At 46.6% G+C, this 91,069-nt stretch carries 74 protein-coding genes and 1 other RNA gene (1 of these 75 running past the window's edge); 43 read left to right on the forward strand and 32 right to left on the reverse strand.

Going from position 1 to position 91,069, the window contains the following annotated elements:
- Nucleotides 1-1,014, reverse strand: partial view of a carbohydrate-binding domain-containing protein gene (locus JW881_01005; GenBank protein MBN1696064.1) — the 5' portion only. 939 nt of this gene lie to the left of the window's left edge; the window shows 1,014 of its 1,953 coding nt (coding positions 1-1,014); it begins with the start codon at nucleotides 1,012-1,014; the stop codon falls past the left edge of the window.
- A gap of 465 nt (nucleotides 1,015-1,479) precedes the next feature.
- Here JW881_01005 and JW881_01010 point away from each other — a divergent pair, with 465 nt between their 5' ends.
- Genes JW881_01010 through JW881_01020 form a run of 3 tightly spaced genes read left to right on the forward strand, consistent with a single transcriptional unit; the run spans nucleotide 1,480 to nucleotide 4,486 of the window.
- Nucleotides 1,480-1,920: a nuclear transport factor 2 family protein gene (locus JW881_01010; protein MBN1696065.1), complete on the forward strand. Its 441-nt coding sequence runs from the start codon at nucleotides 1,480-1,482 to the stop codon at nucleotides 1,918-1,920.
- 21 nt (nucleotides 1,921-1,941) lie between these two features.
- Complete coding sequence (locus JW881_01015; GenBank protein MBN1696066.1) at nucleotides 1,942-2,880, forward strand: SDR family NAD(P)-dependent oxidoreductase; 939 nt, start codon at nucleotides 1,942-1,944, stop codon at nucleotides 2,878-2,880.
- Nucleotides 2,873-4,486 (forward strand): NAD(P)/FAD-dependent oxidoreductase, encoded by a 1,614-nt coding sequence (locus JW881_01020; protein MBN1696067.1) that lies wholly within the window; start codon nucleotides 2,873-2,875, stop codon nucleotides 4,484-4,486. The genes JW881_01015 and JW881_01020 overlap by 8 nt, the downstream gene beginning before the upstream one ends.
- Before the next feature lie 7 nt (nucleotides 4,487-4,493).
- Here the strand turns inward: JW881_01020 and JW881_01025 are convergent, their stop codons facing one another.
- Nucleotides 4,494-5,351, reverse strand: coding sequence for a hypothetical protein (locus tag JW881_01025; protein ID MBN1696068.1), 858 nt, complete (start codon nucleotides 5,349-5,351; stop codon nucleotides 4,494-4,496).
- A 133-nt stretch (nucleotides 5,352-5,484) separates the two neighbouring features.
- Here JW881_01025 and JW881_01030 point away from each other — a divergent pair, with 133 nt between their 5' ends.
- Nucleotides 5,485-6,495: a hypothetical protein gene (locus JW881_01030; GenBank protein MBN1696069.1), complete on the forward strand. Its 1,011-nt coding sequence runs from the start codon at nucleotides 5,485-5,487 to the stop codon at nucleotides 6,493-6,495.
- Between the two features lie 140 nt (nucleotides 6,496-6,635).
- Here JW881_01030 and ssrA read toward each other — a convergent pair.
- The 3 genes from ssrA to JW881_01045 form a co-directional block, all read right to left on the reverse strand.
- Nucleotides 6,636-6,985, reverse strand: a transfer-messenger RNA (tmRNA) gene (ssrA, locus tag JW881_01035).
- Between the two features lies 1 nt (nucleotide 6,986).
- Entirely contained in the window at nucleotides 6,987-7,448 is a 462-nt protein-coding gene (smpB, locus tag JW881_01040) for an SsrA-binding protein SmpB (GenBank protein ID MBN1696070.1), read from the reverse strand.
- A 3-nt stretch (nucleotides 7,449-7,451) separates the two neighbouring features.
- The gene (locus JW881_01045; GenBank protein ID MBN1696071.1) at nucleotides 7,452-9,110 is read right to left on the reverse strand and encodes an SUMF1/EgtB/PvdO family nonheme iron enzyme; all 1,659 of its coding nucleotides are present in this window, start codon (nucleotides 9,108-9,110) and stop codon (nucleotides 7,452-7,454) included.
- 123 nt (nucleotides 9,111-9,233) lie between these two features.
- Here JW881_01045 and lepB (JW881_01050) point away from each other — a divergent pair, with 123 nt between their 5' ends.
- From lepB (JW881_01050) to hemW, 3 genes are read left to right on the forward strand one after another with little or no spacing between them, the layout of a single operon-like run.
- Complete coding sequence (gene lepB / locus JW881_01050) at nucleotides 9,234-10,253, forward strand: signal peptidase I (protein MBN1696072.1); 1,020 nt, start codon at nucleotides 9,234-9,236, stop codon at nucleotides 10,251-10,253.
- Entirely contained in the window at nucleotides 10,253-11,005 is a 753-nt protein-coding gene (gene lepB / locus JW881_01055; protein ID MBN1696073.1) for a signal peptidase I, read from the forward strand. The genes lepB (JW881_01050) and lepB (JW881_01055) overlap by 1 nt, the downstream gene beginning before the upstream one ends.
- Nucleotides 10,992-12,206, forward strand: coding sequence for a radical SAM family heme chaperone HemW (gene hemW / locus JW881_01060; protein ID MBN1696074.1), 1,215 nt, complete (start codon nucleotides 10,992-10,994; stop codon nucleotides 12,204-12,206). Before lepB (JW881_01055) ends, hemW begins: the two co-directional genes overlap by 14 nt.
- Here the strand turns inward: hemW and JW881_01065 are convergent.
- The 3 genes from JW881_01065 to JW881_01075 form a co-directional block, all read right to left on the reverse strand.
- Nucleotides 12,198-13,766, reverse strand: a complete 1,569-nt coding sequence (locus JW881_01065; protein MBN1696075.1) for a hypothetical protein — start codon at nucleotides 13,764-13,766, stop codon at nucleotides 12,198-12,200. The two genes, hemW and JW881_01065, sit on opposite strands and share 9 nt — an antisense overlap.
- Nucleotides 13,754-14,500 (reverse strand): ABC transporter ATP-binding protein, encoded by a 747-nt coding sequence (locus JW881_01070; protein MBN1696076.1) that lies wholly within the window; start codon nucleotides 14,498-14,500, stop codon nucleotides 13,754-13,756. The genes JW881_01065 and JW881_01070 overlap by 13 nt, the downstream gene beginning before the upstream one ends.
- Before the next feature lie 146 nt (nucleotides 14,501-14,646).
- A complete protein-coding gene (locus JW881_01075) occupies nucleotides 14,647-15,459 on the reverse strand; it encodes a hypothetical protein (protein ID MBN1696077.1) in 813 nt (270 codons plus the stop codon).
- Between the two features lie 206 nt (nucleotides 15,460-15,665).
- On the opposite strand from JW881_01075, the gene JW881_01080 reads away from it, so the two are divergent.
- The gene (locus JW881_01080) at nucleotides 15,666-16,889 is read left to right on the forward strand and encodes a pyridoxal phosphate-dependent aminotransferase (GenBank protein ID MBN1696078.1); all 1,224 of its coding nucleotides are present in this window, start codon (nucleotides 15,666-15,668) and stop codon (nucleotides 16,887-16,889) included.
- A 30-nt stretch (nucleotides 16,890-16,919) separates the two neighbouring features.
- Here the strand turns inward: JW881_01080 and JW881_01085 are convergent, their stop codons facing one another.
- Complete coding sequence (locus JW881_01085) at nucleotides 16,920-19,424, reverse strand: S8 family serine peptidase (protein MBN1696079.1); 2,505 nt, start codon at nucleotides 19,422-19,424, stop codon at nucleotides 16,920-16,922.
- Between the two features lie 205 nt (nucleotides 19,425-19,629).
- The gene (locus tag JW881_01090) at nucleotides 19,630-19,848 is read right to left on the reverse strand and encodes an AbrB/MazE/SpoVT family DNA-binding domain-containing protein (GenBank protein ID MBN1696080.1); all 219 of its coding nucleotides are present in this window, start codon (nucleotides 19,846-19,848) and stop codon (nucleotides 19,630-19,632) included.
- 197 nt (nucleotides 19,849-20,045) lie between these two features.
- Here JW881_01090 and JW881_01095 point away from each other — a divergent pair, with 197 nt between their 5' ends.
- Both JW881_01095 and JW881_01100 read left to right on the forward strand, forming a co-directional pair.
- Nucleotides 20,046-20,258 carry a hypothetical protein gene (locus tag JW881_01095; protein ID MBN1696081.1) on the forward strand — a complete coding sequence of 71 codons (213 nt, stop codon included), beginning with the start codon at nucleotides 20,046-20,048 and terminating at the stop codon, nucleotides 20,256-20,258.
- Nucleotides 20,259-20,469: 211 nt separating this feature from the next.
- Complete coding sequence (locus JW881_01100; GenBank protein ID MBN1696082.1) at nucleotides 20,470-23,253, forward strand: OmpA family protein; 2,784 nt, start codon at nucleotides 20,470-20,472, stop codon at nucleotides 23,251-23,253.
- Between the two features lie 127 nt (nucleotides 23,254-23,380).
- Here JW881_01100 and mazG read toward each other — a convergent pair whose 3' ends face one another.
- On the reverse strand, nucleotides 23,381-24,184 hold the full coding sequence (mazG, locus tag JW881_01105) for a nucleoside triphosphate pyrophosphohydrolase (GenBank protein ID MBN1696083.1): 804 nt from the start codon (nucleotides 24,182-24,184) through the stop codon (nucleotides 23,381-23,383).
- A 167-nt stretch (nucleotides 24,185-24,351) separates the two neighbouring features.
- Here mazG and rpe point away from each other — a divergent pair, with 167 nt between their 5' ends.
- From rpe to JW881_01125, 4 genes are read left to right on the forward strand one after another with little or no spacing between them, the layout of a single operon-like run.
- Nucleotides 24,352-25,020: a ribulose-phosphate 3-epimerase gene (gene rpe / locus JW881_01110; protein ID MBN1696084.1), complete on the forward strand. Its 669-nt coding sequence runs from the start codon at nucleotides 24,352-24,354 to the stop codon at nucleotides 25,018-25,020.
- A 60-nt stretch (nucleotides 25,021-25,080) separates the two neighbouring features.
- On the forward strand, nucleotides 25,081-26,118 hold the full coding sequence (locus tag JW881_01115) for a tetratricopeptide repeat protein (GenBank protein ID MBN1696085.1): 1,038 nt from the start codon (nucleotides 25,081-25,083) through the stop codon (nucleotides 26,116-26,118).
- Entirely contained in the window at nucleotides 26,115-27,254 is a 1,140-nt protein-coding gene (locus JW881_01120) for a hypothetical protein (GenBank protein ID MBN1696086.1), read from the forward strand. Before JW881_01115 ends, JW881_01120 begins: the two co-directional genes overlap by 4 nt.
- 13 nt (nucleotides 27,255-27,267) lie before the next feature.
- Entirely contained in the window at nucleotides 27,268-28,332 is a 1,065-nt protein-coding gene (locus JW881_01125; GenBank protein MBN1696087.1) for a hypothetical protein, read from the forward strand.
- Nucleotides 28,333-28,353: 21 nt separating this feature from the next.
- Here the strand turns inward: JW881_01125 and JW881_01130 are convergent, their stop codons facing one another.
- Nucleotides 28,354-29,436, reverse strand: a complete 1,083-nt coding sequence (locus JW881_01130) for a ribose-phosphate pyrophosphokinase (GenBank protein ID MBN1696088.1) — start codon at nucleotides 29,434-29,436, stop codon at nucleotides 28,354-28,356.
- A 152-nt stretch (nucleotides 29,437-29,588) separates the two neighbouring features.
- Nucleotides 29,589-30,257, reverse strand: a complete 669-nt coding sequence (locus JW881_01135; protein ID MBN1696089.1) for a hypothetical protein — start codon at nucleotides 30,255-30,257, stop codon at nucleotides 29,589-29,591.
- A gap of 221 nt (nucleotides 30,258-30,478) precedes the next feature.
- On the opposite strand from JW881_01135, the gene recA reads away from it, so the two are divergent.
- The 11 genes from recA to JW881_01190 all read left to right on the forward strand — a co-directional run bounded on the left by recA (nucleotide 30,479) and on the right by JW881_01190 (nucleotide 42,018).
- On the forward strand, nucleotides 30,479-31,618 hold the full coding sequence (gene recA / locus JW881_01140; protein MBN1696090.1) for a recombinase RecA: 1,140 nt from the start codon (nucleotides 30,479-30,481) through the stop codon (nucleotides 31,616-31,618).
- A 34-nt stretch (nucleotides 31,619-31,652) separates the two neighbouring features.
- Complete coding sequence (gene folK, locus JW881_01145; GenBank protein ID MBN1696091.1) at nucleotides 31,653-32,168, forward strand: 2-amino-4-hydroxy-6-hydroxymethyldihydropteridine diphosphokinase; 516 nt, start codon at nucleotides 31,653-31,655, stop codon at nucleotides 32,166-32,168.
- A 77-nt stretch (nucleotides 32,169-32,245) separates the two neighbouring features.
- Complete coding sequence (locus JW881_01150) at nucleotides 32,246-32,980, forward strand: segregation/condensation protein A (protein MBN1696092.1); 735 nt, start codon at nucleotides 32,246-32,248, stop codon at nucleotides 32,978-32,980.
- Nucleotides 32,981-32,982: 2 nt separating this feature from the next.
- Entirely contained in the window at nucleotides 32,983-33,522 is a 540-nt protein-coding gene (scpB, locus tag JW881_01155) for an SMC-Scp complex subunit ScpB (protein ID MBN1696093.1), read from the forward strand.
- Nucleotides 33,485-34,234, forward strand: a complete 750-nt coding sequence (locus JW881_01160; GenBank protein MBN1696094.1) for an rRNA pseudouridine synthase — start codon at nucleotides 33,485-33,487, stop codon at nucleotides 34,232-34,234. The genes scpB and JW881_01160 overlap by 38 nt, the downstream gene beginning before the upstream one ends.
- A gap of 119 nt (nucleotides 34,235-34,353) precedes the next feature.
- Nucleotides 34,354-36,066, forward strand: a complete 1,713-nt coding sequence (locus tag JW881_01165) for a 30S ribosomal protein S1 (protein MBN1696095.1) — start codon at nucleotides 34,354-34,356, stop codon at nucleotides 36,064-36,066.
- A gap of 41 nt (nucleotides 36,067-36,107) precedes the next feature.
- Complete coding sequence (locus JW881_01170) at nucleotides 36,108-37,616, forward strand: sigma 54-interacting transcriptional regulator (GenBank protein MBN1696096.1); 1,509 nt, start codon at nucleotides 36,108-36,110, stop codon at nucleotides 37,614-37,616.
- A gap of 13 nt (nucleotides 37,617-37,629) precedes the next feature.
- The gene (locus tag JW881_01175) at nucleotides 37,630-38,319 is read left to right on the forward strand and encodes a tetratricopeptide repeat protein (GenBank protein ID MBN1696097.1); all 690 of its coding nucleotides are present in this window, start codon (nucleotides 37,630-37,632) and stop codon (nucleotides 38,317-38,319) included.
- Between the two features lie 111 nt (nucleotides 38,320-38,430).
- Nucleotides 38,431-41,037: an adenylate/guanylate cyclase domain-containing protein gene (locus tag JW881_01180; GenBank protein ID MBN1696098.1), complete on the forward strand. Its 2,607-nt coding sequence runs from the start codon at nucleotides 38,431-38,433 to the stop codon at nucleotides 41,035-41,037.
- A complete protein-coding gene (locus tag JW881_01185; protein ID MBN1696099.1) occupies nucleotides 41,034-41,738 on the forward strand; it encodes a hypothetical protein in 705 nt (234 codons plus the stop codon). Before JW881_01180 ends, JW881_01185 begins: the two co-directional genes overlap by 4 nt.
- A gap of 4 nt (nucleotides 41,739-41,742) precedes the next feature.
- The gene (locus tag JW881_01190) at nucleotides 41,743-42,018 is read left to right on the forward strand and encodes a hypothetical protein (protein ID MBN1696100.1); all 276 of its coding nucleotides are present in this window, start codon (nucleotides 41,743-41,745) and stop codon (nucleotides 42,016-42,018) included.
- 391 nt (nucleotides 42,019-42,409) lie between these two features.
- Here JW881_01190 and JW881_01195 read toward each other — a convergent pair whose 3' ends face one another.
- From JW881_01195 to JW881_01210, 4 genes are all read right to left on the reverse strand, one after another.
- The gene (locus tag JW881_01195) at nucleotides 42,410-42,817 is read right to left on the reverse strand and encodes a class II SORL domain-containing protein (protein ID MBN1696101.1); all 408 of its coding nucleotides are present in this window, start codon (nucleotides 42,815-42,817) and stop codon (nucleotides 42,410-42,412) included.
- Between the two features lie 167 nt (nucleotides 42,818-42,984).
- Nucleotides 42,985-45,573, reverse strand: coding sequence for a fibronectin type III domain-containing protein (locus JW881_01200; protein MBN1696102.1), 2,589 nt, complete (start codon nucleotides 45,571-45,573; stop codon nucleotides 42,985-42,987).
- Between the two features lie 154 nt (nucleotides 45,574-45,727).
- Complete coding sequence (locus JW881_01205) at nucleotides 45,728-46,795, reverse strand: hypothetical protein (GenBank protein ID MBN1696103.1); 1,068 nt, start codon at nucleotides 46,793-46,795, stop codon at nucleotides 45,728-45,730.
- Nucleotides 46,796-46,901: 106 nt separating this feature from the next.
- Nucleotides 46,902-48,317, reverse strand: coding sequence for an aspartyl protease family protein (locus JW881_01210; GenBank protein MBN1696104.1), 1,416 nt, complete (start codon nucleotides 48,315-48,317; stop codon nucleotides 46,902-46,904).
- Between the two features lie 218 nt (nucleotides 48,318-48,535).
- Here JW881_01210 and JW881_01215 point away from each other — a divergent pair, with 218 nt between their 5' ends.
- From JW881_01215 to JW881_01245, 7 genes are all read left to right on the forward strand, one after another.
- Nucleotides 48,536-49,384 carry a M15 family metallopeptidase gene (locus JW881_01215; GenBank protein MBN1696105.1) on the forward strand — a complete coding sequence of 283 codons (849 nt, stop codon included), beginning with the start codon at nucleotides 48,536-48,538 and terminating at the stop codon, nucleotides 49,382-49,384.
- Nucleotides 49,371-50,894, forward strand: coding sequence for a proline--tRNA ligase (locus JW881_01220; GenBank protein ID MBN1696106.1), 1,524 nt, complete (start codon nucleotides 49,371-49,373; stop codon nucleotides 50,892-50,894). The genes JW881_01215 and JW881_01220 overlap by 14 nt, the downstream gene beginning before the upstream one ends.
- Nucleotides 50,895-50,988: 94 nt before the next feature.
- On the forward strand, nucleotides 50,989-51,687 hold the full coding sequence (locus tag JW881_01225) for a response regulator (protein ID MBN1696107.1): 699 nt from the start codon (nucleotides 50,989-50,991) through the stop codon (nucleotides 51,685-51,687).
- A complete protein-coding gene (locus tag JW881_01230) occupies nucleotides 51,684-53,612 on the forward strand; it encodes a PAS domain-containing protein (protein ID MBN1696108.1) in 1,929 nt (642 codons plus the stop codon). Before JW881_01225 ends, JW881_01230 begins: the two co-directional genes overlap by 4 nt.
- Nucleotides 53,609-54,016 carry a response regulator gene (locus JW881_01235; GenBank protein ID MBN1696109.1) on the forward strand — a complete coding sequence of 136 codons (408 nt, stop codon included), beginning with the start codon at nucleotides 53,609-53,611 and terminating at the stop codon, nucleotides 54,014-54,016. The genes JW881_01230 and JW881_01235 overlap by 4 nt, the downstream gene beginning before the upstream one ends.
- A gap of 268 nt (nucleotides 54,017-54,284) precedes the next feature.
- Nucleotides 54,285-54,467: a rubredoxin gene (locus JW881_01240; protein MBN1696110.1), complete on the forward strand. Its 183-nt coding sequence runs from the start codon at nucleotides 54,285-54,287 to the stop codon at nucleotides 54,465-54,467.
- A 111-nt stretch (nucleotides 54,468-54,578) separates the two neighbouring features.
- The gene (locus JW881_01245; protein ID MBN1696111.1) at nucleotides 54,579-55,640 is read left to right on the forward strand and encodes a mechanosensitive ion channel family protein; all 1,062 of its coding nucleotides are present in this window, start codon (nucleotides 54,579-54,581) and stop codon (nucleotides 55,638-55,640) included.
- Here JW881_01245 and ptsP read toward each other — a convergent pair whose 3' ends face one another.
- Complete coding sequence (gene ptsP, locus JW881_01250) at nucleotides 55,641-57,833, reverse strand: phosphoenolpyruvate--protein phosphotransferase (GenBank protein MBN1696112.1); 2,193 nt, start codon at nucleotides 57,831-57,833, stop codon at nucleotides 55,641-55,643.
- Nucleotides 57,834-58,049: 216 nt separating this feature from the next.
- On the opposite strand from ptsP, the gene JW881_01255 reads away from it, so the two are divergent.
- The 8 genes from JW881_01255 to JW881_01290 all read left to right on the forward strand — a co-directional run bounded on the left by JW881_01255 (nucleotide 58,050) and on the right by JW881_01290 (nucleotide 65,480).
- Nucleotides 58,050-58,715: a hypothetical protein gene (locus tag JW881_01255; GenBank protein ID MBN1696113.1), complete on the forward strand. Its 666-nt coding sequence runs from the start codon at nucleotides 58,050-58,052 to the stop codon at nucleotides 58,713-58,715.
- Between the two features lie 122 nt (nucleotides 58,716-58,837).
- Entirely contained in the window at nucleotides 58,838-59,173 is a 336-nt protein-coding gene (locus JW881_01260) for a hypothetical protein (protein ID MBN1696114.1), read from the forward strand.
- A gap of 105 nt (nucleotides 59,174-59,278) precedes the next feature.
- Nucleotides 59,279-59,905: a diadenylate cyclase gene (locus JW881_01265; protein MBN1696115.1), complete on the forward strand. Its 627-nt coding sequence runs from the start codon at nucleotides 59,279-59,281 to the stop codon at nucleotides 59,903-59,905.
- A gap of 52 nt (nucleotides 59,906-59,957) precedes the next feature.
- Nucleotides 59,958-61,823: an ATP-dependent zinc metalloprotease FtsH gene (gene ftsH, locus JW881_01270; GenBank protein MBN1696116.1), complete on the forward strand. Its 1,866-nt coding sequence runs from the start codon at nucleotides 59,958-59,960 to the stop codon at nucleotides 61,821-61,823.
- A 131-nt stretch (nucleotides 61,824-61,954) separates the two neighbouring features.
- On the forward strand, nucleotides 61,955-62,383 hold the full coding sequence (locus JW881_01275; protein MBN1696117.1) for a hypothetical protein: 429 nt from the start codon (nucleotides 61,955-61,957) through the stop codon (nucleotides 62,381-62,383).
- A 152-nt stretch (nucleotides 62,384-62,535) separates the two neighbouring features.
- Nucleotides 62,536-63,552, forward strand: a complete 1,017-nt coding sequence (locus tag JW881_01280) for a dihydroorotate dehydrogenase-like protein (GenBank protein MBN1696118.1) — start codon at nucleotides 62,536-62,538, stop codon at nucleotides 63,550-63,552.
- A 6-nt stretch (nucleotides 63,553-63,558) separates the two neighbouring features.
- Nucleotides 63,559-64,404 carry a thiol peroxidase gene (tpx, locus tag JW881_01285; GenBank protein ID MBN1696119.1) on the forward strand — a complete coding sequence of 282 codons (846 nt, stop codon included), beginning with the start codon at nucleotides 63,559-63,561 and terminating at the stop codon, nucleotides 64,402-64,404.
- Between the two features lie 44 nt (nucleotides 64,405-64,448).
- Nucleotides 64,449-65,480 carry a methyltransferase domain-containing protein gene (locus JW881_01290; GenBank protein MBN1696120.1) on the forward strand — a complete coding sequence of 344 codons (1,032 nt, stop codon included), beginning with the start codon at nucleotides 64,449-64,451 and terminating at the stop codon, nucleotides 65,478-65,480.
- A 32-nt stretch (nucleotides 65,481-65,512) separates the two neighbouring features.
- On the opposite strand, the gene JW881_01295 is transcribed toward JW881_01290, so the two are convergent.
- The 3 genes from JW881_01295 to JW881_01305 form a co-directional block, all read right to left on the reverse strand.
- The gene (locus JW881_01295; GenBank protein MBN1696121.1) at nucleotides 65,513-66,553 is read right to left on the reverse strand and encodes a dockerin type I repeat-containing protein; all 1,041 of its coding nucleotides are present in this window, start codon (nucleotides 66,551-66,553) and stop codon (nucleotides 65,513-65,515) included.
- A gap of 117 nt (nucleotides 66,554-66,670) precedes the next feature.
- Nucleotides 66,671-68,197 carry a glycoside hydrolase family 6 protein gene (locus tag JW881_01300; GenBank protein ID MBN1696122.1) on the reverse strand — a complete coding sequence of 509 codons (1,527 nt, stop codon included), beginning with the start codon at nucleotides 68,195-68,197 and terminating at the stop codon, nucleotides 66,671-66,673.
- Nucleotides 68,198-68,401: 204 nt separating this feature from the next.
- Nucleotides 68,402-69,115, reverse strand: coding sequence for a tRNA 2-thiocytidine biosynthesis protein TtcA (locus tag JW881_01305; protein MBN1696123.1), 714 nt, complete (start codon nucleotides 69,113-69,115; stop codon nucleotides 68,402-68,404).
- Between the two features lie 166 nt (nucleotides 69,116-69,281).
- Here JW881_01305 and JW881_01310 point away from each other — a divergent pair, with 166 nt between their 5' ends.
- Nucleotides 69,282-70,349 (forward strand): hypothetical protein, encoded by a 1,068-nt coding sequence (locus tag JW881_01310; protein ID MBN1696124.1) that lies wholly within the window; start codon nucleotides 69,282-69,284, stop codon nucleotides 70,347-70,349.
- Nucleotides 70,350-70,441: 92 nt separating this feature from the next.
- Here JW881_01310 and JW881_01315 read toward each other — a convergent pair whose 3' ends face one another.
- On the reverse strand, nucleotides 70,442-72,655 hold the full coding sequence (locus JW881_01315; GenBank protein ID MBN1696125.1) for a VWA domain-containing protein: 2,214 nt from the start codon (nucleotides 72,653-72,655) through the stop codon (nucleotides 70,442-70,444).
- A gap of 229 nt (nucleotides 72,656-72,884) precedes the next feature.
- Nucleotides 72,885-73,385 carry an STAS domain-containing protein gene (locus tag JW881_01320; protein ID MBN1696126.1) on the reverse strand — a complete coding sequence of 167 codons (501 nt, stop codon included), beginning with the start codon at nucleotides 73,383-73,385 and terminating at the stop codon, nucleotides 72,885-72,887.
- A 206-nt stretch (nucleotides 73,386-73,591) separates the two neighbouring features.
- Here JW881_01320 and JW881_01325 point away from each other — a divergent pair, with 206 nt between their 5' ends.
- A complete protein-coding gene (locus JW881_01325; protein ID MBN1696127.1) occupies nucleotides 73,592-74,050 on the forward strand; it encodes a hypothetical protein in 459 nt (152 codons plus the stop codon).
- 136 nt (nucleotides 74,051-74,186) lie between these two features.
- On the opposite strand, the gene JW881_01330 is transcribed toward JW881_01325, so the two are convergent.
- From JW881_01330 to uvrA, 9 genes are all read right to left on the reverse strand, one after another.
- Complete coding sequence (locus tag JW881_01330; protein ID MBN1696128.1) at nucleotides 74,187-76,223, reverse strand: tetratricopeptide repeat protein; 2,037 nt, start codon at nucleotides 76,221-76,223, stop codon at nucleotides 74,187-74,189.
- A gap of 102 nt (nucleotides 76,224-76,325) precedes the next feature.
- Nucleotides 76,326-77,318, reverse strand: a complete 993-nt coding sequence (locus tag JW881_01335; GenBank protein ID MBN1696129.1) for a hypothetical protein — start codon at nucleotides 77,316-77,318, stop codon at nucleotides 76,326-76,328.
- Nucleotides 77,319-77,426: 108 nt separating this feature from the next.
- Nucleotides 77,427-77,903, reverse strand: a complete 477-nt coding sequence (locus JW881_01340) for a tetratricopeptide repeat protein (protein MBN1696130.1) — start codon at nucleotides 77,901-77,903, stop codon at nucleotides 77,427-77,429.
- Between the two features lie 230 nt (nucleotides 77,904-78,133).
- On the reverse strand, nucleotides 78,134-78,853 hold the full coding sequence (locus JW881_01345) for an HlyC/CorC family transporter (protein MBN1696131.1): 720 nt from the start codon (nucleotides 78,851-78,853) through the stop codon (nucleotides 78,134-78,136).
- A gap of 138 nt (nucleotides 78,854-78,991) precedes the next feature.
- Nucleotides 78,992-79,486: an rRNA maturation RNase YbeY gene (gene ybeY, locus JW881_01350; GenBank protein ID MBN1696132.1), complete on the reverse strand. Its 495-nt coding sequence runs from the start codon at nucleotides 79,484-79,486 to the stop codon at nucleotides 78,992-78,994.
- Nucleotides 79,483-81,726: an HDIG domain-containing protein gene (locus JW881_01355; GenBank protein MBN1696133.1), complete on the reverse strand. Its 2,244-nt coding sequence runs from the start codon at nucleotides 81,724-81,726 to the stop codon at nucleotides 79,483-79,485. The genes ybeY and JW881_01355 overlap by 4 nt, the downstream gene beginning before the upstream one ends.
- Complete coding sequence (locus JW881_01360) at nucleotides 81,701-82,663, reverse strand: PhoH family protein (GenBank protein MBN1696134.1); 963 nt, start codon at nucleotides 82,661-82,663, stop codon at nucleotides 81,701-81,703. The genes JW881_01355 and JW881_01360 overlap by 26 nt, the downstream gene beginning before the upstream one ends.
- Before the next feature lie 44 nt (nucleotides 82,664-82,707).
- Entirely contained in the window at nucleotides 82,708-86,253 is a 3,546-nt protein-coding gene (locus tag JW881_01365) for an LPS-assembly protein LptD (GenBank protein MBN1696135.1), read from the reverse strand.
- Nucleotides 86,254-86,257: 4 nt separating this feature from the next.
- The gene (gene uvrA / locus JW881_01370; GenBank protein ID MBN1696136.1) at nucleotides 86,258-89,086 is read right to left on the reverse strand and encodes an excinuclease ABC subunit UvrA; all 2,829 of its coding nucleotides are present in this window, start codon (nucleotides 89,084-89,086) and stop codon (nucleotides 86,258-86,260) included.
- Nucleotides 89,087-89,428: 342 nt separating this feature from the next.
- Here uvrA and JW881_01375 point away from each other — a divergent pair.
- Nucleotides 89,429-91,069 (forward strand): hypothetical protein (locus JW881_01375; protein MBN1696137.1); only part of this gene is annotated, 1,641 nt, incomplete at its 3' end.

Genomic DNA, 91,069 nt, shown 5'->3' on the forward strand with positions numbered 1-91,069 from the left:
AGTGACTCTGACATTGGACTCTTCATGGGTAATCGTCACGGCGATTTCCGCCTCCATCCCGTCCGCCCCCGAGGACGTCAGGTTCAGGGTGCATTTTTTAATCTCGATCAATCCGTCTTCTTCATCATCGGATTTCAGACAATCGCCTTGCGAGGTAACGGTGATATTCGCGCCGCTTTTTATTTCAAGGGAATTTTTACCCCTGATCCCGTCATCGACGGAGGTGACCGTTATCGTGCAATCCTTGATATTCAGATCGTCTTTACACGCGATACCGTCATTGTAATTTGCGTCGACGGTCAACGACCCGTCACCGGAGATGGTAAGGTCGTCCTTTGAAAAAAGCGCTGCGTTCGGTTCATCGTCGTCGGGGTTGTCGAATACGTAATTCGACGGATCAGTTATGTAATTTTGCGTGTTTTCAACCAGAACGATCTCCGTATCTTCGGCGTTCATGATACTCAAGGGTGAATTGACTGAACTGCTGATATTGATACCGTTCAAATTAAGGGTGACGAGCAATTCATCCTGTGAATCGACGATAATCCGCCCGTCATTGAGCGTTCCGCTTATGGTGTAGGTACCCCCCGATGTAATGGTCACATTCCTGCCGTTCACCACGGTACCGCCGCCATTGACGGTAATCGAGGATCCGTTCAGCTGGATAAGTGTTTCCGCACCGGGTTCCTGCGTGATTCCCGGTGTCGGTTCGGGCGTCTGGACCGAACCCGCGGGAAACTCCGTAATAAGTCCCACGTAATACTGGGCGATCAAAAGGGCATCGACGATGGAAATCGAACCGTTTCCATCCACATCCGCGTAAGCGGACTGGAAGTTCGCGGGATTAAGCCCCACATAATACTGGGCCGTCAATAACGCGTCCACGATATCGATGGAACCGCTCGCATTGACATCGCCAAGGCTTTGTCCCCATAATGCCGCAGGGAAAATAACGGAAGCCAGTAACGCAAAAAAGAACATCACCTTCATTTTTTTTAACCGTTGTATAATCATAAACCCTCCTTTTTTATACCAGGTTACTATTAAACTCCACGTGCAGACCGGTATCTTTAACATATATATACTATGCTTTGGCGGGTACATCGTACCTCACGACGATCCTGTATGAGAGACAATTCACCCGTCCTCTTTAAAATGCACAAATTTTATAATTTAGATCGATATTCCGTAACTCTACAGAAAAACGCCTTAACAGGTCTGTGCTTTTGATTTTTCATAGTAACATGTCAACGTGCATGAATTGTGACAATTGTGTGAACATTATATGGTTATTTTTTGTGGTACTCCCTTTGGTAATCGCAATAGTCATTATACATGGGTTATGAAGGATTTCTCGATGAAAAACGGATAATATGCTCCCGTTTATCCCTGTTGTTATCGGTTTTGGCTGCTTATTTTACCGATTAAAATTTTAATGTAAATAGACACAATTTTATTTAATCAATATACTTATAAATCATGGAAAATACAATTGTCAACCTGGAACAATTCAAAAAGTTGTGGACAAGCATTTATGATGCGGGCGGCAAACCCGACTGGTCCCATATTCTCCCGTATTACGATGAGCATATTTATTTCCGTGATTCGATCCAGGAAATCCGGGGTATCGGAGAATTCAAGAAAATGACGGAACGCCTGACAAAGCGTTCCCGAAAACTTGAGTTTCATATACATAACCAGATGATGGGAAAAAACATCATTTTTATCGAATGGGAAATGAGATTGAGTTTCAAAAAATCACCCACATCTTCCATTTACGGCTCAAGCCGTATAACATTATCCGAAAAAGGGAAAATCGTCGAACAAAGGGACTATTATGATTTATGGGGTGATATTTTCGACAATATCCCCGTGTTCGGAAAACAGTACAGAAAATTTATAAGGAAAATGTTTGGTTAAATGATGGCACCGGTACGCGGAATTTCCAGATATTTCAATCAATACAGACTTTCCAATATCTCAGCAATGATTAAAAACAATAAACGTGATCCCGAAGAATGCAAGACCAGGTTTGATAAGAAACTCGTTGTCATTACCGGATCGACGTCGGGTATTGGATTGTATACCGCAAGAAAATATGCAGCCATGGGCGCCGACCTTCTCTGTATAAACCGGAACCGGGAAAAATCCGAACAGGTGTGTAACGAATTGAAAGAAAATTACGATATTGAATGCTCGTATATAATAGCGGATTTATCTTCGATGACGGAAACCAAAAAAATCGGCACTGAACTCGCCAACATTGTCCGGCCGATTGACGTAATGATACTGAACGCGGGAATTTATATGACCAGACGACGCATTACACGAGAAGGTCTGGAATTAGTCTTTGCCGTGAATTTTATGTCGGCGTTCATTTTGACATATCTGCTTAAGGAAAAATTCATACGTCAAAAAAAAGGACGTATTCTTTATGTCAATTCCGAAGGCCATCGTTTTTGTCCATGGGGATTACGCGTCGACGACCTTGATTTTACAAAAAGGACTTACTCCGGTCTTTCCGCATACGGATCGGCCAAACTCGCACAGTTGTTGTGTTTGTTGATTTTTGCTGAAGAATTTGAAGGTTCCGGAGTCACTGTTAACGCAATGCACCCGGGAGCGGTTAAAACCTCAACAGGTAAAGATAACGGAAAATTTTATACATGGTATAAAAAAAATATATTGGAACGGGGTTTCAGATCCGCACGCATATCGGCAGAAGCACTGTATTATCTTGGAGTATCAGGCAAGGTGTCTGAGATAAACGGCAAGTTTTTCAATCTCACGACTGTTGAGGAGCCTGCTCCACCCGCGCGAGACAGGGAAGCTGCGGATAAGATCTGGAAAACCGTTAAGGAGCTGGCCCATTTTGTCTGAAAAAACGGTTTACGATGTCATTATTTGCGGTGCAGGTATGGCCGGGCTCACTGCTGCTGCATATGCCGGCCGGGCGGGCAAAAAAGTGCTCGTCTTGGAGAAAAATGAATATTGCGGCGGATTGGTCAATTCCTTTAAAAGAGACGGATTCCTTTTTGACGCCGGGCTCCGCGCGCTTGAGGATGCCGGAATAATTTCTCCCATGCTTCATGATCTTGGAATCAATATGGAAATGATGAGAAGCTTTGTATCAATCGGTATCGAAAATAAAATAATCAAGATAGAAACCGGGGATGATATTTTCCGATACAAAAAGCTTCTGGAATGTTTTTATCCCGCAGAAAAAGACAATATTGCGCAGATTATAAACATCATTAAAAATATAATGAAAGATATGGATATACTCTACGGTATCGAAAATCCCTTTTTCAAGAATATTGTATCCGACTTGCACTATACGCTCAAAGTATTATTACCCTGGTTCTTTAAATTTATTTTTACCTATCGTAAAATTAATCTGCTGAACGGACCGGTAGAGAACTTTATCGATACGATTACCGGCAACAGGTCGCTTCGGGACATCATATGCCAGCACTTCTTTAAAAATACACCGGCATTTTTTGCGTTAAGCTATTTTTCGCTGTATCTGGATTATCAATATCCCAGAGGAGGTACCGGCCGGCTGGCTACCTGTCTCGAGAAAAAGGCCAGACAGTTTGGTGTGGAAATAAAAATCAAGACTGCTGTCCGTGAGGTACGGCCCGACGGGAAAAAGGTAAAAGATCACAATGGAAATATATATTTTTATAAAAAACTGATCTGGGCGGCAGACCTGAAATACTTTTATGCCATAGTGAAAACCGAAAACCTGCCGGTTAAGGTCCGTAACGGAGTATTGAAACAGGCTGAAAAAATTAATTCGAAACGCGGAGGAGATTCAGTCTTTACCTTATTTCTTGAAACCGGCGTCGAACCGGAGCAATTGGCCGGTATTTCGCATGGCCATTTTTTCTATACACCGTCGTCGCGGGGGCTCAATGGTATTCTCGATGATCGATTACCGGAGATCCTGAAAGGCTGGCCCACTATATCGCGTTCCGTTTTTTTACAATGGTTAAAGGATTTTTGTTATTATACGACCTACGAAATTTCGGTTCCGGTTTTAAAAGACGAGGATGCTGCTCCCGCAGGTAAATCAGGAATTATTGTCAGCCTGTTATTTAGCTATGACCTCTGTTTTCTGATCAAGACTGACGGTTGGTACGAGGAATTTAAAAAAGAAATGCAGGAAAATATTATTAATGTCCTCAATGATACGGTGTTTCCTTTTCTGCGTGACAATATCATAAAAGCTTTTTCATATACACCTCTCTCCATTCAACGTATAGCAGGGGCAAGTGACGGTGCTCTTACCGGTTGGTCGTTTGAACGGCCGGTCCCTGCGGTGAATAAAATGTTGCAGGCAAAAAAGGCTGTTCTGACGCCCGTACCCGATATATATCAGGCAGGACAATGGACATATAGTCCGGGAGGTGTGCCGATGGCGATTTTGACCGGTAAAATAGCATCGGATGCTGTTTTAAAGGGATTAAAAAAGAATAAATAATGGCGCTTTACTTAAAATCGGGTTCAGCGGGAAATAATTCATTCCGGACCGCCTGCAACTCCTCCCATGTATCGATCTCTTCCCGAATGCGCTTGAGTAAAATAAGACTCATATTTTTATCCGGATGCTGCAGGGCTTTCGTTGATTCCGTCAACTCCTTCATTGTCGCACCGATAATGTGCTGCTCGGAGTTGTCAATGACGGTACCAAACATGGTGTTATTATCAAGAATTTCCATATTGTATTCGAAAATTTCCCTTCTGATAATATACAACCGGGCTTTATACCATCCAAAAAGCGTTATATGTACCGTTACCCCCGGATGACCGTCGGTATCCGGGTCCGTAAAACGTGCCGGATCCTTGATTTCCGGCAAGGATTTTGTACTATCGCCTTCAATACCCAAGAGGGCGGGGGTGGCGTGCCGATATACATGCCATGCGTTGCCGGAATACGACAATTGCACGTTGGCTGTCCGCGCTTCGATTGCTCTTGTCGCTTTATCTGACAATCGTGAGGAGACGGAGCTCTGGTTCAATTTATTTTTCGCATGCAGAAAGGTGTCTTTTTCATACAGTTCCCCGTTTTCGACAAAAAAATCAGTAAAGCCATAGGTAATAACAAAGGATCTCAAGGGTTCTCTTCCCGAATTATCTTCATACGATACAATATCATAATGTGCGTAATGTCCTGCAATGTTATCGATTAAAGCTTTTTTTGATTCGGGAGGTAAATAATCCGACTGGGGGATCGGTGCTGTAATAACCGGAGGATCAGGCCACCGCATGACCCGGTTACAGCCGGACAAGTTCAGCAGTATCGAACCGACAAAACATAAAAAAAACGGGTTTCTGATGCTTTTCATGATCTACAAAATTTAATAAAAAAAACATGTTTTGTAAATTCCTTTTTCTCGTACATTGATTTTGACAAAATATATTGATTCAAAGTAAATTATTTGGAGTTTCCAATCTTTATAAAAATATGAGAGAAACAAAATGAGAATAGTAAATGATGAAAAATTTATTCAATGTGTCGAGGCGCTTATTAATCCGGTAGCGGTCGGAAAACTGCATTTTTTTCAATCATTCAAAAAAATACTGCCTTCTTTTGTTTTTAAACGATTATTGAGACATACGTCAAAAAAATATCCCTATATCGGTTTTGTCATTGAACCATACAGTTTGTTTCTTTTTTTCAGGCTCAAGAATATTGATAAAGCAAAATCATTGCTGCCGGACCGTTTTGTTCTGAAAAAGACAAAACTGTTTGACGATGACGAGCCGGAATATTACTTTGGGATAGGGAATTTAAGTACACGCGCCAGCACGTTCTGGGGTGTGAGGCTTGAATCGTACCTGATTGCAGAAGATAAGAAAACCGGATTGCCGTCATGGATTTTTATCGATATTTTAAGCAATACCCTCATTGCTCTGCCATCGAAAGGGGTCGTCGATCCGAATTGCAAAAACGCCCTTTTTACAACAAACTCCAGGGGAGAACTATTTCTGGACATAAAGGAAGACAGGACCGGCAGGCGGCTTTCTTTGAAAGGCACAATAAATAATGGGAAAATGCGGAAGCTGGATCAAAGCATTTGGGTGATGGGCAATACTTCCATTGGATACGGCAAAAACATCGCCGATTGCGATCATGCTCCCTTTGCCGTCATATTCGATCCGGCCGAAGTCGACCGGGCTATCGATATTCCGATTAATGATGTTCTCATAAATAAAAATACCCTTTTCCCCGGTTTGGCGGAAGATGAACTTTGCAAAGTCATATGTTTTCCTTTTGCCCAGCATTACATCGCCGACAGTCCCGGCAACCACACCATGGTAAAAAACATCGATGAGATGATTAAAAAATACAATACACTGGGTGACTCAACATTAAAAACCTTTTCTACCAGAGCAATAGAAAAACTGTTTTTTATCGGAATAACCGTTTCTGCATTAATATCCGTTAGTTTTCTTGTTTTACTCCTGTTAAAAATCGTTAAATTTTGAAGATATCCCGGTCCCGCAGTATAAAATAACAAGCAGTTTTTTAAACTATCGGTTTATATTGTTTTGGAGGTGGCGGGAGTCGAATTCTATCGGGCTAAAAAAAATTCCCTTGCTTCTTTCCGCAAGGGAACCTGTTGTTGAAATGGAGGTGGCGGGAGTCGAACCCGCGTCCTGAAGTGAAACACAAAAACGTCTACAGGTGTAGCTTCTTGTTATTGTTTTCGTCCGGAACAAAGGGAAGAAGCACCCCGCATTCCGGCTTATTCCGCGTTAATGTCCCCGATAGCGTGCGGACCCGCTATCGGGTAAGTCCCGGTTTGTGACAGGCTTTACCGGGGCTCGGAACAGCGTCCCGGGAGCCCGTGACCGCTTATTAAGCAGCCATTAATTGTGCATCGTTGGCACTTATCAATGGTGCCGGGTTAAGGAGTCCGGCGCTCCACCTGCTGTCTTTGCGTTAAACAGCCCCAGTCGAATCCGTTACACCCCCTCTATATTTTATATTCACGTTCGACGATACGCTTTAAGTCCCGTTTCTTGATATCCTCCCGTTTGTCGTAGGTCTTTTTCCCTTTGCATATCCCTATTTCCACTTTCAGGAGTCCTTTTACAAGATAAAACCGCAAGGGGATGAGCGTCAAGCCCTTTTCCATGATTTTCCGCTTCAGCCGTTTGATTTCCTGTTTATGGGCGAGGAGTTTTCGTATTCTGTCGGGATCGTGATTATGTATGTTACCGAAATCGTACGGTGAAATATGGAGTCCCACAAGCCAGAGTTCGTCGTTTTCCACCTTCGCGTATGAATCGGTATAGGACAATTTTCCCGCCTTGACGGATTTGACTTCCGTTCCCTTGAGTTCGATGCCGCATTCGAGGGAGTCTTCTACTGTGTAGTTGAACCGGGCCTTGCGGTTGACCGCGACATTTTTATATTGCCCCGATTTTTCAGGCATACATTACCGCTCCGATATCACGACACGAAAACCGCAAAATTCGGTACACCATGACGGCGGCTGGGCTCCCCGTGTAAAGGAAAAGATATTTTCTTTGCGCGTGTTCGCCCACGATCCCCCGCGAACGACCTTTTCAACTCCCTGAAGTGTATCGGAAGGTTGGGCACCGACGGTTTCGTCCCTTTCTGTAAAAAAATATCCCGCGGGGAAAAACCAGTCGCCGCACCATTCCCACACATTGCCAAAGAGATCACGCAACCCCAATGAGTCCCTGCGTCCGGCAGAATGCGGCCCGGTCGCCGTAATATTCTCTTCAAAATAATCCCTCGCCGTCCCGGTGAGCTCCGATTTTTTCGCGCACCATTCCCATTCGGTTTCAAGGGGAAGCCGTGCCCTGAGCGATCCCCCGATTTTATCTGAAAGCCAATCGCAGTAAGCCGCCGCCGCATACCAGGACACGTGTGTCACCGGGATATCCTCAAGGCGGCCGGAAGGAGAACCACCCTGCCAGTGTTCGAGATAGTGCTCCGTCGCCTTTTCTTCACGGACAAGGATATCCCTGTTCGACGGGGCCCATTCGGGCCTTTCATCGATAAATCGCTTGAACTGGGCATTGGTGATTTCGGCTTCGGAGATGTAAAAAGGATTCGCGTGTGCCTCATGGGGAATGTCACCCGCATCCGTTTCGAATCCGGATGCCAACCGTTCGGTATTGCCCGCAAGATAATCCCCGCCGGAAAAAGCGATAAACCCGATTCCGCCGGCGGATATTGCAGCGCGCCCGGGCGAGCTTCCCCGAGATTCTTTGAAAGCGTTCAGTCTGCCTGCAAGCGAGGCGACATTCGATGTAAACCATGTCGAACCGGTCAATTGATCGAAAAGCGAGGTATATGCGGAGTCGGGATGAGGTTTGAATTTTCGCTTTGACAGGCAGCGGGAAAGCCAGCACGGGAAATATTCATGCGCTTCTTTACGTTGTATGATTTTACGAATCAATGTAATAAAGGAATACTGATTCATGGGCTTGCCGCCCGTCTCGATCATCGCCGCTCCGGCCAGCGCCTGGTGCAGTTCGGATTCCGAATCGACAAACAGCAAAGCGTTAAAAAGCATCGCTTCAAGGTCGTTTGTTACCTCATTATCACCGGTTTTGACGGCCTCAGCGGCATCGGTAAGAATCGGTGGAAGCTGGTAATCGAGGGTAAACTCCCTGAGCATCCCGAACCCTGCAAAATCTATCGCGGCGGCGGCGGCGAGTCCAGCGCCGTCATCGACGGAAAGGCTGAATGACAAATCGGTTTTAAGCGGGAAAAAAAGCGTACCGAATACGCCGCCGTCGATGTTTTCCTTTACCGTTTGCGTCGAATAGAAGGGTTTGCGTATCTCGATCTCACGCGGGCCGCTCTTTACAAAAACGGTGATCGGTGTCGAACCGATATATTTTCCGTCGACCGACACTATCGCCTTTGAAGGAACGGAAGAAAAGGTGACAAGCGATCCGTGTGATACAAGACCGGGAAGAATGAGGATCACGAAAATCAGAAGAATGAGAATGCCGGCATAGACGACCGGAAGATAGGTCTCCGGCCGGATGCCGAATATCGGTTTGAGTGTCACCGTCACATCGGAAAAATCAGGTAATGGTTCTTTTTCTTTTGCCATGACGTATTATAGAGACGAATATACTGCTTGTCAATGATTCCGCAAACATGTTAGACTCAAAAAGAGGCGTGAATGAGTGAATCCCGTATTTTAATTATTTCCTTGAAAAAACAGGAGTAGCACATGGACAACTTCCTTTCGGTACTCCGGAAGAAAACGGAAGCGTTTCTTACCTGGAGAAAAAGAAGAAAACTCATAAAAAGGGAGAAATTACGGAGAAAGAACGTTGTCGCGGACTGGGTCGAGGCATTTCTCTCCGCCGTGGTGATTGTTTTTTTTATCAATCAGTACATTCTCCAGGCATATCAGATACCGACCGGTTCCATGATCGCGACGTTGATGGAAGGGGACCGGATCTTCGTCGACAAGCTTTCATACGGCCCGGAGCTTCTCCCCGGTCTTTTCAAACTTCCCGGCCTGAAAAAAATCGAACGGGCCGAAATCGCCATATTCGAAAGTCCTGAATACGAATCGAAAGGGACACTCACCGACATTATCACCCGAATCGTTTACATGATGACCTTTTCCCTTGTCGATCTCGACAGGGATGAATACGGCAATCCCGCAAAACACTTTCTTATCAAACGTGTCATGGGGGTTCCGGGCGATTTGCTCCGTATGCGAAAGGGACTTCTCCAGATCCGGCCGGAAGGAGAACAGGAGTGGTACAAAGAGGATGCGCTTAAAGAAAAGATGAAGTTGAACTATAACCTCAACAAGCGATTCTATTCGGAAAGGGATTACTCGCTTTTTGAACTTGCCGCGCCATTGACGGTCTTTCACGAGGAATCGATTCCGTATTCGCAGGAAACGAAAGAAAAAGTCGACGATTTGATTTTTCTTGGCACGAACAACGAAGGAAAGAATGTCTGGGGTCCCAGTAAAAATCTTGATTTCACCTATGTCGATATGGTACGGTTCAGAACAAAGAGTGAAATTCGTCCGTATGATACGGTGAATAAACGTGAATGGAGAAAAAATCATATCGGCCGTTTTATTCCTCCCGGCTCGATCTTTCCCATGGGAGACAATCGGGACGATTCGCGTGATGCCCGTTTTTTTGGTCCGGTCATGAAAAAAAAGGTGCTGGGAAAATCCCTTTTCAGGTTCTGGCCCCTGAACCGGTTTGGCGGTATCAGGTAATGAGACATATTCACGGCGTCGAAGTCTACTGGCGAAGAAAAAAGAAGAATACCGTTGTTTCGGGGATAATCAAGGTCGTTCTTCTTTTTATCGTTTTTTATCTTTTTATCACACACTTTTTCATCTCTTCCTGTATCGTCGAATCCTCTTCAATGCATCCCGCATTACAAAAAGGAGACAGAATTTTCTCGAGCCCGATCCTCTATGGTCCTGCGATCCCCTTCATACCGCAGCGGATCGCGGGCATTCAAAAACCGCATCGTGGTGATGTTGTGGTGATAATCCCCCCTTATTACACAAACGATAATATCTTCCTCCAATGCATTGCGCCGTTCATCCGTTTTTTTACCTTTCAGCGGGCGAGTATCGTCAATACGCCTGGCGGCAGGCGTATAAGCCGTCATACGGTAAAACGGATCATCGGTCTTCCCGGTGATGTGGTGATGATGCGGCAGTTCAAGGCGTATATCAAACCGGCCGGCTCATCCGACTTTACACCAGAAACGTCACTCATCAAAAAGAATTATGCCGTTACTATCGATAAGGATTATTTTGTCGAGGGATGGAACGACTCGCTTCCTTTTTCCGGAGACACGGAACCCATGTTTCTCGGAGAGGACCAATACTTTGTTCTCGGTGACAATAGAACCTCATCCAGCGATTCACGCTCATGGGGTCCCATTTCCTTTTTCGATATTTCTGCAAAAACAATCCTCCGCTACTGGCCTCTGAACAAATTTGGACCTCCGTAACATATCGATCGCCAAATCACCCGCATTGATTTCTCTTTACGTCCATATCCCCTTTTGCAGGAAAAAATGCCGGTACTGTCATTTTTATTCCGTCTCCGATAATGATCCCGTATTGCAGCGAAGGGTGATCGACGGGATAATCGACGAACTAAAGTTTTTTCTCGACCGGCTGTCCGGTGTCCGTTTCAAAACCGTCTATATCGGTGGCGGCACTCCCTCCATGCTCGAACGCCCGGTACTCGAACAGCTTCTCTCATCGATACGCGGTGCGGCTTTAGATTTACCTGAAGAATGGACAATAGAGGCGAATCCGGACAGCATCGATACGGCGTTTCTCCGTCTCTGTCATGAGTATGGCGTTTCCAGAATCAGTGTGGGGGTACAGACCTTCTCCGATCCGCTGCTTCGAATCCTCGGAAGAGTATGTGAAAACAAGGATATCGTAAAAGCGGCGGAACTGCTTCGCACCGGTTGGAACCATTTGGTCAATATCGATCTTCTATGCGGGATCCCGGGCCAGACGAGACGGTTATTGAAAGAAGATATCGAAATGTGTGTGAATCTTTTTTCACCACACCACATCTCGTTCTATTCACTGACGGTCGAGGAGCAGACAATACTGAAGCGGCTTGTTGATGAAAACAAAATCAGACTGCCTGAAATAAAAACACAGGACGGATTATGGTTTTACGGGTACCGCCTTCTCGAAGACAGAGGTTTGAGCAATTATGAAATATCCAATTTTTCCCTCCCCGGACGTGAATGCCGTCATAACATGGGCTACTGGCTGCTCGAACCGTATATCGGTATCGGACCTTCGGCGGTATCCACCCTTTATGACCCGAAAGGCGGAGTGCTGCGTATCAGTCACGCGCACGACATAGCATTGTTCCTCCCGGGTAAAGCGTCGGACTGGGGTATGGCGCACGAAAAGATATCCGCAAACGATCACCTTTTCGAACGCTGCCTGATGGGATTCAGGTTGAAAGACGGATTCCCCGAGGACGGTATCCTTTGCAGATATAAAAAATCCCTTCCCGATCTCGTGCCGGAATTGTGGTATCGATGGAAAGCCCGCCGGTATGTCAAGGAGATAACGGGAAGATACGCTCTCACGAACAGGGGACGGTTCATTCTCGATTCCCTCCTCCTCGAACTCGCCGACGCACTCGACGATACCGCGTCGAACATCTTACACTGAAAGGCTTTCCCTCATCGAATCGGCGTTTTCACCGAACAAAACCGCCATTTTTTTATTGGCTGCGATGATGGTCATTAATAGGACAACGGAGAGTATTGAATAGACGAGACAGCCGGTTTTAAAATCACCGTCCAGGATCGTATTAATCTGAAACGGAACGGCCCAGCACAGAACGGCAAGTAATGCCGCGCCAGCCCCCCCGCTTCCTTCATGGCTGAAATTCGCATAATGCCTCGCCTTTGGCAGCATGATCGATATCATATTCCCCGCAAGACAATAAAAAAGCATGATGCAGACGGTGATCGCCGTATAATAGAGGGTGAGGATAACGTTTCCTGATTTGAAAAGGTGGAGGATTAAAAGAACAAAAAGCGGTACGCCGCATATGATAAAGGCCGCCCTGTTTTTGGCTGAGATCACTTCCCCCGGTGTGACGGGAAAAAGAAGGTAACGGCCGAAAGCCGTCCGGTCGTTACCGAACGAATTTAAAAAGAAAGGGGACGTGATGATCGTAAACAGGGCGACAACGAGGATAAACAATTCATGATTGACGCGGGGCGTTACCGAAAGATAGAGAGCCGTTACCGCGGCAATGAAAAATCCCGTTCTGAAATCGATCGTGTGAACAAATGAAATGAGTTCCTTTCGCAATAATGTCATGCGGGAGCGGATGAGCGTCTTTCTTAGCCCCGAGAATACGGGGATTGCTGTTTTTTTATGAGGTTCTCTTTCAGGGTGAGGGGTGATGCGTGCCGAAAGCAGAAAGGTGAGAGAGAGAACGATAACCGCAAGTGTGAGGGGAATAAGGTATGAGAGAAGGGAGTCAGGAAACGTGACGTTGGTTTCGGGGGAAAGGAGGGCGTGTAAAAACGAAAGAGATGAAACAAACGAGGAATTTCCCTGAGGAGAAAAAAGTGTATACGCCTTTCCGAAAACGAGGACCACGACGTGTTCCCCGCCCCAGAAAAAAGTGAAATTGGCAAAAAGGATGAGACAGAGGACGGCTTTGAAAAGCAGCGGGAATATACCGGCACTCCCCGATTTTTGTGAAATGAGAATGAACAGGAACGAAAGAAAAACGGATACGGAAGCGAAAAAGAAGACCCCGCATATGCCGCATGTCACGGGGAACACGGGGTTTGCGAGAAGCGCCATCGGTATCAACCCGGTGATGGAGACGATGCCCAAAAACAGGTATACCGGCTGAAAAACAATCCCGTAGAAACAGGAGACAAACACTTCCTTTTGTGAAAGAGGAAAGAGAAAGCACTGCGGTGCCAGAAAAGCCTTTTTTCCCATCGATCCCGTTACGACGGGAGGAATGAATACCCAGAAAAGAAGGAGGTGGAAAAAGTTGAAAATGACAAAAGAGAGACCGATATCGGTTTTTCCCTCGAGGAGAACGGTAAAGGCGAACCAGGTATTTGCGCAAAAACGGACGGTGATAACAAACAGCAGCCACGCGACGAAATATTGTTCGGCCTTTCCCGCGGTATCGGTTTTATAGAGACGCGAGAAGACGATACGCTGGAAACGGGAAAGGACACTCAGATCAGCCATGAGACACCGGACAGGTCGGTCGGGGGATTCCCGATAGTGTTGAAAAAAAGCGATTCCAGGTTTTCCGGGCCTTCTTTTAGTGCAACGGCCCGTATATCTGCGGCAATAGCCCCGCGGTCGATGATGATGATCCTGTCGGACAGCGTCTCGACAATGGGAAGCGTATGTGATGAAAAGAAAATGATCGTCCCCTTTTCTGCAAGGGTTTCGAAAAGAAGCCTGATATTATGGCTCGATACAGGGTCGATACCGTTAAAGAGTTCATCGCATATAAGGACGCGCGGCTTGTGAATAAGGGCCATGGCAAGGGCGCATTTTTTTTTCATGCCGCGGGAAGCCTTCCCGGACACTGTTTCCCTGTAACCGGATAAACCGAGATATTCGAAAAGACTCCCGCAGCGTTGTTCCGTTTCCCGTTCTGAAATCGAATGGAGTCTTCCCGCGAGCATGAGGTGTTCGCCGAGGGTCAAGGCATGGAAGAGGAGGGGATTTTCGGGAACGACGCCGCAGTGCCGTTTCCACCACGTCATATCTTCGTGTATCGGCCGCCCGTGACAGGTAATGCGGCCCGATGTCGGACGGAGCATACCCGCCATCATATTGATCGTCGTCGTTTTTCCCGCCCCGTTCGGTCCGAGGAACCCGGTGATCTCACCAGGTTCAAGAATGAATGAGAGACCGTCGACCGCGTTACGGGAGCCGTAGCTTTTTACCAGAGATTCAAGACCAACCATTATGTTTCCATTGTGATAAAAGTATAATCGTAAAACAAGAACAAAGAGGATATCGTTACAAAAAAAAGGCGCCTTTGGAAACCGTTTTGCAGGTGTAAAGTAGCGCCCATCATCTTATCATATAATATGTCACGATTATCGGAAGGTTATTCCAGCAGCATCCCGTAATCACCCCAGGAAATCATCACATGGCCGTCGCCAGAGTTCGAGCCCTCTTCGTCATATTGATTTGTGGTAACGAATGATCCCTGGCCTCCGGTATATGATGAACCGCCGGTTCCAGGCATATTCTCTCCGCCGGCCGTCCCGCCGTACCAGCCGCCGCCTCCGCCGCCCGAATATCCTGACGGACCGGCTGCACTGCAACCTACTCCTAATAGACCGTATCCGCTGTCGGCCGCTCCGCCATTGCCGCCGATACCGCCCGGCATTTCGACCGCTCCGCCGCCCCCGCCTGCCACGATAACACGGTCATTCAGCGACTGCCCCCCGATTCTGATATCGGTCGCTCCGCCCCCGCCGCCGGCATATATACCGGTGTCGCAGCTGAATCCTGCCCCCCCGCCGTTATAGACAACAGGGCCGCCGGTACCATCGTCAAATGCCGGCTGGCCCTGACCCCCAACATAAATATAAACCCTTGCTCCCGGTGAAACGGCGACTTCGGCGAATGCGTATGCCCCGTAACCGCCAGGATATACAGGTGTCGAATACCCCTGCGCGCCCTGGCATTCGACTGAGATCGAGGTGATGCCGGCGGGAACGGTAAATGACTGAATCCCACCGGTATAATAAAAATGAATATCACCCGGTTCCGCGGAAGGACCCGGTGTCGGGGCGGGTTTCGTCGAACTATCGTCGGTGAAATCCTCGAACATCGAAACAACCAGATTACAGTTGACGAGTCCCAGGGTTGCCAAAAGAATAATCACCGTCAGCCATATGTGTCTCTTATTCATCGTTGTTCCTTCCGTTACCCTTTATTATCACCGTTCCATGTATAATATACTAGCCTTTCGGGGCAAAGATCAAGCACATTTACGGGAAGCGGATACCGGCTTATGCGCCTGAATGACGCGGTATAAAGCAAACGTTCAGCCCATGTCAAAAGATGCATTGACTAATTCCTTCAATCGGCATACACTCGGCTTCTCGAGGGAATAAAATGGATATGATCAAAAAATCGCATAAACTGCTCGATGTCTGCTACGACATACGCGGCCCAGTACTCGAAGAGGCAAAGCGGCTCGAGGAAGAAGGATATCACCTGCTCAAACTCCACATCGGCAACCCGGCACCGTTCGGGTTCGATACGCCGGACGAAATCCTCCACGATATCGTCATCAACATGAGCAAGGCTCAGGGCTATATCGATTCGAAAGGGCTTTTTGCAGCGAGAAAAGCGGTCGTGCAGTATTCGCAGGAAAAAAAGATACCCGATGTCGATATCGAAGATGTGTATATCGGCAACGGGGTAAGCGAGTTGATCGTCATGACCATGCAGGGGCTGCTCAATACGGGCGACGAAGTCCTCATTCCGATGCCGGATTATCCCCTCTGGACCGCCGCAGTCAATTTATCCGGGGGAAAGGCCGTCCATTATCTCTGCGACGAACAATCGGAGTGGTATCCCGACTGTAACGATATACGAAATAAAATAACGGATAAAACAAAAGCGATCGTCATCATCAATCCCAACAATCCGACCGGCGCCGTCTATCCGCTCGAACTGCTTACCGAAATCGCCGCTATTGCGGAAGAACATAACCTAATTATCTATGCCGATGAAATATACGACAAGATTCTCTATGACGGTGTCGTCCATACCTCGATCGCTTCCCTGACGGACAAGGTCCTGTGCGTCACATTCAACGGACTTTCCAAATCCTACCGGGCCGCCGGATTCCGCGCCGGCTGGATGGTGATAAGCGGCGACAGGCCTCATGCAAGGGATTATCTCGACGGACTCAATATTCTCGCTTCCATGCGGCTTTGCAGCAATGTCCCCGCGCAGTTCGGGATACAGACCGCACTCGGCGGTTATCAGAGTATCAACGAACTGGTCCTTCCCGGCGGAAGACTCTGCGAGCAGCGCGATATCTGCCACCGCCTTCTTTCCGGTATACCGGGGGTCAGCTGCGTCAGACCGAAAGGCGCGCTTTACCTTTTCCCGCGGCTGGATGTCAAAAAATTCGGCATCACCAACGACTACAAGTTTATTCTGGATCTGCTTCTTGAAAAGAAAATACTCGTTGTCCAGGGAACCGGTTTCAACTGGCCGCATCCAGACCATTTCAGGATCGTCTTTCTTCCGCCCGTAGATCTCCTGAAAAAGGCCATGGAGGAACTGAAGCATTTTCTTGAACATTACATCCAAAACAAGGAATAATCGTTCCGGACGCCAGCTTTCCGTTATTCCTTATTGGCAGAACGCCTCGATAATTCCAACATAATACCGGGCGATAAGCAACGCGTCGACAATATCGATCTTCCCGCTACAATCAGCGTCTCCGGATGAAAGCGGCGCGGTAAATGAGGCGGGTTCGAGCCCCACGTAATACTGGGCGACGATAAGCGCGTCCGTGATATCGATACGGTTACTGCCGTTCACGTCCCCCCTGATACTCTCAAAAACCGTCACATTCCCGCCGATTGCCTCGGGAATACCGACTTCAAGGGTATTTTCGTCGACGATTGAATCGATCGTTACCGAAAGCGGGGTGCTTCCCGCTTCCTCTCCGGCAATAAAATAAAGGGTAAGAAGATGGAGATCACGGCCCGGCCCGCTGCCGGTCGTATCGAATCCGCTTGTTTTGATGATCCCGGGTTCATTCACGTTTACCGCCGCTATAAATCCGTCGGCCCCCTCAGCGACGCCGCTATCCCCCTGTTCCGTATCCACGGAAATGATACCGGGGGTATACGAAATGTCGATCCCGTAAGCGGCAACCTTCTGGGTACCGGAATCAAGACGGACTTCCACGGAGAAATGTTCATTGATGAAGACCGATGTTTCTTCGGGCGCGATCCGGACGTGCCCTGCCCCGGGCAAAGGGGTTTCGGTCGGGAGGGGGGTGGGGGAGGGGGTCGTTTCAGGCCCGGCCGTCGGCGCCGGGTAATTTCCGGCAGGAGGGACTCCCCAGAGTAGATCGCCGCCGTAATAGACGGCGATTCGGTTGAAATCCCGATAGGCCGAATACGAAGGATCGAAGGAATAATCGTTTGTCTGATCGTAACGGCTTCCGTCCGTTTTTTCGATGGTGAGTTCGATGCAGAGCTCCGAATACGGATTGAAAAGGATCTCCCCCTGTGTATGGGTAAAACCGATATCGAAGTAGCCGTCGGAGAAGACGACAGAGAGGAGCGACGTATCGATATCGGCGTTATCGATACGGTAACGTTCCTGCTGTGTCCCTTCCTTCGTGTAAAAATAGCGGACCGTGATGTTCTGCAATACCAGTTGTGACGGTTCCATATTGATGATACGTATGTTCGGCCGCAATGCCGCGGCAGTCTCGCCGACCTCGCCGCAACGGTATGCCGCTTTCATATCGATTACCGGCTCCGGTGAGTTTTGCGGCGCCGGTTCGGGTACCGGCGTATTCACCGGAATCTGGCCGCCGGAAGCAAGCAGTGCCCGTTCGATATTGAGTCTCCCGCCGCTTATTATTTTTCCCGAATACGATGGGACCGGATCGACATTATCGAGGATCGCCTCGATTACCTCGCGATACCCCATATCGGGATCGACAGAAAGCAGCAGGGCGACGGCGCCGGTGACGTGGGGGGTGGCGATCGACGTGCCGTATTTATAGTTGTAGACGCCGCTTCCGAAGGTCGAATAAATCTCCATACCCGGCGCGGCGAGATCCACCGTCTGCAGGCCGTAATTTGAAGAAACATCGAGGGCATCGTTTGATGACATCGAGTTCGCGACCGCCAGAATATTGTCATACTCATAAGCCGAGGGGTAAAAGGGCGTTCTGTCATTATCGTCGCCGATCGCGTCGCTTCCGCCATTACCCGCCGCCGCCACGACGATAATCCCGGCATTCCTGGCGCGGATGATCGCATTCCGGAATGTCTGATAATCCGTGTACGTCCCTAAACTCGCATTGATCACGTCACAGCCGGCTGAAATCGCATAATCAATCGCTTCGACCCCGTCGGATAAATAACCTTCCAGGTTGCTGTCCAGTATTTTGAGGGGCATGATCGTGACATTCCAGTTGATGCCCGCTACCCCTATCACGTTATTACCCCTGGCTGCGATGATCCCCGTAATGTGGGTCCCGTGGTAGCCCGGGTAGTGATCGTCATACGGATCATCGTCATCATTGACGAAATCATAACCGCTTCCGATATTCTGCCAGAGATCGGGATGGGTATAATCGACACCGGAATCGAGTACCGCAACGACAATATTTGAGGAACCGGTCGTATAATCCCACGCCCTGTCTGCCGATACGCGAACCATATTCCACTGCCCGGAGAAATACTCATCGTCAGGGGTATAGCATCCCCTGATAATCGCGTCCGGTTCGGCATAAAGAATCTCCGGATCTTTGTTCAAGGTATCGAGGATCAGGTCGAGTTCATCTTGAGAAAGAAAATTGTCGTATGAAAATACCATCAAATCCGCAAGGGCATCGACGGTACCGGTTTGATTATCATTTTCATCGCCGATTCTTCCCGTGTTTCTCTTCTTTAATCCGGCAATAATATGATCGCGGACAAGCCGTTCCGTTTTTCCGGGAACCGGAATACCCCGCTGCCTGAAAGAAGTATCGACATGTGATAGATAGGATTCCTTTGCGTCTTTTTTGAACTGGACGATGATTCTGTCCGTTTTCTCCGTTGTCGGATGGAGAGACAAACACATAAAAAAACAAATGACACCCATTATAATTCGTTTATTTCTCATCTGTGCCTCGTCATGGTTTAAACATTTTCGTTTTGTTAACGTTGCGTTATTGTACCGTATTTATGAAAGGAAAAAAGAGGAGGTTTGTCCAATGACGTTATCAGTGTTTTCTTTGTATGCCGGCCAGATCAAAATTTCATGAGGAGGATTTCAAACATGTCGGGTATTTTCGACGATATGCGATGGAGAAAAATAGTCTTTTTCTTTATTTCAGCGTGAAATAACGGGATTTCCCTTCCGATACGCCCGAGGTGACGATTATACTCGATTTATGTGAGTTATTGGTCTCTTTTTTTAACGGTGTGAGGAGAATTCCCCCCGCTTCCTGGGTAATAGTAAAGGAATCTCCCGGAAACAATCCGAGATTCTTCTGAATCATGTGAGGTATCGTTATTTTCCCGTCATTATCGATGCTTATTTTCATATTACCTTCCCGCCTGAAAAATAATGTCGAATTGTACATTATTATTGAGAAAAAAGCAATAAAAATATTTATGTATTCTCATTCACATTAAAGCCATATACCGGTAGTCAAAAATACGAGCAATCCGTAAAAGAATTATCCATTTTAGCGCGTTTCATCCGATAATTGAAATAATAAAGACAACAATGAAAGGGAAAATGATGAAAGCGGTCATTTCAGCACGAATCTATAATTTCTTTTTGGTCAATCATACAAACGGATTTGTCGTGACGTCGAAACTGTATGAAATGGATAAATTATTTACCTTCCTCTCACATTGCAAAGGACGGCGGATCGAGGTTGAAATCCTCGATGAATCGATAAATGAACTCGTTCAAAGAAAAAACAAAGAGTTGAAAAACAAACGGTAAAAGGCCCGATATAAATATACATCACCAACCGTCGTTCTAATGGGGTTTCCATGGCAATACAATGAGTTTTTCCTTTGAATCCGGTCATTCACATCCCCACTTTCCGGAAGCTATATAGGCAATTTGGTATTCTTGCATATTATTTCATTAATCGATACTATGTCGTACATATAATCATATCCTGACTATTTTAGAAAGTGAGGTTTTAACTATGAAGTGTATTAATCTGATTTTCATCATGGCGATATTGTGTCTCTCTCTCCCGCTTTCAGCGCAGAATATCGAAGAGGTGTATTCACCGGTATTGTTTTCGTTCGGGACGGGTCCCGTCTCCTTTGAATCCCCCGCTTCGGATATCTATAATCCGGCGGCCGCGGCCACGAAACAGCGGATTACGCTGGACCTGAGTTATTTCCACCTCCCCGGATTCGGAGATGAAGAGGGTTTTGCTTCAGCCGTGAATCTCGGGATAAGCATTCCGTCGAAGTTCGGTGTGTTTTCGACCTCAGGTCATTTTTTCACGTCCCCTTTTCCGAGTCTGAACTGGGGTACACTCGGCAGTCTCAATATCAGTTTTTCCAAGGACCTCTTTCCGTATCTGCTTGGAGGAATCGGCCTCGATGTCATATACGGCTCGCAAAACGACACGACCGACTGGGCCCTTTGCGCGGACATCGGATTTATCCATATTATTAATGAAGTACTGTTCCTCAAAGATGTCATGTGGGGCGTGAGTTTTCAAAACATCGGTAAATGGTACGCGCCGACCTCAGACGATTCATTTTTCCCCCAGCCGTTTACGCCCGCTGCGGCGGTTTACTGCAAACCTTTGAAATTGAAGGATTTCAGCATCGGTCTGATGTCTTCACTATCCGCGCCGGCTTTCCGGAACCTTCGATTCGGCCTTGGTACGGACATCACCCTCTTTGATATGGTCTTCCTTTACGGCAGTTACACCCTTGATTTGAATGAAACCATCGAGGGGACTTCCTCACGGCCGATTCCCTTTTCCTTTGGATTTTCTCTGAAATTTAAGACCGATATAAAAGAAAAGGTCGATTTTCTCGATATTTCGGAGCGCGGCTGGCATCGAAGCGAGATAAAGCCGTCATTTACCCTTCTTCCCCTGAATGACGATATCTGGGCGATCGGCGCGGGATGTTCGTTAACCCTGGGCGTGACGGACACGAATCCCCCGGAAATCAAGCTCGATACCCCGGATGCCGTCTATTTTTCACCGAATTACGACGGCGCGCAGGACTATTGTACAATCCCCCTGGATATTACCGATGAACGGTATGTCAAGGGGTATTCGGTGATAATCACGGATAAGGAAGGCAATGTCCTCAAAACAATAAATCAGAAGGATGAACGTCCGGAAGACCTCAATGTCAAAAACCTCGGAGAACGGATATTGTATTCGAAAACGGCGATCACGATACCCCCGTCGGTCATGTGGAACGGGAACAAGGACGACGGTTCACGGGTCGAAGACGGCGACTATTACGTTCGGATCGAAGCGTGGGACGATAACGGGAACAGGGGAGCGAGCGAGACAAAAAAAATTGTCGTCGACACGACCGCCCCCCGGATCGAAACTGAATGTCCTCATCTCGTGTTCGCGCCGTCGGCTTCGACGGAAGCCGAAAACGGCACCCCGGATACGGCGGCAGCGGGCGACAAACGCGGTGAGACGATCACGATATATCAGTCGTCGAGCAGGGAAGACAGCTGGAAAGCGGAAATAACGGACAGCGTGGGAAAGGTCGTTAAAACGATGGAATGGGAGGGCGCCGTCGAAAATGTCACCTGGGACGGAAGGGACGAAAGCGGTAACATACTCCCCGACGGCAGATATACATATACACTCTCATCTCAGGACGCGGCCGGCAATATGGTCACGACAACGGTTTCAGGTATCGAAATCGATACGCGACAGACCCCCGTTTTCATCAGGGTCGACTCTGAGGGGTTTTCACCCAATAACGACGGTTTCATGGACACGATCTCCTTCAGTATGGGTGTCGAAGAAAAACAGGGGATTAAAAACTGGAAACTCGAGGTGATCCATGAAACTGAAGGGGTAAAACGGACATATACCGGGACACCCCCTTTGAAAGAGACAATAGCATGGGACGGAAAGGAAGCGGACGGAAAAGCCTGTCCGGAAGGTAAATATTATTCATTGTTTTCCGTCGAATATAACAAGGAGAATATCCCTAACAGGAAATCCAATACCTTCCTACTCGACAATTCCCCACCACAGCTTTCTCTTTCACATACTCCCGAGTTCTTTTCCCCCGATAATGACGGGGAGGACGATGAGTTGACCATCATTCCGAATGTCACCGATGCCGGCGCCGTCTCCGAATGGCGGATACGGATCCTTGAGCCGAACAGCAACAAACTTTTCAAGGAGTTCGGCGGAACGGGTGCTCCGGCAAAAGAAATAATCTGGGACGGTATTTCAAATGACGGGGCACTGGTCGAAGCCGCCGAGGATTACACGGTCGAGTTCGAGGCGACCGATATCTTCGGAAACACCGCAGCATCGAAGGGTACTATTCCGATCGATGTTCTTGTCATGAGAGACGGCGACAGGTTGAAAATCCGGATCGCGTCGATCGTTTTTGTTCCGGATACGGCCGACTACAAGAATGTTTCCCCGGAAAAAAGCGATAAAAACCTGTGGGTATTGAAAAGACTGGCTAAAATCTTCAACAAATTCAGATCATATAAAATCACCATCGAAGGCCACGCGGTCAGTGTGTATTGGGAGAATCCCGAGCGTGCCGAACGGGAAGACGTCGAGGATTGTATACCCCTTTCGAAAAAGCGGGCTGACGCGATCAAGGAAGGTCTTGTCGCCTCCGGTGTGGAGAAAAACAGAATCGAAACGATCGGCAAGGGCTGTAAATACCCCGTGGTTCCCCACGGCGATCTCGAAAACCGGTGGAAAAACAGAAGGGTGGAGTTTTATCTCACCAAGAAATAACAAATACGAACGTGAGGATGTGTCGATTCGATGACACATCCTCACGTGAGGAATGTGCCGTGATGGTAGATCCCGTTTTTTATCTCTCAGATATTGAAGATGCTACATGAAGACGGAATATAATTTTCTACCGCTTTTTTATTTCGTTCCAGAGCCTGTCCATCAGCGCAAGCCCCGCTTCCTCGAGGGGAATCCCTTTTTCAATCAGTCTTTTTTCGATCTCCATAAAGCGCGCCGTAAACTTGTTGTTTGTCCTGTTCAGTGCGAGTGAAGGATCGATCTTCATGAGGCGGGCGAGGTTGACGACGGTAAAGAGGATATCGCCGATTTCTTCTTCCGTCTGCCTGATACCTCCCGTTTTTACCGCCCGATGCAGTTCATCGATTTCCTCTTCGAGTTTTCCGAAGACCGGTGCCGTTTCGGTCCAGTCGAACCCGACCTTTGATACTTTCTTCTGTATCGCCGCTGCCTTTTCAAGCGGCGGCAATGCCCGGGGAATCGAATCAAGCAGATGCGGCGTCCTGTTTTTACCTTCGACCGTCGTTTTAATCTCTTCCCATTTGACGATAACCTCATCGGCACTCCCGACCTTTTCATCGCCGAAAACATGGGGGTGGCGCCGAATCAGCTTTTCCGATATGTCTCCAAGCACATCGGTCAGGGTGAACTTCCGGTTTTCCTCCTTTATCCGTATCATCATGAGAATGACCAGAAAAAGATCCCCGAGTTCTTCCTTGAGGTTTTCATCATCGTCACACTCGATCGCATCGATCGATTCGTATGCTTCTTCGATAAGGCTTTTCCGTAATGTCGAAGCAGACTGCTTTCTATCCCACGGACACCCGTCCGGTCCCCGAAGCCGTTTGACAATGCCATACAATCGCATAAAAGCCTCCTGTGCCGTTATACGATTATTGTTTTCATCGACCATACTACCGTCATACCACAGAAACCGTTTCTCTGCAAGGCTGCCTCTCCCTGTCCGTTATAAAACGGTGAAAATACAGACGTTATATGAGAAAACCGCACTGAATACTATCCGGCCGCCGGATGTCATTCGTACTTGATTGACGCGTTGCGTTTCTGGTATATTGAGTTATGGGAAAAGAAAAACCGGTAATTATCGCCCCGTCATTGCTCGCTTCGAGCTTCAGTTGTATCGGAGAAGCGGTTAAAAAAATAGAGGCCGCCGGCGGTGACTGGGTCCACTTCGACGTGATGGACGGTGTGTTCGTACCGGATATTACATTCGGCCATAAAATGGTAAAAGATGCACGGCCCTTGTCTCAATTGCCCTTTGATGTGCACCTCATGGTCACCAATCCCGAAGCGTATATCGGGCGGTTTGCTGAAGCGGGCGCCGACTATATTACTTTTCATTATGAGGCGGTGGTTCATATTCACAGAATTATCATGGAAATACATGGGGTCAAGAAAAAAGCGGGTATTTCGATCGTTCCCTCGACCCCCGCTTCTCACCTCTCCGAAGTGTTACCCTTCATCGATATGGTGCTCGTCATGACGGTAAATCCCGGCTACGGCGGACAGACATTGATTCCGGAAACACTCGGAAAAGTATCCTTTTTAAAAGAATATAGAGAAAAAATGGGGTATAATTATCATATAGAGGTCGACGGCGGTATCGATACCGACAATGCGCGAAGCGTTATCGAAGCAGGCGCCGATGTCATCGTCTCGGGAACGGGTTTTTTTACCGCTCAGGCTCCCCGTGAATATGTCCGTTTTTTTAAGCAAGGGGGTAAGTAAAGTTTTCTTTGATTTTATGTTTTCGCCCGTTCGGTCGAAAATTTTATAGGAGACTATGCATTGAACAAAAGACATGTATCGCTGTTTTTCAGTATCGTCGTTTTTCTGATTCCCCAGACCTATCTTTCAGCCGGCTTCAGCGAGGAGGGAGATCGGCTTCTGAATGAGGGGATCGAGTTGTTCAGTAAAGGGCTTTACGAACAATCACTCGCTGATTTTCGCGCCATCATCGTCGATCCTTCTCTGGATTTTTATCATGGAGACGCCTATTTCTGGATCGGAAAGTGCCATATGATACTGGGAAGACTCGACGATGCCGAAAAAAATCTCGAGCATTTTCTCGCATCATACCCCGCTCATGTTAATTATCCGGAAGCGTACTACCAGAAGGGGAGGTTGCTTTTCCTTCAGAATCAGTACGAAAACTCGATCAGGATTCTCGAGGATTTTATCCGGCAATACCCTTCATCCGTCTTTGTCCCGAATGCATATTTCTGGGTCGGTGAATCTCTTTTCATTATGGGACAGCTGGAAAAATCATCGAAAATTTTCAGACATATCATCGCCAACTATCCCTCGAGCTACAAGTTCGAGTCCGCCAAATACCGGCTGTCGATCATCGAATTCAAGAAGCGCGAAAATGAGTTACTCAAACTCCTCAAATGGAGTCATATGGAAGCCATAAAAACCCTGGACGATTACGAACAGCGGGAAAAAACATATGAACAGGCAATTGCCGCCTATCAGAAAAAACTCGCGCAGGCCGGGATCGATGTGACGCTGGAAAAACAGAAAGATTATACCAAAGCGGAAATACTCGATCTCCAGGAAGAACTGAAAGCAAAAAATGAAGAACTTGAAAAATTGAAAAAAGAGAGTATCGATTGTAAAAATCGTGTCGCATACCTTGAAAAAAAACTGAGCGCCATCGATGAGGAGATGGCCGCAGCAGCGGCAACGGAAGCAGCAAAAGAAACCATGGAGGAAGTGCCGGTCAAATCAAACGAAGAACGGCTGTACGATCTCAAAGAGGAAGCCGTCAAATTAAAGGAACTGCTTCTCCAATTGCTCGAATACATGGAAGGCGGCGGCTCATGAAAATGAAATCTTTTTTTGCGTTGATACTTTTATTGTGCACCACTCTCTGCTTTACACTTGAAATCAACAACGGCAGAATCAGACTCGTGCTTCATAAAAATCTCGGCAGATTTTCGATGTACTATTTATCGAACCCGGAGAAAAAAAAATATACCTCCTTTTTACTCGATCAGGATATACGGACATCGACCCTTTCCGTCGCCGTCGATAATAACGTCTTTCGTCTCGGCGACACCGGGTCTTTCAAGGAGAAAATCGAGGAAACGAGTATCGGCGCGCGTTTTATCTGGAACTCCAAACAGCTTGAAATCATCGAGGATTTTGTTTTTACCAAAACGCCCTCTGCCTCAGAAACAAACGGGGTGATCATCACCCTTACGATAGCCAATATCAGCAACAAGGAACTCACAGTCGGCGCCCGATATGTTTTCGATACATTTCTTGGGGAATCCTCGAATCATCATTTCAGGACTGATAAGCACGATAACATTTCGAATGAGATCATTGTCGAGAAAGACAGAATGATACGCTACTGGGTTTCACCCCTGCCCAAAAGCGATCCGTTTGTCGGATTGCAGGTCTCAACCAATGGAGGGGGTGTCACAATTCCCGATAAAATCATTTTCGCGAACTGGAAGCGTCTCAACGACACCCCGTGGACATACGACGAATCGGCCGGCCGCAATTTCAATCTTCGTCCTTATTCGATCAATGATTCGGCCGTCTGTCATTATTACTACCCGAAGACACTCGAAGCCGGATCGAGAATGAGAATCGTGATAGCGATGCATAATTATGACGAAAGCAGCGCTTCAGTCACTGAAGAACCCGACGAACAGGAGGTCAAGGATATACTCGAAGAGGTAGCGGCAACTCCGACTCCAGCCCCGGCCGGGAAAGGGGAAACCGATGCAACCCCGACGCCTGTGATGCCGGTGGAAACCGCAGATGAATCATCGAAACCGGAAACCGTCAACGATCAGATTATCGCCGATATTCATACACTCGAATACCTGCTCAAAATGATCGATGACAGGATAAAAACAAAAGAAATCACCGATAAAGATCTGTCGACGATGGAAAAAATACTGTTCGAAATCAAAGATCATATCACGGCAATTATGAAATCGTATTAGGGATGTCCGACATATGCCAGCAGGAAGCCTGAAAAAGGCTAAACGATTCTTTGCATCCGGAAAATTCAGCCATGTCATTCGACTCCTTGAACCAGAGATATTCAGGTACCGGGAGAGTTTTATCTTTTACTCCCTGCTGGGCACTTCATGTCTCTATACCGATGAGACCGGCGGCGCGCTTTCATATTTGAGCAGGGCGCATCAACTCAATGACCGGGATATTTCGACATTACTCGGTATCGCCGTTATTCATCTTAAAAAACTCAACAGGGAAGAGGCGATCAAGACATGGCTCCTGGTACTTGAAATCGATCCGAAGAACAAGACCGCACAACGCGGACTCAATATCATACGTAAAATTCCCGAACACGAAGATCTTGTCGAGTTTGTCGATTCGAAAAAAATATATTCACTGTACCCGAAAAGAAAATCCCGCGGATTCGCCAATACCGTGCTGATATCGACCATACTCCTTGTTGTGTCGTTTACCGGCATTATCGTGGTCAGATATGTGAAGCTCCCGGAAAAAAAGACGAGACCTGAAATCGAACAGTTCATTCTTCCCGACTCACGCTCTTCCCTCATCCAGCTGAACGATGATTTCCCGTTTATTTTCACCGATGCGGAGGTTCGTACCGTTTTTAACAGGGCAAAGTCCTTATTTATCGAATACCGTGACAACAGGGCGCTCGTTGAAATCAACCGTCTGCTTAATTCGAACGCGGCACCCGAGGTGAAAGTCACTGCCGGAGCGATGAAAGATCATGTTATCGAGCCGGATTTTTCCACGATCAGGGATTCCTATTCACTTGAAGTGGTGCTTAAGCAGCCGTATCTTTACGACAATTGTTTCGTCCGCTGGAAGGGAAAGGTCGGTGGTCTCGAAATCGGTGACGAGGCGATACGATTCGACTTCTGGGTCGGGGATACGCACACCTTCGAGGGGGTCATCCCCGTTCTTCTCGATTTCGGCGCGCTTCTTGAAAACGGACAGACGATCGAGGTGTTGGGCTCGATCGAGACTATCGACAGGCAAAACTTCATTCTCAAAGGCAGGGCGATCCACCGTCTGGAGTAATCGATACGCGGAACCGTCATGTCACTTATTCAGGTACTCATACACATTAAATGGTCCGAAAAACTCCGAAAGCGTCATTTCCTGATTCAGCCGGCTTATGATATCCGAAGCGACTTTGTGCGACGAGACGACCGTCACGTTTTTCAATGTATCGACAAGTTCCTGCGGGCAGTAGAGGGTATCGGCGAAGACGATATCCTTTAAAATCCCTTTATCGATAAGCTCTTTCATGCGGTCGATCGACGGGGGCGAGAAAACGGGATGAACAACCGCGATATTGACGCACGCGACTTCGCGTTTCCTGAGTTCGAGTGCGAGTTTGTAAATAGAACCGCCGGTGTCGATCATGTCGTCGATTATCCAGACGGTTTTGTTTTTAAGGGCCGTGCTCGATAAAATATCCACGGACAACACGCGGTTCACGCATGAATAGTCGCGCTGCTTGTGCGAAATGACGAGCGGGGTGCAGAATGAATCGGCGAACTCCTTTGCCAGCACCTCGCCGCCTGCATCGACGGAACAGAATACCCACTCCTTTCTTATTTTCTTTTCCAGGTTTTCGACGGTTTTGATATAGGTATCCGCGATATAGCGCTTGAGGAGAAAGAGAATGGGAATGTCGTCGATCGCGCAGACGGCCGGATCGATCATCGTCCTGGACTTGTCCGAATGCAGATTGAAGGTGATGATGTGATCCACGCCGAGGCTGATCAGTATCTTGAAATGCATCCAGAGACCCACCGAGTTTCTTCTCGTGGTCCGGTCGGACCTGCCCGGGCTGCAGTACGGCTCGAAAAGTGTGATACGGCCCGCCTGGGCACGCCGTAATGCGTCCACCGCGTTATATATCTCTATCTTGTTTTCTTCGACGGAAATGCCGGATGAGTTCTTACTCGCGTTCGCAAAGAGAAACACATCATGACCGCGAACGGAACTCGTGATTTCCACTTCCATTTCCCCGTCCGCGAAACGGGAGACAGAGAGATTGCCCTTTAAGTCATAAAGGGGCTTGTTGTAGGCAAAATAGGTTGAAATGCCCTCGACGACCTTATCGGTATAGTCCTGCATCGATCGTGTGGCGAATATCTGAAGTTTCCCTCTCATGATCGTTACCTCCTGAATGCGGCAAACGGATGTAAGTACGGGTGAAAGTATAGCATAAGGAAACGGTGAGTTAAAAGTATCAAGGCAGCTTTTTCGGCTTCCGTCCGTATAGAATTCCGCCTGACTGGCGGTGTTGGTAAATTTTTCTCCGGTTATTTACCCGCAATGACTTTTGATGTTTCATTCGCTTTTTTTGAAACACGCTTAGAGCGCGAGCAGTATCTGAATGAAAGGCAGATGTCCAGAAAATCGTCCGTCCCGACGATCGCGGCAATATCGAGGAATACTTCTATTTCGTAATCGATGAGGGTACCGGGCATTCCGTTTTCAGCCCGGCATATGGATAAAAGCCGCTGTCCTTCGGACATAAGAAGAGCATTCAACGATGCGTCATGGAAATAAGGGATAATCCTGAGGAGATGCGATCTGAGCATGGGGTCATCGAAGATATGAATCCGGTAGAGCATTGATACGAGGACGTCTCTGTTTGCCAGCAGTCTGCTGAGCAGGATTTCTTCGGGTAACCCGGGATCGAACATATTGTGAACGAGAACGCGTATAAGGTATTCGACTTCCTCTTTTCTTTTTCCCGAACAACGGGATATAAGCGATGAAAGAATGTCGGCGATATACGGATCGTCACGTTTTCCGAGTGCTCTCACTATCTCTATCCGCTCATTCAATCCGACCGACCCAAGCACCCTGATGATAAACGGGTTGTTTTCCCTGTCGGTGGACCCGATGATATCTGTATAATCGATACCATGGAGAGGAAACACCGAGTACAGACATATGATCAGGCAATACAAGCTTTTTTTCATGGTGACGGTCTTATTCATTATCGGCATATTTAAATTAATTCAATTCATACCTCTCATTGATTAAAGGGAAAACGCAGAAATGATTCGGCCGGCATCGCATGAAAAACAAGATTTTATCGAAAACCACTATTATTTATGCATTTTTTTCTGTAAAATAAAAAAAAAATTAAAGCAGGAGAACAAAATTCCCATTTATATATTAGTGGAAAGGGGATATTAATATGGCGAAAAGCGAATTCTCAAAAACATTTAAACCGGCCGAAAATATCGAGGAACGGCTCAAGGCACTCGAATCCGCAAAACTTCAGATCGAAAAACAGTTCGGCAAGGGCTCGATTATGAAACTCGGTGAAAGCCCGCAGAAAGCGGAATCGGGAGTGATCCCGTCCGGTTCGATTCTTCTCGATGCCGCGCTTGGTATAGGGGGGTATCCCCGTGGAAGGATCATCGAAATATACGGACCGGAATCATCCGGTAAAACGACATTGGCCCTTCACGCGATCGCTGAAGCACAGAAAAAAAACGGCATCGCCGCATTTGTCGACGCGGAACACGCGCTCGATCCCACGTACGCCCGGAACCTCGGCGTCAATATCGACGAACTCTGGGTATCGCAGCCCGATACGGGCGAACAGGCTCTGGATATCACCGAATCCCTGGTCAGGTCCGGGGCGGTGGACATTATCGTCCTCGATTCGGTCGCGGCCCTGACACCTCGTGCGGAAATCGAAGGGGTGATGGGGGATTCCCACATGGGCCTTCAGGCCCGGCTGATGAGCCAGGCGCTTCGAAAATTGACCGGGATTATATCGAAATCGAACACCTGTCTTATTTTTATCAACCAGATACGGATGAAAATCGGCGTGATGTTCGGCAATCCCGAAACGACCACGGGCGGCAAGGCGCTTAAGTTTTACTCCACCATCAGACTCGAGGTACGAAAGATCGAAAGCATTTCACAGGGCACCGACAATATAATAGGGAACAGGATACGGGTCAAGGTTGTCAAGAACAAGATAGCGCCCCCGTTCAAGAAAGTCGAACTCGAACTCATGTTCGGAAAAGGTATTTCGGGAAGCGCGAGTCTCCTCGATCTGGCGATCGAACACAATCTGATTGTTAAAACCGGTTCCTGGTATTCGTTCGGAACGGAAAAAATTGGTCAGGGGAGGGAAAACGCAAAACTCTTTCTCGAGAAAAATCCCGACATCGCAGTGGAAATAGAAAATAAATTGAAAAAAACACTCTATCCCGATAAACCATCCCGGGAAGAACCGGGACAAAAAGAAATCAAAAAAGATAAAAACACTCAAGCCGCGCCGCAAAAACCTGAAACCGGCATGGAAAAGGAATTGTTTTGATCGCTATGCCGCGGAACAAGGGGAGGGGGCAGGCATGAAGAAAAAAAAGGGGACAGAGGTGTTTCTGTCTCTCGGTTCCAACATCGAAAACAGGCGCGTTCATATCCAGGAAGCCGTCAGCCTCATTCAATACTATGTTTCTGACATCAGGTTTTCGAGTATGTATGAAACACTTCCCCTGTATGTTCATGATCAGCCGAAGTTTCTCAACCTTGTCATTTCGGGAATGACGAAACTCTCATGTCCCGATCTTCTCGAACGTGTCCTCGAAACAGAGGCGGCGTGCGGACGCAGCCGGGACAATCAGCGCGAGAAGGGCCCCAGGGTGATCGATATCGACATACTCCTCTACGGCGACCTCAGTTTTCATTCCGAACGGCTGACGGTTCCTCATCCCGGAATCAAGGAACGGCAATTCGTTCTCATTCCTCTGATCGAACTCGAACCGGATCTCAGGGATCCCGTTACCGGGAAAAAATATACGGAATTCCTTAAAGATATGGACGATCAGGGTGTTTTTTATTATGATGCACTGTCGCACCAGAACTGATATGCCATTTGATACGGATAAGGAGTTGTCTGAACATATACCGTATGGTAATGTAATCACGTACTGAATGTCGAACCATGATGAGTGAACAAACAAACATCGCACACATACCCCAATTCAAACTCGGTGATTTTGAGGGCCCGCTCGATCTATTGCTTTTTCTCATAAAAAAAGCGGAGGTCAATATCTACGATATTCCGATCGCACAAATCACCGAGCAATACCTCCGGTACCTCGATTACGCGACAAAGGTAGATCTGGAGGATATTACCGAGTTTTATATGCTTGCCGCAACACTTCTCTATATCAAATCGAGAATGCTTCTGCCCGTTGAAACGAATATCGATGATGAAATCGAAGACCCCAGGAAAGTGCTGGTTGAAAAACTCATCGAATACCAGAAATTCAAGAAACTCACGGAAATTATCACGGAAAAGGAAACCGAATGGCTGATCGAACGAAAAAAGAACCAGAAAATACTCCCTTTCCCTGAAAACGATTTTTGGGAACAGGCGCAGATATGGGACCTCCTCAAAATTTTTTCGTCGATCATTACTTCTCTTACCACCGAAAGGGTCGTCGATCTTTATGAAGAGGTGACCATCAATGAAAAGATAACCCTTATCGGCGAGTATATAGAGACAAGAGGGGAGTTTCTTTTTACCGAGTTGATCAAAAAAACGAATTCGATCAGCGAGGTAATCTGTTCTTTACTGGCCGTCCTCGAAGTGACAAAAATGAGGCGTATCGTGGTATATCAGAACAAGCTGTTCGGCGATATAAGAATCAAAGCCCGATCAGAGACGAGGTAATCATGGAGTTCAAAGCAGAAGCAAAACTTGTCGAAGCCATTATGTTTTTGGAGAGTGAACCGCTCGATATCAATACGCTGTCCAGGATAACGAAACTTTCACGGGATATTGTCCTCAAATCGCTGCTCATACTCAAAGAAGAATATAATCGCGACCATCACGGACTCGAAGTGATCGAAATCGGCGGCGGTTTCTCGTTTTCACCGAAAAAGGAACTCTGGCCGTCCCTCAAAGACCGCTACGGAAAGCAGAATGAGAATAAACTTTCCCGCGCCGCCCTCGAAACCCTTTCGATCATCGCATATTCACAACCCATAACGCGCGGTGAAATCGAAGGAATCCGTGGTGTCGCGGCGGACGGCATGATCAAACTCCTTTTGAGTAAATCCCTTATCCGGGAGTTGGGTAAAAAGGATGTACCCGGAAGACCGATACAATACGGCACGACAAAAGAATTTCTGAAGCTGTTCAGGCTCAAAAGCATTTCCGATCTACCCAAACTTGATGAAGTGGACAGCGAAAAGTTTGAAACCGATGAATGAAGACAATGTTCGCCTTCACGTCTATATGTCCCGCTGCGGAATCGGGTCACGAAGGACCTGTGAACGTTATATCGATGAAAAAAGGGTCCGTGTGAATGGTGCGGTTGTCACCACACAGGGGATGAAAGTATCTGACCGGGATACGATCCTCTTTGACGGAAAACCTATCGTTCCCGTAAGCAAAAAGGTGTACATCGCTCTCAACAAGCCGGAAGGATATCTCTGTACCGGGAAAGATCCCGAAAACAGATTATGCGCCCATGTACTCTTTGAAAATGCTTTGCCGGAAACGCTCTTCCATGCAGGCAGGCTCGATATGAACTCGAGCGGTATCATTTTTTACACGAACGACGGGGCGTTCGCACATATTGTCAGCCATCCGTCATTCGGGATACAAAAGGAATACGTTGTCATTACCTCGACAAGGATTGAAGAAGAGCAGCTCCTCGAATACAAACGGGGCCTTGAGGTAAGCGGCGTTCACTATAGGTGCGAGCATTATACATTAATCAATAACTACAAAGTCCTTCTCACGCTTGTTCAGGGGAAAAACAGGGAAATACGGCGCGTTTTCAGCCACTACGGTATCCGTATAAAACGGATTCACCGGGTGAGAATCGGCTGTGTCAACCTCGGAAAACTTTCATCGGGCGAGTTCCGGTATCTTAAAAAAAAAGAGATAGAATGGTTTTTCGAGAGGAGAAAAGTATAAAAAACAATACATTTTTACATTTTCGTATATGATCGGTCTTGACCATTCGCTTTGTTTATGAGAGATTATAGAGAGTTTTTACAAACTGTCATTGTTACAATCAGGAGAAAAAGATAGGTATGGATTCTGAAACGAATATAAATCAAGAAAAAAAGAAATCTGAACAAACCGAACTTCAGGAGCAATATCTTCAATCCTTCCAGCCTATCAAAGAAGGTGAACTGGTAAGCGGAAAGATTGTCGAGATCACCACCGACTTTATTTTTGTCGATGTGGGCTATAAATCGGAAGGCAAAATCAAAATCGAGGAATTTGAGGCTCCACCGAGAATCGGTGATATCGTCGATGTCATCATTGTTCGGAAGGAAAGTTCGGACGGTTCGGTCATTGTCTCGAAGAAGAAAGCGGACGAGAAGGTATTCTGGAAAACACTGAAAGTATCGTTTAACGAGCAAAGTCCGGTTGAAGGGAAAATCGTCCGGAGTATAAAGGGCGGTTATGAGGTCGATCTGGGCTATGATGTCCGCGCGTTCATGCCCCTCTCGAAATCGGATGTTCAGCATGTCGTCGATATCGAATCGCTTATCGGCAAGGAATCGCTTTTTAAAATCGAACGTCTTTATTCCGAAGGAAAACTCAATATAGTCGTTTCCCGCCGCGCCTGGCTCGAAGAGGAAATCACCAAAAGAAAAGACAAATTCTTCGATACCGTCCAGATCGGCGATGTTATCAAGGGTAATGTGAAGAGTTTCACCGCTTTTGGAGCGTTTATCGATATCGGAGGTTTCGACGGACTTCTTCACATCAACGATATGAGTTGGGGACATGTCACCAAACCAAAGGACCTTATAAAAAAGGGCCAGGAACTCGAATTGAAGGTGATAAAGGTCGATCCTGAAGAAAAAAGAATCAACCTCAGTCTCAAACACATGAAAGACGATCCGTGGGATAATTTCGAAGACAAATACTCGGTCGGCGATATAGTAAGCGGGAGAGTGACAAAACTCACCAATTTCGGCGCCTTTATCGAAATCGAAGAGGGGATTGAAGGACTTGCCCATATTTCAGAGCTTTCCTGGGTGAAGAAAATCAGACATCCTAAAGAAGTACTGAGAGAAGGCGATAATGTCGATGTCAAAATACTCTCTTTTGACCTCGAAATGGGTAAAGTCTCCCTTGGTTTGAAACAGGTCAATGACAATCCATGGGACGATATCGAAGACCGCTATCCGGTGGGTATGAGAATCAAGCGGAAAGTCAAAAATATTTCCAATTTCGGTGCGTTTTTGGAGATCGAAGAGGGGATCGACGGATTGCTGCACCTCGATGATTTCTCGTGGACAACCAAATACAATCATCCCTCGGAACTTCTTAATCCCGGAGATGAAATCGAGGTCATGGTCATCGATCTCGACAAAAAAAACCAGAAGATAAAGCTGGGACTGAAACAGCTTTCCGAAGATCCGTGGGACTCGCTTACCAAGGCTTTTTCAAGGGGAAGCATTATCGAAGGGACCATTACCACGATCAATGAATACGGTATTTTTCTCAAAGTACAGGGTGATATTGAAGGACTTATTCCTCAACAACATGTTTTCGATCAAAAAACAGAGACCTATGAAGAGGCGGTCGCGAAATTCAATATCGGCGATACCTTGAAAGCGCTTATTATCGATATCAAATCGTCGCGGCAAAAACTTACCCTTTCGCTTCGCGATTATTACAGAATGCTTCAGAAGGAAGAAATCGCCAAATACATTCATGATGAAGAGGACGAGGACAAGGTGTCAATCGCGGATTTCATTAAAAAGTCCGGTAGCGATGAAGAATAGATTCCCGGAGAATTTTCTCTTGCATGAAGAATAAATCCGTCATGGTTAACGTACAGATCGATCAGAAGAAATTCGACACACTCATCCATATTAACAATGAAATCAATTCCCATTACCAGGACATCAAAACCCTTCTCGAAAAAATCATTGATACCGCCGCAGGCCTTTCTGAAGGAGAGGCCGCCTCCCTTATGCTGCTCAATCCCGAAAACAATAAACTTTATTTTGAAGTCGCACTCGGTTCGAAAAGCGAGGAGCTGAAGAAATTTTCTCTCTCTCTCGGTGAAGGGATCGCCGGCTGGGTCGCCCTCCATAACACCTCTCTCATCGTCAATGATGCTGAAAGCGATTACCGGTTCAAGTCCGATATCAGCCGGGCGATCGGATTTCCGACGCACTCGATTCTCGCGGCCCCGATGCGGGTAAAGGGGAAATGTATCGGCGTTATCGAAATCCTCAATAAAAAAGACAACAAAGGATTCGATGAAGAAGATCTTTCGTGGCTCGAAATATTCACGACACAGGCGGCGATCGCCCTCCAGAATGCCCATACCTATCAGCACATCAGGGAGGAAATGTATATCCTCAAGGACCAGATCCTCTCGGACAAGGGGTATCATACGTTTATCGGCAAAAGCAAGGCGATAACGGAAAAACTGAATATCGCATACAGGGCTGCGGAAACGGATTCGTCGATCCTTCTGCTTGGCGAAAGCGGTGTGGGGAAGGAACTTTTTGCCGAACAGATACACTTGCGAAGCAAACGGGCGGACAGGGCGTTTATCCGGATAAATTGCGCCGCTATTCCCGAGAATCTGCTCGAAAGCGAACTCTTCGGACACGTGAAAGGGGCGTTTACCGGCGCCATCGGCACCAGGCGAGGCAAGTTCGAACTCGCCGATAAAGGAACCATTTTCCTCGACGAGATAGGGGACCTTCCGCTCAATCTTCAGATAAAGCTTCTCCGTGTCATCCAGCATAAAAGCTTTGAGAAAATCGGTAGTAATGAAACCATCAAGGTTGACGTGAGAATTATCGCGGCGACCAACAAGGACATCGAACGCGAGGTGCAGGAAAAGCGTTTTCGCGCTGACCTTTTCTACCGGCTGAATGTTCTGCCCATCTATATCCCCCCATTGCGGGAGAGAAAAGAAGATATTCCGCTTCTTGCAGAACATTTTCTTTCCAGATTCAAGGCGGAAGTAAAAAAACCGATAAAGGGATTTTCTCCCGGGGCGATAGAGACGCTCCTTGTTTATTCATGGCCGGGGAATGTCAGGGAACTCGAAAACGCGATCGAACGCTCCGTGGTGATTTCGAGGTCCGAGTATATCACACCTGATACCTTTATTTTTACGGGTTTTTCATCGCATCAAGAGGATGAATATACTTCTCTGACGTTGAAGGAAGCAATCACGATGTTCAAAAAAAAGTTTATCGAGCAGGTACTCAAACTCAATGACTGGAAACAGACAAAAACAGCCAAAATACTTGGAATTCAACGAACATATCTTTCGAAACTTATTAAAGAACTAAATATTATGAGATGAGAGGGTTTAACAAATGAAAGAGAAAATATCTTTCAAAGATCGGATTCTGGACATTATCGATAATTTCTTTCGAAAACGGGGAATGCTGATCTGGATCATACTCGGAATCGTACTGGTTGTCATTATCGGTATTTTTATCTGGGTCGAAATAGAAAAATCGATCAGGGAGACATCGACCATAGAGATAGAAAAAGCCGAAAAACTGTTTTCCGATTGGCGTTATGAAAACGACGAAAATAAAAAGGAAAAGTTTGAAGAGAATTTTATGGAAAGCATTTCAGACATCATAAAAAAATATCCCGACCGGTACGCTGCACAACGTGGACTTTTTATCCGAGCGCAATTCTATTCGCAAAAAGAAGAATGGGACAAAGCGGCGCGCGATTATCTGGACTGCGCCGAATCGTTTCCAAAGGCTTATTATGCAGCCGATTGTTTGTATAACGCCGGTGTCTGTTATGAAAACAGGGGGGAACCGGAAGAGGCCTTGAAAATTTATGCCGATTGCGAAGAAAAGTATCCCGAATCGCATATCGTCGGGCGAGCCCTTTTTTCAATGGGTCGTATTTATGAGGTTTCGGGCAAGTATCGGGAAGCGGAGGACATATATACGAAGCTGGAAAACGATCATTCACTCAGCAACTGGTCAAGCCTGGCCCAAAACAGAAAAATTTATCTGAAAACAATCGATCGGAATGAATAAACCGGATCGGGCCGGTCTAAAAATGTGTGGTAAAATGATGCTTTCGAATTATAATTAGGTATATCGGGCATTTCCTGTCTGGTGATGCGAGAATGAGACGAGGAGGAGAGAATGGGGAAGACGGATATCGCCAAAAAAATACTCCAGACCAAAAATTTTGGATTTATCATCGGGTTTATCATATTTATTCTTCTTCTCATTCTTACCTACAGACTCGTTGTGATCGATTTTTTCGAACGTTCGATTCTGGATTTTCATTTCAACTTCCGAAAAGACATCCTCTCGGGAGATTACGGCGTTAAAAAAACCCGGGAAGGCCTGACTACCATCACCTATAACCCGAATGTTTCCGAAGATATCGTCCTTATCGGGATCGACACCAGAAGTCTCGACGAATTCGGGAAATGGCCTTTTCCGAGATCGGTTGAAGCAAATCTCATCAACACGTTGACACGAATATCGGACCAATCGCAGCGTGAATTGTGCACATTTCTCGATATCAATTTTATTGAACGGGACATGGAATTACCGGTCAATGATATTCTCCTGATAGACAGCATCAGGGAAAACGGTCGGATATTTCTCGAGGCTTTTTTCCATTCGACCGAACTCAAGCAACAGATCGCGGAAAACCATCTCGAACGCCTCAGACAATTTATCGATCAATTCGGTGTCGTCGCCAAAAACAACATCAACGGGGACTGGAAAAATCTCATTCCCTATAGGGGAGTGGAATGTCCCCTCAAACCGTATATAGAGGTCGCCCACGCATACGGGAATGTTTCATACTATCCGGATCCCGACCGTATATTCAGACGCCAGCCGCTCGTCGCGCGCTTCTGCGAAGTCGTCAAGGAAATCAATCTGGATACCTTGACCCCCGACGAACCGATATCACCGGACGCATTCGAATATATCGGGTGGGTCGATCAGGAGGACATCGTCCACTACATACCTTCCCCCCTGACACAGGAAATCGTCGATAATCTCAAGAAACAACTCGAGGACGCCGGGGCACCGAAAAAAGAAGAGGATACCGACGGTGACGGAAAGATCGATTACAGCTATTTCATCATTCGAAAATACAGGGATTTTATTATCCCTTCGATAACCCTCACCCTGGCCCTGAAATATTTCAACAAACGTCTCGATGATATTGAAATCGATCTCGACAATTATATACGGATTCCTTTCCCCCAGCGGTACAATCCGATCACACAGGCGTGGGAACGCCTCGTCGAAACCGAAGCCGTCTACAAATATCCCGAAGTCCTTACCGAAAGCGAACTGGTCGATCTCCTGAGGCGCGCCGATCCCGCTCAGAAGAATATTCTCGGGGAGAGCTATGAAAAGAATTCCCTTTTCGAAAAATATATGCTGAAAAATACGCTTGATCAAACTCAGCTTTTCAATCTTCGAAAAACCCTTACCACACTCGGAAACGAAGAGATGAAACTCGTTCGTGAAGCGACCTACAAAGACGAAATAAAAATCCCGATCGATAAACACGGAAGAATGCTAATTAATTTTATGGGTAAACCCTCGACAAGTGAAGGCGTGCAGACATTCAGGGTAAAACCGTTCCATCGGTATGTGAGGGATCCGGGACCCGATCCCGAAAACTGGAGAAGAACCAATTACTTCGAAAACAAAATTCTTGTCATCGGCATGTTCGCAACCGGACTGGCGGATGAAAAACCCACACCATACGGCCTGATGTTCGGCCCGGAAGTGAACGCGAACTCCCTCAACACGATCATCATGGATAATTTTCTCGTTCAATCGCCCGATTATCTCAATATCATCATTCTTTTCGTCATCATCATGCTCGTGAGCCTAATTACCTCGCGTCTTCCAACCCCGCTCGCCCTTGCATTCGTGTTCCTTCTCCTTCTCGTATTTTTTATTGCGGGCAACACCATCTTCGATCAGTTGAATTATATCATCACGATTTCCGCCTCGTTGTTCGGCGGTGTTTTGACATTCGTGTCGATCGTCGTTTACCGGGTCATTACCGAAGAGCGGGACAAGAAAAAAATAAAAAATACATTCGGTAAATACGTGAGTCCGACGGTCGTTGAAAGCCTTCTCATCGACCCGCCGGAACTCGGGGGTGTGGACAAGGACCTCACCGTCCTGTTTTCGGACATAAGGGGATTTACCTCCATCTCCGAACGGATGACGCCCCAGGGACTGGTCAATCACCTGAACGAATACCTGACCGCCATGACCGATCTGATTCTCGAATATCGAGGGACGCTCGATAAATACATAGGCGATGCGATTATGTGTTTCTGGGGAGCACCGCTCGCCGAACCGGAACACGCGCTCATCGCCTGTATGTGTGCACTGAAACAAATGGAAATTCTGAACTCCCTGAACGCCCACTGGCCCGAAGAAAAAAACATCAATATCGGGATCGGACTCAATTCCGGTACCATGACCGTCGGGAACATGGGTTCTCCGATCAGGATGAACTATACCCTTATGGGCGATAACGTCAATCTCGGTTCCAGACTCGAGGCGATCAACAAGGAATACTCCACGAATATCGTCATCAGCGAATATACATACGGCCGGGTCAAAGACAAGGTCGTGGTGCGCGAACTCGACAATATCCGGGTGAAGGGAAAGAACAAGCCGGTCATTATCTATGAACTCATCGATATGATCGATACCTACGAAATTCCCGCTGTAAAAAAGGTAAAATCGCCATGAAAGCGCCCCCCGTCCTGTTACTGTTTCCCCTGTTATGCAGTATCTCGTGCGGTATCGATGAATACCCGGTGCTCAATCCGCCGGTCGACGGATATTCATCGACAATCGATAAATACTTCGAGTTCAGGTCGACCGAAGACAACGGCGGGGCGGAGGAAGGGGATTACTTCCGCGGTTTTGAAATCTATTACCGGTTTTACAATAACGAAGGCGACGTTGTCTCGTCGCTCGTCAATGCCGAAGACCTTTCCTCATACGGATTCTGGCGGCTGACGTATTATATCGATTCCGATGACTGCGATACAGTAACGGGCTATATTCTCCCCCTTATAAAGATTTCAGATGCAGAAAAGGGCAAGGGATCGCTATTTACAATAGATTTTTTGGGAATCTCAGACGGTGATGTGTTTCTGACAGCGGAGGAGTTTCCCGAAGGAAGCGGCGGTATTGTGATCGATGCATTGCCGCTTCGACGCGGCATCGAGGACAGTGAGAATGATGGATTCTATAAATCCTTTGAATATTTCGATATCGGAGAAGGCGGGGACGCGGATGTGACGCATATCGAGGATGCAGACGTCTATATCGCCTTATATGCGTACAGTTTCGGTAGATACGGCATTACCAAATCTAAAAAACTGTACAGCGAACTCGAGTATCTGGGATATATCGAAATAACACTACCATTGGAAGCAGGATAGGTGTATGTGGTTTATACTAAAAGTCGGGTTGACATACCTCGTTATCGGATTTGCTTCGGCACTTCTCGTTTATTATGTCATGAAAAAACAGGTGCCCGGCAACTTTGTCGGCGCCTTCATTATCGGTCTGATCGGATCGTTTCTGGGGGGACTCATATACCGATTGATTCCCGATATATTCAATTTTCTTTCCGATTTCAATGATGTGAATGTGTATGCCGCCTTCGGTTTTTCTTTTCTCCTGATATGGCTGCTTTCGAAACTGAGCACGAAACTGTAAGCGGCAGATATCAGTATTTCTTTAGGAGTTCGAGCATTTTCCGGTCCAGCAAGTGATCGCGGTACCGCTCATAGTCGACGTCGGTTCTTACGCTGTCCGGAAGTACATTCGTTTCCACGCACCCTTTACTTCCGATAATATATATTCTGTCTACTCGCTTGTTATAGGGATTGATGTTTATCCCCAATAATAATGACCGCCTTTTCCCGTTACGCGCTCCTGCTTCTGATTATACAAATCAATAAACACCTATATTGTTTTCTTACAAATAACCTTAAAATGTATATTTTTTAATACTGTAACGTATATTCATCTGGTCCTTTGCAGTAATGTATAGATATAAAAAAACCGCCCGATTTTAACAGGCGGTTTTTTGCACGAAAACATTTTCTCATGCGACGCTGATTTTCTTCGAACCCTGCCATAATCCGTGAATATTACAATAGCTTGCCGCATAAAGGGTTCCCGGTTTTTCGGTCATAAAGCTGAATACCGCATCGGGTGCACAGTAGACGGTACTCGTATCCGGCCCCTGTACCGATTCGCCGTGGGCTGTAAACTCCGCTTTCCCGATCTGAACAGGAAACTTTTCTCCTTCGGGATGAAAATAAAGCGCTATCCACGCGATATGGTGTTCGGTCTTGTTCGGGTGCGGAATTCCCTTACCCACCGAAACGGATACGGTCGTTTTTTCACCTTTTTTGAGTGCATCCGGTCCTTCTATGGCCGGCACATGTTTTTCCGATTTCCAGTCGGCGGTTTGATACAGATCACCAATGTTTCCGGATGATTGATTCATATATTACCTCCGTATAAAGTTTCGATAAATGCTACGTTATAAAGCGAACTTGTTCATGTACCCGAATCCTTTTAATATTATCCAAATTCCCGAATTCGGTTCATGATACGGCATGTTATCCCCCGTTCGCTATTGTATCGACGTAAAGCGCGGCCGATTGTCTATCATCATTCATCATACTCCACATTGACGCACCGCGAGGAACTTTCGTCACTGTATATACGGGCACTCGATGCGTAGGCGATGATGTAATAGCAATTTGTTCCTTCGGGCGCGCTCGTATGGGTATAAATCGATAAAATGGTTCTTCCCAATTTCCTGCCATTGCAGTAAACGTCATAGTCCGTCGCGCCATCAACATCGTACCAGCTGAGGCGTACCTCATGGAATATCTCGTATATGGTGACGGAAGCCATACTCGGCCTGCTCAGGTCAGCATAGCCTTCATCCTGATCATAACTCAAATCGCTCGTGGAATCCGACGATTCCGAGTATGCCATGACCTTGTAGGTATAGAGGAGTCCCGGGGTACAGTCGTCATCGATAAACGATGTCGTCCCGCTATCATCATATTCCCTGAAAGATGAACTCTCCGATTTCCTGTAGATGATGTAGCTGTCGGCGCCGTCCACCCTGTTCCAGGTTACTCTTATGCTGTAAGTGGTGTCCCCGCGGGATGCGGTGATATGGCCGGGTTCCTCGAGTTTGCGGTATCCGGTATCGTCAGGACTGAAATCGCTTTCCGATCCCGAGCTGCTCGCATACGCCTTGACCTTATAGTAGTACAGGATGCCGGGACTGCATGAAGTGTCGGTATAACGTTCGGCCGTCAACCTGTCGGCGATTTTCGCATATGACCCATTGCGGCTTGCGGAACGGTAGAGGATATATTGATCGGCACCGTACACATCGTCCCACTCGACACCGATATTGAAAAGGCTTGTTCCGTCCGCCGCCTCGACGGACGAAGGACATTCGAGTTTTCTGTGACCGGGATCATAACCGCTGTATTTCCCGTTCCCGGTTCCCGTGTTGTATCCCCTTGCACGGTAATAATACTGCTTCCCCGGCTGGGCCTGGGTGTCCCTGTAGCTTGTCGATGTCGACCTGCCGATTTCGGAATACGAGCCGCCTGTTGATGTGCTTCGTTCGACCTCGTACCTGTCCGCGTTGTCGATGCTTTTCCAGCTAATCTCGACATAATCTTCCGATGTCCCGTCCGATGCCCGGATATCATCCGGTGAAGCGAGAAGCAAAAAAACCCTTTCCGATCTGATAAAATCGCCGTAAGACCGCGATGAATCGGCATAGGCGCGAACACGGTAATAATAGGCTTGTCCGTTTTCAGCCGACTCGTCGTTATAGCGCGTTCCGGTTGTCATGGTGACATCCGAAAAGCTGGAACCGTTCGTGGAACGTTCGATCTCGTACCTGTCCGCCCCATCGACGCCGTCGAAAGTAACGGTAATCCGGTCGTTATCATCATCTGCTTCGACGCTACATCTCGCCGGGGCATCGAGTACCCGATAGCCGGATACAGCGGGACTCAAATCACTGTCGCCCGCGGCCGCATGGGCCATGATCTTGTAGTAATAGAGTTTTCCCGGCACTGCCTTTGCATCAGAATAGACCGTTTCACCGATCGTTCCGCTTATATCCGTATAGCTTCCTGCCGTCGATTCACTCCGGTATACCGAATATCCGTCTGCTTCGGGAATCGAGTCCCATCTGATGACGACAGCAGAGACCGAACCGCCCAACGTATTGATGTCCGAAGGGATTTTCAATCCGGTGACAATGGAAGAGGTTTCCACAAAGGCCGAGTCTCCCGTATCGTTGAAAGCGCAGATCCTGTACGTATAGACGGTAAAGCTTTCGAGGCCTTCATCACGATAGGCAGTCGTATCCGGACCCAAAACGGTAATCACCTCAAAATCGGCGTTTCCCCCACTCCGGCGGAAAATCCTGAATCCTTCTTCGATATCTGATGAATCAGACCATGAAAGAACGATACTGCTGCTTGCAGAAAGGATCGCCGTAAAACTCTCCGGTGGTGAGGGAGGAACCGGTTGAGGCGTCAGGGTTGTTGCCGAGGCAGGTCCGGTATATGCCGAATCCCCCGCAGCGTTTCTGGCCTTGATACGGAAGAAATATGTTGTGCTATGTGAAAGCGAACCAATGACGGTCTGGCGCGTGTCCCTGGAGACCGTTTTTATTTCGGTAAAGATATCCTCTTCGGAGGAACGTGCTTCGATAACAAATCCGGCCTCATTATCGGCTGTATCGGTCCATTCGAGTCGTATCTCATGCGCGGATAATACAGCGGCAACGAGGTCATCCGGGGCTGACGGCGGTTCATGAGGGATCTCCTCCGTCATGACATTTATTTCAGGGGAAAACCCTGACGACCCCGCGTTATTGAAGGCCATGATCCGGTATGTGTAGCGTGTCCCGGGAAGAAGGTCTTCGTGTGTGTATTCCGTTGTATCGGCATCGAGTGTCGCCGCCGTCTTAAAGTCCGAGAAATTTGTTTTGTATTCGATAACAAAGCCGGTTTCATTATCGGCATTATCGATCCAGGAAAGTTCGATGGAATCGGTCGCGGACGATACAACGGAAAGCCCGCTCGGCGAAGCCGGCATCGGATTATCGTCGTCCTCCACATGCGAAGGACATCCTGATAAACAAAGGAGACCGGCGGCAAACCATACGAGACGGATTATTTCTCTATATCGTTTTTCAAGCCTGTTTTTCATAATTTTCTCCCTGCGTTTTTTTCTTTGAGAGTCACGCTGTAACTATAACCAATTTGTTATAGTTACAGCGTGACTCTTTGCACCTCATTTCACCGGCTGCAATCGCGGTTCAAACCGCTTCACAGCGGCCGTCATTCACTTCGTAAAAATTTCGTTACTCGAAAAGGGCTTCGATCGATTTGTCCGCATCCATGATTATCGAATAGATGCCGCCCCCCTCATCCGTTATGTCTCCGGCATCCGTACCTTCCCAGCCGCTGAATGAAGCTTCGCCCAGTTGCTGCGGCTTCAACAACACGGTAAAATCTTCCACGTAATCATTGCCGGTTATCCCAAAATATACGTTATGGCAGTTCGATGTTTCTTCGACATACCCTTCGCCGCTTACACTGATTGTCAGCGAGAACATTACGAGTCCGAACATAGCAGAGATCGATTTATCTTCATTCATGACAATCGAAAACAAATTTTCTCCGAGAGCAACAACGTCATCCTGATTCGTCCCAGACCAGCCGTCGAATGTCGTATGCGAACCGCAGGTGATCGTGATCGTCACTTCCGTATTCTTTTCAAACAACCCCTCTCCGGCACCCTCCGGATCGACGGCAATATCGACATCAGTCGTACCGCTGCATGTCCCCATCTCCGTCCATGATAAGGTCAATTGAACATATTCGCCGAAAACAGCTTCCAGTTGTTTGTTTCCGTCCATGACTATTGAATAAATCCCGCCGCCCTCATCACTCACACTCCCCGCATCATCTCCGTTCCATGAATCGAAGTACCAGCCTGAATCCGGGACGGGCGTAATATCGACAACCGTAGCGGGATTGTATGAGTAGGCAGAGGGATCTTTCTCGACAGAACCCTGACCGGAGGTCGTGATAAAAAGCCCATACTTTATTCCTTCCAGAAACCGGGCGACAATATGCTTATCACCGTCCATGATAATGGAAAACGTGCCGTCTCCGTTATCGACGGCGTCAACCGCATCATCCCCGCCCCATGCATCGAAGTACCAGCCCGTATCAGGGGAAACGGACAACACGACTTCCATTCCTTCCCCGAACGATCCGCTTCCGGGCGATACACTCCCGTTTCCCGCACAGTCGATCGTCAATGAATATTCACCGGTGCCGTTTCCGTTTCCGCCGTCACATCCCGGAAAAAGAAAAGCAAAGACAACGACAAAAGAAAAAAAACAAATATCAGTCCGTTTCATCGGTATAATCCTCCAATTAATCTATATATAATGATCTTTCAGCTAAAATATATCACAAAACACCTTGCATTGTCTATTTTTTTATTATAATAAACCGATTCACTAATCAAGAATCAGTGACTATCATCTTCATTCCGTCAAAATCGATCGTCCATGAATCGTATTGGCGAAGAAATTGATGCGATATGAGTCCGTCCTGGATAAAACCGACGGACAGCCCGCCGGCGTCTTCCCAGTAGGTCTCTTTCCCGAGTGTTCCAAAATCTCCTTTGACATCGTACTGCACAAGCCCGCCCAGTCCGAGTTTATCGACATGGAAATACCCGATCGGCCAAAATCCTTCAGCGCCGCCTTTTATCGATTCATCGGGGATCCGCATTTCAGGCAGCGGGATGCCAGCGTACCGGAGTGTCTGTTCAGGAGCGATAAACGCGGCTTCACTCGCGAGACCCGAATCGACGAAAAAGATGAGGTTATTCTTCCCGTTCAGGCTGCCCTTTGCCATGATTTTGTGCGTGGCCCAGAGATACATCGGAATTTCCGTTATTGTTTTATTACGGTTTTCATCGAACATTGTTCGAACGCTTTTTTCCGATTTCGGACGAAGGATGAGTCTGCCGTTCAGGTAATCGATTGTGGATAAAAACTGGTGAAGCACCCCGGTTCCGATAATACCGCCGATCGAAACATCGCTTTGCTTGTACATTGGTGAAAATTGTGCAACAGGTAATATCCAGACCGGGACCGAGTGTATAACGACATCCCCGATAACCAGAGAATCGATTTTTGAAAGTTCGATCTCGGTTTTTTTTCCGCCGCCGAAGACACCGGTAATCGAAGAGAACGGTTTTACCCCGAGCCGTTCCGAGACGTCGGTGTCGATAATGAGAAGATCGCCCCCCGTATCGATCAGAACGCCTATCGAGGTGCCGCCGATCTCAACCTGAAGGAGGGGCAGCGGATCGGTGAAAACAAACGGAACCGCCGTCTTTTTGTCTTCCCCTTCCCTCATCCATTCAATCCGGTAGGGTTTTTCGTCCCCGAATGCTTTCATGAGTTCACAGTACGGAAGAATGATGTTGCCTTCTCCTTCAAAAAGATGCTTCCCTTCTTCATACCTGTTCGTCTGATAATAGATAAAGAGAAGACTCAACTTTGCCCGTATCCTGTTAGCCGCGTCATCAGAATGGTTCATCAATATTCGATGAAGCAATGCTTCGGCATCGGTATATCGGCCGTATAAATAATAAAGTTCCGACATTAAGAAGAGTATGTCGCTTTCCGTTTCTTCTTCCCGAATCAACTCCGAACACAACGCTTTCGCCTCTTCGAAGTATCCCGCGTGATAAAGCATCCGTGCACGGGTTATCTCCTTTTCCCTTTCGCCGGTAACGCCGGTTTCATCGAGGTCGGCGCTTCGCAGATATTTTTCGATTTCTCCCCTGTCCGGTCTTTCGGCACAGGAGTAAAACAGTACGATGCATGCGAGAAAAATAATGCCGCGAGGGCTTCTTTTACTCATTCTTCCTCCTCAACATATTCCGTAATCCGTCAACACGCTTGTTGTGACGGCGGAACGCTCTGCTTCCGTTTCTTTATCGCCGATTATAACATTACTGTGACTCTTTTTTCAATCATGTTCGAGGCGACAGCATTTTTTTCATACGGACGCTTTCCCTCAATAAAGCCGGCGTTGTCATACCCCGGAAAACAAGATACATTAAACATAAGGAAATTTACATGAGACATAGCTTCATCATTTCTGTATTAATGATGATCATTTCCATTCTGCTTGCCATGGTGTTATTTGTATCCGACCCGGCTTTTGTCTACGCCTCCGGCACAAAGAAGGGAATACCTGCAGGACTGCTCAAACTCAAAAAAACCTATCCCGATCAGATCGAGTCGGTTACCCCGGAAGGCCTTATGTTCTTTGACGGAGAGTTCATGGCTTATGACGATGAGGTGAACGGCAAGGATTTCGAGGCAATGCTCGATTCACCCGATCTCGAAGACCAGATGAGTTTCCCCTACCCCCGGGGGCGGTCGTACACCGTCCCGATACCGGAAAACGTCGATCCCGGCAGGATCAGGTACGAACCCTTTTTCAAAAAGATATACGGCAAGACCAAAGACGAGGTGACGGGCCATCTTGTGACCATTCGATGGATGCCCCGAACATCGAATATTCCACTCAAGGTGACTACGGTCAATGACGTTCATAAACGCCTTTTGGAAATATCGGCCGAATGCGACCGGCTCCCCGAAGACCTCAAGCCGATGGTGAGTAAACCCGGAGGGAGCTTCTGCTACCGTAACATCAGGAAAACGAACAGGTTGAGCATGCACAGCTTCGGGATCGCGATCGACATTACCGTCAGGTATTCTGATTACTGGCTGTGGGATGAACCTGATAGCTCGGGATTATACGCATATAAAAACCGGATACCCCTTGACATTGTCGAAATATTCGAAAAACATGGTTTCATCTGGGGAGGTAAATGGTATCACTACGATACGATGCATTTTGAATACCGTCCGGAATTATTAATCGAAGAAGAAAGAGGATTTGAAAATGAGTCAGAATGAGAAAACGGCAATTTCACCCACACGGAACGACGACTATCCGTCATGGTACCAGCAGGTCGTCAAGGCGGCCGACCTCGCCGAAGCATCGCCGGTTCGCGGCTGCATGGTGATCAAACCCTGGGGATACAGCATTTGGGAGAACATACAGCGCACCCTCGACCGTATGTTCAAGGACACCGGGCACACGAACGCGTATTTCCCTCTCTTTATCCCATTGAGTTTTCTCGAAAAGGAAGCCGAACATGTCGAGGGATTCGCGAAAGAATGCGCTGTCGTCACCCATCACCGGCTCGAAGCGGGAGAGGACGGAAAACTGGTACCCGCGGGGAAACTTGCCGAACCGCTTGTCGTCAGGCCTACATCGGAGACGATTATCGGGGCGATGTTTTCAAAATGGGTGCAGTCTTACAGGGACCTTCCCCTGCTTATCAACCAGTGGGCGAATATCGTGCGGTGGGAAATGAGGACAAGGCTTTTTCTGCGAACAACGGAGTTTCTCTGGCAGGAAGGACACACGGTCCACGCGAGGAAGGAAGAGGCACAGGAAGAGACCATGAAAATGCTCGATGTGTATGAGGATTTTTGCGAAAACTACCTTGCCATGCCCGTTATCAAGGGTGAAAAAACAGCGTCCGAACGTTTCCCCGGTGCCGTTTCGACGTATTGTATCGAAGCGATGATGCAGGACAGAAAGGCCCTCCAGGCCGGAACATCCCATTTTCTTGGTCAGAACTTCGCGCGGGCATCGGAAATCATGTTCCTCAATACATCGGGCGAACAGGAATACGCATACACGACATCGTGGGGTGTTTCGACCCGCCTTGTCGGCGGGGTGGTCATGACCCACGGCGACGACAATGGTCTCGTACTTCCCCCGAAGATCGCGCCCTCTCATATCGTTGTCCTTCCCGTTATACACAAGGAAGAGTCAAAAGCCGACGTCCTCAATTACTGTGAGAAGCTGGTCGGTGAGTTGAAAGAACGTTCCTTTGATTCCGCACCGCTCAAAGTCGAATTCGACACCCGCGACATCCGCGGGGGCGAAAAAACCTGGTCATGGATAAAGAAGGGAATCCCAATCTGGGTCGAAATAGGCCCGCGCGATGTGGCGAACGGCGCCGTGTTCACAGCGCGCCGTGACAGGGAAAAGTGGGGCAAAAAAAGCTACGGGAAAGCGGAGTTTATCCGGGAAGCGCCCCGGATACTGGAAGACATTCAGAATAACCTTCTCTCAAAAGCCGACGACTACAGAACCGCACATACCAAACGAATCGATTCAAAAGAAGCATTCTACGATTTTTTCACTCCCAAAAACACTGAAAAACCGGAAATCCACGGCGGTTTCGCGCTTTGTCACTGGAGCGGAGAGGAGTCGGTCGAAGAACAGGTTAAGAACGACCTCAATGTCACGATACGCTGTATCCCTCTCGAAGCGGGTGAAGAAGACGGCACATGCGTCATCAGCGGAAAACCGAGCAAACGGCGGGTTATTTTCGCGAAAGCGTATTAGGGACCGGGAATATCACTTACACTATTCCTGAAAATTCTTTCCTTTTTCCTTGCCGGGATTGTACAATTATTCGATAACTGGTATTTTTTTTATCATGCCGTATAAAATAATGATTGTCGATGACGATAAAGACTTCCGCACCGTCTTCAGAGAAATCCTCGAGGAAGACTACGATGTTGTCGAAGCAACGAACGGCGAAGAAGCCATTCAAAGAATGAAAGAACCGAATATCATCGACTTGATCGTCCTGGATATAAAAATGCCGGGTCTTCAGGGAACGGAAGTCCTGAAACGAATAAAAGAGATAAACCCCGATGTTTTTATCGTCATGCTCACCGGCTACAGTAAAAAGGACACGATGCTGGAATCGCTTCGAGGCCACGCCGACGATTACCTGGAAAAACCCCTCAATGTCGAAAAAACACTCGATACGATCGACAGACTGCTTTCGGCCAAAAACGAACAGGTCGACGGCATTATCGATAAGCTTAAATTCTTTGTCGAAAAAAATTATCACAAGGAAATCAGTCTGCAGGAAGCCTCCGATATCGTGTACCTGAGTCCGAAATATGTTTCCCGTATTTTCAAGGACAATGTCGGGATCGGGTTCAATGAATACAAACTCAAACTGCGTATGGACAAAGCCATGGAACTTCTCGATAATTCAGACCTCAATATCAATGAAATATCGTATAAAATTGGGTATCAGAATGTCGAATCATTCGTCAGAATTTTTAAAAAACTCAAAAAATGCACACCGACCGAATACCGGTTGAGAGAAAAAAAAGCATGATAACGACCCCTGTCGAACGTTTGTATCTCAATAACATGAACGAACTCGGCGCTTTCTTCGATGCCATTACCGAACCGATCCTCGTTTATGACAGAAAAAGCATCGTTATACAAACAAACAAAGCGGCCGTCGATTCCCTGGGTTTCGATCCAAAAGGTTGGAGCAGTATCGATATTACCGAGAAGGTTTCTTCCACACTGGATGACGGGAGAAAAACGGGAATCGACGATATTATTTCCAAGCGTGCGTTACGGGGCGAAGTTGTCAGGGAAATCATCTATACCTTCACGAACGCGAAAGGAGAAACAAGGACATGCAGCTGTTCCGCCTCCCCGGTAAAAACCGGAGACGTAATAGCGGGTGTCATCTGTATATGGCACGATATAACACGGGACAGGGAAAAAGAGGTATCCTATATTAATGAACGGAAATGGTTCATGAACATTCTCGATTCTATCGAAGACGGCATCTATATTTGTAATGAAAACTTTACGGTCGAATACGCGAATCCTGCCCTCGTCAACAGACTTGGAAGTCCGGGCGGCAAAAAATGTTACGAATATCTTTATGGACGAAAAAAACAATGTCCCTGGTGCAAGAATCCCGACGTGCTCAACGGGAAGACGATACGGTGGGAATGGTACGATCCCGACAGCGGGAAAACCTATGATCTGATCGAAACCCCTATCTATAACGCGGACGGCAGCATATCGAAACTCAAGATATTCCACGATATCACCTACAGTAAAGAACGGGAAAAAGCATTAAAAAAGGACAGGAAGGAACTTCTCAACGACCTGGACAGAATCAGTGTCGAGTTAATCAAGAAAACATCGGATCTTGAAATAAAAAACAATAAACTGCACCAGCAAAGCGAAATCATCGATAAGCTTTTCGCCAACACGCAATTTTTGATCGCACTTTTAGATACCGATTTCAATTTTATACGGGTCAACAAGGCATACGCGGAGTCCGACGGCAGGGACGAGAGTTTTTTTATCGGTAAAAACCATTTCGACCTGTATCCCCACTCGGAAAACGAGGCTATTTTCAGATCCGTTCTTCAAAGCGGTGAATCGTATATCACCTACGCGAAACCTTTTTCCTATCCGCAGAAACCGGAGGAGGGCTTTACCTATTGGGACTGGAGTCTCAATCCCATCATGGATGAAAATAACGAGGTAACCGCGCTGATCCTCATTCTCCTGGATGTGACGGCAAGAAAGAAAACAGAAGCCGAACTCGGGGAGTCAAAACGCCTCTCCGATATCGGGGCACTCGCGACAACGGTCGCCCATGAATTGCGCAGCCCCCTCGGGGTAATCCAGGGCACCGTCTACAATATCAAAAGGAAATATTCAGACGAAAAATTAATGAAACACATGGAACGGATCGAACGAAAAATCGATGAAAGTGAAAAAATCATCAACAACCTTTTGAATTATTCGCGGATCAAACAGCCGCAGTGGAAAAATATCCATTTTTACAATTTTCTCGACGAATGCATCAACGATATTGAAAGCCAGTACATGAATCCGGACATCAAGGTGAATCGTGATTTCGATACATTTAAGGATATAACCGTCGAAATAGACCCGTTTCAGATGCGCGAAGTCTTTCTCAATATCCTGAACAATGCCTTTCAGGCGTTCCCCGACAATTCTGGTATCATCGATATAAAGGGGTACACTGAAAAATCGATCCTGTACATCGACATCCGGGACAACGGACAGGGAATCGCAAAAGAAGTTCTCGATAAAATTTTTGAACCATTTTTTACCAGCAAATCAAGGGGGACGGGGCTGGGCCTTACCATCTGCAGGGAACTTCTCAACCTGCATAGGGGTTCGATCGAGATTGAAAGCGAAAAAGACAGGGGTACTGTCGTCCATCTTTCTCTTCCCGGAGAGAGAGATCTAAAGTGAATAACAGACTCCTTATTATCGAAGACGATCTCGATCTGTGCGAAGTTCTTGCGGAATCATTCGAGGACGAAGGTTATGATGTCAATCACAAACAGAACGGCCTGGAAGGAAAACGGGAATTAATCGAAAATCATTACGATTTTCTGATACTGGATATCAAAATTCCCGGTATGAACGGATTCGAAATTCTCGAGTGGCTCAAATCGTCCGATATTCGGATAAAAATTATCGTGCTTACCGGAATGCCGCTCAATGAAAAGATTTCGAAATACATAAACGACGAGGCTTCCATGAAAGGGAAACTCCTGGAATACGCGGATGCCGTCATCAACAAACCGTTTCGAACGGAAGTGTTGATATCGACACTGAATACGCTGGCGGGAGGGTGCGCCGGTGAAAAATGAAATCCTCATTACACCCTGTATTTACGGTATTTGTGAAACGGCGAGTGTTGAATGCCGATTGGAAAAAGCGTTTTTACTGCAATCATGCCGGCGATAGACGAAATCATGAATTTGATTAATATTAACCGGATTGAGGTAAATGGAAAACCACATGCATTGTAGTAATATAGCATCAGGTGCTTGAATGCATCACAATAATTTTAACAATCTCCCGTTGTTTCCGAAGATAAATGAAAGAGATGGCGGGTATGGGTGGAGCTTTTTTATTATGATTGTTTACCAATGCAGTGTATGCGATTACGTTTATCGGGAAGATGAAATGGAAGAAGGAAATAATAATCATAATTCGTTTGAAGATCTTCCTGAAGACTGGCGATGTCCGCAATGCGGTTCGAGAAAAAATTGTTTCATTGCCGTTCACGTGCATAAAAATTCGGGCAAACAAAAATAGCATCGAAATAACGGAAAAAAAACGAATGTCGCGGTGAAAATGACGATCGATGTATTTATTACCGTTGTGATATATATGGGATACTTTCGTTAAGGAAAAGGAAACAACACAATGAATTTTCTTGAGATACAAATATTGGGGAACACGCTTCTTTCTATCGGTATTACCGTAATCATTCTTTTCTCGCTTGTTTTCTTCGTGATTATTCTTCAGATGATCGTTGTCAGACGCCTGAGAAAATGGGCGAAAGAAAAGAATATGAGCAACACCGAATTCATCATCGGGCAGGTTCATAAAAATATTTTTCCGCTTGTATATTTCTGGTGTTTCTGGATTTCGCTGCAGAACCTTACCCTTCCATCTCCCGTCAACACTTTTTTGGCGACAAGCGGGAAAGTGATCTTTTCTTTTTTTCTTGTCAAGGCGCTGATCTCGACCGTCAAACATATTATCAAGACCTATTGGAAGAAAAAAGAGGAAAACGGCGATACGAATAATACCATCAAGGTGGTCTTCCCCGCCGTGACGATTTTTATCTGGATCGTCGGTGCTTTGTTCCTGATGGACAATATCGGTTTCGATATTTCAGGGCTTATAGCGGGGCTGGGCGTCGGGGGCATCGCCGTCGCGATTGCTTCACAATCGGTACTCGGAGACATTTTCAATTACTTCACGATTATCATCGACCGCCCTTTCGAGATCGGCGATTTTATTATCTTCGACAATCTGCTCGGGGTGGTCGAACATGTCGGTCTCAAATCGACGAGAATCCGGAGTCTATGGGGGGAACAGATCATTCTTTCGAACTCGGATCTCATGAAATCGAGGATCAAGAATTACAAACGAATGCAGGAACGGCGGGTCGAGTTCAAATTCGGTGTTGAATACGGGACGCCCCTTGAAAAACTGAAAAAAATTCCGGTCATGATACGGGAAATAATCGAAAACACTCAAAACACAAGGTTCGACCGCGCGCATTTTTCGAGTTACGCCGATTATTTTCTCGAATTCGTCGTTGTGTATTACATATACAGCGCGGATTACAATCTCTATATGGATATCCAGCAGGATATCAATTTCAAAATCAACGAACGTTTCAGGGAGAATGAGATCTCATTCGCGTTTCCTACAATGCAGGTGTATATGGACAGGCAGAACAAAACAGGTCAATAATCAAATGATGTCGTCTATTTTTTTTCTTAATTTTGGAATGGTTCGCGGCTGTACACTAAAATTACGCAGCCCCGCTTTAAGCAGGCGTTTCGTATAGGCGGTATTTCCCGCCAGTTCACCGCACACATCGCATTCGATACCCGTTTCGCGCGTTTTATCGACAATCCGTTTGATTATATCGATGGCGATATCGTTTCCCTTTCTGAAATAACCAGATACCTTGTTCTCTTCCCTGTCGGCGGCCATTATGTACTGTATCAAATCATTTGTTCCGATACTGACAAAGTCGATACAGTCGAGGATTTTATCGAGGAGAAAGACCGCGGAAGGTACTTCGATCATGGCCCCGAGCTTGAAATCATACCGGAATATTTTCTTTTTATTTTTCATTATCCTGTCTTTTATGTCTCTTACCCTTCCGACATCATCCGGAATCGTCACCATGGGAACAAGAACATTGACGGTAAAATGTTCACTCAGTAAAAAACACGCTTCGATCTGATCTTCAAGTAAATCCGGGTGTTCGAGGAGAAATCGGACTCCCATGATTCCCATTTTTCTATGATCGGTCTTTCCGGAATTTATATACGGCAGCGATTTGTCACCACCGATATCGAGCAGACGGATTGTGATCGGAATCGATTTGACGGGTTCGAACATCGAATATAATCTGTCATACAATTCATCCCGGGTCGGTTTTTGTGAATGCATCAAATAGATATATTCAAGGCGGGTCAATCCGATCGCGGCCGGACGGTATTTCGCGACAAGTTCGATATCTTCTTTCGTTTCGATATTCGCTTTGATTTTTATCAATTCGTTGTCTTTACGCAACAATAAATCCCCTTTGTATTTCTTTTCAATATTCTCGATTTTAACCGATTTGCTTTTTTCAAGAAATTTATTCCTGTCATTCTCATTCGGGTTGACGATAATCTTTCCCGTATCGCCGTTTAGTATGATTTCCGATTTGTCAGACAGATCGCCGTAGCTTGCGTTGATATGAGTCACATACGGAATATTGAACGCCCTTGCGAGAATACCTGCGTGGGAATATTCGCTTCCTTCTATGGAAATGATTCCATTCAATTTGGTTCTGTCGATATGGATAATGTCGGTGGGCAGTATGCGTTCGGCGAATATAATACTGTTTTTCGGCACGTGTTTTAAATGGTGAGTATTGATATGCATGAGTTTTCTAAGCAGTTTATTGCCGACGTCCGCGAAATCTTTCCCCTTCGACTTGAAACTCGGCGTTGAAAATGAATTGAATTTGTTTTCGAGATTTATGAAAATACTTTTTATTACCGCCTCGCTGTTGATTCGTTTTTTCTTCAACTCGTTTTCTATTTTTTCAAGAAGCTCACGGTCCTTCAGGATAAGTTTGTGAGCGGTGATTATATCCGAATGTTTTTTATCGATTTTTTTATCCAGAACATTTTGAAGCCGATCCAGATCGTCATATACATTCTCGACCGCTTCTCTGATACGCTGTAATTCGTTATCAAGATCAGAATCATTGATCGAATATATGTCCACTTCTCTTTTTATGAAATCCTTGTATTTGAAAAGAATACCCCGGGTTGTTCCTTTCACTATCGGCCGTCCCGTAAAGACCATGCGCTTTCTCTTTTTTTCGAAAGGTAAAACCTTTTGCCGTGCCTCCTCGATATGTTTCCCCCGATAGATGAATATTCTGTTTTTCCCCGTTTTCTTCGCCTTGTACAACGCTTTATCCGCCGACTGTAACAACTTTTTATGAGTTTCAACGCCATGATCACCGAAAGTGGAGATCCCCATACTTAATGTGATCCGTTCATTAATCGAATAATCGCTTATTGTCTTTTTCGCAAGTATATCCCTTACTTTGAAAGCGATACTCTTAGCTTCGGTATTGTTTGTTTCAGGCAGCAGAATGACGAACTCATCTCCGCCGTATCGATACAGCGTATCTGTGCTTCTGATATTCGAACCGATCGACTCCCCTACCCCGGTAAGGGCGGTATCGCCTGCGGCGTGACCGTAACACTCATTGAAATATTTGAATTGATCGATATCGACGATGATGAGCGTGAACTTTCTTCCGTATCGTTTAGCCCGCTCGATTTCCCTCTCGATATCGGAATAGAGATTCGACGACGAATATATATCCTTCCTGGAACTTGTAACATTCTGTGCAGTTTTATCGTTCACTCTATTGTTAACCGGCATTATACTTATATAAATCACTTTTTACCTTTTAAAAACACTCTCTCTCTTCTTTTTACTATCCTTTTTCACTAAAATCCGTACGGCCTCGCACAAGGTTTCTCATAATGAGGAATGACATCAACAGAAAAATGATTTTACCGGTGTCAATTCAATAGTATCGTCTGATATGCTATAATTAAAATGAAAGGGGTGGCCAATATGTACACATCATTAAAAGAGTTATCAAATTACAGGATCCTGACTCATGAGGGAGAAATCGGCAAGGTTAGCGATTTCTATTTCGACGAACATATATGGACCGTTCGATACATTGTCGTCAACACGGGAGGTTTGATTCTCAAGAATCTCGTTTTGTTGTCCCCGATTTTCGTCGACGGCATCGATAACGACAAAAAGGATATAAAGGTCGATTTGACGAAAGATCAGGTTGAAAATTCACCGGATATCGATACGGCGAAACCGCTTTCCCGATTGAAGGAAATTGAAATATCGCGGTATTATCAAACAGGATTTTACTGGACGGGTTACAGTACATGGGGAATGGGGGGACTTCCCGCCGGACTCAGAAACATCTCAAAATCTCAGCCGGCTGAAAATATAACGGACGAGGAAACGTATTTACGAAGCATGGATGAAGTATGCGGCTATCACGTGGAGACGAAAACCGGGGGATTGGGACACATCAGTGATATCATCATCAACCGTAATAACTGGGAGATTGATTTTTTCGTTTTGAACACAGGAAATATTTTCCCCGGTGAGGATATAGAGGTCAGTATTCGATGGATCGATTCGATCAGATGGGAAACACGGAAAGTGTATATCAAGCTTCCGAAAGAACTGGTAAAAAGCGCCGGGAAATGAGAAAGGGATATATAGAGATAAAGATAAGCAGAAAACGGAATAAATCCAATGCTTTTCGTTTCAACTATGGAATAAGATATATTATATACATTTCATTTAATTAATCGATAAGGAGGTTTATCATGAGTTTTGTCGAAAGAATGAAACAAACCATCGCCAAGGGATATGAAAACGCATCGAGTTTGTTGACCGATGCGGCGGAGAAAGCGAAAGAGCTCGGTGAAAAAGGTATCCTTGAATACGAGATAAAAAAACTCGAAAAGGAAGTGGAGAATCTGATGCCGGTATTGGGGAGTGAAATCTACGCGATGTACAGTGAAAAAAAGCTGAAAATACTGGACGAGGCGGACGACGTCCAAAAAATACTCACGGATATCCGGACAAAGGAAGACCTGATCAACAAAAAGGAGGAAACACTTTCACGATTGAAAGAAGAACACGAAAAGGGAGACGGGTAACGAATCGAAAAGCGTTCCATTTAAGAAAACAGGATATGAAAAATCATGGTGATGAGGTATGCAGCAAGGTGATGATATTTTTTCTTTTACTCAGACGGTGGAATTGTGGATACGAATAAAATTGTCAATACACGATACCATTCGGATGGAATTATTTCCGATGTACTCGATAAATGCCGTTCCATCAATGGCAATATACCGAAAGATATTCTGAAACGACTTATAATCCTTGCCATAGAAATTTCACGGGAAGGGAGAGAGGGTAGAAAAATCGGGACGTTGTTTGTTATCGGAGACGAAAAAAAAGTCATGAAACGATCGAAAACCCTCATCCTCGATCCGCTGAAAGGTCATTCCGATAAAATCAAAACACTCGATAATATCAATTTCCGCGAGACAGTCAAGGAACTCGCCCAACTTGACGGCGCATTCGTCATTTCGGATAAAGGCATTTTCATATCCGCGACTCGTTATATTTCAACAGATTTCAAAAATATCAGGATTCCGCTTGGTCTCGGAAGCCGTCACCTTGCTGCGGCCTCGATTACACAGGCAACCGCTTCAATAGCCGTGGTCGTGTCCGAAAGTTCGGTGGTAAGAATATTCATAGAAGGAAGACTGATTTCTGAAATACTTCCCGAGTTATGGCTTATACAGCGCGCGAGGAAAATACGAAAAGACAGGGAAATAAAAAAAATGGTCGGGAAAAATATAACCGATGATATACATTAATTCGATGCGTAAAAACTTTGCCCTCTTGAAATGGAAGGAGACAGACGGATAGATGGATAATAAAACTGATAATAAAAACGGTGAAAACAAACAGCCGCATAATAATTCCTTTATGCACAAACTGAAACCCTACCGGTTTATCATTTTTATTACCCTTATTTTTCTCATTCCCTGGATTTTTACCTTTGTGATTCAATTGGGACAAACCGGTCAAATAGATTATTCGGTATTCTTAAGAGAACTCGACAAAGGAAATATAGAATCGATAAACATCAAAGGCGAGGAAATTTCCGGAAAATTTAAAAATCCCGTCGAAGAAGGGACGTCATATTTCAAGACATATGTTCCGTATTATATCAATGAATCGACATTGTCCACGTTGAAAGACAATAACGTCGCCATTACGACACAGCCATCGGGAGGACCGTCATTGTTCGGAATTATTCTCAATTTACTGCCTTTCGCCATCATATTCTGGATTTTTTTCAGGGCTTCAAAAACCATGCGTGAACAGGGACAAAGCATATTTCAGGTCGGAAAAAGCAAGGCGAAACTGTACAAACGGGAAAAAACCAAAACGACCTTCGGCGATATCGCTGGTCTCGAGGGGGTCATCGCGGAATTGCAGGAGGTTGTCGACTTTCTTAAAAATCCTTCAAAATACAGCAAACTCGGGGCGAAATCGCCTAAAGGAGTGCTGCTTGTCGGGCCGCCTGGAACGGGAAAGACACTGATCGCACGGGCCGTCGCATCCGAATCGAATGTTCCGTTTTTCAGTATTTCCGGTTCGGATTTCGTCGAGATGTTCGTCGGGGTCGGCGCTTCGCGCGTCCGCGATCTGTTCAACGAAGCGAAAAAAGCCGCCCCCAGCATCATCTTTATCGACGAACTCGATTCTATCGGCAGACGCCGTGGTACGGGACTGGGCGGCGGCCATGATGAACGGGAACAGACCCTGAACCAGATGTTGTCCGAAATCGACGGATTCGAAAAGGATGAAAAGACGATCATCCTCGCAGCGACAAACAGGCCGGATGTTCTGGATCCGGCGCTTTTAAGACCCGGACGCTTCGACCGCAGAGTCACCGTCGGATTACCGGCGCTGAAAGATCGCGAAGCGATCCTGAAGATACACATTAAAAACAAACCTGCCGGCAGCGATATCAACCTCCGGGCCGTGGCGCAAAGCACCCCCGGATTCAGCGGCGCCGATCTTGAAAATCTCCTCAATGAAGGAGCCCTTATCGCCGCGAGAAAAAACAAACATAAAATCGAACAATCGGATCTGAATGAGGCGAAAGATAAAATCGTCCTGGGTCTCGAACGGAAAAGCATCATCCTCACGGAAGAGGAACGCAGAATGGTCGCCTATCATGAAGCCGGTCACGCGCTGGTTGCTGAACTATTGCCGGAAACGGAGCCTGTTTATAAGGTCTCCATCATTCCCCGGGATTTTTCCATGGGAGTCACACAGCAGATGCAGGAAGGCGACAAATATCTGTTGAAAAAATCATACATCCTCCAGCGAATCAGCGTATTGATGGGCGGACGCGCGGCAGAAGACGTAAAATTACATACGATGACGAGCGGTGCGGAAAACGATTTGAAAGAGGCGCAGAAGCTTGTGAGAAAAATGATCCTCGACTGGGGAATGGGCGAAAAGTTTTCAAACATATCGTTCGGCAGTCAGCGGCAGCAGGTTTTTCTCGGGGAAGAGATAGCGCACAGAAGAGATTTCAGTGAAGAAAGCAACAAACTCATCGACGAAGAAATCATTCAAATTCTATCACAATGTTATGAACGATCCGTCCTCATCATAAAAGAACATGCTTCACAACTCGACAGTATCGTCGACCGGCTTCTTGCGAAAGAAGAGATACAGGGAGAGGAAATAAAAAATATAATCGGTACATCATAAAGGGAGAGCGTACCATACGATATGGTTATCCGGAAAAATATCATGTAAATCATACTTTAGGACAATGAAAGAAACGATCGATTCGTGTAGCGTTGTTCATATATTACATTTCATAAAAAAGGAGAACATATATGGAGAATTTATTCATCTGCAAAACTTGCGGACACATTTCATTCGGCGGCGCGCCGGATGCGTGTCCCGTCTGTAAAACACCGGGATCCGGGTTTACTCAAAAAAATGAAGCAATCGCACCCCCCGACAAGGAAGGACACGAAAAACATCTTCCCGTACTCGCGGTCAGCAATACGTGCGGGCTTCTCGACGGGTGCAAGGACATCAATATCAAAATAGGGGAGACGACCCATCCCATGAAAAAGGAGCACTGGATCAACTGGATCGATGTCTATGTCAACGGGAATTTCGCTTCGAGATATATCATGTATCCCGACAACCTCATGCCCGCTTTGGGTGTTCATTTTAAAGACGATGTTTCGGGTACGGTGACCGTCATCGAGTATTGCAATGTCCACGGTTACTGGAAATCCGAGACGACGCTTTAATCCGGATTCATAAAAAAACCGGTGACGTGATACCGAAAAAGGTAACCCACCGGCTGTGACGGGACCACATGACAATACGGAAGATCCCGTCATGGACAATGACGTGTATGGGAAATGTTTGCAAAGCCATACACGGAAAAGGAGAGAAAAAAATGGCAGATCTATCGATTTCCTATATGGGGATACCATTGAAAAATCCTGTCATAGCGGGCGCTTCCGGTTTGACTGCGCACATGGATACGATTAAAAAAATCGAGGACGCGGGGGCGGGGGCTTTGGTGTGTAAATCGCTGTTCGAGGAAGAAGTCAACCTGGAATCTTTACAACAACAGCGAGATCTTCATAAATACGACGACTGGCACGCTGAGATGATCACGATATTCCCGGATATCAAAAAAAGCGGACCGGAAAACCATCTCTATTGGGTGAGAAAAACCAAAGAGACGGTCGGTATTCCGGTCATTGCCAGTCTGAACGCGGTACAGGAAAAAACGTGGGTAGCATATTCCGGGCTTCTCGAACAAACGGGCGTCGACGGACTCGAAATCAATTTGTATACCTCACCCGTCTATCATCTCGAGGCTTCGGATAACATCGAAGATGAACAAATAGCGATATTGAAAAAAATAAGGGAGGCGGTCAGTGTGCCGGTCAGTGTGAAATTGAGTCCGTATTACACGAATGTCGCCAATTTCATCACCAGGTGTGAAGAAATCGGCATCGATGGATTCGTTCTTTTCAACCGTCATTTTCAGTCTTCCATCGACATCGACAAGGAAGACATTATATTTCCGTTCAACTTCAGCCGTAAGGAGGATGCCCTCCTCTCGCTTCGCTATGCCGGCCTTCTTTACGGCAACGTGACCGGGACGATTTGCAGCAGCAACGGTATTACCGACGCCGATGACGCAATCAGGGTGTTGCTCGCGGGAAGCGGTGCGGTCCAGGTCGTCAGTACCCTTTTTAGAAACGGGATCGGGCATCTGTCGTCGATAATCGACGGGATAGCTTCATGGATGGATAAAAAAGGATACGGATGCATCGATGATTTCAGAGGAAAAATGAGCAGGGAAAGACTCGGGATAAAAGATACGTGGATATACAAACGAACGCAATATATCAGGATGCTCATGCAGAACAGCGAATCCCTGATGAAAAAGGTACTGTGAATATAAATGAAAACCGTACAATTCCGTGATAAATCCGTCAACCTTGTCGGGCGAACGATCAGAAAAAACATGAGGGCACCTGAGTTTATACTCACGACAAACGACCTCGATGAGATACGGCTTCTGGATTTTAACGGGAAAATCAAGATACTGACGTCGTTTCTATCAATCGATGAGGAGGTATGTGGAAAGCAGGTTTTGGAATTCGAAAAGAGGTCCGCGCGGATGCCCTGCGATGTGGCGGTGATCGGGATCAGCCTCGATCTCCCGTTCACGCAAAAGCGTTTCTGCCGGGAGAACGTGATAGAACATATGAAACTTTTTTCCGATTACCGGTATAATTCGTTCGGAATAAATTACGGTCTTCTAATCAAGGAAATACATCTTTTAGCCGGGGCTGTTGTCGTTCTTGATAAAAACAATAATATCCGATACCTGGATATTCTCGATAAAGCGGCAGAAACACCGGATTACGGATTGTGGTTCGGCGAACTTGAAGGGATACTCTCGCAGCCCTCAATTCCCTTTTTAAAATCGATGCCTTATTCATGCATTCCGAAGGGTATCGATATTTCTCTTCTCGACGAGAGTAGTATCGAACGATACATGAAAGAGATCGACGGATGGACGCTCGAGCATCGACGGATAATGAAAACCTTCGAATTTCGTGATTTTACGGAGGCAAAATATTTTTTCGATCTTGTTGCCGTTATCGCGGAAGAACAGGGCCACTATCCCGAAATGAAACTCACCTATGACAGACTCGTCGTTTCGTTTTCAACCCGTGCCGTAAACGGTCTTTCCGTCAATGATTTTGTGATGGCCTCAATGATTGACGGACTCATGTTATAGCGGCTATAGTAGTGCATCGGAACATGAATAAGGAGGCGCCCAATATGATCGATTCACTCCTGCACATTCCCCAAACATCTCCCGACAAAATCTTTTTTCTACGTGAAAGTTCTTTCGCCCCCGATCTCTTTATCGCGGCCGTCAGTTATCTCGATTTTTTCAACCGGCTCAAGGATCATCCAGGTACCCTTGAAGATATCTGCGATCTGTTTGATATAAGCGAAAGACCAGCCGATGTCATGCTGACTCTCTTCAAGGCCTACGGCTTCATAAAGGAAGAAAACGGTATTTTCTCTCTTACCCGGACCTCACTCGATTACCTGACAAATACATCGGCATTTGATTTGAGTTCTTTTGTCGGATCATTGAAAGACAGGCCGATATGTATCGACATGCTCGAGGTCCTCAAAACCGGTCAACCCGCTTCGTGGGCCGCGAAAAAAGACGGCAAGAAATGGGAAGAGGCGATGGGCGACAGAGAATTCGCGAAAAGCTTTTCATCCGCCATGAACAGCCGCGGTGCGTACCTTGCCGGGGGACTCTCTTCGGCAATCGATTTCCACGATCACCGATGTATACTCGATATCGGTGGCGGTTCGGGCATCTATTCGATCATTCTCTGTTCCATAAACAGCCGGTTGAAAGCGACAATATACGAACAGCCGCCCGTTCATCTTGCCGCACGGCAATGTATTGCTTCAGCCGGACTCGATTCACGGATCGACGTGGCTTCAGGCGATATGTTCGGGGATTCACTGCCGGAAGGTTACGATATACACCTCATATCGCATGTCCTTCACGATTGGGATATTCCCGATGTACGGAAAATTCTTGGTAATTCCTATCGCAGTCTCGCATCAGGCGGTATCCTCATCATCCATGATGCGCATATTTCTCCGGAAAAAAACGGCCCGCTTTCTGTCGCAGAATATTCCGTGCTACTCATGTTTTTATCAAGAGGAAAATGTTATTCGGTCTCCGAAATGTCATCATTCCTTGAAACCGCCGGCTTTGCCTCCATCGAACATAAACCTGCGGCATTGAACCGGAGTGTCATTGTCGCCGTAAAACCGTAAAGGATACCGGAACCGGCGGCAACGCCCATTTTCTACCCGTGGAGCGGGGGAAAATACGGACAGTCGCAGATACCAACGTAATATTGCGCCATCATGAGCGCGTCGATGATATTGACGTTTCCGTCCTGATTCGAATCCCCCGCTTCGACCGGTGCGGTATATTGAGCGGGTTCGAGACCGACATAATATTGCGCCACGAGAAGGGCGTCGATGATCGTGATGCGACCGTCATCATTCACGTCACCTAAAAAGAATTCCTCATCTCCTTCGATGACGATGACTGCTTCCATGCCCATCCCCATCCCGATCGGGGATACCGTCTCGTCCACCATATCGCCGACGACGACACTTACCGAGGCGCCCGTCACTTCCCGGGACCCGGCTTTGAAATGAACGGTACAGACGTGCAGATCATTTGAGGGACCCGTGCCGTGTGTGTCGAATCCAGCTATATGGAGGGTCCCCATCGCGTTATCTGCTTCGGCGGCCGCGACAAAGCCTTCGACGCCCGCATCGACCCCGTTCGTTCCGTTCGATGTATCCACGGTCATGATCACACCGCCTTGCGGAACGGGCCATGAAATATCGACGTCATAGGCGGCAAGCCGCTGGCTTCCCGTATCGGCATGAAGCTCCCAGGTAAAGGCGCCGGACGGCGCGACCGTCTTTTTTGTCGGATCGAGCCACATATATCCGGTACCCGATGAGGCGGGCGGTGTGGGCTCGATATTCGCATACACGGCAACCGCATCCACTTCCGGGTTGGCGTCATCGACGGTCACGGTCACGGATTCCCCGGAGGCTGAACCGTTACCACTCCAGTATACAAAAACCAGATCTGCGAGAAGGGCCTGTTCATGGGTGTTGACAACGGTCAATGTCACGGTAAATGGACTGCTGTAAGGGCCGATATCGAAAGACGTCACCCCTGTCCCCGAATAATCTCCCGTATATCGGATTTCAGTTGCGAAGGTATCCATCCATTCGGCCGAAACATGAAGTACATAGTGTTGCTGCGAATACACGGGGACCAGACAGAAAAAAACCGTGATAATGAGAAAAAAAATTTTCATAACCTATTCTCCCTTTATTTTTTTATTTTTATTATCCCGGATATACACACCCTGTCGTCCGTTCGGGTAGCGATGGACGTTTTTTAACGCTTCGGCGACATCCTGCTTGCTGTTCCGTCATAAAACCGGCGGATACGCATTTTCGAGAAGCACCTCGAAGTGTGCCCTGTTCCATTTCCCCCTGTGCGGCGCGGGTAAAGCGCCGGTTCCAATGTGGGGATCGATTGAGTATATGCTCGTTTCATTCGGGTCGCACATGCGAACATACGTTTTTTGCGGATCATCGGGATCCTGCACTCCCGGTTCGCCCGTACCATCGGAAATACCCGGCGGCCATGCCCAGACATAGGCATCGATATGGATGGCCGGGTTCGCCCTTGGTCTTTCACCGATACCTCCCGGCTGATTGCACCAGTTCCCGCGGTGAAGTCTTCTGTCCACTCTCGACTCATCGACATAGGTATCGATGTCACCAGACGTACTGACATGGGCCGGCCTCCCCTCTCCTCCCCAGCCGTTCCGCGACGTGTTGATGAGCATTCCGATCGAAGCGGGGAATCCCCGGTCGACCAGAGCCAGATACATATCCTGCGCATAATGGATCTCGTCGAAGTATCTGTTCCATTCGTAAAAGCGCGCAGATCGTATGGGGGTGTCGTCGATCTCATACTCCGAATCAGGAAGAAACGGCTCCTCAAGAGGAGTATAATTGGTCGTATTCGTGATAAATCCGGAAACACTCGCAAGCCCGTTCGTTGCGGATTTCAAGGTATTTGTAACTATATCCGCTATGAATATAAAATTATCATCCCAGCCAAGATAACCGGAGTGCGCGATATCGATATAACTGTATGTATGCTGAATCGCATTCAATGCATTGACGGCATAACGGATCATATCCGGATAACCACCCGTACCGTACATTTCCATACATGCCTGTTTCTCCTGATTCGTTATTATAACAGGAAGCGCATCCGGTTCGATAACGACGACCTTTCGAATATGGCTGTATGCTTCCAGAGAGAGAATCGCCGCAATCGGATCGATGAACTCCGTCGTATACCGCTCGAAGGGAGTGACCTGGCTTTCGAAGGGATCGTACCACGCGAACGTACAATCGGACGGCAGGTAATCGAGGACGATAATAATCAGGTTTGCGTTTTGCGAGAGGGCTTCATCCAGGCGGCCTTTCAATCCCGCGCCACCGGTAATGGATGTGATATTGTCAACGAGAACGCCGGTACTGCATGAGGAAATCGGCCCTCCACCCGCAGCTTCTGCCAGGGACGACCAGACGGGATCCACATACCACACGGCACCCTCGAACGGATTATCGAGATGTCCTGGGCCCGCGGGAAATTCTCGGATCAGACCAACGTAATACCGTGCAACGAGAAGAGCGTCAAGAATGTTTATCGCCCCGTTCGCATCGACGTCCGATGCATCCTGGTAAAAACCTTTCTGTTCCAGCCCGACGTAATACCTGGCGATCATGAGGGCATCGATGATTGTGATCTCACCGTCATTATCGGCATCTCCGATGCGAAAACCTTCACGGGCTTGGACCGATACGGCCATACCTAAAAAAACCAAGATAAACAAGAACCTTCCGATGTCTGCCGAACGTCTGTTTTTATTTCTCATTGTTCTCTCCTCATAGTAACGATGCGAAACGCGTAGAGTGAGGGTCATCAATCTCCCTGTTCAAGTAACGGTACATCCATGGTATCATACAATCAGTCAACATGCAATCGAATTACCATAATTCGTCATGTATCCGTATGCCCTGTTTCCTTTCACCTCAATACCGGTTTTAGTCCTTCCGGATACGAATGTTTCTTCTGCGAATCAGACAAACGGAAAGAGATTCTTTTCCAAAGCGCGGTAGATCGTATAACGAAGCTTTTCATGTTCCCCCGCAAGCAATCCAATCGCTTTTTTCACCGTCTCCCGGCGTGTTATGTTACTGAACGGACAGGCGCATGGGATATGGATAAGCTGATGAAATTCAACATACTCCTCGATATGCCGTTTGAGCAGGAGGCAAAGCGGCCTGATAATTGAAAACGGATATTTCGAATATGAAAAGACAGGCCTCATTGTTTCGATTTTTCCCTTGTAGACGATATTGATAAAAAAGGTTTCGATAATGTCATCGCAATGGTGGCCCAGGGCGATTTTATTGCAGCCAAGCAAACGTGCGGCTTTAAGGATTTCGATCCGCCGCTGCACCGAACACCAGTAACAATCAATCTCCTTTCCCGGCACAACCCTGTTTCGAAGCGTCAGGGGAACGGTATAAAGGCGGATCCCCCACCCCTCCATGATCGCATTTACCGTTTCGAAAGCTTTCGATGCCGCAATATCCGTTTTTACATGCACCGCGTCTATCGTGAAAGGGATCGAAAAATGCCGCCTGCGTGTCATTAATTCACGTACCAGTGTCATCGAATCCTTCCCCCCTGAAACCGCGACAAGTATTCGATCACCCGGCCGGATCATATTATACGAGTGAAGCGCGCGGGAAATCTTTTTTTTGACAAAGGTATTGATGGTTATCATGATCTCTGCAATTCGTCACTTCATTATATGCTACCGTCACAGCCATATTGTCAAGAGGCAAGCTTCATCTGCCGTCCCCATTATCAGCTTGTGATCACATTGTGTTTCTAAATAAATGAGCTATAGTGTTTATCAGAGTTCATTATTACAGGAAGGAGTCAATAAAGTGAAAATATTTAATGTTATTGTTGCGATGGTACTTCTTTTTACGGGCTGTGCGACATCCGTTAAAAACCTCGAAATCAAAAATTTCAGCGCACATCTGGAAAATATCGACAGGAATGATCCCGTAACATCGCTTATACCCGGAAAGATATACAGAGTTCGTGTAACGGTATATACGGCGGATGGTAAGGAAATTGCGAATCCTGTCTTGAAGGACTTCACGTTTGCCAGTCACGATAATTCACTCACGGTTATAAAAAACAATTATGTCAAGGTCAATCCAAACAGCTTTATGTTCATAAGCGGAAACCGGTGCACATTACAAATTATAACCCCAGGAAATGATCTTTCCGAAGAACTTTTCTTTCCGATTGATTGGGACGGGTATGATACGATCGATTTTTCCGGCTACGAAGTAGATCCTCCTGGACAGCTTTACGATGCCGGGACGGTAACGGCCGGCTGCCTTATACTCGGCTGTTTTGGAGTCTTGGCTGTCGCATCGAATACAAAGGACACGGCACCCGTCGACGGACAGGATGGAGAACACGGTGAACACGGGAAAAACGGCGAAACGGTCGTGATTCATGCGGCGTATTACAATCATAATCCCGCCGATAACGCCGGGATCGCTGACAGGTATATCGTCATCTATGAACAGAATAACAACATGCTTTTCGCGCTGAAAGCCGACAAACAAATAACCATTACGACGAACGGCGGTGACGGAGAATCAGGTGAAGACGGTACCGATGGAAGAAACAAGGGAAGAGGCGGAGACGGCGGCGACGGCGGTAACGGTGGAGATGCGGGAAATATTACCCTCATCTATCATGGTGAAAGCGACATTCTGAGCAGGTTTACGTTGACATCCCGCGGCGGCAGTGCCGGAAGCGGCGGCGAAGCGGGAAAATCCGACTTTTATGCGAAAAGAGGAAGAGACGGCAGACCGGGTATTGACGGACGCGACGGCGAGATTTTTTTCGTTGACAAAGACTCTTTCTCTTCGATGTTCGCCGTCACCGGATATCCGGAATTCAATAAAGAGGATCTGCTCGTTACAGAATGATTTTACCGCGAACGATATAATAAAAAGGCCGTCCCTTCACAAGAGACGGCCTTGCTTTTCAATGAAATCCGCACATTCTTACTTTTATGCCCTTATAATACCGGTAGGGCTGTCGGTATCGGTGTGGGCGGTGTGGTAACGCCCGGCGGTTCCGGTGTCGGTGTCGCAGGATCGGTCTCGTAGGATGCGGTTCCCGAAACAGGAATCACAAGCGGTTCGTCATCATAAGACGAATCGACCACGATGCCGTTTTCATACACACCTTCGGCCGCTGCTTCGAATGCGACTTTGATATTGAGGACGTCGAGGGGTTCAAGCGTCGCGGGAACGTCCGCCGTGATACCGAACGGATTTCCGGAAACTGTATCTTCCAGATAAATTTCAAAGATTTCGACCGTTTCCAGTGAATTGTTGGCGATGGTGATGGTCTTTATCAGTGTATCACCGATAAGCACACGTCCGAAATCAAGCGATTCCGGTATCGCTTCGAAGGAATCACCGATATAGATTTTTATCAACTCCCAGTACTCGTTGAATAACGGCGAGGAATAATCCTGGTAGTACGTTGAAAAGACAGGGCTTATTTCACCCCAACTCTTCTGTTTTCCGATCAGCTGAGTAAACAGATAAATGGTTTCGGCATCCCGGATAAGGTTCATATCGTTTCCCCTCAGATCCGCAATGGTTTTTTCGAACACTTCTGTTTTTTCCGTTCCGTTATCCGGATCTTTATAGCTGATGGTAAGTTTGAAGGTTTCATCCGATGAGAGTTCGTCCGTTTCCAGCTGGAATCCTTCGAAAAAGTATTGTGTGGTATTGTAAGAAAAATTGATCGGTTGTACTTCAACGGGATCGGTTGAGGTCTCTTCTGCGGCGGTGATATCATGTTCGAGTACGGCCGGATAATCCATCCTGAACTGAACATCCTTTGCCGCGACCATAAGCAATGCGGCGAACCTGTCCTGAAAGGCTTTTTTAGCATCGGTCAGGGTGATGACAGAGAAATAGGCGCCTTTTCCCGCATCTGTCAGCTGCTGGAGAAACGCCTCCTGAAAGGCTTCGCTGATCCCCAGTCCGGAAAAATAAATTCCTTCCTGTCCATTTATGATCACGTGCTGGGCAATCACCTGAGGATCGATTTCCCCGGTATTTGCATAGGCGTCGGTAAGGATAACGACCCTGTTTGACTTCTCCGGGTCGTAGGTGGCAAGTGCCGCCTGATATCCCTTGTCGACACCGTCTGCGAGATTCGTCGTTCCCGTCGGTGTGAGGGCATCGACAGCCGCGTTATAGGTACTTAAATCTTCTGGATATCGAAGGCCCTGCTGGGCGATTGCGGCCGTTGTTTCGAATGTCGCGATATTGATGACATCACCGTCCTTGAGTGAATTTGTCAGCGCGGTAAGGCCGTATTTCACGATATCCATTCGGGTGTAGCGTTCAGTATCGACCTGGACGGCATAAGAACCCATGGAACCGGAGATATCGACAATTAATGTTAAAACGACATTCTTTCGCGTTTCCTTTGTGATCACGGGAGATCCAACATAGACGCCGAGTTTGTATTCCTTTTCGTAACCTTCCTTGAGCGATTCCCGTTCCCAGAGGCCCATGGATACATCGAAGAGTCCGATATTCTCTGTCGTTTCAGGCGTGAAATCTTCATAATTCAAAAATTCCCACGGTCGCGCGAGTCCGGGATCGGGTATCACGCCATTATTCAATTGATACTTTGCGAGTTCCACCCCTGCCGTACTCGCCGAATCATCGTAGGAAAAATAGAAAAAACTGGTTTCAGACGGATCCGGCGTCACTTCGGGCATCGGGGTTCCACCCGGTACCGGCGTAATGGTTGTCGGAGGGGATGTGACCGATGAAATGCTGGTTGTTGTGGCGCCGCTTCCTCCGGAGGTCGGCGCGGGAGATGCGGCCGGCAATGATGTCGCCGACGGTGGATTCGTTACGGTCGGCGGGTTGGTGACCGTCGGCGGGTTTGTAGTCGTCGGCGGGTTAGTGGCCGGCGGATTGGTTTGCGCGTCTGCCGGAAAATCGGCGATAAGTCCGACATAATACTGGGCGATCAGAAGGGCGTCCACGATATTGATCGAACCATCGGCATTCACATCGCTTGCTGCAAGATCGATTCCCGAAACAGACATCCCCACATAATATTGTGCGACCATAAGGGCGTCGACAATATTAATGTTATTGTCCGCATTCGCATCCCCGGTAAGCGTAAATCCCGATGCGGCGCAAAAAATAAAAATGGCCAGGGCACAGGCACTGAAAAGACTCACTTTTTTCATACTCTTTCTCCTTTCTTTTTCTCATATACTATCATATAAGCAAAAATAATGCCATGACCGAATTCCCACTATTTCTTTATGGAATAACCATATATTTTATATTTTTCTGAACATTGCGTTGTATTAATGCAAATATAAAAGCATTTATGCACAATATATTGCATTTTTACAATAATGATTTAATTTTACCTGTTTATCCGGTATACGAATAGCGGTAGAACAGAGAAGGTTATTTGACGACTCCCCGGTCGCTTATATTGAGCAGCGTATTGCAATGCGGGCATCGAAACTCACCGAGTTTTTTGATCGTTATCTTTTTTTTACAGCCGGTGCAGGTCACGGTAATCGATTTATGGGTTTTCAGATCAATCTGTTTTATAAAATGAAGGAATCCCATGGTATCGATGACATTTTTGATATATGGATTGCAGTTAATAAAGAATATCTCTATTCCGTTAAATTTCGCTTTATTGATGACGTGTAGTAAGGAAGCGACAAACGAGGAACTGATATATTTCACCATTTTGAGATCGAAAAATATGGTCGCAAGCTGTTTTTCATCGTCAAGCAGGGCCGTTATCGCCATATTGAAGAATTTTGTGTAAAAGGTTTCCATTTCACCATTTATTGAAATGATTATTTCGTTATTTTTTTTATCAAGATAATGGCAATTAATTTTTGTTTCGAAATTCATTTTATTGAATTTATCAAAATAAGACGGATTTCTCACCTGAAACACTCCTTCTGATCCTAGTTAACATTATATGCTTTTCGGAAAATTTATCCAGTAAAAATCCGCCGGTAAATGTTATTCTCCGAAAGGAACGGCTTTTATCGAACCATTCAGGAACCCTTCAATATCGGGTTCGCAGAAAATCCGTTACGGATTGACAGGGTGCTTTGATTTTTAACAAAAAAATATGTATAGTATAGGCAATGGCAACATATATTTTAAACAAACAGAAAGCGGCGGTCATAAAACTAAATCCGCAGGATTATAATGTCATGATTCGTATCACAAACCCGAAAGACTATTTTATAACACTTGAAAACGAACATTGTTTCAGGGAAATAATGAGTCTGCGATTTTATGATATCGATGATGAAAGCAGCGGCCTTCATCTCTTCAATAAAGCACATCTCGAACTCATTATCGCGTTTTTCGAAAAACACAGGAATTGTACTAATATGGTGATCCACTGTGATGAAGGAAGAAGCAGGAGTGCCGGTGTTGCCGCGGGCTGGTTTCTGTTCAATGACAATAAATCGAGTGTCTACCGATTATATCACGATAATATACATTATCCCAATCGCAGGGTCGTCGAGCTTTTTTTTGAGTATTTCGGCGTGAAAAAAGAGCTTATCGACAAGTGGGAGCGGGATCTTTTCGGCTAAATGAAAAAAAACAGTCGTAGCGACTATTCTATACCGCACTGGCAACCTGGTACGTTTTCCATTTTTTCTCGTGAGTCAATGGAGGAGCCGACATCCCGATGATGAACTGACGGTTGCATTAGCGTACGTGAGGTTTTTATTCGGCGGCTGGTTCCGCGATGACCGCATCTTCGGGATTCACGAAATCGAAAAATCCTTTTTTTTCTATCGTTCCTTCCGAGATCACCTCATCCGTGGCTGTTACTCTGAAACTGCCGACAACATCGTCATCGGTATACACCAATACCATATCCTTGTGATCGAGTCTCAGCGTCCCCTTTTTGACGATGATGAGCGTATCGTCCTTTTTTATACCGTGATAGGTTCCCAGATCGATTATTCCTTTATTGAACTTTCTTGCGAGGAGTGTTCCGTTCAACGGAAGCGACGATTCGATCGTGTCCGCCGCGGCAAAAAGGGCCTGCTGAATTCGTTTATTTCCCGTTTTATAGACGTTGTATTCGTTCAGTTTCGAACCGATCCGCGTGAGGTAAATGGTAAATACGATTTCGATGCTTCGCTCCCGTTCGGTGAAAGCGACGATGATAAAAAAATCCGATTTCAATTCGTTCGCCCCTCTGAACGCGGCTTCAAAAGAGTCGATTGCTTCTCCGTCATTCTTGACCTCGACGACGCGGAATCGGATGAGTTGATCCTTTAAATAACCCAGCATAACCCGATCGCCGTATGGATGAATCAGTCTGTTTTTGTGCGGAATCGTATAGAGGGCGAACGAAAAACTATTCTGCTTGACTGCATACTGGTCAAAAAGTGTTTTCGTATCTTCCTCTCCTGAAATGCCGATTCCTCCCGTTATAGCACGAAGTTCGGGAAGCCACCGGTAGGAGACACTGTCGTAGAGATTCATCAGGTGCAGATCGTATTCATCGAGAACTTCCCTGTTTTTTGTTTTATAATCATCTTTTAATACCTTCAATTCCATCAGATATTTTATCGGAAACCCCATTTTTTTATAAATCCGGGCATACGCGTACCGGGCAGTCTCCCAGTCATAATCCAGCCGCAGGCTTCTCCTGTATTCGACAAGTGCGCTTGTAAGATAGCTTTTTTCTTCAAGAAGCTTTCCTTCGTTATAATGGTACCGTGCGAGATTTTTTCTCATGGTGTTCTGTATGCCAAGGTGACGAAAAGCGTAATGTTCCGCAGCCATCCTCGAAATCTCGTCATCGTAACGTATCCCTAACGCCGCGGCATAGTTGTTGATGGCTTCCTCATACATTCCCGATTCCGCGTAAAACAATCCAAGACAATATCTGGCAAAATGGAGTTCATCCTGGTCTTCGGAAGCGAGTGTCTGTCGCATCAGCATTATCGCCTCCTGTAATGAATTACGTTTGAAATAGACAATGGCAAGGAGTTGTTTCGCTTCGTTATAGCCTGATTTGAGTGCGATTGCCGTCTTGAGGTGATATTCCGCACGTTTGTCATTGAAAAACTCGAGATAATGTTTCCCCATTATATAATGAACGTCCGGCTCATTTGAGTGATATTTTACGGCAAGCTCGAGATATGCCAGCGCGGTATCTTCTTCACCCATTTCCTCATACAGTGCAGCAAGGTGCAGCAAGGCCACTTTGTTTCGAGGAGAAAACGACAATGTTTCGAGATACCTTTTTGCCGCTTCACGGGTTTTCCCGTTTGCGATATCGATTTCCGCAAGACCGAATCGTGCTTCGATATTGTTCGGTTCCTTTCCGAGCACGTATTCGAACCGTTCCCGCGCCCGATCGAATTCCTTTAATCCCGTATAAATCATTCCTTCGAGATTGTAGAGTTCGAGATCGGTTTTATCGTATTTTTTCGCATCCCCCGTATAGCGTAACGCCTCCTGATATTCACCAAGATAATAATAACATTCGGCGAGTCCCTTTATCGGCGCTACATAGTCGGGATTTATGTCGAGGGACGCTTTATAGAGTTCGATTGCGCGGTAAAACGCTTCCTGTATCTGCGCGATTCTGCCTTGTTCATAGAGTGAGACCGCTTTGTTTTTTGCGCAGCATGGTGATACGGGAACGCATACAATAAGGATGACAAGCGTGCATCTGACGATCGCGGCCATGAGAGATTTTTGATAAAGGCAGACGACACTCATATCAGCATGATATGCCATGTCGTTATCGAGGTCAAGTACCCGCGGTAATTTAAAGCACATCGCTTAATTTCAATCACCGTCCGGCCTAATACGGAACGCATGAGAGTTATTGTATCGCTTCTATTTCGCTTCGGCCGAATCTTCATCCACCATGAGCGACGAGACATCAACAGCCTCGAAATTAACCGCGGTAACGCTGCGTAATTCCCTGAGGATATCGTTGTTCCATCGTTCATCGGGAGCACCCGATATAAAAACCGAACTGCCGTTGTCCGCAAGGATCATTCCGTATGTTTTCAGCGCCTGAAGAATCACCTTCACTTCTCTTGAGAAGCCGGTAACGTCGTAGCCGGACTTCAAGCGAAACCGTTGTCCCATGGGCGGATACGCTTCGTTCGTGATCGATGAAGCGTAATGCCGCGCGGGCCAGACATACTTTTTCTGCGTCTGGCTGACGGTAAAACGAAGGGCATGTTTGATTTCACCGGAAGCCACTTCATCATATCGAACAAGTCCGGGGAATATGGGGAGTCCCGCCGCATCTGCCGAAGTCCATCCGGCCGGCCTGAGATCGTTCGATTTCAAATCGAAACAGACCCCCGAATCGGCGTCCCACCTGTTCCCTTCCCTGTCCGGAAACGCCCGATATAACTCGTAGAGGACGCACCGATCGGTATCGATCGCGATGACATGGCGATCGCCGTCACCCTCATCCCCGCCCTCGACCGGTGCCGACAACGGAATCGGAAAAGGACCCGCATCGCTCTCTGCACCATATGCGGTATAATTGATGGTGACAGAAGGCTGTAAGGCGTTTACTGTTATAAAGGGTATGCCGATCGGGGCACCCAGATACGTTCCTGAGCCGAAATCCGGATGGAGGTATTTTTCCGTCCCGATCGACACGATATATTCGTCCGAATGGAGGTTGACGGGAAGATCGTCGACCGGTGTGTTCCATATATTGTTTGCGGGGAAGACGGGACATCCTTCGATGTCGGGGCCTTCGCCGATATTTCCCCTTCCCACCGTATCCTCGGATATATTACATGAAAGGTGTGCAGAAAGTATCATTACGATAATTATGAAAGGCAGGTATTGCGTTATTTTCATTGCCCGTTTTCCTCTTTTTTTTATAGCATCTTTATTTTGAAAAGTCAAATAAAATATGGACACGGGTTGAAAGAGGTAACGGCCGTATTGTTACGGAAATATGAACGCTTAATCCCTTGTAACCATCATTCGCAATGCGTTCTTTGCCAATCCATTGTGGGGAAAATCTCCAAGTACTTTTTTATATGTTTGAATCGATTCTTCCGTTCGCCCGAGCCGTGCCAGACAGAACGCCTTGTTCAAAAGTGCCTCTTCCGTAAAAGATGTTTTTGAAGCACTCAGCAGGGTGAAGAAACGATAACGGTCGATCCACCCGTATGTTTTAAAGAAAATATAACTTTGCTCGAAACAGAAAAGCGCCTCTTCCCACTTTCCTTTTTTGATAAAGGAAATACCTTTTCTGTGGTAATGGGGAATACGATATTTAAGAATGATCACGAGAACGACAAATAATCCTGTCGTAATAAAAACGATATAGTAGGAATTGATTTGAGAAAACCCGAGCATCAATAATATCAATATTATGATTTGTACGACGATTGCGACGACGTGAGTCTGTTTTATGGTCGGTATATGAGAAGACATTCGGCCTCCAAACAATTGCGATCGCTCCATCATAATATGCCGTTGTTGACTTACCGGTTTCGCTACCACTATTGTAAACAATACCACGTGAGGCCTCCGATTTCAATTTTTTACATTAAAATGAGATCTTGATTTCTTTTTGTGTACTTTATTCACATTGTCCGGCAGGAAATTATCGAAATGACACTGAGAAATAGCGGGGTTTACATCGATTGTGGGGTTTTCGAGACTTATGATTTATTATTCCCGTTCTCTCCCTTGTTTTTATTGCCATTGGTGACAATTTTCACGGTCGATATTTTATGACCGCTTATGTCCTGTATGATGAAATCGTTGTTCTCAAAGGTGACCTTCTCGTATTTTACGGGTATTTTACCGAAAAGATCGAAAACAAACCCCCCGAGAGTATCGAAATCGTCTGTCGGAAGGGTCATATTCAATTTCTCGTTCAGATCTTCGAGATTCACCCGGGCATCGCAGAGGTAAATACCCTCACCGATCTTCAATACTTCTTCCGTCTCATTGTCGAACTCGTCCTGTATATCTCCGACTATTTCCTCGATGATATCCTCGAGGCAGACGATTCCGGACGTGCCGCCGAATTCGTCAACGACGATTGCGATATGGGCCTTTCTGCGTTTCATCTCACGCAGAAGTGAGTTCAGTTTTTTACTTTCCGGGACAAAATACGCCTTTCTCATGATCGTCTTGATATCGATCCCGTATTCATCGCCCTTTACCAGAAAACGTAAAAGATCCTTTACATGGAGAATTCCAACGACATTATCGATAGTCGTATCGTAAACCGGAATCCGTGAATGCCTGCTTTCCGCCACCATTTCCAGCAACTCCTTCTCCGTTGTCTCAATCGATAGAAAGACCACATCGATTCGCGGTACCATGATCTCCCTTACCGATGTATCCGAAAGTTCGACAATACCTCGTATCATGTCTTTCTTTTCCCTGTCGAGATTTTTCAGGTCATTTTCCTCATCATCCGTCCGTTTCCCGAAAAACCTTTTTAAAAATCCCTTCTTTTTCAATGTCTTCCTCCCCTGTTTGTCTGAGGATAAGGGTTGAACCTCAGTTTATTTTTTAGTTTTTTTTTGTTTTATGTCACGTAACAATTGTTCCTGTTTCCTGATCATCGACGAATCCCTTTCATCGTGATCCATACCGAGTAAATGCAGAATTCCATGTACGAGCAGCCGCTCCATTTCTTCTTGAAAAGGGACATGAAAGCGACGTGCGTTGCGGAGGCATGTTTCCGCGGAAATGACGATATCACCGAGGCATTTGCCAGACTTATCATTGGCTTCTTCCCCGGGCACCGGATCTCCGTCGTAAAGCTGGCCGAATGCGAGAACATCGGTCGGTGTATCTTTTGACCGGTACATGTTATTGAGTCGCCTAATTTCTTGATCATCGCAAATAATGATGGAAAGCTGACCGTTTGTGACGTCGAGCATTTTCAGGACTGAAAGACAATACCCTTCGATATCATCCATCGATTGCAGTTTTTCCGTGTTTATGTACGTTATATCGACGATACTCGATTCAGATAAACCCGTCTCCCCGTTCATTTCATGATCTCTTTGACTTTGGGATATTCGATGCGTGAGTGAAAGTAACCGGAAAGAATTTGAACGAAGCTCTTTTTTATGGTCTCCAATTCATTGAACGTAAGTTGGCATTCGCTTAATTCGCCCGTCGTAAACTTGTCCATAATAATTTTCCAGATGTATTTCTCGAGTTTACCGACCGTGGGGCGTTTCAATGTTCGGGACGCCGCTTCGACCACATCCGCGAGGAGAACAACAGCGGCCTCTTTGCTTTTGGGGCGTTCACCGGGATACTTGTAGTCGTCTGAGGAAATCTTCTCGTTTTTATTTTCACTCATCGCCCGATGATAGAAATAAGTGATAAGTCCCTTGCCGTGGTGCTGTGCGATGATATCGATGACCTCTTCAGGCAGATTGAGTTCCTTCGCCTTTTCAACCCCGATTTTTACATGTGATTTTATCACCGCGATCGACAGACTCGGCTTGAGTTCGTCATGCTTGTTGTCATGAGTCTGATTCTCGATAAAATATTCCGGCTGATCCATTTTTCCGATATCGTGATAATAGGCGCCTACCCGTGCGAGAAGCGGATTCGCCCCTATCTCCGTGCATGCTGTCTCCGCAAGATGGGCCATCATGACCGAATGATTATAGGTACCCGGAGCCCTTGTAAGCATTTTTTTGAAAATAGGGGAATTCAAATCGGATAACTCGAGTAATCTGAATCGTGAGGCGAGGTTCATCATATGTTCAAGTAATATCAGCAGTCCTATTCCCAAAAGGCCGCACGAAAAACCGTTGAAACTCCCCAACCCGATTGCGACGAAAATTTCATCCGTATGGAAATTTCTTAACAGCCCCAGCGTAAGCAGAACAAACGAATTAAATAACGACAGGAAGAGACCCGCAATAATAAGATCGATCATCTTTTCTGTTTTTATGGTTACGATACAGCCGGCGATCCCGGACAGAAACGCGAAAATAAAAGCATTCGCATCCATTTTCGTCACAAAAAGGATCGCTGTGGAGATGATCAGCGTAAAAATTGTGCCGGCAAGGGGTGTGATGAGAAGGGAAACGACCACGGCAAATGCGGCGGTCGGAAGGTAAATGGAAATCGGCAGCCACTCCGATTCAAAGGGGATTTTCGTAAGGATAACAATCCATACGAGATAAATAAATCCAAGACAGATTAAAAGGAGTATCTGATTCTTTTTGAGTCTCAAGCCGATAATCCGTTTGTTCATTAAAAAAACGGCCATAGTGTAGAGTATAATGACGATGAACAACGATCCGATAATATTATAGATATTGAGGCTTATGTCACTCTCTCCATGAATCTTTATCTTTTTAAGGGCTTCTTCAGTGACGATATATCCTTTTTCAACAATGACTTCTCCTTTGCGGAGTTCCCTGTATTCCTTTTCTACCTGTTCGCTTTCCTTGTGCCTGTTTTCCTCTGTTTTTTCACTATTATAGAATGAGTTTTCCTGGGCAAACATAGTGACGAGGAGGATGACCAGGCTCTTTTTTACCTCATCCAGCGGAAGCGTCGTTGTCTTGTCCTTAATCCAGTCCTGGAGATTATTCATGCTGATCGCCTTGTCGATCGGTACCTCTGTATGTTCGTAGGTCCCCCGCCAATGATCGATTTTTCCTTCAGTAAAAAAATTTTCGTTTCGCGCGATAATTTCCTCAAGACGGCTGAAAATACCTTTCTCGAGAACCTCGGTGAGAATTTTTTCCGCAGCACCGACGACCTCTTCATGATTCGGGTAAAGCTTGATGAGGGCCTCGATCTCGCTGTTGCCGATATTATTGATGATGTGGGGAAGCTCGATCTGTATCTCATTCATGATCTTTTCGATCCCTTTACGCTGCTCCGCCCCGTTATAGACGATGGAAATAAAAAGTTCGAATTGTTTGAGACATTTTCTCGTGACATCCCTTTTGAGTTCAAAGACAGGAAGGACACTTTTCGCCCGTGCCTCTTTTTTCACATTTGTCGCCGCTTCGTCTTCATAGCGTATATTTCGTGTCACGATAAAGGTTTCAGGCGCCAATTCGTTCAGTTTATAATCGGATACTCGTACATGCGAAAACGGGATATCGAACCATGCTGAAATCAGGATAATGACAAACGTTAACACCGACGCGATCAAAATGGACAGAAATACCCACCGTATATATGATTTTCCCTGTATCCAGTCCGGCAACAGTGACGGATTTTTGAACTTATGAATCTTCGTGTAGGTTTTCATATGCCTGCACAATCTTTTTTACCAGGGGATTGCGCACAACATCCTCCTTGCTGAAAAAAATAAAACCTATTTCTTCGATTGTTTTGAGAATCGATATTGCATGGACAAGACCTGAATCCAGCCGATTGGGAAGGTCTATTTGTGTAATATCGCCTGTTATTACCGCTTTTGAGCCCCTGTCGATACGTGTGAGAAACATCATCATCTGCTTTTTCGATGTATTTTGCGCTTCGTCGAGGATGACAAAACAATCCGAGAGGGTTCTGCCACGCATATACGCGAGCGGGGCAATTTCGATAATATTACTTTCTTCGCATTTTTTTATCATCGGCTGCGGGATAATCGATTCGATTGCATCATATATTGGTCGCAAATAGGGATGAATTTTCTGTTCCAGATCGCCGGGAAGATACCCGAGACTTTCTCCCGCTTCAACGATCGGCCGCGTAATAATGAGTTTTCGTTTTTGATGAGAAAATACCTCTTTGAGGGCTTCTGCCACGGCGAGAAACGTCTTTCCCGTGCCTGCCGGACCGACACTGAAAACAATGTCCCTGTTTTTCATTTTTTCAAGATAAAGGGCCTGATTTTTATTCCGCGGAAATATTTTTTTAATTCCTTTTGGAACGAATATATGATGTTTCTTTAACAAATCCGCATCTTCGTGGTTTCCGTCTCCGATCGACCGGTGAACGGCGCGCAAAAGATCGGGATTTAAAAGCTGTCCCATTTTGATATGCGTTTCGAGTTGATCGAACATGGATTTGATATCGTCGATAACGCCTTTATCGTCAGTTTCGAGGACGATTTCGTTTCCTTGTGTGTGGAGTTTCACTCCAAATAACTCTTCCACCAATTTCAGATTCTGATCATTAACCCCAACAATATCGTGTATTATACTGCTATCATTGAGGACTATAGATAGGTTCTTGCTCAATAAATTTTCCTTGTATTAATTGTAGATATAAAAAAGGCGATAAGTCAACCCCCAATAATATTGAATGTGTCTCCCTCCCCTTTCATTTCCTTCTTGATTTCCGGGATTGGTATCCACTCGACGAATATCGATACCGTCGGATACCATTCTTTTTTCCCCGTCACAATTTCTTTAAAAGAACCGTTAAAATTCAGGGTAAGATCCCAGTCATAAAGGTGATGGACAAGACTCAGATTGAGTGTTTTCAGGTTAAAATTCGAAAATATCCTGTCTTCTTCGTTAAAAAAATTGAATGATTTAAAAAGATCATCGAAAAAATCGACAGGTTCGACGAGTCCGTCGGGGAGTCTGTCGATAAAACCGGGGATATAGAGGAAAATACTGTCATTGTATGAAGAAACGCTGAAGGTTAATTCAAGGAACTCGGCAATATTCCAGTTGAGTGTACATGTGATATTAAAATTACTTGCGGTAAATTCTTCAAAAAAAATGTTCAATGACGTTTCCAATGAGGATGATACTTTCATTCGTTTTTGCCAGAAATCCCAATTAAGAAGTCCCGTATTGTAACTCACGGTCAGCTTGTTGGGTAATAACCGTTTGGTTGTACCGTTATCCTCAACAAGTTGTTCATATTTCGAATCATAGCGAAACGGGAGCATTTCCTGCGCCGCAAAGATCGCAGTGAATCCGGGAAATTGTAAAGTCGATGTACTCGATGTCACTTTCTGATGAAACAAACTGTAGTCCACATTCTGATTGAGGAGGTACATGGAGGTACCGGGAATAAGGAAAAGCGATAACGCGGTTTTCGAATCCATCCACGCGCTTTCTTCGGTATCGTATGTCAGACTTTCGGACAAGATGAAAGCCGGAGAAAGGTTCACCGTTTCCGTTATCGTTACGGTATCGAAATACCAGTTGTTCTTCTCCTTTTCATACATCTTCGTGCCGACGGTTGTCGTGAGTATCCAGAAAGCGAGCGACATCGAAGGTTGTATTTCCATAAGCAGCGGAGGGAGTCTCGAAATATTACATATTGCCTTCAAGTCAAGAAATCCCGGATCGTATTCAATCATGTTGTTGAGACTGTGACTCGTTACCTGTTCCCTTTCCCAAAGAAACCAGTCGCTTGTATATATCGGTACACTCCCATCCAGTTCGTCAAATCTGTACTTATAAAACATCCAGGTGAGTCTGTAATTAATGTATGAATTGGTAAAGTCACGTATCGTGTATAATGGTTTGATCGTGGTATTGAGGCTTTTGGTAAGTGAAACATAGGAACCGTTGTAATCATTCGTGAGCTCATTTTCCCATGTCGTCTCCGGATAATCCGGTGAACGGTTGAATCTCGTTTTATACCATCCGTTAAGCGCCAGGCTTCCGTTTATGGTAAATAATTTACCGAAATATTTTGCCGAGTAATAGAGGCTTGCCGGACCCCCGGTTTGAAGAAGCGTCAGCCAGGTGCCGAAATCGATATCATCCACCTTTTGCCAGTCCGCCGCATCGTACTGGGTTTCCATCTTGAACTCGGGGGTGACCGAATAATCCAAAGAAAACTCGGAACCGGTTTCTAGCGTAACACCTGTGTCCTTTTCGGTAAATCCCTTGATCGCGGGTTCATGCAATTCTCCCCGTTTTACCGTCTCCGTCTGCCCGCCCGCTTCACCGGCCGTGCCCTGTTCTTCCGGTATCGCATGTTCTTTCTCGCCGTGGAAAGGCGGCCTGAACCCCTTTCCGGGATCGGCTTCGGATGCTTTTTCCTGCTTCTTCGCCGCGCCGGACGATCCAAAAGAAAGCAGTGTTCCACTAATATTGGCCTTTACGTCCGGTGCGAAAAGCTTTATCGGATAAAAGAATGTGCGGGCCGGATCGGCTGCGTAAAGAACATTATCGCCGTACCAGTTTTCCGCGTTTTTATTGTTCCAGTTGAAGTTGACGTTCATTCTTGAAATCTTCAATTCATTAATGTAGGGTTTGGGCATTAACGATGAAAAATCAATCTCCGAGGTAATCGACCAGGTGAGATTCTGCTTCAAATCGGGCAAAATCAGCGTAGTATCTTCAATTTCACCCATACCGATGAGTGAGGTAATATCGAAATCCTCCTTGCGTTCGTAAAAATCCTTTTCGAAATATGGATCGGAGAACAATTCAATTAATCCGCTTGTCGATAAAAAACCGAGTTTGACGCCGCTGAAAGAGGTCTCCAGTGCATAACGAAGCGGTATCTTCATGCCAAAGAGATTCGTCGAGTTCCAGTAGTCCTCGAGTTCATCGTCACCGTCACCGTCATAATGAGGAGTGTAAAAACCACCGTAAACATCATAAAACAGACTCCTGCTTGCAGCGACACCGCCTTTGATCTTGAGTTTTTGGGGTATTTCACCTTCTATCCCCACAAATCCTCCAAGGCGGAGGTAAACATCGATCATCAATTTGAGAAACCCGCTTACCGTTTCCGCTTTTGCAGCCTCATCTCCTTTTACCTGCCGCAGGAAAAGCCCTTTGATCTCTTTTTTATATTTTTTGGCGTCTTCTTCCGTCACCCGTAAAAAGGAAAACGGACTCTTCTTCTTTTCCTTTTCACCGACAAGATAGGTGGTTGTCTGCAGGAACGTTCCCTCCCGCTCCCTGTAACCGATAACCGGATGAAAAAACAATTCATCACCCGGATAGAAAAAAAACGGAATATAGAAAATCGGAACCGACCCGACATGAAACACGGCATTGAATATCGCCCATTCACCCGGAGCCAATACCCATATTTTCGTCGCGGTGATCTTCCAGTAAGGATTATCCGGGGATTTATCGGATGTTATCACTCCGTTATCGAGGATAATGGTATCGTCGGAAAGCCTCGAGATCGCATCCCCCATAAAAACAAACGTCGATGTCTTGCCTTCTTCGATTTCCCGTTCGGTCCGGCCCCCGCCGCGGTAAAAAACCCCCTCCCATGAATTGATATTGAAGGAAAAACTCTCGCCTTTGAATACTTCCGGTGTCCCCTCGCTTCGGGTCAGAATATATTCGATATCCTGTTCCGCGGTCAAAACATTTTGCGTTTGATTAAGGGTAATCCGTTGTGCTTTGATATGGTGTCTGACATTCTTTTCCAGATCGATCACTTCGACGACGACATTCCCTTCAAGGACAAGATATGATTCGTTTATTTCCCCGATAGTGAAATAGTCGGATTTTTTTGCCGATGATATTTCGATCTTTCTTTTTGGCGCCTTCTCACCGCTTTTCACCGAATTAGGATCGATGTTGTAAAATTTGAAAATCCTGTCCCGGATCGCCCGCACATCGCCGCTTTTGTCAATACCGATCTGCTCGCACCAGGAGACGAGGTCGTAATAGGTTGCCGTATTTATATCGTCTGCGAGGGTTTGCTCGAAAAGCGATAATGCCCCCTCCTCTTTCGATTCTTTTATATCGCCACCCGATTCACTTTCCTGTTTATCCGGAACGATACCTTCCCCCCCTGTTACCGGCTGGTCATCCTGTGGATAAAGGCCGATGCCCGAACCGAACATGAACAAAAGGATAATTAATTGTATAGACGGTATAATTTTTAACACGTTCCTATCTGTTTTTCTGCATGACCGGCTTAAGGTACCTGCCGGTAAACGACTTCTTACACTGTGTCACTTCTTCCGGTGTTCCGGCAACGACAACTTCTCCTCCCCTGTCTCCGCCTTCGGGCCCGAGATCGATGATATAATCAGCCTGTTTTATGACATCGAGATTATGTTCGATGAGAATGATCGTGTTCCCGTTATCCACTAAAAGCGAAAGAACCTCAAGCAGCTTTTTAACATCGTCAAAATGGAGGCCCGTCGTTGGTTCATCGAGAAGATAGAGTGTTTTTCCCGTACTCCGTTTCGACAATTCAAGCGAAAGCTTTACCCGCTGCGCTTCCCCCCCGGAAAGGGTGAGGGCGGACTGTCCGAGTTTGATATACCCCAATCCCACGGCAAGAAGTGTTTCCAGTTTGACGAGTATGCCGGGTATTTTATCGAAAAATCGGGCTGCTTCTTCGATCGTCATATCGAGTACTTCATAAATATTTTTTCCTTTATAGCGTATATCAAGGGTTTCCTGATTGTATCGCTTTCCTTTGCATGCATCGCAGGTAATATAGACATCCGGAAGAAAATGCATTTCGATTTTTATCGTTCCCGCACCCTGACAGTTCTCGCACCTGCCGCCTTTGACATTGAACGAAAACCTTCCCGCTTTGTACCCCCGTGCTTTTGATTCCGGAAGGGATGCAAAAAGATTTCGTATCGGACCGAAAAGTCCCACATAAGTGGCGGGATTCGAACGGGGCGTCCGTCCGATCGGACTTTGATCGATATTGATAATTTTATCGAACGTTTCTGTTCCTTCGATCGAATCGTAGCGCCCTTCTTTGTAACGCGTCCGTCTGAGCCGGTTTGCCACTGCCGGATAAATAAGATCGGTAAGGAGGGTCGATTTCCCCGAACCCGATACGCCCGTAATGACGGTAAAGGCGCCCTGGGGTATGTGAACATCGATATGTTTGAGATTATGTTCGCTTGCCCCCTTTATCGAAAGATACATACCGTTCCCGTTTCTTCGTTTTTCCACATTTCCGATTGTGAGTCTTCCCGACAGATATTGGCCGGTAAGCGAATTCACATTCTCCATGATTTCCCGGCACGTCCCCTGCGCGACAATGTAACCCCCATGTATCCCGGCTCCGGGCCCGAGATCCACGATATAATCGGCCTTTTTAAGACATTGTTCGTCATGTTCGACGACAATGAGGGTGTTGCCGATATCGCGGAGATGAAGCAGGGTATCGAGAAGCCGCTCATTGTCCCGTTGATGAAGACCGATCGTCGGTTCATCGAGAATATAGAGGACTCCGACGAGTTGCGAACCGATCTGCGTCGCCAGCCTGATTCGTTGTGCCTCACCTCCGGACAGGGTCGATGCCTTCCTTTCCAGTGTGAGGTATCGGAGACCCACGCTTTCCATAAATTTCAGGCGTGCGGTAATTTCCTTGATGATCTGGCGGGCGATTTTCTTTTCCGTCTCCGAAAGTACGATGTCATTGAAAAAACGGGAAGCATCTCCGATCGTAAATCCGCTTATCTCGAAAATATTCTTCCCGCCGACGGTGACGGCAAGGCTCTCTTTTTTCAATCGCTTGCCGCCGCATTCCGTGCACTCTTTCTGACTCATATACAACTCGAGCCACTGCTTCACCCCATCCGATTGCGTTTCGAAATACCGCCGTTTCAAATCATTCAATACCCCGCGGTAGTGTGTGGAGTATTCATACCTTCCACCGCGTTCTCTGTTTTCATATTTGATCTGTATCTTTTCCTTTGTCCCGTATAAAAGCTCGTGCAGCACATGATCCGGCAATTGATCCAGCGGGGTGTCGAGAGTAAATCCATAATGATCGGCCAACGATGAAAAAATACTTCTGTACCAGTTCGCCTGCGGGTTATAAGGGGCAATGCCGTGTTGATTAAACGAAAGGCTTCTGTCCGGCATGACCAGATCGGGATCGAACTCGAGGGTAATGCCGAGGCCGGAGCAATTGGGGCAAGCTCCATAGGGGTTGTTGAACGAAAAAAGACGCGGCTGTAATTCCCCGATACTGATCCCGCACTCCCGGCACGCGTTTACCTGTGAGAAAAACTCTTCCCGTTCCCCTGATTTATCGTATATGAGGAGAATCAACTTCCCCTCACCCACCTCGAGCGCCGTTTCGACGGCATCTGCTGTGTCCTTTCTTTTATCCGGTGCGATCTTTATCCTTGTTACGACAATCTCGACTGAATGTTTGGAGTTTTTGTCCAGGTTTATTGTATCGTCTATATCATAGATCATCCCGTCGACGCGTACTCTGGCGAATCCCGAACTTTTTATATCCTGAAGTATTTTCTGCTGTGTGCCCTTTTTCCCCTTGACCAGCGGCGCCAGAATGGCCGTCTTGGTTCCATGCCGCAGACTCATAATCGAATCGATAATCATATCGACCGATTGTTCCTGAATTTCCCTTCCGCATTCGGGACAATGCGGTATCCCGATTCTCGCAAAAAGCAGCCTCAGATAATCGTATATCTCCGTGACCGTGCCTACCGTCGATCTGGGATTTCTGTGGGTCGTTTTTTGTTCGATCGATATCGCGGGAGAAAGGCCTTCGATATAATCGACATCCGGTTTATCGAGTCTTCCTAAAAACTGACGTGCGTAGGCGGAAAGTGATTCGACATACCGTCGTTGCCCTTCGGCGAAAATGGTATCAAACGCCAGCGATGATTTTCCCGACCCGCTGATACCCGAAATAATAATGAGTTTATTTCGCGGGAGTTCGAGATGTATGTTTTTCAGGTTGTGTTCCCGCGCACCTTTTATGATGATATGTTTCATACGACGAACTTATTAACCTTATAAGCGTTTTTCGAGAAGGCTTTTCATTCCTTATCAGGTTCTTTCTGTGTAACCAATAAACGGGAAAAAGTCAATCACACCGCAAAACGTTTCTTTTTTTTCTTTACATCACATATTCATCATGATAGAATTATCGGGGATATTTCCGGGCTGATTGCACGATTACGGCTTAGATGAACGACATTGCCGCATGACATTCAATCAACATCGACCCGGATATATGACGGAAAGGAGGCGTTTCGGAAAGAACCGGTGTAGACTGCCGTCATACGCACCGGCTATTAATAAAAAATCAAACACAACTAAAAATGGAGGCAAAAAATGTACAAAAAAATAATAATTTTCATCACCGGCCTTCTTATCGTATCAACATGCCCTGCCCTTGCACAAGAAGGCTGCACATGCCTTTCCGGATGCGAATCGGTAAGCGATACTTCGACTAATTTCGAAAAAAACGGAAAAGGAGACTTTTGTTTTCGTTTCGACTGTATCGGCGGCTATATCAATTCATGGAATATGGAAACCGTTGAGATCAATAATGTCGATATCACCAATAAGTGGGTGCCCGCGATCTCGTTACCTGAAAAAATCGACGGCGTTTATTATGTTTTCTGCCGGGGAAATAATGAATGGAGTCATTTTGAAGCGATCGGCGGTTGCGGGTCGACGATTGAATCGACACCTGTTCCATTCGTTGCAGATATACCTGCCGCTGTCACGGTATCGTCGGAAGGAGATGGGGCCGTCGACATATCGGTATTTCCTCCCACACAGACCGTATATACGGGCGATGATGTGACCGTGGAAATTCATATCGCTTCGGAAACCCTAAAGATTGCCGCCTATGGTATTAATATCGGTTTTGATGATCTTCTGCTGGAAATCGATACTTCCATGGGCGTCAATGGCGTTCAGGAAGGTTCGGATGGTTTTCTTTCCGCCGTAAATATTCAAAAAGACGGAGAAATCAAAACAAGCGGTTTCGATACCGCAGGAAAGGGACCGGGGTCGGATCTGCATCTGCTTACCGTCTATTTCAAGGCAATTGAAGAGGGAATATCCGAGATCGATATTAATGTGATCGATCTTACCGACGAACATACACAAATGATCGGCTTCCTCCCTGTAACGGGCGGAAGCGTCGTTATTCTCGAATCCGGTACGGATCCGCAGTCGACCGCACCCCCGACATCACCCCCGGTCGAAACCGTCATGCCGACTATTTTTTCGTCCGATCCTCCCACCCCGCAGCCGACCCTTATCGGACCATCGGAGGACGATTATCCGGCATGGCGGGCACGCTTTTTCTACCGCAGGGGAGACAGGGTATTTTACGACGGCGTAAACTATGAATGCATCGCATGGTGGAGTTATAACCAGCGTCCTCCATATCATCCATATATATGGAAAGAAGCAGGTAAAGCCGTGACAAATCCTCCAACGCCCGCTCCCACCGATTCGCCGACATTCGAACCGACAAGCCCCCCCGCCATGAGCGAACCTCCTGCAGCGACGCCTGCCATGGAGGGGTGCATGTGCGATTCCTGTTGTGATACGGTTATCCAAATTTCGACTGATTTCACACAGGACGGACCCGGTGAATATTGCTGGTTTATTCCATGCGTCGGGAGTTTCATCAATTCGTGGAATCTTCTTACGCTTTCAATCAATGGCGTCGATTTTACAAACTCATGGAAAATTCCCGAAGAACTTCCCCCGCCGGTCGACGGCGGCTATTATATATTCTATCGCGGCACCTATACATGGAGTCATTTTGAAGCAAAAGGAATATGCGAGGGAATACCGACAGATCTACCCGCAACGCCGGCACCGGAGGTGACCGATACGGTATCGGAGGCCCCGACTTCCGGCTCGACTCCCGAACCGACTGCCGAATCCACAACAGAACCGACCTTAGCACCGACACCCGTTTTAACCGCAGTCCCGACAGCGGAACCGACC

This window comes from Spirochaetales bacterium (genome assembly GCA_016930085.1).
Classification (GTDB): Bacteria; Spirochaetota; Spirochaetia; order SZUA-6; family JAFGRV01; genus JAFGHO01.

What these genes read in the sequence shown, in the direction of transcription:
- JW881_01205 (MBN1696103.1), bottom strand. Translation starts at nt 46,795, where the DNA reads ATGAAACGGACTGATATTTGTTTTTTTTCTTTTGTCGTTGTCTTTGCT.
- JW881_01200 (MBN1696102.1), bottom strand. Translation starts at nt 45,573, where the DNA reads ATGAAAAACAGGCTTGAAAAACGATATAGAGAAATAATCCGTCTCGTA.
- JW881_01165 (MBN1696095.1), top strand. Translation starts at nt 34,354, where the DNA reads ATGGATTCTGAAACGAATATAAATCAAGAAAAAAAGAAATCTGAACAA.
- JW881_01280 (MBN1696118.1), top strand. Translation starts at nt 62,536, where the DNA reads ATGGCAGATCTATCGATTTCCTATATGGGGATACCATTGAAAAATCCT.
- JW881_01135 (MBN1696089.1), bottom strand. Translation starts at nt 30,257, where the DNA reads ATGAAAAAAAGCTTGTATTGCCTGATCATATGTCTGTACTCGGTGTTT.
- ybeY (MBN1696132.1), bottom strand. Translation starts at nt 79,486, where the DNA reads ATGAACGGGGAGACGGGTTTATCTGAATCGAGTATCGTCGATATAACG.
- tpx (MBN1696119.1), top strand. Translation starts at nt 63,559, where the DNA reads ATGAAAACCGTACAATTCCGTGATAAATCCGTCAACCTTGTCGGGCGA.
- JW881_01120 (MBN1696086.1), top strand. Translation starts at nt 26,115, where the DNA reads ATGAAAATGAAATCTTTTTTTGCGTTGATACTTTTATTGTGCACCACT.
- JW881_01225 (MBN1696107.1), top strand. Translation starts at nt 50,989, where the DNA reads ATGCCGTATAAAATAATGATTGTCGATGACGATAAAGACTTCCGCACC.
- lepB (MBN1696073.1), top strand. Translation starts at nt 10,253, where the DNA reads ATGAGACATATTCACGGCGTCGAAGTCTACTGGCGAAGAAAAAAGAAG.
- JW881_01345 (MBN1696131.1), bottom strand. Translation starts at nt 78,853, where the DNA reads ATGATACGAGGTATTGTCGAACTTTCGGATACATCGGTAAGGGAGATC.
- JW881_01130 (MBN1696088.1), bottom strand. Translation starts at nt 29,436, where the DNA reads ATGAGAGGGAAACTTCAGATATTCGCCACACGATCGATGCAGGACTAT.
- JW881_01010 (MBN1696065.1), top strand. Translation starts at nt 1,480, where the DNA reads ATGGAAAATACAATTGTCAACCTGGAACAATTCAAAAAGTTGTGGACA.
- ftsH (MBN1696116.1), top strand. Translation starts at nt 59,958, where the DNA reads ATGGATAATAAAACTGATAATAAAAACGGTGAAAACAAACAGCCGCAT.
- JW881_01030 (MBN1696069.1), top strand. Translation starts at nt 5,485, where the DNA reads ATGAGAATAGTAAATGATGAAAAATTTATTCAATGTGTCGAGGCGCTT.
- JW881_01355 (MBN1696133.1), bottom strand. Translation starts at nt 81,726, where the DNA reads ATGAAAACCTACACGAAGATTCATAAGTTCAAAAATCCGTCACTGTTG.
- JW881_01065 (MBN1696075.1), bottom strand. Translation starts at nt 13,766, where the DNA reads ATGGCTGATCTGAGTGTCCTTTCCCGTTTCCAGCGTATCGTCTTCTCG.
- JW881_01290 (MBN1696120.1), top strand. Translation starts at nt 64,449, where the DNA reads ATGATCGATTCACTCCTGCACATTCCCCAAACATCTCCCGACAAAATC.
- folK (MBN1696091.1), top strand. Translation starts at nt 31,653, where the DNA reads ATGAAGAAAAAAAAGGGGACAGAGGTGTTTCTGTCTCTCGGTTCCAAC.
- JW881_01170 (MBN1696096.1), top strand. Translation starts at nt 36,108, where the DNA reads ATGGTTAACGTACAGATCGATCAGAAGAAATTCGACACACTCATCCAT.
- JW881_01220 (MBN1696106.1), top strand. Translation starts at nt 49,371, where the DNA reads ATGAGTCAGAATGAGAAAACGGCAATTTCACCCACACGGAACGACGAC.
- JW881_01260 (MBN1696114.1), top strand. Translation starts at nt 58,838, where the DNA reads ATGAGTTTTGTCGAAAGAATGAAACAAACCATCGCCAAGGGATATGAA.
- JW881_01305 (MBN1696123.1), bottom strand. Translation starts at nt 69,115, where the DNA reads ATGATAACCATCAATACCTTTGTCAAAAAAAAGATTTCCCGCGCGCTT.
- JW881_01195 (MBN1696101.1), bottom strand. Translation starts at nt 42,817, where the DNA reads ATGAATCAATCATCCGGAAACATTGGTGATCTGTATCAAACCGCCGAC.
- JW881_01180 (MBN1696098.1), top strand. Translation starts at nt 38,431, where the DNA reads ATGGGGAAGACGGATATCGCCAAAAAAATACTCCAGACCAAAAATTTT.
- JW881_01090 (MBN1696080.1), bottom strand. Translation starts at nt 19,848, where the DNA reads ATGAAAATAAGCATCGATAATGACGGGAAAATAACGATACCTCACATG.
- JW881_01185 (MBN1696099.1), top strand. Translation starts at nt 41,034, where the DNA reads ATGAAAGCGCCCCCCGTCCTGTTACTGTTTCCCCTGTTATGCAGTATC.
- JW881_01160 (MBN1696094.1), top strand. Translation starts at nt 33,485, where the DNA reads ATGAAGTGGACAGCGAAAAGTTTGAAACCGATGAATGAAGACAATGTT.
- JW881_01255 (MBN1696113.1), top strand. Translation starts at nt 58,050, where the DNA reads ATGTACACATCATTAAAAGAGTTATCAAATTACAGGATCCTGACTCAT.
- JW881_01175 (MBN1696097.1), top strand. Translation starts at nt 37,630, where the DNA reads ATGAAAGAGAAAATATCTTTCAAAGATCGGATTCTGGACATTATCGAT.
- JW881_01215 (MBN1696105.1), top strand. Translation starts at nt 48,536, where the DNA reads ATGAGACATAGCTTCATCATTTCTGTATTAATGATGATCATTTCCATT.
- mazG (MBN1696083.1), bottom strand. Translation starts at nt 24,184, where the DNA reads ATGGTCGATGAAAACAATAATCGTATAACGGCACAGGAGGCTTTTATG.
- uvrA (MBN1696136.1), bottom strand. Translation starts at nt 89,086, where the DNA reads ATGAAACATATCATCATAAAAGGTGCGCGGGAACACAACCTGAAAAAC.
- recA (MBN1696090.1), top strand. Translation starts at nt 30,479, where the DNA reads ATGGCGAAAAGCGAATTCTCAAAAACATTTAAACCGGCCGAAAATATC.
- rpe (MBN1696084.1), top strand. Translation starts at nt 24,352, where the DNA reads ATGGGAAAAGAAAAACCGGTAATTATCGCCCCGTCATTGCTCGCTTCG.
- JW881_01085 (MBN1696079.1), bottom strand. Translation starts at nt 19,424, where the DNA reads ATGAGAAATAAACGAATTATAATGGGTGTCATTTGTTTTTTTATGTGT.
- JW881_01100 (MBN1696082.1), top strand. Translation starts at nt 20,470, where the DNA reads ATGAAGTGTATTAATCTGATTTTCATCATGGCGATATTGTGTCTCTCT.
- JW881_01300 (MBN1696122.1), bottom strand. Translation starts at nt 68,197, where the DNA reads ATGAGAAATAAAAACAGACGTTCGGCAGACATCGGAAGGTTCTTGTTT.
- JW881_01230 (MBN1696108.1), top strand. Translation starts at nt 51,684, where the DNA reads ATGATAACGACCCCTGTCGAACGTTTGTATCTCAATAACATGAACGAA.
- JW881_01070 (MBN1696076.1), bottom strand. Translation starts at nt 14,500, where the DNA reads ATGGTTGGTCTTGAATCTCTGGTAAAAAGCTACGGCTCCCGTAACGCG.
- JW881_01245 (MBN1696111.1), top strand. Translation starts at nt 54,579, where the DNA reads ATGAATTTTCTTGAGATACAAATATTGGGGAACACGCTTCTTTCTATC.
- scpB (MBN1696093.1), top strand. Translation starts at nt 32,983, where the DNA reads ATGGAGTTCAAAGCAGAAGCAAAACTTGTCGAAGCCATTATGTTTTTG.
- JW881_01340 (MBN1696130.1), bottom strand. Translation starts at nt 77,903, where the DNA reads ATGTCTTCTCATATACCGACCATAAAACAGACTCACGTCGTCGCAATC.
- JW881_01045 (MBN1696071.1), bottom strand. Translation starts at nt 9,110, where the DNA reads ATGGCAAAAGAAAAAGAACCATTACCTGATTTTTCCGATGTGACGGTG.
- JW881_01330 (MBN1696128.1), bottom strand. Translation starts at nt 76,223, where the DNA reads ATGGCATATCATGCTGATATGAGTGTCGTCTGCCTTTATCAAAAATCT.
- JW881_01275 (MBN1696117.1), top strand. Translation starts at nt 61,955, where the DNA reads ATGGAGAATTTATTCATCTGCAAAACTTGCGGACACATTTCATTCGGC.
- JW881_01150 (MBN1696092.1), top strand. Translation starts at nt 32,246, where the DNA reads ATGATGAGTGAACAAACAAACATCGCACACATACCCCAATTCAAACTC.
- JW881_01240 (MBN1696110.1), top strand. Translation starts at nt 54,285, where the DNA reads ATGATTGTTTACCAATGCAGTGTATGCGATTACGTTTATCGGGAAGAT.
- JW881_01190 (MBN1696100.1), top strand. Translation starts at nt 41,743, where the DNA reads ATGTGGTTTATACTAAAAGTCGGGTTGACATACCTCGTTATCGGATTT.
- smpB (MBN1696070.1), bottom strand. Translation starts at nt 7,448, where the DNA reads ATGCCTGAAAAATCGGGGCAATATAAAAATGTCGCGGTCAACCGCAAG.
- JW881_01295 (MBN1696121.1), bottom strand. Translation starts at nt 66,553, where the DNA reads ATGAAAATTTTTTTTCTCATTATCACGGTTTTTTTCTGTCTGGTCCCC.
- JW881_01125 (MBN1696087.1), top strand. Translation starts at nt 27,268, where the DNA reads ATGCCAGCAGGAAGCCTGAAAAAGGCTAAACGATTCTTTGCATCCGGA.
- JW881_01025 (MBN1696068.1), bottom strand. Translation starts at nt 5,351, where the DNA reads ATGAAAAGCATCAGAAACCCGTTTTTTTTATGTTTTGTCGGTTCGATA.
- JW881_01075 (MBN1696077.1), bottom strand. Translation starts at nt 15,459, where the DNA reads ATGAATAAGAGACACATATGGCTGACGGTGATTATTCTTTTGGCAACC.
- lepB (MBN1696072.1), top strand. Translation starts at nt 9,234, where the DNA reads ATGGACAACTTCCTTTCGGTACTCCGGAAGAAAACGGAAGCGTTTCTT.
- JW881_01325 (MBN1696127.1), top strand. Translation starts at nt 73,592, where the DNA reads ATGGCAACATATATTTTAAACAAACAGAAAGCGGCGGTCATAAAACTA.
- JW881_01315 (MBN1696125.1), bottom strand. Translation starts at nt 72,655, where the DNA reads ATGAAAAAAGTGAGTCTTTTCAGTGCCTGTGCCCTGGCCATTTTTATT.
- JW881_01335 (MBN1696129.1), bottom strand. Translation starts at nt 77,318, where the DNA reads ATGAAAATAACGCAATACCTGCCTTTCATAATTATCGTAATGATACTT.
- JW881_01210 (MBN1696104.1), bottom strand. Translation starts at nt 48,317, where the DNA reads ATGAGTAAAAGAAGCCCTCGCGGCATTATTTTTCTCGCATGCATCGTA.
- JW881_01080 (MBN1696078.1), top strand. Translation starts at nt 15,666, where the DNA reads ATGGATATGATCAAAAAATCGCATAAACTGCTCGATGTCTGCTACGAC.
- JW881_01095 (MBN1696081.1), top strand. Translation starts at nt 20,046, where the DNA reads ATGATGAAAGCGGTCATTTCAGCACGAATCTATAATTTCTTTTTGGTC.